Here is a 107,014-nt window from a genome sequence, read left to right as displayed (position 1 = left end):
ACCTTTGGGCTGACGAGGGATTACTTTACGTACGTCTCGGGCCGCTGCCGAATCGGCCGCACATCCCGGGCGTGTCGCCCCGGAATCCGGCGATCGGCTGCGATCAGGAGCAGTAGTCGGCGATCCAGGCGGGCACACCCGACTGGTCGCGCAGCGCCGAGAGGCGCTGCTGCGCGACGGCGTCGTCGGCGGTCTGGGTCTCCTGGATCTGCGCGAGGAGCTCGCGTCCGATCCCGGCGATCTGGGTGACCTCGGCACGGATGCCCGAGGGGGCCACCGCGGCCACCGCATCCCATCGGTCCACGAACGCCTGCGCGGCCGCGACGGATTCGGGGATCGATGCCTGCGCCGCCGGCCAACCGAAGTCGGTCTGCTCGGCGCCGACCGGCTCGGTATCGATGAGGTGGCACATCGCCCCGGAATCGGCACGAGTTGCGCGATGGTCGATCGCATCCTGAGCGACGCCGTCGCCGAGAGCGATCGCGCCCCCGCCGACGATCGACATCACCACGCCGACAGCGACGCCGGCGCTCGTCAGGCGATGGGTCCATCCCCGTCGACGCATGCTGAGCACGCCGAGCACGATGTTCGCCGCCAGTCCGATCGGCGCGAGAACGAACGACGCGCCGAAGGCGATGCGCTCGAGGATTGTGCTGTGCCCGGGGTCCGGCTCGGTCGTCGGAGCGAGACCGAAGCGGGGTGCTCCGTCGGCGGCGACCGACGGCAGGCCGGCCCGGTCGACGGGCCGCGTGCGGTTCGCCTCCGGAGTCGCCATGGCGGGCGCCGTCGCGGGCGAGGGCTGAGGATCGTGCGAGCCCGTCCGGTGGTCCGCGTGCATCGAGCCGCCCTCGATCGGCGACGAGCTCGGGCGGTCGGCGACATCGGGTTCGACGATCGAGGTGTGCAGCGACGTCGCCGCCGGAACATCCTCCGCAGGCGCCGGGACAGGTTCGGGATCGGGTTCGGGTTCGACGTCGGGGATCGCGACCGTGTCGATCAGCTTCGTCGCCGCGGGCTCCTGCTCCGACTCCGACGCGCGGCCGAGTTCGGGAGCGGGATCGAAGTCGGCGATGTCGTCGAGGTCGAACGCCCGCGTCGCCGGCGCCGCGTCGTCGTCGCCAACCGCGGCATCCGACGGCACAGCTGTCAGCGGGTCGGCATCCCCCGGCTGTCCGCCGACGGGCTGCTCATCGGCGTCGACAGCCGCGTCGCGACCCGTGAGACGACGGAGCAGTGCGCCGACTCGCCCGCGGGGCGACGACTCGGGCGCTGCGGGGACGTCGTCGACGTCCCCGTCGAGCGCGGCCCCGGGGATCACGACCGAACCGGTGATCGGATCGATGTCGAGCTCGCCGAACAGGACCTCGACCGCGTCGGTCGGCTCTCCCGCGGCTGCGGGTTCGGCCGAGGACGCGTCGACGGCCCCGTCAGGGCGTCGCGCGGCGAAGGCGATGCCGGGCGACGAGGAATCCGCATCCCCGAACGGGTCGGCGGCCGTCGCCGGCCGCGCGGGCGCGGATGCCGCCGACGGCGTCGAGGCGGCGGGAACGGGCGGCGCGGCGGAGGCGTCGGGGTCCGGCTTGTCAAGGGCGGGCTCGTCGAGGGCGGGCGGTACCGTATCGGACGGGGTCTGCGCGGTCGGCTGAGGTGTCGACGCGGGGGATGGCGAGGGACTCGCCGCTCCGCCGGGGAGGAACCACGACCGGATGCCGCTGTCGCTCGGCTCCGGTTCGTGCAGCGGCGGCGGGACGGGCGCAGCCGACGCGGCCGCGGGCGACGCCTCCGGGGACGCCGGGGCGGGGGTCGGGTCGACAGTCTCGCGGGGAGTGGACGCCGCTTCGTCGGGACGGAGAGCGGTCTCGAGCGCGATGCGGGCATCCGCGACGGGTCGACTCGGCTGGTCGTCGAGCGGCGCGTCAGCGGGAGCGACTGCGCGGTCGGCGGGAGCGACGCCGCCCGGAGGGCTCACCGGCGCGGCCGTCGCGGCATCCGCGGCAGGTCGACTCGGCTGGTCGTCGAGCGGCGTGTCAGCGGGCGCGCTCGCGCGGTCGCCGGCCGCGAGATCTGCCGGAGCGGTAGGTGCGGTTCCCGGGGCAGCACGGGTCGACTGCTCTTCGCGCGTCTCCGCCGTGGCCGGACGCGCCGCACGGTCGGCGGTCACCGTCGCGTCGGCGGAAGCGCCGGCGGCCGGAAGATCGGACGCGGCGGGCGGGGCCGTGCGCGCGGGCTCTGCCGCATCCGGACCCGATGCAGCAGCCGATGCCGCCGACACCGCAGCCTGCGGGGCGTCGATCGGCGGGACGGGCACCGGAGAAGGGATGCGCGGGATCACCCGCGTCGACGTCTGGGACTCGTCGAACGGCGGGACCACAGGACCGTCGGTGTCGCGCGACGGCGTCGTCGGCTCGTGCGCGGGGGCGCCGGCGTCCGGTCGCACCGGGGCGCCGGGCGTTTCCGGAGTGACCGCACCGGTCGGTGTCGAGCTGCGGTCGCCGGCGGCGTCGCGGGCGGGCGCGCCCGCCGGAGCCGGGTCCGATGGCGGAACGGGGATCACCCGGGTCGCCGTGTCGCTCTCGTCGCTCGGTGCGGTCGGGGGCTCGGTCGGTGCGGGCGACGAGGGCTCCGCCGCGGAACGCGAGAAGGACGCGAGCAGATCGCCGTCGCTCGGCGCCGTCGGCGCCGTCGGCGGAGTCGCCAGACCGGATGCCGGAGGAGTCGGCGCCGCTCCGTTCGCGGGGCCGGCTGTTCCGGGGGCGGGCCGCGTGTCGGAATCAGGCACGGTCGACCATGACGGCGACGGCGCGGTCGAGTCGGCGGCCGGCGTGGTCCCGGCGACGGGCGGAGTGACCTGCGTCGGCGAGTCAGAGGAGGCCGGCGACGCGGGCGACGGCGCAGTCGAGCTGGCGGATGCCGCGCTCGCGGCGGTGGGCGGGGTGGTCGCGGCGGCGGGCGGAGTGACCTGTGCCGGCGAGTCGAGGGACGTCGGCGACGCGGGCGCCGGCGCACCTGAACTGGCGGATGCCGCGCCCGCGGCGGCGGGCGGGGTGACCGGGGAGGCCGCCGGGGCGGACTCGGTCGACGGGAGCGCGCTCGGCTGCTGGGCTGCGGTGTTCGCGTCGGCTGACAGGGCGCCGGCCTGCGGCGACGCGGGCGCGGACGCGGACGCGGACGGCGGAGTCTGGTTCGCGGGCTCCCCCGCGCTCGCGCCGGAGCCGACGCTGCCGGCAGCGGGCACGGAATCCGGCGAGCCCGGGGAACTCGCGGGCGCGGACGTCGGCCACGAGGTCGGACGCGAGGGCTCCGTCGCGGTCGCGGCGACAGACGAGGTCTGCGTGGCGGGCGGCGGGGCGAAGGACGTCGGACCCGAGTGCTCGGGCGCGGCATTCGCGACGCCGGAAGCGGACGGCGCAGCATTCGCTGCGTCGGAAGCGGACGGCGCGGCCGGCGTCGGCGAGGCGACGACGCTCGAGGACGCGGGCGGAACGGCGGCGGGGCGCTGGTCCGGGCTCGCCGGAGGGGCGGCGTCCGAGCCGCCGACCACCGGGGTCGGCGGAGGGACGGCATCCGAGCCGCCGAAGAGCGGGCGCGCGAACGGCTCGGGCGCGGCGTCGGCGCCCGCCGAGGGCGGGGGCCCCGCCGAGGTCGAGGTCGCGTCCGGCGTCGAGGTCGCGTCCGGGGCCGCGATGCGATCGGAGTCCGGGCCGGTCGAAGTCGCGGGACGTGCCGGCGCGTCCGCGGCGGGTGCCGGCGCGTCCGTGCCGGATGCGGGTGCGAGAGGTGCCGCGGGCGCGGTCGGTGCGGCCCCGGCGGGCGGCGCCGACGACGGAACGGCCGCGGCGGACGGCGTTCCGGACTGAGCCGGCGCGGTCGACGGAACCCAGGTGCCGCGGCGCGGGCCCGACGGGGCGCCGTCCGACTGACCGGCGGCGCTCGGGGCGGCGGCGCGGGCGGGACTCGGCGCGGCGTCGGGCGGGGTCGCCGCACCCGCCTCCGCGGACGCGTTCGGGGATCCGGCCGTGCTCGCGGCATCGGGAACGCCCGGCGCCGGCGCACTGCTCGGGGCCGCAGCGGCACTCGGCCGGATCGTGCTGGTCGGCTCGGCGGGGAAGCCGGGCGCCGCCGACGGCGAGGATCCCGGCGCTCCCGGAGCCCCGTTCGCGCTCGCCGAGTCGGGCGAGGGCGCCGCCGAAGGAGCGGGGGCCGCGAACGACGGCGCCGCGGCAGGACGCCAGGCGGCCGCCGTCGACGGCGGAGCGGGAGGCTCATCCGCGGGCGGAGCACCCGCACCAGGCGGTGTCGAATCGGCGGGCACCGGCGCCGCGCGACGGCCCGACGGCGCAGACTGCTCCGGAGCCGACGGGCGGGGGTACTGCAGCCCGGGCGGGACGCTGAACGGCGGCGGCGTCAGCCGCCCGCGGTCGGCGGCACGATCGCCGTCGGCGTCGCCGGCGGCAGCATCCGACCCCTCCGGCTCCGACGGCTCCGGCGACGGCGGGGGCGCTGCCGCGAGCCGTCGCGCCAGTTCGGCACGCTCGCGTGCGGCGTCGTCATCCGCCATGAACAGTCCTTCTCACCGCGATGTCGGGAATCGCGTCGTCAGAATAGTCGCCACCCCGCGCGGGATCGCTCAGCACACTCCCGGACTCAACCGAGGCGCACCCCGGCCAGTGTCTTCTTCCCGCGGCGCAGCACCGCGACGCCGCCGGCGAGCGCGGCGCCCTCGAAGGTCGCCTCCGCATCCGCCACCTTCGCGTTGTTGAGGTAGACGCCGCCCTGCGAGATCGCGCGGCGCGCGTCGCTCGCACTCGACGTCAGCCCGGTCGACACGAGGGCCGAGAGCACGGTGTCGGCGGATGCCGCATCCGCGCTCGGCAGCTCGGCGACGGCGGCCGCGAGGGTCGCCGCATCCAGCTCGCCCAGGTCGCCGTCGCCGAACAGCGCCCGACTCGCGTCGATGGCGGCCGCAGCGGCCTCGGGCCCGTGCACGAACGCCGTGACCTCCTGCGCCAGGCGCAGCTGCGCGGCGCGACGGAAGGGCTCCTCGGCGACGAGGCGCGCGTACTCCTCGATCTCGGCCCGCTTAAGGAAGGTGAAGACCTTGAGGCGGTCGACGACATCCGAGTCGGCCGTGTTGAGCCAGAACTGGTACATCGCGTAGGGCGAGCACATGTCGGCGTCGAGCCAGATCGCGTTGCCCTCGCTCTTGCCGAACTTCGTGCCGTCGGAGTTCGTGATCAGCGGCGTGCCGATCGCGTGCACCGAGGCGCCCTCGACGCGGTGGATCAGGTCGACGCCCGAAGTCAGGTTGCCCCACTGGTCGCTTCCGCCGGTCTGCAGCACCACCTGACGCGTGCGGAACAGCTCGAGGTAGTCGAGGCCCTGCAGGATCTGGTAGCTGAACTCGGTGTAGCTGATGCCGGCGTCGCTGTTCAGGCGCGTGGCCACCGCATCCTTCTTCAGCATCGTGCCGACGCGGAAGTGCTTGCCGATCTCGCGCAGGAAGTCGATCGCGCTGAGCGGCGCCGTCCAGTCGAGGTTGTTGACCAGCTGGGCCGCGTTCTCGCCCTCGAAGGAGAGGAAGCGCTCGACCTGGCCGCGCAGACGGGTGACCCACTCCGACACGGTCTCGCGCGTGTTGAGGGTGCGCTCGGCCGTCGGGCGCGGGTCGCCGATGAGACCCGTCGACCCGCCGACGAGGCCGAAGGGCGTGTGCCCGGCGAGCTGGAGCCGACGCAGCACGAGCAGCTGCACCAGGTTGCCGAGGTGCAGGCTCGGCGCGGTCGGGTCGAAACCGCAGTAATAGGAGATCGGCTCGCCGTGCAGGAGCTCTCTCAGCGCCTCGGCGTCGGTCGACACGTGCACGAGGCCGCGCCAGACCAGCTCGTCCCAGACGCCGTCGAAGCTCTCATCGTTCACAGGGATGACGGGAGAGACGGTCGCAGACACCCGACGAGGCTAGCGGAGAGGGGATGGGCGGCGCGGCGCATCCGCATCGTCGTGCGCGGATCGCTCTCGCCGCGTCGTCGGCGCTGGTTAGGGTCGGAGGGTGAAGCGGAGAATCCTCAGTCTGCTCGTCGCCGTGACCGCGTTCGCGGGAACCGGGCTCGCCTTGACCGGCGGGGCGCCCGCATCCGCATCGCCGGCGTCGGCCGCAGCGCCCGCCGCTTTCGCCCCAGCCGCCGCCCCAGGCGCTCTCGCTCCGGCCGCTGCCGCCCGCGCCGCCCTGCCGGCCGGCGTCGCCGACTTCACCTTCGAGTCGATGACCGCCGACTACACGGTCACCCGCGACAAGGACGGCCGCGCGCAGATGAAGGCCGTCGAGACGTTCATCGCGCTGTTCCCCGACTACGACCAGAATCGCGGCATCATCCGCGCGCTGCCACTGCGCGACACCCGCTTCAGCATCCCGCTCAGCCCGCGGGTCGAGTCGGTGACCACCGAGACCGGCGACCAGGTGCCGTTCGAGACCGACACGAACGACGGCTTCCTCGAGATCGCGGTCGGCGACGACAGCTACGTGCACGGCCGCACGACCTACGTCATCACCTACACGATGAAGAACGTGATCAACCAGGCGACGAGCTCGGTGCAGGAGTTCTCGCCGAACGTCAACGGCACCGGCTGGGACCAGAGCTTCGGCACCGTGACCGCGAACCTGCACCTCGACTCCGCGCTCGAGGCGCGGCTCACCGGCGACGCGACCTGCTACATCGGCGCGCAGGGATCGACCGACCGCTGCTCGGCCACGCGCACCGATGACGGCTTCACGGCGAGCGGCGGTCCGATCGCGGCCCGGCAGAACATCACCCTCTCGGTCGGATTCCGCGACGGCACGTTCATGGTTCCGGCCAGCCCCAACGACTCGCCGCTGGCGACGATCGTGCCGTGGCTCGTGCTCGGCCTCGGCGTGGTCGGCCTCGTCGCCGTGATCGTGGTGCGCACGACGCGCTGGAAGGATGCGCCCGGTCGCGGCATCGTCATCGCCGAGTACGAGGCGCCGGAGGGCCTCGGCATCATGCCCGCCGCCGCCTTCGCCGAGCGGTCCTGGACGGGGCTGCCGGCGCTGCTCGTGCAGACCGCCGTCTCGGGCGCGACCCGGCTCGTCGACCAGCCCGAGGAGGTCGAGTCGCGGCGCTACCGGGTGGATGTGGTGAAGCCCGAGGCGATCACGAACCAGGACGACTGGTGGGCGATGACCGCGCTGCTCGGCCAGGTGCCCACCGCGGGTCAGCGCTTCGTGCTCGACCGGGACGACCAGAACATCGGCGACCGGATCACCGGACTCGGCTCGGGCGCACGCAGCCGGCTCGCCGAGTTCGGGCTGCGCCGGCGCGTCGCCGGAGGCGCCGGCGGCCGGCTCGTGCGGGTCATCGCCCTCGTCGTGATCGTCGCCGCCGTGCTGCTGCTCGGCTGGGCCGGGGTGAACGCGGTGCGCGCCCCCTCCGTCTTCCTCGGCGCGATCGGCGGGATCCTGCTCGCGATCGTGACGCTCATCCTCTCGGTGCCGCCCGTGCGCCGCACCCGCGAGGGAAGCCTCCTGCACGAGAAGCTCGAGGGCCTCAAGCTCTACCTCACCGTGGCCGAGGAGGAGCGCCTCAAGGTGCTGCAGAGCGTCACCGGAGCGGAGCGCCGCCGCGTCGACCCGAACGACCCCGCGCAGGTCGTGCGCCTCTACGAGGAGCTGCTGCCGTGGGCGATGATCCTCGGCGTCGAGGCAAGCTGGGCGAAGGTGCTCGGCGATCGCTACGCGACCACCCCGCCGCAGTCGGGCGACGGACTCGTCTCCCCCGGCGTGCTCTGGAACCTCAGCGCATTCCAGGTGGCGAACAACACCAGCCAGTTCGCGACCACTCCCCCGGAGCCGTCGAGCTCGTGGTCCAGCTCGGGCGGAGGCGGCGGATTCAGCAGCGGCTCGTCGGGAGGCGGCTTCTCGGGCGGCGGCTTCGGCGGCGGAGGCGGCGGCGGTCGCTGACCCCGTCTCCTCGCGCGGCGCAGCATCGCGTGCAGGAGCGGTGCCGTATCCGCGCCGCGCATCCGCCGACGTCCCGAGCACGACCGACACGTGTCCTGGGCGTGAGCCGGGTGCGGCCCGAGGGAAGCTCGCACCGGCCTACTATCGGAATGTGAGCGATACCGGCGCATCCCCGACGCCCCCGGAGACCTCGCGCCTGCTCCGTGCGCTGCACGCCCACGCCGACCTGCGCGCGACGGCGATGACGGCGGCGCGCGAGAAGCTGCAGATCAGTCAGCAGGATGCCCGCGCGCTCGAGTACATCGCCCTGAACCCCGGCGTGCGACCCGGTGTGCTGCGCGAGTACCTCGGCATCACCTCCGCCGGCGTCACGACCCTCACCGACCGGCTCGTGCGCCGCGGCGTCGTCAGTCGCGAGGCCGACGAGACCGACCGCCGCGCGACCCACCTCACGGCATCCATCGACCTCGACGCCGAGCCGTGGAGCACCCTCACCGCGATCGACCGCGAGCTCGAGCAGGCGATCGTCGACAGCGACGCGCACGATGTCGCCGCGGCGACGGCGCTGCTGGAGCGACTGCTGGGGGCGCTGACGCGCTGAGGCGACTCAGGCCGCGTGCGACTCGATGTACGCGGTCGACTTCGCCTCGAGGAAGGCGCACAGCGTCGAGACCATCGCCAGCTCGGCCGACAGGCGCGAGGTCTCGGCCGGGGTGAGCGCGAAGGTCTCCTCGCGGCCCTCGAAGGTGATCAGCCAGCGCGCCTCGCCCGGGGCGACGGGTGAGAGGTAGACGACGGTCGAGGCGTCGTTGAGTCCGACTGTGATGAGACCGGTGTCCGAGCCGTCGCTGCCGTCCTGATCGAGCACGCGGATGAGCTCGTGGGCGGGATAGCCGAGGCCGCTGAACTCGTCGATCCAGGCCTCCAGCATCGGCTTGGTGCGGAACGGCATGGCACCTCCAGGATCACGGACCGCGACTGCGGCCGTGGTGTCAGTATGACCTACCTTCGGAGCGACTGAACACCGCGTGACAGGGACGCGAATCCGTGCTAAATGCGGTGCCGGATGCGGCCGCTCAGACCTCGAGACCGCGGTTGAGCCGGCGGGCCCCGCGGGGCGCCTTGCCGCCGAGGTACGACGAACCCGAGTCGACGAGGAACCCCTGCCGCAGCGCCTCGCGTCCGATCAGCATGCGGAAGCCCATCCGGTCGCGGTTCGTCAGCGTGACCTCGATCGTCACCTCGCGACCCGCCAGGATCAGCCGCATCTCGACCACGTAGCGCGCCTGCGCGTGCCCCGACGAGCTGCGCACGCGACGACGGTCGACGACCGGGCTCTCGACGACGACCTCGCCCTCGGTCGAGCGCTGCCAGGGTCGGATCGTGAACCGCACCCAGTCGGCGCCATCACGCTCGAAGGGCTCGATGTCGTAGGCGTGGATCGCGGAGGTCGTCGCACCCGTGTCGAGCTTCGCCTTGATCCAGGGGACCCCGACATCCGGCAGCTGCACCCACTCGCGCCAGCCCGCGACAGTGTTTGAATGAGGGGATCCCACCGTCCCATCCTCCCAGCACGACGCCGTGTTCGCCGCGAAGCCGGCAGCACGTCGCCTCAGCCCCCTCCACTGAACGGTCTCGTCGATGAAGCTCGCCATCCTGTCGCGCGCCCCGCGCGCCTACTCCACCCAGCGTCTGCGCGCCGCCGCCGAGCAGCGCGGCCACGAGGTCAAGGTGCTCAACACGCTGCGGTTCGCGATCGACCTCTCGGGTGAGGAGCCCGATCTGCAGTTCCGCGGCAGGCAGCTCAGCGACTACGACGCGATCCTGCCGCGCATCGGCGCATCCATCACCTACTTCGGCACCGCCGTCGTGCGCCAGTTCGAGCAGATGGACGTCTACACGCCCAATACCGCCAACGGCATCTCGAACGCGCGCGACAAGCTGCGGGCCACGCAGATCCTCTCCCGCCACAACATCGGCATGCCTGCGACCGCGTTCGTGCGCAACCGCGCGGATGTGCGCCCGGCGATCGAGCGGGTCGGCGGCGCCCCCGTCGTGATCAAGCTGCTGCAGGGCACCCAGGGCATCGGCGTCATCCTCGCGCCCGAGGTGAAGGTCGCCGAGGCGATCATCGAGACGCTGCACTCGACCAACCAGAACGTGCTCATCCAGCGCTTCGTGAGCGAGAGCCGCGGACGCGACATCCGCGCGCTCGTCGTCGGCGACCGGGTCGTCGCGGCGATGCGCCGCCGGGCCGAGGGCGACGAGTTCCGTTCGAACGTGCACCGCGGCGGGTCGGTCGAGCGCGTGGAGCTCTCGCCCGAGTACGAGCAGACGGCCGTGCGCTCGGCGCAGATCATGGGCCTGCGCGTCGCCGGCGTCGACATGCTCGAGGGCGAGGAGGGGCCGCTGGTCATGGAGGTCAACTCCTCCCCCGGCCTGCAGGGCATCGAGACCGCGACGCAGCTGGATGTGGCGGGCGCGATCGTCGACTACATCGCCAACCAGGTCGCCTTCCCCGAGATCGACGTGCGCCAGCGCCTCAGCGTCTCGACCGGCTACGGCGTCGCCGAGCTGCTCGTGCACAACCACGGCGACTTCGTCGGCAAGACGATCGGCGAATCGAGCCTGTCGGAGCGCGACATCACCGTGCTGACGCTGCACCGCGGAACCCAGGTCATCCCGAACCCGCGCAACCGCGTGACGCTCGAGGCCGGCGACCGACTGCTCTGCTTCGGCAAGCTCGAGGAGATGCGCTCGATGATCCCCGAGCGCCGTCGCCGCCGCGCGAAGGTGCGCAAGCTGCCGGCGGCGCCGATCCCGGCTCCCGAGCAGGTGCTCGACACCGAGTGAGCGCGAGCGCGGGGTTCCGTTCCGAGCGCGCGGTGACGACGCCCCGCACTCGGAACGGGACCCCGCGCTCGGGAACTCAGAGCAGGCGCGGGATCCAGCAGCGCACCGTCGCGCGGTAGCGGCGGAAGCCGTCGCCGAAGCGGGCTTCGAGGTCGGCTTCCTCGTGCGGACGCACCGCGTAGTTCCAGATGAGCGAGCCGGTGACGGCGTAGGCGACGACGACCCACGATCCGAGCGCGAGGCCTACGGCGGCGCCCTGCGCGATCCCGGCCACCGCCATCGGGTTGCGCACGAAGCGGTACGGCCCCGCGACGACGAGCGACGACGCCATCGCCGTGGGCAGCGGGGTGCCGCGTCCGAGGAGCGCCATCGTCGCCGCCGACCAGATGCCGAGCGCCGAGGCGAACACGAAGACGACCGCGCCGAGGATCGCGACGCCGAGAGCGACCGACGGCGGCAGCGTCGCATCCACGCGCCAGCGCAGCTCGAGCGCCCGCAGCACGAGCGGGCCGGCGATGAGGAAGAGGCCCCAGAACACGATCATCTGCGCGATCGTCAAGGCGACGGTCGCGCCCAGGGGCAGATCGGGGCGCAGCGGCCGGAACGCGAAGGGGCCGCTGATGATCCATCGCGTCGGGATGCGGCCGAGCAGCAGCGCCGTCAGCGCGACGAGCGAGCCTCCGGTCGCGGCGGCCATGATCAGCACGCCCCAGCCGGCCTCGGTCGTGACGGTCGCGTAGACGGCCAGGCCGAGGGCGACGACGGCCGTCCAGGTCGTCGCGATCACGGCCGCGACGCGGGTCGCGCGGCTCGGCGCTGCGCCGGTCGCACGGCCGGGGAGCGCTGCGAGAGCCGACGCGACGACGAAGAGCGGGATGTCGGCCACGGCGACGGCGACCGGGTCGAGTGACCCGAGCGTCACGTCGCGCACGACGGGAATCGTGAAGACCGCGACCCACCAGAGGGCTCCGGCCACCGCCTGGACGGCGAAGTACGCACGAGCCCAGGTCACGGTCGCACGGTATCAGCGACGCGGCGGAGGCGAGCGGCGCTCAGGCGACGAGGAAGCCGCCGTCGGCCTCGAGCGAGGCTCCCGTGACGAAGGAGGCGGCATCCGAGGCGAGCCAGACCACGGCCTCGGCGATCTCGGCCGGCGTGCCGATGCGTCCGATCGGATGCCCCGACGTCACCTCCTCGAGGTAGCCGGGCAGCGTCGCGGCGAGGTGGGCCACCATCGGGGTGTCGATCACGCCCGGCAGAACCGCGTTGACCCGGATTCCGTCGGCCGAGTACTCGAGAGCAGCCGCCTTGGTGAGGCCGATCACCCCGTGCTTCGCCGCGGTGTAGGCCCCGTGCAGCTTCATCGCCCGCACGCTGAGCACCGATCCGGTGTTGACGATGCTGCCGCCGCCGGCGGCGCGCATCGCGACGATCTCGGCGCGCATCGAATAGAAGACGCCCGACAGGTTCGTCGCGATGATGCGGTCCCACTGCTCCAGCGGGGTGTCGGCGAGCAGCGTCTCGGCGAACTGGACGCCGGCGTTGTTGTGCGCGATGTCGAGCCGGCCGAAGCGGCGCACGACCTCATCCACCGCGCCGTCGACCGAGGCCGGATCGGTCACATCGACCCGCAGGAAGGTCGCGTGCGCGGCTCCGCCGAGCTGCTCGACGAGGCGGCCGCCCGCATCGGCGTCGAGGTCGGCCAGCACGACCTGGGCTCCGTCGCGGGCGAGGGCCGCGGCGCTCGCGGCGCCGATCCCTCCCGTCGCGCCGGTCACGAAGGCGATGCGGTCGCGCAGCGGGGATGCGGGGGTGCGGGTCACGGAGCCTCCTTGCTCGTCACCCGCAAGATTGTCATACAATCCACGTCGCGTCATCCGCGATCGCCCGCCGGACCGCGGCGCCGCGCAGCGTCATCCGCGCGGCGTCATCCGCGCGGCGTCATCCGCGCGGCCGGGTGAACCACCTTCACCCGGCCGCGCGAGCTGAGATCGGCGTCAGTAGCTGATGACCTTCGGCGCCGCGACCCCCTTGAGGCCGGCGACGCCGAACTCCTGGCCGTAGCCCGACGACTTCGTGCCACCGAAAGGCACCTGCGGGTTGAGTCCGCCGTGGCTGTTGATCCACACCGTGCCCGCCTCGAGACGCTTCGCGACCTCGACCGCGGCGGCGCGATCGTCCGACCAGACCGAGGCGCCGAGGCCCTCCTCGCTGTCGTTCGCTCGACGGATCGCATCCTCGACATCCGTGTAGCGGGTGATCGGCAGGGCCGGGCCGAACTGCTCCTCGTCGACCAGGGCGACGCCGTCGCTGACGTCGGCCACGATCGTCGGCTGGAAGAACAAGGGGCCGAGTTCCGGCGCCGGAGCGCCACCGACGACGACGCGCCCGCCGGCCGCGGCCGCCTCATCCACCAGCCGCTTGACGATGTCGAACTGCCCCTCGTTCTGCAGCGGCCCGATCACATTCCCGGCGTCGGTGCCGCGGCCGAAGGGGATGGTGCGCGCGATCTCGCCGAGCGCCTCGACCGTCGCGTCGTAGACCGAGTCGTGCACGTAGAGGCGCTTGAGCGCCGCGCAGGTCTGGCCGCCGTTGATGAACGCGCCCCAGAACAGGTTCTCGGCGTGGGCCTTCACATCCGTGCCCGGCAGCACGATCCCGGCGTCGTTGCCGCCGAGCTCGAGCGTGAGGCGGGCCAGGTTGTTCGCCGACGACTCCACGATCCTGCGGCCGGTCGGGGTCGAGCCGGTGAACATGATCTTGTCGATGTCGGGATGCGCGGCCAGCCGCGACGCGACGCCGCGCTCGCCCGTGATGACGGTCAGCACATCCGCCGGCAGGTGCCGGTTGAAGATCTCGACCAGCGCGAGCACCGACAGCGGGGTGAAGCCCGAGGGCTTCACGATGACCGTGTTGCCCATGCGCAGTGACGGCGCGATCTGCCAGACCGAGATCATCATCGGCCAGTTCCACGGGCCGATCGCCCCGACGACGCCGAGCGCGTCGTAGTGGATCTCGGCGCGCGACTCCCCCGCCTCGAAGACGACCTCCGGCTCGAGCACGGTGTCGGCGGCGTTGCGGGTCCAGACGGCGCAGGCGCCGACCTCGAAGCGGGCGTTCGGGCCGTCGAGCGGCTTGCCCTGCTCGCGCGACAGGATCAGCGCCAGTTCATCGGCGTTCGCCTCGATCTCGTCGGCGACGAGGTTCAGCAGGCGGCTGCGCTCGGCGTGGCCGAGGGCGTTCCAGGCCGGCTGCGCGGCGCGGGCGGCCGCGATCGCGGCCTCGAGGTCGTCGACCGTGTGGTTCGGGGCGTAGCCGATGATCTCGCGCGTCGCCGCATCCGGGATCGCCCGCCCCTCCGCCTCGGGGACGGTCACGGCGTCGAGCAGCGAGGTGGCGGTGTCGGTCATGACGGGATCTCCTTCGGACGCGGCGGTGCGTCGGGTGGTACGGGCGGTTCGTCGGATCGTGCGGCGGTGCGCGGACGCGGGATGCGCCCCGAGGGGAGTCAACGACGACCGGCGGCGGGCGACAAGGCCGCCGCGGCGGCTTGTTCGCGCAGATGCAAGGCCCCTGCGGGCGGGGACATCCGGCGCGGGGATGCGCGGCGGCAGAGCGCCCGAGGTCGTACGGCTGAGCGCTGGGCTGGCCGGGCACGCCGATCCGGCTGAGGGCGGTATGGCGGCCGGGCGGCCCTACGGAACCGCGATCCAGCGCGTGATCAGGTCGGCGTAGTCGCCGCGCCGCTCGGCGAGCGCGGCCGGGTCGGGCACCCCGAGCACGCCGCGGATGTCGGAGAGCCAGCGCACCAGTCCGGCCGGGTCGTCGACGATCGGCGCACCGCCGCGGGTCTCGGCGCGCGACGCGCCGAGGTGCAGCAGCAGCTGCAGTTCGCGCTGCCGGTTCATCACGTTGAACGTCAGCCGGTCGCGGCCGTCGAGGTCGTAGCTCGGTGCGTTCCACTTGATCGTCTCGCTCAGCCGCGGCTCGACCTCGAGCAGCAGCGCGCGCATCCCCTCGAAGCGAGCCCGGTCGTCGGGTTCGAGGGCGGCGCGGAACTCGTCGACGGTGCGGTGCTTCGCGGGCATGCGGCCAGCTTCCCGGCGCGGGCGGGCGCGGGTCAACAGGTGGTCGCGGTGTCGTCGGGCGGGCGTAGCATCCGAGCATCACGCGTGGCCGGACGCACTCCTGTCCGAGCCCGCGCGTCCGCGCGGCTCCCGAATCCGAGGAACACCGTGGCTCTCAACGGCAGCGTGCAGGACGGGCTGGATGCGGCGGCGCGCGCCCGCTCCGGCTATTCCCCCGCGTGGCATCCCATCCTCTCGGCCGACGAGGTCGAGCCCGGCACCTGGGTCATGCGCTCGCAGGTGCGCGACTACGCGATCATCCGGATGCTGCGCATCGGCGGCGAGGTCGGCTACCGCGCCGTCACCTGGGCCGAGCAGAGCGGCGACCGCAAGCTCATCGGCTACTACCGCACGCTGCGCGCGGCCGCGTTCGCGGCCCACCAGGTGTTCCTGGCGCAGCACGCGCGCAGCGGCGGGATCAACGGGGTGTGAGTGGGCCGGCCGGTGCGCGAGGGGGGAGATCGGGGGCCGGGCGAGCGCTCGAAGCGCGGCGGCGCGGCTCAGTTCGCCGACGGCGCCGACGGGAAGACCAGCTCGACCTGGCCGCCGACGCCGTCGACCTCATTCGCGCCGATCGCGAGGGTCGCGCAATGACGGCGGGCGATCCAGCTCGCGAGCGAGAGGCCGAGACCGGTTCCGCCGTTGCCGCTCGTGACGAACTCGCGCGTCACGTCGAGTGCGGCCGGGAAGCCGGGGCCGAGGTCGCGCACCTGCAGCACGATGGCATCCGCGCCGGCACTCGCACCCGCGCCCGCACCCGACCGGGCGTCCGCCGCCGCACGCCGGAACACCGCGACCGTGATGAGCGGCGGGCGCTCGGGCACCGTGCCGTGGCGGCGGGCGTTCTCGACGAGGTTGGCGACCAGATGGCGCAGCAGGTCGCGGTCGCCGACGACCGTGAGCGGCTCGGCGACGTCGACGATCACGTTCGGGTCGAGGTGCTCGGCGTCGGCGGCGACCCGATCGAGCCGCACGGGCTCCCGCACCTCGGGCACCTCCGCCTGGTCGATGCGCGCCGCGAGCAGCAGATTGTCGATCACGCGGCTCGCGCCGTCGGCGATCGACACGAGCTCGCGCACGGCGGGGGTCGTGCGGCCGACCTCGGCACGGACGCCGTCCTCGCCGTCGGCGGCTGAGCCGCCGACCTCCGCCCGCACCGGGTCGACCCCGCCGCGCTCGAGCGACTCGGCCCCGGCGCGCAGGCGCGCCAACGGGGTGCGCAGCTCGTGCGCCGCCAGAGCGAGGAAGCGCTCACGCTGCTGCGTCGCATCCACGGCCGGGCGGATGCTGCGCCGCGTGATCAGCGCGCCGACGGCGGCGAGCACGATCACCAGCACGGCTCCGCCGACGAGCGTCGGCAGGAGAAGCGGTCCGGTGGTCCAGGAGACGGCGGGCGCCACCGCGACGACGGAGCCGGCGACCTCACGTCCGTCGCCGTCGGAGAACCACGGCATCGCGACCGCGCGCACGGTGGTGTGGCCGAGCGGCAGCGTCGAGCGGACTCCGTTCTCCTCCGGGTCGGACATCGACAGCCGGGCGATCGGGATGAGCGCATCGGTCGACGGAACGGAGGCGCCGGCCGCCGGATCGGCGTGCGGAGTCAGATCGGGATCGGAGTCGAGCACCTCGCGCGGGTCGCCGCCCCGAGCGAAGACGACGAGCCGCGCCGGGCGCGCGCCGTCGGGGCGATCGAACAGCATGTCGTCGGTCAGCGCGCTCGTGTCGGGTTCGGCGCTCGTGCCGAAGACGAGCCCCGCCGCGCGCCCGGCCTCGCCCTGCAGGAAGCTGTCGAGCTCGCGCTCGCGGGCGTGGGTGTCGACGACGACGAGCACCACGGCGAAGGCGGCAACGCCGACCAGGGCGCTCAGCGCGAAGATCAGGGCGAGGTTGCGGTGAAGGCGCTGGAGCGCGGCACGCGGGCTCGAGGATGCGGCGGTGCGCCGCGGGGTGCTCACTCCGCCCCCGCGCCCGCGTCGTCGTCGCCCGACTGCTCGCGCGCGACGTAGCCGGCCCCGCGCACCGTGTGCACGAGTGCCGGCTCGCCGAGCTTCTGCCGCAGCAGCCGCATCCGCACGTCGACGACGTTCGAGCGCGGGTCGGCGTGCTCATCCCAGCAGTGCTCGATCAGCTCGGTGCGCGAGACGACGCGCCCGGCGTTGCGCAGCAGGTAGACGAGGATCGCCATCTCCTTCGCGGTGAGCGTCAGCGCTCGGCCGCCGCGCTGCGCCGTGAGCTGCGCGGGATCGACGACGAGGTCGGCGAGCATCAGCACCGGCGCCTGCACACTCGCGCTGCGGCGGCCGAGCGAGCGCAGCCGCGCCAGCAGCTCGGCCATCGCGAAGGGCTTCGCGAGGTAGTCGTCGCCGCCCGCGTCGAGGCCGGCGACGCGCTGGTCGATCCCGTCGAGCGCGGTCAAGAAGAGGATGGGCGTCGTCACGCCGTCGGCGCGGGCGCGGCGGGCCAGCGCCGCCGAGTCGCCGCCCGGCACGGTGCGATCGAGCACGGCCACGTCGTAGTCGGTGATGTAGAGCCGCTCGTCCGCCTCGGCCAGAGTCGCCGCCTCGTCGACCGCGTCGCCACGCGAGCGCAGCACCGCCGCGATGCTCCCGCGCAGGGCGTCGTCGTCTTCCAGCAGCAGCACCCGCACCGGCTCATCATGGCATCCGGTCGCCGCAGGGCGAGGCGCCGGCCGCCGACGTGGACCGGGCTTGATACCGGGCTCCGCGAGAGCACGCACTCTGCCGTCGCCCGACCGCGTGTCGGGGCGCAGAGTGCGTACTCTCACGGCGATCTTCGTCAGCTGGAGCGCACCGTGTAGGTGCTCGCCGCATCCTGACCGGAGCGGGTCTTCCAGGCGGAGAACCCGGTCACGTCGCTGCCGTTCCAGCTGAAGGCGACCTGCGTCGCCGCGACCGGCGAACCGTAGTCGTTGCGGTCGAACACGACGTTCGCGGTCTTCGCGGCGGCGCCGGCGTTCTTCACGCGGCCGACCAGAGCCGGGCTGCCGCCGGTCGCGGTGATGCGGTTCGCGGTGAAGGTGCTGTCGTGCACCATGTTCTGCAGCAGGATCTCGGGCGAGCCGTCGTCGTTCTGGTTGTTGCCGGTGAAGGTGTTGCCGGTCACGGTGACGTCGTAGGCGTCGCCCTTCGTCGCCGAGTAGCCGCCGACCGCGAGACCGACCCAGGCGCTGCGGACGACCGTGTTGTTCTCGACGCGGATGCCGTTCGTCGTGCCGCCCTTGTGCTCGGAGGCGACCTCGATGCCGATCTCGGCGCTGTCGACGCGGTTGCCGCTGATCACGATGTCGCGGCCGCCATCCACGTAGATGCCGTCGGCGCAGTCGCAGCCGCCCGCGTAGGCCGGGTTGCCGATCGAGGTGATGCGGGTGACGGTGTTGCCGGTGATGCGGCCGTTGCGCGCGCGGTCGGCGTCGGTCGAGCCGCCGGTCGCGGTCTTCTCGTAGCCGATCGCGTCGATGCCGATGTTGTTGTTGTCGTGCACGGCGTTCTGGTCGATCGTCCAGCCGTCGACGTTGCCGTTGACGACGACCGACTCGCTCGCGCCGAGCACGAGGTGGTCGACCTCGTTGCCGCGGATCGTCAGGTTCGTGATCGGCTTCGCGCCGTTCGTGCCGTAGACGGCGATGCCGTGGGCGTTCACGTCATCCGCCTCCTGCGTCGTGTTGTCGTTGCCGAGGTGGTGCACGTGGTTGCCGGCGACCGTGATGTTCGAGCCGGATCCGCCCACGAAGATGCCGACCGGCGTGCGACCGCGCGACTTCGTGCGGAAGCCGGTGACATCCAGCCCCTGGATCACGATGTCGGAGCTGTCGCGCACATCGACCACCCCGGTCGTGTCGGCGGCCGGGGTCAGCCCCGTCGCGTCGAGCACGACCTTCGCGCCGGGCGCGGCCTGCACGGTCACGCCGCTGCGTCCGCTGAGCACGATGCGCTGCTTCGCATAGGTGCCCGCGGCCAGCTCGACCGTGCCGCCCGCGGCGCCGAGCTTGTCGACGGCCTTCTGCGGGGTGCGCAGCGGGGCGGCGGCGGTTCCGGCGTTCGTGTCGGCTCCGGTCGGCGCGACGAAGAGCTTGGTGGTGGATGCGGCTGCACGGGGCTTCGGCGGCGCGGCGGAGGCATCGGTCGTGGTCGCCAACGTCAGCGTCACGCCGGCGACGGCGGTCGCGGCCGCGAGGGCGGCGGCGCCGAATCGGAGGGTCTTCGGTGTCATCGGTCATCTCCCGGTGTCGGGGCAGCGGTGCGCTGCCTGAGCCGAGGATGCCGAGGGGAAGATGACGCGACGATGACGCGCGCAGTCGGGATGCGCGGGCGGGTGCGCGGCGGGTGCGCCGGTCAGGCGCCGCTGACCCGCCAGACGGGGGCTCCGCCGTCGTGTGCGATGTCGACGACGAGCCCGGTGTAATCGGTGATGCGGGCGAGGGCCGGCGTCTCGGCGGTCACGGCGCCGCCGACGACGACCGTCTGCGCGCCCGAGGCGACGGCCGCGGCGATGCCGGCGGGCGCATCCTCGAAGGCCGCGCAGCTCGCGGCGTCGAGTCCGAGTCGCTCGGCGGCGAGCAGGAAGGCGTCGGGGTTCGGCTTGCCGCGCTCGACGTCCTCGGCGGTCACGACGACGACCGGACGGCGCACGCCGGCCGCGTCGAGGCGTGCGAGCGCGAGACTGCGCGGCGCGCTCGTGACGAGGGCGACCGGCGCGAAGGCGGCGGCCATCGCATCCAGGAACGCCGCCGCGCCCGCGATCTCGACGATGCCGTCGATGTCGTCCTCCTCGCGCGCGACCAGGTCGTCGGCGACGGCGGTCTGCTCGGCGGGGCTCAGGTCGGGCAGGAAGCGGCGGATCGTGTCGATCGCCTGCACGCCGTGCGAGACGCGGAGGATCTCGTCGATGTCGAGCCCGTGGTCGGCCGCGAGGCGGCCCCACTGCCGTTCGACGACGGCGTGCGAGTCGACGAGCGTGCCGTCCATGTCGAAGAGGAACCCGGATGCGGTGAGGTCGATCGGCACGCTCCGACGCTAGCGCAGGGCGGTTGCGGGCTCGGTGTGGCGTGTCGCGTGCATTCGTGGCCACCCTCGCGATGCCCCGGTCGTCCAGCGACCAGAGATGCGCGCCACGTGCGGCGTGTCGTCTGCATTCGTGGCCACTCGGCGCGGCGTCGCCCGGCGGCAGGGGCGGACCGTCGTCAGTCGGCGATCTCGATGCCGAGGTGCGCCGCGAACAGTCTCGTCATCGCGGCGGCCTGCACCTCGCCGATGCGGGCGCCGCGCATCCCCTCGATGCCGTCGATCGCGTGCACGTCGAGCCCGCGCAGGTCGAGGTGGGTCGCGCGGACGCCGTGCAGCACGAGCCGGTCGACCGTGCAGTCCTCGAAGGCGACGCGGGTGAGGGTCGCGCCGCCGAGGTCGAGCTCGTCGAAGCGGCAGCCGCGGAACACGACGTCCTCCAGCCGCGACGAGCGCAGGTTCAGCCAGCCGAGCTTCGAGGCGCTGACCACGACGCGCTCGAGCTCGGCGTCGTAGAGCTCGGCCGATCCGAGCCGCGAGCCGTCGATCTCGACATCGCGCAGCGTCGCGCGCGGGGCGACGATCACCGGCGCGTTCAGCCGCTCGAGGCGCGTCTCGATCAGGCGGATGGCGCGGAGACCGGTGTCGTGCACCGTCCAGTCGGCGAGCTCGCACTCGGTGAACGTCGCTCCCGAGAGGTCCCACTCGGTGAGGTCGGCGCCGGCGATGCGGAGGCCCTCGTAGCGCTCCCCCGCGGCGAGCGCGGTCGGGTCGCCGTCGACGAGTCCGTGCAGTCGCAGCGGGTCGATGCGCGGGGTCGGGTCGGTCTTCTTCGCCATGCGCCCATCCTGTCGGCAGCCGCCGACAGCGGCGCACGCGTCGCGCGACGGTCGACCCCGGCGTCGGCTCTACTCTGAGGCGTGCCCGACAACCTGTTCCTCGCGCTGCAGCGCAACGCCGACGCCGATCCGCGCGGCGGCTTCCTCCGTTCCGCCGACAGTGTCGTCACGAACGCCGAGGCGCTCCTGCTGACGAAGCAGATCGCCTTCGAGCTGCGCCGACTCGGACTGCGAGCGCACGAGGTGGTCGCGCTGGATCTCCCCGACCAGCTCGCCGTCCTGTTCACCGAGGCGCTCTACCACGAGGGTGCGATCCCGACCGTCCTGCCCGAGGGGTACGACCCGACCGGGGTGTTCGACATCCACTGGGTCGTCACGTCGCGGGCGGGTTCGCCGGGCGCACCGGTCATCGCCGATGCCCAGATCGTGGAGGTGGATGCGCGCTTCCTGCGACGCATCGAGGAGAACCCCTCCGGCATCAGCCCGACGGACGACTGCCCCGACACCATCCGGATCGTGTTCTCGAGCGGGACGACCGGCACCCCTCGGGCGATCGAGCTGTCCCGGCGCGCACTCCGATCGTTCGACGATGCCCTCGACACCTGGTTCCAGGGCGACCCCTTCCTGGTGCTGATGGATTTCCGCACCCCCTGGGGCTTCGGCGGATTCCACCTCGCGGTCGACGGCGGTCGGCCGTTCCTCAGCTCGGGCGGCGCCGATCAGGCGGCGCTCGTGCGGCTGGCCGCCGACAACGCCGTCACGTCGCTCAAGGGCTCCCCGGCGCAGATCGCGGCTCTGGTCGAGCAGCTCGAGAAGGAGGGTCGCACGCTGCCCGCCGTCGAGACGGTCTTCGTCGGCGGGACCGTCATGCCCCCGGGCGTCGCCGATCGGGTGCGGCGGGCGACCGAGGGATGTGTGATCCACAGCATGTACGGCTCGACCGAGGCGACGATCGGCACGAGCCGGGTGTACGACTCGGACGATCCCTCCGACGCCGGCTCTGTGCTGCCGGGCTCCACGATCGAGATCGTCGACGATGAGGATCGTCCGCTGCCGATCGGAGAGCGCGGTCGGGTGCGTCACCGCAGCGAGGGGATGGCCTTCTCGTACCTGGGCGACGCGGAGGCGAGTGCACGGGCGTTCCGCGACGGCTGGTTCTACTCCGGAGATCTCGGCTTCTTCCGCGCCGACGGCGGGCTCACGCTCACCGGCCGGGAGACCGAGGTGCTGAATGCCGGTGGAGTGAAGATCGATCCGGTGCGGCTCGACCACGCCGCGCTCGCGCATCCGGGCGTGAAAGACGCCTGCGCCTTCGACTACGCGACGGAATCCGGCGTGCGGGGCATCGGGCTGGCGATCGTGCTGGATGACGCGGTTGCGCGTGACGCCGACGCGGACGTCACGGAGCTGGTCCGCAGCCTGGCGCGCGAGTTCTCCTCGGCGGCGCCGACCCTCGTGGTCCGCGTGGCCGACATCCCCCGCAATGCGATGGGCAAGCCGCTGCGCCGTGTGCTCGCGGCGCAGCACGGCGAGAGCTGACCCCGTCCGACTGACGCGGAAGCGCCCCGCTGCCGAGCAGCGGGGCGCTTCGAATCGATCGGATCGCGTCGCGAGTCAGAACTGCTGACGGCGTCGGCGCACACGGGCGACGGTGACCAGTCCCAGACCGAGCACCAGGGCCGACAGCGCTGTGACGATCGCTGCGCCGGACACCTCGACGCCCGTGTCGGGGAGCCGGTCGGCGCCGACCGCGTCGCCGTCCGACACAGCGGCGGCCGGGTCGACCGCCGTCGGCGTGCCGGAGACGGGCCCGGCGGTCCACTTCGCGAAGTAGGTGGTGGATGCGGTCAGCGGCGCCGCGAAGTCGACCGGGGTCGCGAGCGTGGCGTCGGTGAACCACCCGCCGAAGACCCAGCCGGTGGCCGACGGAGCCGACGGCTCGGCGGCGGCGGTGCCGTAGGAGACCGTCTCCGCTGCGGGCGCAGCGCCGTGGCCGTTGGCGTCGAAGGTGACCGTCACCGGGGCGAGACGCCAGCGCAGCACGACGACGCCGGAGGCGCCAGCCGAACTGGTCCCGAAACGGGAGGTCGCTGCATCGCCGATCGTGGCGCCGCCTCCTCCTCCGCTGTTCGCAACGGCAGCCGAGAGCTGCGTGGCATCCCCCGGAGTCTGCGCAGAACCGCCGCACGCGGCCGTTCCGACGATCGATCCGCTGATCGTGCCGACCGCACCACCACCGCCGACGCAGCGGGTGTCACCCGCGAAGAGCGAGCCGACGGCGGCGACATCACCGACGACCAGTCCGGCGCCGCCGTTCTGCTGCACCGAAGGGCTGCCGCCCGCACCGGCGCCGGCGGCATAGTTCGAGCCGGCCGGGGTGGAAGCGCCAGCGTTGCCGTTGCCGCTCGCGCCACCGGTGGCGACTTCGTTACCGGCGACACCGGCGACACCGGACGCCGCGCTGGAGGTGAAGGCCCCCGAAACGATCGAGCTGGCCTGAGCGGATCCACCGACGTTCACCGTGATCGGCGCCGCGCCGGTCGTGACGTCGACGACCTTGACCTCGCCGCCTCCTCCTCCGGCCGCTCCATAGCCGGTTCCGTTTCCGTACGCCGCTCCGGATCCGCCGCCGCCGACGAGCAGAGCCTCGAGCTTCGTCGCCGTCGCGCTCGGGGTGAACGTCGTGGTGCCTCCGGTGAAGACCTGCTCGCAGGTGTCGGGGGCGAGCAGCGTCGCGCCCGGACCGCAGGCGTCCCCCTCGGCGGCCTGCGCCGGTGCTGCACCCGCGAAGAGCGAGCCGACACCGGCGGTGGCGAGGGCGGTGAGTGCGGCGGCGGTCGAGCGCACGGCGAGCTTCATCATGGTCTCCAGCCTCGTCGGACAGCGGGTTCGGGTCGCACGACAGGAACCGGGCAGACGAGGACGCGCGGAGCTGGGGAGTCGGGCTGCTCGAAGTATCGCAGTCGGCTGAGCATCGTCCGAGTCCTCGGAAGATCGTCGCCCGCCGCGGGTGACCCCAGTTCGAGGGTGGACGACATCGTCGGAGACGACGAAGGTCTCGGCTCGGGCCGGCGAGGGCTCGACGGCTCAGGCGCGCACGTGGCGCAGCAGCAGCTCGCCGTCCCCGGAGAGCAGCACCGAGGCCGGGCGCATGTCGGTCGGGGCGGCCGCGTCGGCGTGGGCGATGCGGCCGGCGGAGCCGCCCTCGACCGTGGGCGCGATCGTGAGGCAGAGCTCGTCGACGACGCCCGCCGTGAGGAAGGCGCCGAAGAGGCTCGGTCCGCCCTCCGCGTGGATGCGCAGCAGCCCGCGCGCGGCGAGGTCGGCGCGCACGTGGGCCGGGTCGACCGACGTCTCGCCCGCATCCACCACCTCGGCGACCGCGCTGAGCGCCGAACGAGCCTCGGCGGGCGCACTCGCGACCGTGTAGACGAGCGGACGCACCGGCGCCTCGGCGAAGATCGGCGATGCCGGGTCCAGGTCGAGCCGGCCGGTGACGAGAGCGAACACCGGATGCGGTGCGAGCCCCTGCGCGCGACGCCAGGCGACGGCCTCGTCGTCGAGCGCCATCGCTCCGTAGCCCTCGGCGCGGGCGGTTCCGGCCCCGACGAGCACGACGTCGGCCCAGCGCCGCTGCAGATCGAACACCCGCTTGTCGCCACCGCGGCCGAGCCCACCGGAGAGTCCCTCGCGGGTCGCGGCGCCGTCGAGGCTCGACACGAAGTTCAGCCGCAGCCAGGCGCCGTCGCCCGCGCTGTCATCGGCGCTGTCGCTGACACGCGGATCCGCACCACCGGCATCCTCACCGCCCGATCGCCCACCGTCGGCACCCGCCCGGTACGCGCTCGCACCGAGCGGCGGCGCGTAGGTCGCGAGCAGGTCATCGTCGCCGAGCCCGTCGAGCGGATCGGGCCAGAGTCGGTCGATGCGGGTCGTCACGAGAGCCTCCGCTCGTCAGACGTTGCGAGTCGGGTGGGTGTTGTGCTCGAGCCGCACGGGGGCCCGCAGCCCGAGGATCGCCTCGGTCATGCGCACCGCGTCCATGCTCGCCTCGACGTCGTGCATGCGCACGATGCGCGCGCCGCCGAGGATGCAGGCCACCATCGCGGCGAGCGACCCGGCGAGGCGGTCCTTCTTCTCGCGGTCGATCGTCTCGCCGATGAAGTCCTTGTTCGAGACGGCCACGAGCAGCGGCAGGTCGAGTGCGGTGAGCTCGTGGATGCGCCGGGTCAGCTCGAGCGAGTGCAGCGTGTTCTTGTCGAGGTCGTGACCGGGGTCGACGATGAGCCGCCCGCGCGGGATGCCCGCCGCCTCCGCCAGCGCGACGCGCTCGCCCAGGAAGGCGCGCACCTCGTCCACGACATCGCCGTAGTGCGCGGCCGGCTTCTCCTCGCGCGGCGGACCGACGCTGTGCGTGATCACGAGGTTCGCGTCGCTGCCGGCGACGACGGCCGCCATGTCGGGATCGCCGAGTCCGCTCGTGTCGTTGATGACGGCGGCGCCCGCCTCGATCGCGGCGCGCGCGACGGCGGCCTTGTTCGTATCGACCGAGATGACGACATCCGTCTCGGCGGCGACGCCCGCGATGACCGGGGCGACGCGGTCGATCTCCTCGTCGGTCGAGACCGCCGGTCCGCGCCCGAAGGGCACCCCGCCGATGTCGACCCAGTCCGCGCCCTGCTCGGCCGCGCGCACGGCGGCGGCGACGGCACGGTCGAGGGCGAAGGTCGCGCCCTGATCGAAGAAGGAGTCGGGGGTGCGGTTGATGACGGCCATCACCGCGACCTGCCGCGCGAAGTCGAACTCGCGTCGGCCGATGCGCTGCGCGGTCACCTCGTCACTCCGCGGCGGGCGCCGCGTCGCCCGCGGCCGTGGCGATCGCCCCGAACGGCGACGGCAGCGCGGTCACCTCGCCGCGGAAGGCGCTCGTCAGCAGTGTCGTGCCCGCGTCGCCGATGCCGCGGAACGACATGCACTGGTGCTCGGCCTCGATCACGACGCCGACGCCGCGGGCCTCGAGGTTCGCATCCAGCCAGTCGGCGACCTGCTCGGTCAGGCGCTCCTGCAGCTGCAGGCCGCGGGCGAAGTGCTCGACGACCCGCACCGGAAGCGAGACGCCGACGAGGCGCTCGCCCGGCAGGTAGCCGACGTGCGCGACGCCGCGGAACGGCAGCAGGTGGTGCTCGCACAGCGAGCGGAACGGGATGCCGTGCACCACGACGAGGTCGCGCGAGGCCGGTCCGTCGATGAACGACGCCGGCGGCAGCGGATCGCGCTGGATCGCGTTCGCGAGCATCTGCACGAAGCGCTCGGGCGTGCGACGCAGACGCTCCTCGTCGGGGTCCTGCCCGAGGGCCCGCAGCAGCTCGGCGACGGCTCGCTCCCCGGAGGGGAGGTCGAAGGGCACGGCGTCGGGCACGGCCTCGGACGGGGTCATGCCTCGACGGTACCGCGCGCGGGCGACACGAGCCGGGCCGGTGACGGCGCGCGACGCGACCCGCGGTGTCCGCTCAGGTCTCGACCGCCGCCCCGCGCGCGGCCAGGTAGGCGCGCAGCGTGAGCGCGGGGTCGGCGCGCTGCGCGGCGCGGTATGCGGCGAAGTCGAGCTGCTCGCGCAGCGAGCGCCCGCCCCGCATCAGCTCGGCCTGGCGGGACTCGACGGCCTGGATGCGTCGGGCCTCGTCCAGCACCTCGTCTGCACGGTCGGCCGGCAGGAGCAGGACGCCGTCGTCATCGGCGACGACCAGCTCGCCGCCGTGCACGAGCACCCCGTCGATGCTTGCGACGCGCATGGCCGATCCCGCGGGCGGAACGCGGCGCGGCCCCGTCGGGAGCGCGCCGAGGCTGTGCACCGGCAGCCCGAGCCGCCGCAGCTCCGCCGTGTCGCGGTGCAGTCCCCACAGCACGATGCCCGCGATGCCCGCGAGGGCCGCCTCGGCCACGATCAGGTCGCCGATGCACGACTCGTCGGGGCGTCCGCCGTTGTCGATCACGAGCACGTCGCCGGGGCGCGCGTCATCGATCACCTCGAGGATGACGTCGACGCTGCCGAGGTGCGTCACCGGTGCGGCCGGTCCGCTGAAGGGGCGCTCGGGCAGCAGCGGGTTCAGCGACGGCGGGGCCCAGCGCAGCGGCACGCCCAGCCGCACGGCGGCGTCGGCGACCGGGGCGGTCGGCACGGGGGCCGTCGGGGCGGCGGGAAGCGGCACGGACGCTGCCGCGTCGGCGGAGGGGCCCGAGCCCGCGGCGGAGCCGCTGCCCGAAGCGGGATGCACGTCGACGTCGCTCATGTCGCGAGCGTAGAGCCGCCGACCGACGCCGTGACGTCGGCGCAGGCCACGACCGCGCGGGCGGACCGCCCGCATCCGCCGACCTGCGCCCGCATCCGCCGCCCGAAGCCGCCCGTCGTCGCCCGCCCGCCCCGCCTCAGTCGCGCTCGCGCCGGTACACGTTGACGACCGCCCCCGAGGTGAGCGGCCGCGTCTCGGCGACCGTGAAGCGGCTCAGCGCGAAGCCCTCGGGGAACAGCTTCTTGCCCGTGCCGAGCACGACCGGGTAGACGATCAGTCGGTACTCGTCGACCAGGTCGTGCTCGCCGAGCGAGCGGATGAGGTCGGCGCTGCCCCAGACGCGGATCTCGCCGTCGATGTCGGTGCGCTGCTTCAGCTCGGCGACCTCGCTCGCGACATCCCGCACGACGACCGTGTTCTTCCAGCTCGGATCGATCAGCGTCGACGACGCGACGAACTTGGTGACGCGGTTGTAGCGGCGGGTGAACTCGCCCATGAGCCCCGGCTCGTCTTCGCTCCAGACGCCCCACGCGCGCGCCCAGATGTCGTAGGTCTTGCGGCCGAGCAGCAGTGCGCCGGTGCGGCTCTCCCACTCGGCGATGAGGCCGTCGCCCTCGTCACCGGCGGTGCCCTCGGCGCCGTTCGCGCCTCCCGCCCCGTCGCCGGAGGCGAAGTGGTCGGCGTCGTAATCCATCTGCCAGCCGCTGTAGGGGAAGTCGCCCTCCTCGTCCTCCCCGTCGCCGCCCGGCCCCTGGATGACGCCGTCGAGGGTCATGAACTCCTGCACCACGATCTCGCTCATGTCGGCTCCTTCGCCGCTCGGATCACCCGGCGCGGCACGCGGCGATCGTCACGGCCGACGGAACGGGCGGATGTGCGGCCAGGCTAGGCCGCGCGGGCGGGCTTGGCCAGGGGTGTCGGAGCGCGTCGACGGGGCGACGACGGGACGCGCGCTGACCGTGTGAGATGTCGGCGGACTGGGCGTGCCCCGCGCGCGCATGCGGCTGAGATGCAATCGGCGATGTCGGTGGTTCATGCGGCGTAAAGCGGCCGTGACCGGCGGTTCTGATCTCGCATCCTGTCCCGGTGAATGTCGGTGGCGCCTGTCACGGTGTGGGTATGGAGAAGCCCCCGACGATCCCCGACAGCGATGGTGCACCCGCCGCGCTCGAGGCGCTGGTCGTCGAGGTGCAGGATGCCGCGAGTCGTGTCGCAGCGGCAGAGGTCGCGCAGGTGCGGGCGCTGGCTCGCGCGGGGCAGCACGCCGACCGTGAGGCGGCGGGGTCGCGGGCGAGCGTGAAGGCGCACGACATGGCACTCCGGGCGGTCGCGGCCGAGCTCGGCGGGGTGCTGCGACTCTCGGATCGCACCGTGCAGGCGCGCATCGGCGACGCCCGCGAGATGGTCGAGCACTACCCGAACGCCCTGGATGCGTGGGAGGCGGGCCTGATCAGCCGCGGTCACGTGAACGTCATCGTCGCCACAGGACGGGTCGTGCCGGTCGAGCGGCGGGCCGAGTTCGAGACCGAAGCCCTCGACCGCAGCCTGTACGACACCCCGAACCGGGTGCGGGCCGGGCTCGAGATCTACGCCGAGCAGCTCGCCGCACGAACCCTCACCGAACGACACACCGAGGCCGCCCGGTCACGGTGCGTGCGCGTGTACCCCGGACGGGACGGGATGTGCGATCTCGTCGCCACGGTCCCGACGGTGATCGGCGACGCGATCCTCGACCGCCTCACCCGCATGGGACAGACCGTCAAAGACGCCCGCGACCTGAGCGCCGCCGACGACGCCGCCACCGCCGAGCCCGACCGGCGCGGGATCGACCAGATCCGCGCCGACGTGTTCGCCGATCTGCTGCTCGCCGGGACACCCGCACTCGACCCGACACGGCACGGCGACCGGGAAGGTGCGCTCGGCGCGATCCGCGCTCAGGTGCAGGTCGTCGTCCCCGCGCTCGCACTCGTCGGTCACGACGAGAACCCCGCCGACCTGATCGGACGCTCCCCGATCGACGCTGGCACCGCGCGCCGCCTCGCCCGCAACGCGCCCACGCTCACCCGCATGCTCACCGACCCCGCCTCCGGCACCGTGATCGCCGTCGACACCTACCGACCCGCCTGGGCGCAACGCCGGCACCTGCGCGCCCGCGACCAGCACTGCCGCTTCCCCGGATGCCGCACCGCCGCCATCCGCTGCGAACTCGACCACACCCACGACCACGCCCTCGGCGGCCCCACCGCCCTCAGCAACCTCGCCCACCTCTGCCAACGCCACCACTCCATGAAGCAATTCACCGGATGGACCGTGCGGCAGCTCCCGGGCGGCGTTCTGGAGTGGACCTCCGAGACCGGACGGATCTACCGCGAGAACGCACCGATCCCCGCAGTGGCATTCACTCCCACGACGACGACCACCTCGCCGACACCGCCGGCCCAACCCGACCCACCGGACCTCGTCGACTCGCCCGATCCGCCGACCCCACCCGAGAGCCGCACCCCACCCGAACCGCCCGACGTCGCAGCCGCGACATCGATCCTGCATATCCCGATCGACCCCGACCCGGACGCTCTCGACCGCTTCTTCGAGCTGCTCGAGATCGACCTCGGCGTCGCACTCGACCCCGCACCCTTCTGATCGACCGCGCGCGCTCGAACGCGTCGCCAGCGCGCCCCTGGTCCCCCTGGTCCCCCTGGTCGCGAGCGTGCCAGCCGGCCCTCAGGACGGCCCCGACCAGACGCCCACCGAACTGCGCGACCCGCGAGCGAGCGCTTCTCACCGCGCCGTCCACCTGCGCGATGTCGGCGCGCCCGCGCGGATGCCCGGCGCGTCCTCGGACGAGCCGAGCCGGGCTTCCGCCTCGTCCACTCAGCCGAGCTCGATCGAGCCCTTCTCGTCGGCGCGCGGACGCGGGATGAACGCCGCGACGATCACGCAGACCACCGCCGCCCCGAGCCCCAGCACGAGCGTGAGCAGGAATCCGCCCTCGCTCGGCCCGGTGACCCCGCCGACGGTCGTGACCGACTGGGCGAGGATCGCGCCGGCGACGGCCGAGGCGATGCTCGTGCCGAGCGAGCGCATGAGCGCGTTGAGCCCGTTCGCCGCACCGGTCTCGTGCGCGGGCACGGCCTGCATGATGAGTGCGGGCATCGCCGCGTAGCCCATGCCGACGCCCACGCCGAGCACGATGTTGACGAGAAGGATCTGCCACGCCTCGGCGTGGAACAGCAGCGCCAGACCGTAGGCGAGCGCGAGCACGGCGGCGCCGATGATGAGCAGCGGCTTCGGGCCCCAGCGCCGCTCGACCCGACCGGCGACCGGCGACATGGCCATCATCGCGAGGCCCGAGGGGGCGAGGATGAGCGCCGCGACCGTGAGGGTCAGGCCGAGCCCGATGCCGGTCGCCCGCGGCAGCTCGAGCAGCTGCGGCAGCACCACGTTCGACGCGAAGAGCGCGAAGCCCATCGCGACCGAGGCGAGGTTTGTCAGCAGCACCGGTCCGCGCACGCTGACGCGCAGGTCGACGAGCGGGTCCTTCACGCGCAGCTCGATCACACCCCAGATCAGCAGCACGACCACGCCGCCGATCAGCAGGGTCAGGGTGCGCGCATCCCCCCAGCCCCATTCGCCGCCGCGCGAGACCGCGATGAGCACCCCGACGAGACCGAGCGCGAGGCCGATGATGCCGACGACGTCGATGCGACCCGGCGTGCGCTGCGTGCTCGCCGGCACGAGCAGGGCGTAGGCGGCGAAGGCGAGCAGGGCGATGCCGGCGGCGACCCAGAACAGCGCGTGCCAGTCGAGGTTCTCGGCGACGACGGCGCTGAGCGGCAGCCCGAGCGCGCCGCCGACGCCGAGCGTGGCGCTGACGAGGGCGATGCCCGAGCCCAGCTTCCTCGACGGCAGCACGTCGCGCAGGATCGAGATGCCGAGCGGGATCACGCCCGCCGCCATGCCCTGCAGCACGCGCGCGACGATCATCGTGCCGACGTCGTTCGAGAGCGCGGCGACGATCGCGCCGATCGCCTGCAGCAGCAGGAGGACCATCGCGACGCGGCGCTTGCCGAACATGTCGCCGAGGCGCCCGGCGACCGGGGTGCAGACCGCGGCCGCGACGAGCGTCGCCGTGATGACCCACGCCGTGTTGTCGCTCGTGGTGTTCAGCAGCCGCGGCAGCTCGCCCTGGATCGGGATCAGGATCGTCTGCATGAACGACGCCCCGAGGCCCGCGAAGGCGAGCACGGCGAGGATCCCGTTCGGGTGGCGCTGACGCGCGCTCGCACCTCCGCCTCCGTCCGCTCCGCCGCCGTCGGCGGCAGCCAGGGGGATGTCCTGGGTCGGGGTCTGGGTCATCGCTCGGGTGTCCTTCTCTTCCGTTCGTCCGATCGCGAGACGCGCGTGGGGCGTGACCGCGATGTCGCGTGAGACGCCGTCTCATTCGACGGACACCGTATCACCTTGTAGACTCCACATCATGACCAACGAGGTGCGCGATCGCAGTCGCGAGATCCTCCGCGCCGAGTTCGCCGACGCCGCGGCCACGTTCTGCGCCGAGAACGGCTTCGACGAGGTCACCGTCGACGAGATCGCTCACGGCATCGGCGTCTCGCGCGCGACCTTCTTCCGCTACTTCGCGTCGAAAGAGGATGCGGTGGTCTCCGCCTCGCGCGGATCGGCCGGCGCCTACGCGCGTCGCGTCGCCGAGACGCCCGCCGAGCCGGGCACCGCAGCGTGGGCGCAGCTGCGCGCCGCGGCCGAGTCGATGGTCGCCGCCTCCGAGGCGCGCGGCGATGTCACCCGGGCGCGCATCCGCATGATCACCGACGTGCCCGCGCTCAAGGGACGCCTCGCCTGGGAGCGCCGCAGCGAGCAGTCAGCCCTGGCCGACGTGCTGCGCGAGCGCCTCGGAGACGACCGCGCCGCCCGCGCGCTCGCGGCCGCCGCGGTCTCGGCCGCCGATCTCGCCTGGCAGGAGTGGGCCCGCACCCCGGGCTCGCGGCTCAGCCCCCTGCTCGACGCCTACTTCGCCGCGTTCGGCGGACTGGCGGAGATCACGCTCGACTGAGCGCGGGCGTGGGTGTGGGCGCGAGCAGGACGCCGGCGCTCAGCGACGCCCGCGGCGGAAGAACTCGTTCGCTCCGCCGACGTAAGCCAGCACGATCGCGAGGATGTAGAAGGCGAGCGTGAACCACGAGGTGCCCTCGCCGTTCGAGCCGTTGCCGACGGCGCCGATGATCGCGAGCACGCCGATGATGGTGAGCAGGATGCGCGCCCAGTTGCGCCCCTGCGCGAACTTCACGAGCACGGCGATCTGCACGACCGCGATCACGAGGGCGACGATCGCGCCGACGATGATGAACCCGGTGGCGCCCGAGCCGCCGACCGCGGCCGCAGCGCCCGCGGCACCGAGCCCGACGAAGGCGATGATCGATCCGATGATGCCGAGGATCGCGGCGAGCACCCAGAGGATGAGCGAGGCGGTGACGGTGCCGGGACGGTTCATGGTGCGCTCCTTCGCGGGCCATGACGGCGGAGTGCGGCCCGACCCGAGCCGACCGTAGCGGCGGGATGCGGCGCGGACGCACACCGTCCAGTGCCTACCCAGGTAGTCGGAGCGGGCCGGCGAACGAAACCAGAAACAACCCTTTTCATAAACAAGGTTGGCTGTTACTGTCGCCGCATGAACGATGCAGCGTCGGCCGCGATCCCGGGCCAGCCCGGCCAGCCCCGCCTCCTGCGCCAGCTCAACGATCGCACCGCGCTGACCCTGCTGCTCGACCGCGGCCCGCTCAGCCGCAACGAGATCGCGAACCTCACCGGGCTCAGCAAACCGACCGCCGCGGAGATCATCCGCCGCCTCGAGACCGCCGGCGTCATCGTCGAGGCCCCGGAGGCCTCGCCCAGCGGACGCCGCGGGCCGAACGCCGCGCGCTACGCCGTCGACGTGAGCTCGACGATCGCGGTCGCGATCGACATCCAGCTGGTGGATGTGCGGTCGACCGTCGTCGACGCGACCGGCTCCGCGCATCCCCTCGTCGCCTACCGCATGTCGCCCGACGAGGCCCGCGCTGACGCCGCTGACATCATCGAGGCCGCGATCGTGCGCGCTGCGGAGGCCGCCGGCATCGACCCCGACGACGTGACCGCCGCAGCGGTCGGCGTGCAGGCCTCGGTCGACCACGCCAGCGACAGCCTGATCTTCACCGACGTGCCGGGCGGCTGGCCGCGCGACCGCGTCGCCGAGACCCTGTCGAACGCGCTCGGGCTGCGGGTCGTGCTCGAGAACGACGCGAACCTCGCGGCGATCGCCGAGCGCCGCATCGGCGTCGGCCGCGCGAGCAGCTCGTTCGCGCTGTTCTGGGTCGCCGAGGGAATCGGCCTCGCCCTCGACATCGGCGGACGAGTGCACTCCGGCGCCTCGGGCGCCGCGGGCGAGACCGGCTACCTCAGCGCCCCGCGCGACAGCGTGACGCTCGAGCCCGCCGCCGACACCGTCGCCGACCTGATCAGCGAGGATGCGGTCGTGCGGCTCGCCCTCGCCCACGGTGTGCTCGAGACGAGCGAGACGGCCGCCGACCAGGCCCCCGACCACGACGTCTGGCTGGCCGTGCTGGAGCGGATGCCGCACCTGGAGGAGCGGCATCCCTTCCTGCTGGCTCTCGGCGAGCGCCTCGGCCACAACGTGCTGCCCGCGCTCGCGGTGGCCGACCCCGAGACGGTCATCGTGCACGGTCCCGTCGGCGTCGCCGGCGGCGCCGCACTCGCCGCCGCGACGACGGCCTGGCTGCGCACGCGCACCCGCTGGGCGACCGCCGTCGTCGCGCCCGGAGTCGAGGTCGCGCCCGCCCTGCGCGGCGCCGGCTTCGTGCTCGTCGACCTTGTGCGCGAGGCGCTCGCGGCCCGCGCCATCGACGGGCCCGGCGACGGCCCCGTCGCCCGCGCCACGGCGAGCGCCGCACCCACGGCGAGCGCTGCGCCCGCGCCGAGCACGACGGACTCCAGCGGCTAGACCTCCCCACCGGATCGACCCCGCCCACCACCGCACACCGCCCACCACCGCACACCGCTCCACCGCCGCGTGACCCACCCGGCGGCCTCGGGCGCGCCTCCTCGGCGCGCTCGGACACCGCTCCGCCACCGCACCGACCGCATCCACCACAGCTCCCCGACGAAAGCGAGACCGAGATGCCCGCACGCAGCACCCGCGCAGTCCGCAGCACCGCATCCCGCACCACCGCGCCCGTCCGCGCCACGGCCCGCCGTCGGCTCGCCGCCGCCCTCGCGCTGACCGCGGCCACCGCGACCCTCATCGCCGGCTGCACCTCCGGTGGCGGCGGCGCGATCGACAAGACCGCCCCGGCGCACCTGAAGGGCACCGTCTCGCTCTGGCACTTCTTCACCGACCGCGAGGCGAAGGTCGTGCAGACCGCGATCGACGGCTTCGAGAAGGCGAACCCGGATGTGACGGTCACGATCCACGCGGGGCAGGACGACGAGAAGCTGCAGAAGGCGATCTCGTCGGGCCAGTCGATCGACGTCGGCCTCTCGTACACGACCGCGATCGTCGGCAGCTTCTGCTCATCGGGAGCCTTCCGCGACCTCGGCCCGTACGTGAAGCGCGACAAGGTCGACCTCGGCGACATCCCGCAGGCGGAGCGCGACTACACCGAGTACAAGGGCACCCGCTGCACGCTGCCGGTGCTCGCCGACGTCAGCGCGCTCATGTACAACAAGGCCCAGTTCGCGGCCGCCGGCATCGCCGCGCCGCCGAAGACCCTCGACGAGCTCAAGGCGGATGCGCTGAAGCTCACGACCTACAACGCCGACGGCTCGATCAAGACGCTCGGCTTCAATCCGCTCATCGACTTCTACGAGAACTCGCCCGAGCACTGGTCGCCGATGATCGACGGGCAGTGGCTCGCGAAAGACGGCAGCAGCCTGATCGGTCAGTCGGAGGGATGGAAGAAGCTCCTCACCTGGCAGAAGGACTTCGTCGACGAGATCGGCTACGACAAGCTGCGCGCCTTCACCTCGGGCCTCGGGCAGGAGTTCTCGGCCGACAACGCCTTCCAGACCGGCCAGGTCGCGATGCAGATCGACGGCGAGTACCGCAGCGCGTTCATCGCCGACCAGGCGCCCGACCTCGACTACGGCACCGCCCCGACGCCCGTGCTCGACGGGATCGGCCACTACGGCGCGAGCTACGTGGCGGGCAACGTCGCCGGCATCGCGAAGGGCTCGAAGAACCCCGAGCTCGCCTGGGCGCTGCTGAAGTACCTCGCGACCGACACCGACACGCAGGTCGCCCTCGCCAACGGGCTCAAGAACACCCCGACGCTGACCTCGGCGCTCACCTCGCCGAAGCTCGAGGTGGATGAGAACTACCGCACCTTCGTCGACGCGGCCGCGAACGAGCACACGCTCACCTCGCCGGCGACGACCGACGGCGCCGCCTACCTGAAGACGTTCCAGGATGCGTGGAACGACTACCAGGAGCACGGCGGCGACCTGACGAAGATCCTGAAGAAGGTCGACGCCGACATCGACGCCGCGAACCAGCTGGCGGGGCCGTGAGCACGGCGACGCTCGCGGCCGGGGCGACGGCGACGGCGACGCCGTCGGCCTCGCGCCGTCAGCGCACGAGCCCCGACGCGCGGCGCCGCCGCGTCGCGCTGGTCATGCTCGCACCCGCGCTGCTCGGTCTCGCGATCTTCTTCGTCTACCCGCTGATCGCGTCGATCTTCTACTCCTTCACCCGCTACAACCAGCTGCAGGATCCCGAGTTCGTCGGCCTGCTCAACTACCGCTACCTGTTCACGCAGGATCCGCAGATCGCGGCCGCGGTGACGAACACGCTCTGGTTCGTCGTGATCCTCGTGCCGGTGCGCATCGTCTTCGCTCTGCTGGTCGCGGGCCTGCTCGCCCGGGCCCGGGCGGCGAGCGGCTTCTGGCGCACGCTGTTCTACCTGCCGGCGCTCGTGCCGCCGGTCGCGAGCGTGGTCGCCTTCGTGTTCCTGTTCAACCCGGGCACGGGTCCGGTCAACCAGATCCTGCGCGCCGTCGGCATCCCGGGACCGCTGTGGTTCAACGATCCGAACTGGTCGAAGCCGTCGCTCGTCATCCTCGGCGTCTGGGTCATGGGCGACATGATGATCATCTTCCTGGCGGCCCTGCTCGAGGTGCCCCGCGACCTGTATGAGGCGGCTTCGCTGGATGGCGCGAGCGGCATCCAGCAGGTGCGGCACATCACGCTGCCGACGATCTCTCCCGTGATCGGCTTCTCGGTCGTGACCGGCGTGATCGCGGCGCTGCAGTACTTCACCGAGGCGGCCGTCGCGTCAGGGGTCGCGTCGGGCAAGGCCACGGTCGGCGGCGGTACCGGATCGGGGCTCGGCTATCCGGGAACGTCGCTGCTGACCTACACGCAGCTGCTCTACACCCGCGGCTTCACGAGCTTCCAGTTCGGCTACGCCTCGGCGATGGCCGTCGTGCTCTTCGTCATCACGGCCGTGCTGCTCGTGCTGACGATGCGCCGCATCTCGATCTTCCGCGCCGAGGAGAGCTGACGATGACCGTCTCCGTCGGAATGACCCGTCGACGCCCCTCGCGCCTCCTCACCTGGATCGCCGAGCACACCCTGCTCGTGACGATCGGCGTGCTCACGATCGCGCCCATCGTGTTCGTGATCTCGACCTCGCTCATGAGCAGTCGACAGGCGCTCACCGCGACGCTCGTGCCGAACCCGGTCGACTTCTCGAGCTACATCCGCGTCTTCACCGAGCTGCCGCTCGGGCAGTGGTTCGGCAACGCGGCGCTCTATGCCGTGCTCGCGACCGTGTTCATGCTCGTGTCGAGCGTGCCGGCGGCGTACGCGCTGGCGCAGATCCGCTTCCGGGGCGCGAACCTCATCTTCACGGCGATCATCGTCGCGATGCTGCTGCCGCCGCAGGTGACCGCCGTGCCCGTCTACGTGATGTGGTCGCAGCTGCACCTGACGGGCACGCTGTGGCCGCTCATCCTGCCGAACCTGCTCGGCGACGCGTTCAGCATCTTCCTGCTGCGGCAGTTCTTCCTCACGATCCCGAAGGAGTACGGGGATGCCGCTCGTCTCGACAGCACCGGCGAGTGGGGCGTGCTCACCCGCGTCGTCGTGCCGATGGCGCGACCGGGAATCGCCTCGGCCGCGATCTTCCTGTTCTTCCACTCGTGGAACGACTACTACGGACCACTGCTCTACACGTCCGAGAACCCGGCCGCCTGGCCGGTCAGCTACGGGCTCGCGACATTCCGCGGGCAGCACGGCACCGACTGGTCGATGACGATGGCGATGACCGTCGTGATCATGATCCCGGTCGTCGTCATCTTCTTCTTCGCACAGAAGGCATTCGTCGAGGGCATCGCGCTCACCGGCGTGAAGGGATAGCAATGAAGCTCGCTGTCGTCGGTGGAGGATCCACCTACACCCCCGAACTCGTGGACGGCTTCGCGCGCCTGCGCGACCAGCTGCCGGTCGACGAGCTCTGGCTCATCGACCCCGACCCGCGGCGTCGCGAGCTCGTCGGCGGCGTCGCGCAGCGGATGTTCGCGCACGCCGGGCACCCCGGCACGATCCACGTCACCGACGACCTGGTCGCGGGCGTCTCGGATGCCGACGCGGTCATGTTCCAGCTGCGCATCGGCGGGCAGGATGCGCGCCAGCAGGACGAGACGTGGCCGCACGAGGTCTGCTGCATCGGCCAGGAGACGACCGGGCCGGGCGGTTTCGCGAAGGCGCTGCGCACCGTGCCGGTCATCCTCGAGGCCGCGGAGCTCGTGCGTCGGCACGCGAAGCCCGACGCCTGGATCGTCGACTTCACGAACCCGGTCGGCATCGTGACCCGTGCCCTGCTCGAGGCGGGCCACCGCGCCGTCGGGCTCTGCAACGTCGCGATCGGGTTCCAGCGCCGCTTCGCCGGCCAGTTCGACGTCGCCCCCGACCGCATCCGCCTCGACCACGTCGGCCTCAACCACCTCACCTGGGAGCGCGGCGTGCACCTGCGCGGCGACGACGGCGTGGAGCGCGACGTGCTGCCCGAGCTGCTTGGCGCCCGTCTCGACGAGACGGCCGAGAGCGTGGAGATGTCGCCGGCGCTGCTGCGCCTGCAGCAGGCGGTGCCCTCCTACTACCTGCGCTACTTCTACGACCACGACCTCGTGCTCGACGAGCAGAAGCACTCGCGCACCCGCGCCGAGGCCGTGCGCGAGACCGAGCAGGCGCTGCTCGAGCGCTACGCCGACCCGGCCGTCGTCGAGAAGCCGGCCGAGCTCGAGCAGCGCGGCGGGGCCTATTACTCAGAGGCGGCGATCGACGTGATCTCGTCGATCCTCGGCGACAAGGGCGACGTGCAGGCGCTCAACGTGCGCAACGACGGCACCTTCGACTTCCTGCCCGACGACCACGTGATCGAGGTGCCCGCCCGGGTCACGCGCGACGCGATCACCGCACTGCCGGTCGCTCCGCTGGATGCCGACATGGCCGGGCTCGTCGCCCACGTCGCCGGCTACGAGCGACTCGCGCTCGAGGCGGCCGTGCACGGCGGACGCGACCGGGTGCTGCGGGCGATGTGGGCGCATCCGCTCGTCGGCCAGGTCGACCGAGCCGAGAAGCTGACCGATCTGCTGCTCGCCGCGAACAAGGATCTGCTGCCGTGGGCTCGGTGAGCACTCCGTCGCCGGCCGACGGCGCCCTGCCGATCGTGCTCGCCGTCGACGGCGGCGGGTCGAAGACGGATGTCGTCGCGATCGACCTCGAGGGCCGCATCGTCGGACATGCCCGCGGCGAGGGCACGAACCCGCAGACGAAGACCTGGGCGAGCGCCCGGCCTACCCTGGATGCGCTGCGCACGGCGGCGCTGAGCGAGGCGTCGTCGACCGAGCGCGGCGAGCGCCGCATCCTCGCCACGCACGTCTACCTCGCCGGACTCGACCTCGCCGAGGAGCTCGACGAGGGCGCGCGCCTGCTCGCCCACTGGTCGAACGCCGACGGCTCCCCCGCCGTGGTCGACAACGACCTCTTCGCGCTGCTGCGCTCGGGCACGCTCTCGCCCGACGCGGCCGTGGTCGTCTGCGGCACGGGCATCAACGCCCTCGCGGTGCGCGCCGACGGAGCGACGGCGCGCTTCCCGGCACTCGGCGACATCTCGGGCGACTGGGGCGGCGGCTCGTACCTGGGCAACCGCGCGCTCTGGCACGCGGCCCGCGCCGCCGACGGCCGCGGACCGGCGACGAGCCTGATGGATGCGGTGCCCGCCGCCCTCGGGCTCGCCTCGGTCAGCGCCGTGACCGAAGCCTTCCACTTCGGCCGGCTGCCCGCCGAGGCGGTCAACCGGCTCAGCCCCGTGCTGCTGGATGCGGCGAGCGCCGGCGACGAGGTCGCTCGTGGCGTCGTCGACCAGCAGGCCGACGAGATCGTGCTCATGGCGACGGTCGCGCTGCGTCGGCTCGGGCTGCTCGAGCAGGCCGTCCCGGTCGTGCTCGGCGGCGGGGTGCTCGCCGCGCAGCATCCGCTGCTCACCGCCCGCATCGTGAGCGAGCTCGCCCGCCTCGCACCGCACGCGACCCCGGTCTGGGTCACCGCCCCGCCGATGCTCGGCGCCGGGCTCGCGGCGCTCGAGGCCGCCGGCGCCGCGCCCGAGGCACTCGCGCGATTCGAGCGCGAGGTGGGCGCGGGACTGCTTTCGACGACCACCTCGGTGAGCGCCGAGGGGACCAGAGAGAGGGAACAGGTATGAGAAAGCGCACCATCAGCGTGGCGGCACTGCTCGCCGGAGCGGCCGTCGCAGCCATCGTCGGATGCGCGGGCGCCGCCCCGTCGCTCGCCGCCGGATCGGATCTGGCGAGCCCCGACAAGAAGGAGATCGCGATGCAGCTGGTCTCCAGCGCCGAGAACTCGTCGCTCGACTGGAAGGCGCAGTACGCCTACCTCGAAGACATCGGCGACGGACGCGGCTACACGGGAGGCATAATCGGCTTCACCTCGGGCACGCACGACATGCTCGAATTGGTGCAGTACTACGCGTCGGTCGAGCCGGGCAATCCGCTGGAGCCGTTCATCCCGGCGCTCACCGACGTCGACGGCAGCGACTCGCACGCCGGACTCGGAGCGCCGTTCGAGGCCGCGTGGGCGTCGGCCGCCGACGACCCCGCCTTCACCGCCGCGCAGGACCACGAGCGCGACCGCGTCTACTTCGACCCCGCCGTGAACCAGGCGAAGGCCGACGGCCTCGGGGCGCTCGGCCAGTTCATTTACTACGACGCGATCGTGATGCACGGCCCCGGATCGCAGGAGCTCGCCTTCGGCGGCATCCGCACGACGGCCCTGCAGCGCGCGACCCCGCCGTCGCAGGGCGGCGACGAGACCGAGTACCTGGATGCGTTCCTCGACGCCCGCAAGGCGGCGATGCTCGCCGAGGAGGCGCACTCCGAGACGGGCCGCGTCGACACCGAGCAGCGCAAGTTCCTGCGCGAGGGCAACCTCGACCTGCACACCCCGCTGCAGTGGAGCGTCTACGGCGCCGACGACACCTACGAGATCGACTGATCCCGTCCGGTTGAAAATCGATCGGTCGCAGACTGTCGCCTGAATTCGTTCTCGGGGACAGTTTGCGACCGACTGCCAGCGCAGCTCGGCTCGGCTCGGCTCCGCTCGCAGAGTTCGGCGTCGGCATCCGCATCGGTCGAGCGCAAGCTGAGAAACGCTTCCAGGATGCGGCGCTCGCTCATACCGTCGCCGTCAGGAGGCAGACATGAGCAGCGACCTGAAGATCGGCGACCGGGTGTCATGGAGCACGTCGCAGGGGCGAACGCACGGGAAGGTCGTCGAGCGGAAGACGAAAGACTTCCAGTTCGACGGGCAGAAGTTCACCGCCTCCGCCGATGAGCCGGCCTTCCTCGTCGAGTCGGAGAAGACCGGCGCGAAGGCGGCTCACAAGGGGTCGGCGCTGCGCAGGCTCGCCGACTGAGCGGGGGCGCGGCGGCACGCTTCCTCGCCGGTGGCTCCCGCACGCCGACCATGTCCGTCGCCCGCAACTCGGGGCCGAGGGCGCCGGAGGCTGTCGCGCCGTCGCTGCCGAGCCGGCCACGCCCCGAGCTGGGAGGTCTGCTCAGGCAGCCAGCTGCTGAACCGTCGCCGCCGGGTCGAGCAGGAGCGACTCGAACGCGCGCTCCGCGGCGCCGATCGCGACCGAATCGTCGAGACGCCCTGCGCCGATCGTGATCTCGTGCGACTGCGCCACGACCGACCGTCGCAGCGCGGCGTGCAACCGCTCCGAGAAGGCGAGCGCGACGGGTCGCAACGCCTGAGAGAGCACGATACGGTCAGGCACCAGCGTGTTGACGAGCGCGACGAGACCCAACTCGAGACACTGCATGGCCTCTGATTCGACGAAGCTCGACGCATCGTCTCGCAGGCGCTCGGCGATCTCCGTCTCGCTCGCCTCGAAGCCGAGACCGAGCGTGCTCCGAATCGAATCGCCGTTCGTATAGAGCTCGAGACAACCGGAAGCGCCGCAGGGGCAACGTCGACCTCGCGGATCCACGCTGAGGTGTCCGGCCTGCAATCCGTAAAGGCCCGGCAGAAGCGCGCGACGCGGCGAGGTGATCATCGCCGCACCCAGACCGCGCGGTTGAGCCGTGAGGTAGAGGAAGCGCGATACATGGCGATCGGACGCGCCGCTGCGGTACTCACCCAGGGCGCCCAACGTGGCGTCGTGCTCGACGCTGAGATGAAGTTCCGGCGCCAGCATCTCCCTGAGCAGCTCGCGGGCCGGCACATCGTGCCACCCGATCGGGAGCGCCGAGCGCACGATGCCGTCGGCCGAGACGATCCCCGGCGCTGAGACGCCGACGCCGACGATCCGTCGGGAGCTCGCTGCGATCGTGCGCTCGAGGATGCCGGCGATGCTCCGCAACGCGGTCTCGGGCGCCAGCTCGGCGACGGCGAGGGGATGGTCGGTCGCCGCGATGATCCGCCGATCGAGATCGACGATCGAGGCGCGCACCCGGTCATGGTCGACCTCGAGCGCGATGGCCGCGGCAGCACCCGGGATCAGGCGCAGCCGCGGAGATGGGCGCCCGCGCCGCGCCGTCTCGAGCGGCTCGAGCGACTCGGCGAGGCCGAGGCGCTCGAGGTCGTCGATCGCAGTGCCCGCCGCGCTGCGTGACAGACCCGCCAAGGTCGTGGCACGGGCGCGGCTCAATTCGCCCCGGACGAACAGAGCGGTCATCAGCCGCCCGCCGGCCGTCGCCGCGCCGTCGTCAGCAGCCATCTCAAACCCCTCTCGAACCGCCCTCACTGTAGTCACGCGAGCGGCGATCCCTCGCGCGAAGCACCAACTGCGCCGACAGTCAGTGCTCGCGCAGTTGCGACGCGGCCGCACGATCCAGTACCAGCACCGCGTCGGCGTGAAGCTGCAGGGCCGAGGCGGGTACGCGGGTCGTGACCGGCCCTTCTACCGCGGCGGCGACAGCCTCAGCTTTCTCCTCACCGACGGCGACGAGCACGAGCCTCCGCGCCTCGCTGATCGTCGCGATGCCCTGCGTGATCGCCGCGCGCGGCACCTCGTCGACATGCTCGAAAAAGCGAGCGTTGGCGAGCCGAGTTGCTGCTGTCAGTTCGACCACCCGCGTGCGCGACCCGAGTGAGGAGTAGGGCTCGTTGAAGCCGATGTGCCCGTTGGTGCCGATCCCGAGAACCTGCACGTGCACGCCTCCGGACGCTCGGATCTCGCGATCGTAGTCGGCGGCGTATCCCGCCGGGTCGGCGGTGTCGCCGGCCGGCACGCGAATCGCGCCCCGCTCTAGCCCGAGAGGAGACTCGATGCGATCGCGCACGAATGCCGCGTAGCTCCGCGAGTCAGAGGGACCGAGCCCCACATACTCGTCGAGCGCGAACCCGCGCACCCCTGAGAGATCGAGGCGCCCACGTGAGCGACGCTGCGCCAGCTCGGCGTACAACCCCAGCGGAGACGATCCGGTCGCGACTCCCAGAAGCGGATTCGACCAGCCGGCGAGTCCCTCGACGACGAGGTCCGCCGCCTGCGCCGCGACCTGATCCGCGCTATCGACCACGATGACGGTCATCGGGCGCTCTCCCGAGAGAGCAGCGCCGCGCCGATCGCGGCCACATCGATCCCCGGGTCGATCACCTGGAGTCGCCGGTGAGCATCCAGCCCGGCGATGAACGTCGAATCGGCTTCGAGCGCGACGACGCCGTTCGAGATCGTCTCCAGCAGGGCGGCGCGCGAACGGGCCATGCCGCCACCGACGACGACGTGCTCGACATCGACCATGAGCAGAAGGCTGATGACCGCCGACGCCACCGCCCATCCGAAGCGCTGACGCTCAGGGGACGCGGCGGGCATCCTGAACAGGGCGCGACCATCGACGAACCTTCCGCCCGCGTAGGCCTCGATGCAGCCGCGCCGCCCGCAGCCGCAGCGCGGGCCACGGGGGTCGACCGACAGGTGGCCGACCTCGCCGGCACCGCCACGAGCCCCCCGAAGCACGCCGCTCACGCCGACGATCCCGGCCGCCACCCCGGTGCCGAGGTTGAGGTACGCCAGCGACTCCTCGATCTGCAGCGCCCTGCGCGCGCCCAGCGCCGCCGCGTTCACATCATTGTCGACGGCGGCGGGCAGGCCCAGGCGATCTTCGAGCTGCTCCCTTAGATGCCACTCGTCGATCTCGAGGTTGACGGCGTGCCGCACGATGCCGGCCCGGGCGTCGACGACGCCCGGCACGCCGGCGCCGATCGACGAAGTCGTCGGCCGACCAGCCGATTCCAGCGCGGCCTGCGCGGTGGCGAGCACGACGTCGAGCGCGGCGACGACGCCGCGCCCACTGGTCGCCTCGGCCTCGCCGATGACACCGCTCTCGTCGACGACGACGGCGCGGGTCGAGGTGCCTCCGATGTCGACGCCGAGCCGTGCGGTCACAGCGCTACCCGCGCGCCGCTGCGAAGCGACTCTCGCACCGCCAGCGCGACTCGCAGGGCGCTGATCGCCGAGTCGATCGGGCTCTCGGCCGGATTCCGCTGCTCCGCGACGCAGGCGAGGAAGTACTCGATCTCGAGTTGGTAGGCGTCACGGGCTTCGACCGGGATCCGCTTGACGCCCGCGGGCGTGGCGACGACGACCTCGCTCTGTCCGACGGCGTCGGTCGGCGCTGAATCCAAGAGCAGACGATGACTCGCCGTGCCCTGGTCGCCGAGCAGCTCGATGGCCGACGAGAACGGAGCGCCCTCAGGGAGATACGGGTAGCTGAGCACCTGGGCGATGCCACTATCGGCATACTCGATCGTCGCCTCGATAGGGCCCTCGTGTGCGAGCTGCCGCGCGAGCACGGCGATCGGCTCGCCCAAGAAGAGGTTCGCCTGGTCGTAGTCATGGATGGCGAAGTCGACGGGCACGCCTCCAGAGATGGATTCGTCGTCCCACCAGGGAGCCCAGCTCGGGCGTGTGAGCGCGCGCGTCGCCCGAACCGAGCGAAGCCGTCCGAGTGCGCCACCTCCGGCGATGCTGCGCAGCAGCGCGTACCCCGGGAAGAAGCGCACGACCTGCGCGACCATCAGCACGCGCTGCGCGACTTCGGCAAGCCGGGCGAGCTGCTCGCCTTCCGCAGGATCGAGAGTAACTGGCTTCTCAAGCAGCACGTGCTTGCCAGCTCGCAGCGCGCGGCTGGCGATCTCGGCATGGCTCGGCGTCGGCGTGCAGATCGACACGACTTCGACGGCGGGATCGCGCAACGCGTCATCGAGGTCGTTGCTGAACCGGGCGGCGGGTGCCAGTGCGAGATCCGCCCGCGGTCGGGGAGCGATCAGCCAGCGGATGTCGTCACCGCGCCCGAGGGCCGTGATCGCCGCCGCATGGGTGCGGGCCATGTAGCCCTGACCGATCAGGGCGATGCCGCTCATCGCACGCCTCCGTCGAGAGCCGAGCGGAGGAGGGCCGAGGCGTGGCGGACTGAGCGCGCCAGCGCATCGTCGACCTCGTCCAGCGACGCGGGCCCCTCCGGCCCGAACTCGATCTCGATACTCAACGGCAACACCCCTCCGGGGCGGAGCGGCGCCAGCGTGCGCACCAGCGCGTCGAGGTCGAGGTCGCCGTCGCCGAGCGCCGGGAAGTCCCAGTCGCGCGGCGCGCCGCGCTTGTCTTTGAGATGCACGCTGCGCACCTCGCTGACGACCGAGCGGAGGTCGTCGACAGGATCGGTCTCGGCATAGAAGAGCGTGTTGCCGGTGTCGTAGGCGATCCCGACATTGGCGGCGCCGACGTGATCGAGCAGCCGACGCACCGCGGCCCCGGTCGCGTAGTTGGCGCCGTGGGTCTCGATCGCGAGATCGAGCCCCCGTTCCTCCGCCGCCGTGGCGAGCTCCCGCACGCGCTGGGCGAACGCGGACTCGTCGTCGATCCGGGTGGTGTCCCCGTGAGTCTCCCCGGTTCCGGTGACCACGTACTCGGCGCCGACGCGACGGGCGAGGTCGAGGTTGCGCACGAAGCGCGCCCGCCCCTCGGCCGTCACGATGTCGGACGACCCCGAGATGCCGACCAGGCGGATCCCCTCGCCGCGGAGGGCGTCGAGCACCGGGGCGAGCTCTGCATCCGACATGCCCGAGTGCAGATGCTCCGTGTAGCCCTCGACAGCCGCGAGCTCGATGAGCCGCAGGCCGTTGCGCGCGGCGCCGGCGATGGCGTCGTCGACGCCGAAGCCGTGGTAGGTGTTGCTGTTGAGGCTGAGTGCCGCGGTCACGGTTGCTGGTGTCCTTTCGCTCCGGAGACGGTCGCGCCGGAGATCAGTTCGAGGAGGCGGTCGTAGTCGAGCTGCGAGCGGCGCCCCGACCAGGTCACGGCGCCGCGCACCATGACGTCGACGCGGTCGCTGAGCGCGTAGAGCTCCTCCACGTCGTCGGAGACGACCAGCACGGCGGTGCCGGCATCGGCGAGCCGGCGGAGCACGCGGTGGATCTGAGCCTTCGTGCCGATGTCGACGCCCGCCGTCGGCTGATCGATCACGAGCACATCCGGTCGTGCCGCGAGCGCCTTGCCGAGCAGGACCTTCTGCTGGTTGCCGCCGCTCAGCGTGCCGACCGGGGTGTCGAGAGCGGGCGGCGAGATCTGCAGCTGCTCGACGAGTCCCTGCGCGAGTGCCGAGACCCGTCGCCGAGGCACGAATCCGAAGCGGCCCAGCCGTGACCGCAGCGCCATCAGGCTCAGGTTCTCGGCGATCGTCGCCTCCATTCCGAGCCCCTCCCACCGACGGTCCTCGGGGATGAGGGCGACCCCGTTCGACAGCGCCGCGCGGGGGCTGCCGAACACCACCGGCCGCCCCTGCAGCACGAGCGCGCCGGACGAGATCCGGTCTGCCCCGGTCAGTGCACGGCAGACGCGTGTGCGCCCGGCGCCGACCAGGCCGGCGAGCCCGAGGATCTCACCGCGGCGCAGATTCAGCGAGACACCGTGCAGTCGTTCACCCGAGGAGATCCGCTCGGCCCGCAGCACCACCTCGCTGTCGTCACTCGCCCGATCCACACCCTCTTCCTGCTCGAGAGCGCGCTGGAACGACACCCCCAGCATGAGCGAGGCCATCGTGTCGACCGAAGTGTCGGCGGTGCTGCGGGTCTCGACGAGTCGGCCGTTGCGCAGGATCGTGATGGAGTCGGTGACATCCGACACCTCATCCAGGTAGTGCGAGATGAAGACGATGGCGACGCCGCGCGACGTGAGTTCGGCCATGAGGTCGAAGAGCTCGGCGCGTTCCGACTTCGACAGCCGCGCGGTGGGCTCATCCATGATCAGCAGACTCACGTCGTCCGCGAGCGCCTTGACGATCTCGATCCGCTGGCGGATCGCCGGGCCCACATCGTCGACGAGCGTGTCGAGTGCGGCGCCGACCGAGATGCCGATCCGATCGACCAGCTCGGCGACGAGCCGGCGGATCCGAGAAGGTCGATAGACGACGCGCCCCGGCTCCCGGCCCAGCAGGATGTTCTCGGCGACGGTCATCCCCGGCACCAGGCTGAACTCCTGATGGATGACCGCGATGCCCTCGCTGCGAGCCGAGCGCGGCGAGCGGAGGAGCACCGGGCGCCCGTCGACGCGCACGACGCCGTCGAAGTCGGGGTAGAGACCGGCGAGCGTCTTGACCAGAGTCGATTTGCCGGCGCCGTTCTGACCGATCAGGGCGCGCACCTCACCAGCCGCGATAGAGAGGGAGATGTCCTCCAGGACGGGCGTGGAGCCGAAGCTCTTGCAGAGCCCTTCGATCTCGAGTCGCTGGTGAGTCATGTTTTCCTCCTTCGGAGGGGATGGCCCGGGCCGCCTACCTCAGGCGGGAGTCGACGACCCGGACCGGTCGATGCGGCAGGAGTTAGAAGCTCCAGACCGAGGAATAGGTGGCGACGGTCTCTTTGGTCACCAGAGGCAACGGCGTGATGAACTCAGGCTTCTTGACCTTGTCCTTCTTGCCGGTGAGCCAGTAGTAGGCGTAGTCCGCCGCGATCTCGCCCTGCGTCTTCGGGTTCTGATCGACGGTGCCGTAGATGGCTCCGCTGGTGATCGCCTCCTCGATCTGCTTCGGATAGTCGGCGGCGATGATCTTGACGTCGGTGCGGCCCTGCTTGACCGCGTAGTTCGCTCCCACGTACATCTGCGGCCCCTGCGCGACGATCGCATCGAGCTCGCCCTCGGGGTACTTGTTCAGCAGATCCTGCGTGACGCTGAGGTTCTTGGCGTTGTCGAACTCATCGCTCGGCTTGGCGACGATCTCGAATTCGGGATGCGACTTCAGCACCTTCTCGAGGCCGGCGAGGCGGTCGACCTGCGCCGGGTTGCCGAGCGGGCCGAGGATGACCGCGATCTTGCCCCCGTCCGGAAGCGCCTTGAGCAGCAGCTTGCCCTGAGCTACGCCGTAGTCGAAGTTCGATGCCCCGACGTAGGTGATCACGTCGGCCTTGTCGTCGAGTCGCGAGTTCACCGCGAAGACGGGGATGCCCTTCTTGCTGGCGGCGTTGATCGGCCCGACGACGGAGGTGGGGCTCGACGAGATCACGAGCAGCGCGTCGACCTTGCGACCGGCGAGCGTCGTGACATTCGCGGCCTGCTTGGCGTTGTCGAAGGCTCCGTCGAGGATGACCGTCTCGATGCCGTACTTCGCGGCACGCTTCGTGATCGACTCGTCGAGCTTCGCGAGGAATGGGATCTGGGTCGAGGCCTCGGCGACGCCGATGACGTACTTGTGGTCGGTGCTGCCGGTCGTTCCGTTCGAGCAGCCCGTCAGCGTGACGGCGACGGCGAGGAGGAGCGAGATGCCGGCCGCTGCGGTGCGGACGGGGGTGTGACGCCTCTTCATGGTTGTCCTTTGTTCAGGGAATCGGGTGGAGCGCCTGAGGTCGAGCCGCCGACGTCGTCGGCGTGGGATCAGCGGAGGGTCGGGTGGACACCGGACTCCTCGGTCGCGACGGCCGCCGCGAGGGTGGGCGTGCTGGTGTCGACCGCACGCACGGCGGCGCTGCGGCGCCGACGGTTGATCTGGTCGAGGATGACGGCGCCGAGGATCACGACGCCGGTCACCGCGGGCTGCCAGTACGAGGAGACATCGAGCTGGTTGAGTCCGTTCGCGATCACGCCGAGCAGCAGCGTCGCGGCGAAGACGTCGGCGATGCGCCCCACGCCGCCGGTCAGCGCGACTCCACCGACGACGCAGATCGCGATCGCGTTGAGCGGCCAGGTGGCGGCAGCCGACGGCTGACCGACCTGCGTCTGACCCAGCAGCAGGATCCCTCCGAGCCCGGCGAATCCTCCGCCGAGCACGAACGCGAGGAGCTGGACGGCCTGCACCGGCACACCGGAGAGTCGGCTCGCCTCGGCGTTGCCTCCGACGCTGTAGACGTAATGACCGAACTTCGTGCGGCTCAGCAGCAGCCACACGACGAGCAGTGCTGCGACGAAGACCAGGAACACGATCGGAATGGGGCCGACAGCGCCGGCGCCGAGCAGATCGATCGCCGGGCTACTGGCTACGGTCGACTGGGCCGTGGTCGCCACGAAGAGCAGACCCGCGACGACACTCGCCATCGCGAAGGTCGTCACGAAGGCGTTGATGCGCACACGGGCGACGAAGAAGCCGTTGATCGCACCGATCAGGAGGCCGATGCCGATACCGGCGGGGATCGCCGCGTCGCCGCCGCCGGCCTGGGCCACGACCGCTCCGAGCACGGATGAGCTGGCTCCGATCGCGCCGACCGACAGGTCGAACCCGCCGGAGATCATCATGATCGCCATGCCGCAGGCGACGATGCCGATGATCGAGTTCTGCTGCAGCACGTTGAGCAGGTTGTCGACGTCTCGGAACGTCGGCGACGCGACGGCGAGCACGACGACGACCACGACGAGCACGATCCATAGGCCGAAACGACGGAGGCGCTCGATGTGGGCGGCGCGACCGGGGCGGCTGCGCGCGGCATCTGTAGAGACCATGTTGTTCCTCGCCTGACTCGATCCGGATTTTGTTCTGTGCAGAACATAAACAGCAGGATGCGAGCTGTCAAGCACATCGACGAAACCTGCCTCGGATCGCGGATCGTCGCGCGGGCTGGGGCCACGCCAGTCCGGCTGGACCTGGCGCACGATCGCGGCATCCGTCAGGCTCGACCACGGCCGATGGCCCGCGCCCCGAAGCGGACGCCGACCAGCGACGAGAGGATGCGCATGAGCGACGGGATCGATCTGGCGACGCTGGCGACGGGACTCGATGAGTTCTGGTCGCAGCAGGTGGTGGCGAGCGCGAACGGTAGCCTGTTCAAGGTTGCCAAGGGCATCGGCGAGGTCGAGTGGCACCAGCACGACGACCAAGACGAGGTCTTCCTCGTGCTGACGGGCGAGCTCACCGTGCGACTGCGCGACCCCGAGGAGCGCGCCGTTCGGCTCAAGCCGGGCCAGCTCTTCGTCGTGCCGCAGGGCGTGCAGCATGCGCCCGTCGCCGTCGAGGAGGCGAGCTTTCTCATCATCGGCCGCAGCATCACGTCGACCGCCGAGGGCGGCAAGCCCGCCTGGAGCGAGGGCGGCGGCGCGCCCGCCTGACCCCGCATCCAGGGTCGGGGAGTTGGATGGGTGGCGCCCTGAGAATCACGAGGAGCCCCATGCGCGCCATCACCCACGACCGTTTCGCCGAGCCCGACGAGGTGCTCGAGGTCACCGAGCACCCGACGCCCGAGCCGGGTCCCGGCCAGGTGCTGGTGCGGCTGCTGCTCGCGACGATCCACAACCACGACCTGTGGACGGTGCGCGGCACCTACGGCTTCAAGCCCGTACTGCCGGCGGCGTCGGGCACCGAGGCGGTCGGGGTGATCGAGGCGCTCGGCGAGGGCGTGACCGGGCTCGCGGTCGGCCAGCGGGTCGCGGCCGGCGGCGTGTTCGGCGTGTGGGCGGAGCAGTTCCTGGCCCCGGCGAAGGCGCTCATCCCCGTCGACGACGCCCTGCCCGACGAGGCCGCCGCGCAGCTCGTCGCGATGCCGTTCAGCGCGATCAGCCTGCTGCACTCGCTCGACCTGAAGCCCGGCGACTGGCTCATCCAGAACGCCGCGAACGGCGCCGTCGGGCGGATGGTGGCGCAGATCGCGGCCGACCGCGGCATCCACGTCATCGGACTCGTGCGGCGAGCCGCCGCCGTCGACGAGCTCGCGCAGCAGGGCATCACCGGCATCGTCGCGACCGATGGCGGCCCGGCCGACGGCTCGGGCAGCCCCGACGACTGGCGCGATCGCGTCGCCGCGCTGACCGGCCGCGCCCCGATCACGGCCGCCGTCGATTCGGTCGGCGGCGAGTCGACGGCCGACCTCGTGTCGGCGCTCGGCGACGGCGGGCACCTGGTCGTGTTCGGCGCGATGGATGCCGACAAGGTCGCCCTGCCGACGGGCCCGATCATCTTCCGGCAGCTGACGATCTCCGGATTCTGGGGCAGCCGTGTCAGCCGCGACATGGATGCGGCGCTGCGCGGGCAGCTCTTCGGCGAGCTCGGCCGGCTCATCGCCGAGGGCAAACTGACCCTGCCGGTCGCGGCGATCCATCCGCTGGAAGAGATCCGGGATGCGGTGCGCGCCACCCTCACTCCGGGCCGCGTCGGCAAGGTGCTGCTGCGACCCTGACACCGTCGAGACGCCGGACGACAGCGCCGCCGGACGGTGACCCGTTCCGGCGGCGCCGTCGTCGTGCTCGATTCAGTCGCGACGCGGTCGTCGCGCGGTGCGCAGCACCACGCCGGCGACGACGAGGAGCAGCGCCGCGAGGAGCGCCGGGGTCCCGTCGAACCCGGTCGACGCGAGCGCCGACGAGCGCGTTGCCGTAGGCGCGGCGGCCCCGGTCGACGGCGTCACCGCGCCGGTCGGCGAGGTCGGCGTCCCGGTTGCCGGCGGGGTGACGGGAGCGGCGTCGACCAGCACGATCTCCGCGTCCGAGACGGAGGAGAGGCTCTGGCCGTCACCGGCGAAGACCGCCGACAGCCGGTGCTCGCCGGCGCTGAGCGAGACCGAGAGCACCGCGCGGCTCGACGGCGCGAGCAGTCGCATCCGCGCCGCACCGCTCTCGAGCGGAGCGGAGCCGAGCAGAGTCTCGCCGTCGTAGAACTCCACGTCGCCGGTGCTGCCGCCCGGGGTGACGGTCGCCTCGAGCGTGACGGGCGAGCCGGCGTTCGGGTCGGACGTGAGCACGGCCAGCGTGATCGTCGACTCCTGACGCGCGACCGTGACCGCGACGGCCGCCGAGGTCGACGACGCGTAGTCGTCATCGCCGACGAAGCGCGCCGTGATCTGGCGCTCGCCCGCCGGCAGCACGACCGAGACGCGGGCGACTCCCGCATCCACCGCAGCCGAGTCGAGCAGCGTGTCGCCGTCGTAGAACTCGACCGCTGCGACGCTGCCCTCGGAGGGCGAGACCGTCGCCTCGAGGTCCACCGGGGCGCCCGCGGTCGGCTCGTCCGACGCGACGGAGACGGTCGTGGTGGTGGGCTCGGGGGCGACGATCACCGTCGTCGCGGTCGAGGTCGAGGACGCGAAGGCCGCGTCGCCGACGAACCGAGCCGTGATCTGGTGCGAACCCGCGGCGAGGTCGGCCGAGAGGCGCGCCGTACCGGCATCCACCGGGGCGGAGCCGATCAGCGTCGCGCCGTCGTAGAACTCGACGCTCGCCACGCTGCCGGACGAGGGGGTCACGGTCGCCTCCAGCGGCACGAGGGTGCCCGCGGTCGGCGTCGCGGTCGCGACGGAGACGGCGGTCGTCGTGGTCGCGAACGGGGTCACGGCGTTCGACGGCGTCGACTCGGCCGAGGCTCCGCGGGCGTTGTCGGCGTGCACGGTGAAGGTGTAGCTCGTGCCGTTCGTCAACCCCGTGACCGTGCACGGCGATGCGCCGCAGCTCTTCTGGATGCCGCCCGGCGTGCTGGTGACGGTGTAGCCGGTGACCGCCGATCCGCCGTCGGCCGCCGGGGCGGAGAAGGTCACCGTGGCTGCGGTGTCGGATGCCTCGGCCGCCACCGCGCCGGGAGCGCCAGCGACGCCGAAGGGCTTCACCGAGTTGGATGCACCCGACGCCGGCGAGTTGCCGCGCAGGTTGGTGGCCGTGACGGTGAAGACGTACGAGGCGCCGTTCGTCAGTCCGGTGACGGTGCACGGCGACTGCGCGCAGCTCCCCGTGAGGCCGCCAGGAGCGCTGGTCACGGTGTACTGCGTGACGGCGGCGCCGCCATTGTCGGCGGGGGCCGTGAAGGTCACGGATGCGCTGGCATCGCCCGCCGTCGCCGTCCCGATGGTCGGCGCGCCCGGAAGGGTCGAGGGCGTCACCGCCGCCGAGGCGGCCGACTCGGCCGAGTCGCCGTTGGCGTTGGTGGCGTGCACCTGGAACGTGTAGTCGGTGCCGTTCACGAGTCCGGTGACGACACAGGGCGAACCGGCGCAGGCCGCCGTCACGCCGCCGGGCGAGGCGGTCACGGTGTAGCCGGTGATGGGCGAGCCGCCGTCGGAGGCCGGAGCCGTGAACGTGACGCTCGCCTGACGGTCGCCCGCCAGGGCCGAGGCGCCCCTCGGCGCATCCGGGACCTTCGGCCCGTCGAACGCGAGGGTGACCGAGCCGGTCGCTCCGTCGCCGGCGACGAGACCCGGAAGCTGCACGCCGCCGGTGCCGCCGGCAAGGCCGATGCTCGCGTTCGCGAGGTAGGCCGAGGCCAGCGAGGATCCGCCGCCGCCGCCCGCGACGTTCGTGTTGAGGATGCCCTGGGTGCTGGCGCCGCCACCACCGCCACCGGCATACCCGCCGCCGCCCGCGCCGCCGCGAGCGCTGCTCGGCAGGAGCCCGCCGGTTCCGCCCGCCGCGACGGTCGCGGCGCCGGCGTTGTTCGAACCGCCCGCCGTGCCGGCGGCGTAGTTGCCGGTGCCGCCCGCGCCGCCGACCGCGCCGACGCCGGCGCTCCCCGGACCGGAGACAGCCTGAGCGTTGTCCGACGTGCCGGCGAGTCCGGCGCTGCCGCCGTCGCCGTTGTAGGCGCCACCACCGCCGCCGCCCGCGATCACCAGCTTGGCGATCAGATTGTGGCCGGCGTCGAGCGCCATGACGGCCGAACCGCCGCCACCGCCGCTGGTGCCGTGGTTGTCGCCGGTTCCGGCGACGCCGACGACGACGTAGAGGTGGGCCGTGCCGGCCGGAAGCGTGAGATCGCCGCGCACCTCGGCCGCGTTGCCGCCGATGTGCGAACGCGCGGGGTAGCCCGCTCCCCCGCCGCCGCCGCGCACGGTCACCTCGACACCCGTCGTCCCGGCCGGGACCGTGAGCGTGTAGTTGCCGGCCGTGCCGCAGGAGACGCTCGAGAGCGCCGCCGGGGTCGACCCGTCGAGGCACGGACTCGTCGCCGCGGAGGCCGGAACGCCGACGACGGCGACCCCTCCGGCGGCGAGAAGGATGGCGCCGAGCGCGGCTGCACCGCGCGACGACCAGGATGAAATCGTCACTGCTGTTCCCCCCAGACCAGCAGCACCCCGGCGCCGCTGTCGATGTCGCGCGGCCGTGGCATCCCCCGATCGGATGCCGCCCAGAAGCCGACGCTGGTCGAGTATCACACGAACTGAGAGCCCGTCAGGAGCCCCGACCCACCCCCGAAACAGGTGACGTCGCGGTCGTCCGGAACTACCCTCGCGGCATGCGCCGGCGGACTCCGCTCGCCGACGGCGAAGGGTGGCGCGGCCCCGACGCCGTCGGTCGCATTCGCTTAGCCTGCCGTGATGGACTCTGCCGCGGAACTGCTGCGCGCGCTGATGCGCGAGACCCCCGACTTCCCCGAGCCGGGGATCATGTTCCGCGACATCTCGCCGGTGCTCGCCGACGGTGCCGCACTCGCCGCGCTGGCCGACGCACTCTCCGCACCGTTCGCCGGCGCCTACGACGTCGTGGCCGGTGTGGAGGCACGGGGGTTCCCCCTGGCGGCGGCGATCGCCGCACGCACCGGGCATGGGACGCTGCTCCTGCGCAAGGCTGGCAAGCTCCCCGGGCCGGTGCTGCGCGAGCGGTACGGGCTCGAGTACGGCACCGACACCCTGGAGGTGCGAGCCGACACGGTCTCGCCGGCGACCCGGGTGCTGGTCGTCGACGACGTGCTCGCGACCGGCGGCACGCTCGCCGCGGCGCATCGCCTGATCGAATCGGCGAACTGGTCGGTCGTCGGCACGGCGGTCGCCCTCGAGCTCAGCGACCTCGCGGGTCGGGCCCGGCTCGGGGCGCCCGTTCACGCGGTCGTGACGCTCTAGAAACGGTCGGGGCCGGACGGCATTCCGACGCGACCTCGGTGCCTCAGTTGTAGCCGAGGATGACGACCGACTCGGTCGGCGGCGACGGGTCGGATGCGGCGGCCTCCTGCTGAACCGCCGCATCCGACGCCGTCATGCGGCCGCCCCCGAATCGGCGGCGGCACTCGCGCCGGCAACCGGGGCGCCCGCGCCCCCGCGCGCCGACGCGAAGGCGTCGAGGAGGCGCTCGGTGTCGGCGAGCTGCTCGTTCCAGACGGCACGGACGATGTCGATGCGATCGTCGTCGTCTTGCAGTCCACCGAGGTAGGCGGCGACGCCGGCGAAGCCGCCATCCGCCGCTTCGTGCAAGGCGACCATGCGTAGGGCCAGCTTCGACTGCACACCGTAGACCGGGATCTGCGGGCCGCGCGGCGCCGCCATGCCGATGTAGTACAGCTTCTCGAGCCCCTTCGGCACGATGCCGCCGGCGTACCGCAGCGGGGCGCCGTTGCGGCGCTCGACGAGCGCGTCGTCGAGGAACGGCAGGCTCGAGCGGAAGCCGGTCGCCCAGAGGATCGTGTCGTACTCGCCGCTCGTGCCGTCGGCGAAGTGCACGGTCGTGCCTTCGATCCGCTCGATGCCGGGGCGCACGTGCACACGGCCGTGCTGGATCCAGTGCAGCAGCAGGCTGTTGACCACCGTGCTGCCGTCGGCGAGCGTGCGGTGCTTCGGCTCGGGCATGCCCGGGTAGTCCTTCGCCTCGCCGATCACGACCTTCGCGAGCAGGCGCGAGAGCAGGTCCTGCTCCTCCGGCGCGAACTGCGCCATCCAGCCGACCTCCTGACGCGGAACGCCGAAGTAGGTCTTGGGCTGGAAGTAGGTGCCCTCGCGGATGACGATGTCGACCTCGAAGCGGTGCTGCGCCGCATCCACCGCCAGGTCGCACCCCGAGTTGCCGGCGCCGACGACGAGCACACGCGAGCCGGTGATGTCACCGGGGTTGCGGTACGAGCCCGAGTGCACCTGCGTTCCGGTGAAGTCGCGTGAGACGGGCGGGGTCTTCTGATCCCAGAGGTGCCCGTTGGCGACGAAGACGCCGTCGTAGTCGACGCTCTCGCCCGTGTCGAGCGTGACCGTCCATCCCGCCGAGCCGACCGGGCCGTCGGTCGCGATCGGCACGACCGACTGCACGGCGGTGCCGAAGCGGATCACGTCGTACTGCCCGTGGTGCCGGGCGAACGACTCGAGATAGGCGCGCACCTCGTCGCGCCGCGGGAAGTGCGGGTAGCCCTCCGGCATCGGGAAGCCCTCGAACTGCGTCATGTCACGCGAGGTGATGAGGTGCAGCGCGTCGTAGTCGGTGTGCCAGTGACCGCCGACCCTGTCGGTCTTCTCGTAGCAGTCGACGTCGTGGCCGGCGTCGCGCAGGGCCTGGAGGGCGGAGATGCCGGCGGCGCCGGCGCCGATCACGCAGTAGCGGGTCACGGGTGGTCCTTTCGAGCGGAGGTGAGGGATGCGGCGGCGGCGCGCAGGGCGACGTCGCGGTCGCCGCGGGGTCGCACGTAGCCGCGCGGGGTCGGGGCGATGCCGGCCCGCGCGAGCTCGAGCAGCAGCAGGGCGTGCTCGAAGGCGAGCCGGTTGCAGTCGAGCACCGGCACATCGGGGTGACCGGCGACGTGGGTGTAGCCGTGGCGGGTGAAGATGGGGGCGAGGTAGCCGCAGCCGACGACGATCGCATCCGCCCCGTCGCGCACGGCGCCCTGGGCGACCGCGTCGAAGCGGGCGATGAGCGCCTCGGGGTCGGTGACCGCCTCGAGCACGTCGCCCGGCGTCGACTCGGGGTCGCAGGCGCGCACCGGCGCCGTCTCGAGGAAGCCGCTCGCTCCGAGTCGGCGCAGGTCGTCGGCGAAGAGCGGGACGAGGGTCGGCGAGACGGTGACGAGCACGGCGCGGCGGGCGAGGCTGGCCACGGCGCGCACGCTGCCGTCGGGCAGCGAGGTCAGCGGCGAAGCGACCGCGGCGCGCACGACCTCGGTCGGCGCTCCCCAGCATCCGATCACCATCGCGTCGGAGTCGTCATCGGACTCGAGAGCGGCGGCGAGGATGGCGGCGTCGCTCATCAGGCGGTTCGGCGCGGTGCGGATGCCGCCGGCGCCGATCGCGACGTGACGGAGCCGGGTGACCGCGCGCCCGCGGGCGAGCTTCTCCACCTCCTCGGCCAGCATCGTCCAGGTGCCCGCGAGTGCGGGGTCGCCGGGCGTCGCCTCGATCCAGGTGATGACCGGCGGGCGTTCCGCGATCATGCGGCACCCCGCGCGAGCCGATGCTCGACCCAGACCGAGAGCCAGGTCGCCGGAACCGCGATCGCGGCGTAGATCAGACCCGTGATCGCGTAGACCCCGAGGTACTGGAAGGTCAGGTTGCCCACCTGATACGCCTGGCTCATCAGCTCGGGAACCGAGATCGAGTAGGCGAGCGAGGTCGCCTGGAACGACATGATCGCGAGGCCCATGAGCGCCGGGATCGACGAGCGGAGCCCTTGCGGCAGCACGACCCGCAGGAAGGTGGATCGTCGGGCGAGCCCGAGCGCCGCGGCGGCCTCGAACTGCCCGCGCGGCACCGACTGCAGCCCGGCGCGGATCATCTCCGACGAGTACGCGGCCGCGGTGAAGGTGAGGCCGATCGTGGCGGCGACGAGGCTCTCGAACAGGATGCCGACCGACGGCAGCCCGAAGTAGATGAGGTACAGCACGACGAGGGCGGGGATGCCGCGGCCGATCTCGACCACGACGATCGCGGGCCACTTGAGCCACCACTTCGACGACGCGGCTCCGAGCGCGAGCACGAGTCCGATCAGGTAGCCGAACAGCACCGACAGCGCGGTGAGCTGCAGGCTGAGCAGCAGGCCCCGGCCGAGCTGGGGCAGGTAGTCGACGAGAGACATCAGAGCGCCTTCCGCAGTCGGGTGTCGAGCCGGCGCGCGAACACGGCGACGGGGATGCTCAGGGCGAAGTAGACGGCCGCCGCGAGGAAGAACGGCACGATCCCGGCCGTCGCGGTGTTCTGCCGGGCGAAGACGGTCGCGGCGGTCACCATCTCGGTCACGCCGATCGTCGACGCGATCGAGGAGTCCTTGAGCAGCGACAGCAGGAACGTCGCCATCGACGGCAGCGCGGTGCGCAGCGCCTGCGGGGCGAGCACGCGACCGAGGGTCGTGGCGCGCCCGAGGCCGAGGGCCTGCGCCGCCTCGAACTGGCCGCGCGGCAGCGTCGCGAATCCGCCGCGGTAGATCTCGGCGAGGTAGGCGCTCGAGATGACCCCGAGCCCGACGATCGCCGCCACGAGCGAGTTGAAGCGGAAGCTGCCGATCGCGATGCCGAAGTAGAGCAGGAAGAGCCAGACGATCGGCGGCACTCCGCGGATCAGGTCGATCACGAGGCGCACCGCGAGACGCACGAAACGGATGCGCGAGCGCAGCCCCAGCAGCAGCGGCACGCCGCCGACCAGGCCGATCGCGAACGAGGCCGCGGTGACGAGCAGCGTCATCGGCAGACCGAGCAGGATCGCGACGAGAGCGTCACCCATGTCAGCGCTCCAGTACGGCGCTGAGGAAGCGGCGGGTGCGCTCCTCCTTCGGCGCGGCCATGATCTCGGCCGGCACGCCCTCCTCGATGATGCGCCCGTCCGCCATGACGACGAGGTGGTCGCCGACCTCGCGCGCGAACTGCATCTCGTGGGTGACCACGATCATCGTCATGCCCGCGCTGGCCAGCTCGCGCATGACCGCGAGCACCTCGACGCCGACCTCCGGGTCGAGTGCGCTGGTCGGCTCGTCGAAGAGCATGGCGCTCGGCTCCAGAGCGAGCGCCCGCGCGATCGCGATGCGCTGCTGCTGGCCGCCGGAGCAGCGGGCCGGATGCTGGTGCGCCTTCTCCTTGAGCCCGACGCGCTCGAGCAGCGTCAGCGCCCGCGCCTCGGCTTCCTCGCGGCTGCGGCCGAGCACCCGCTCCTGCGGGAACGCGACGTTGCGCAGCACGCTGAAGTGGGGGAAGAGGTTGAACGACTGGAACACCATGCCGACCTGCCGGCGCAGCGCGAGCAGGTCGCGATCCTTGACCGGCTGGCCCGCCGTGATGGTCTGCGAGCCGACCGTGACGGTGCCGGCATCCGGCGTCTCGAGCAGATTGACGCAGCGCAGCAGAGTGCTCTTGCCCGAGCCGGAGGGGCCGATGAGCGCGGTCACGCTGCCGGGTTCGACGCTCATCGAGATGTCGTCGAGCACGAGGTGCGAGCCGAAGCTCTTCGACAGGTGCGAGATCTCGACCCCGGCGGTGGCGAGCTCGAGCGACGAGGTGATCAGTGGGGCGTTCATGGGTTCTCCTGACGCGGTGGAGGGCGATGCAGGCGGGGTGCCGGCCGGCGCCGCACGGCGGCGGCCGGCACCCCGGTCGTTCAGCGGATGGACTTCGCGGCGACGTCGGCCGGCACGAGCAGCTCGGCCGGCAGGTCGTAGTCGGCGAGGAGCTTCGTCAGCGTGCCGTCTTCGCGGTAGCCGTCGATGAGCTTGCTGAGGGCGTCGGAGAGCTTCGTGTTGTCGGGGTCGACCGGGAACGCGATCTGCGGCTTCTCGGTCGTGATGGCGACGCGCGGGTCGGACTTCACGGGCTCGACCTTGAAGTCGGTGTCGGCGTAGGCGGCGACCGCCACGGCGTAGCCGTCGAGCGCGGCCTTGATGCGGCCGCTCTGCATGTCCTGCTTCATCTCGATGGTGCCCGGGTAGTTGGTGAACTTCGAGCCGAGGATCGCCGACATGTCCTTCTCCCACGAGAAGCCGGCGCCGCTGCCGACCTGGCCGATGCTCTCCAGCTCCTTGACCGTGCTGGCGCCCGAGGCCGAGACGATGCCCATCGTGTCGTACATGGTGGGCGAGGTGAAACCAACCTGCTTGGCGCGATCGGCGGTCACGTACCAGCCGCCCGAGATGACGTCGGTCTTCTTCTGCTCGGTGATCATCGGGATGCCGTTGGCGTAGGTGATCGGAACGAAGGCGATGTCGAGGCACTCGGCCTTCGCCATCTTCTTGAGCAGGTCGATCTCGATGCCGCTCGCATCGCTGCCCTCGTTCTTCGTGTAGGGCATGTTCTCGGGCACGCCGACGGTCAGCGTCCCCTTCGTGAAGGTGGTGAGTCCGGCGTCGGCCGGCTTGCAGTCGGAGGCGACGGTGGAGGCGGGCGAGCTCGAGCATCCGGCGAGCGCCGCGGCGACGATCCCGACCGCGACCAGCGCGGCCAGCGGGCGGAGAGCTGTGTTCATGGATCTTCTCGTTTCCGTGAGGGTCGGGTTGTGGTGTGGTGCAGCGGAGCTGTGGTGCGGGACTCAGGCGGCCGTGAGACCGCCGTCGATGGTGAAGACGGAGCCGGTGACGAACGAGGCCCCCGGCGAGAGCAGGTAGTCGACGAGCGGGGAGATCTCCTCGACGCTCGCGCGGCGGCCGAGCGGAGCGGCGCTGCTGGTTCCGCCGGCGGGCTCGTCGTCGTTCATCGAGGTCGAGACGCCACCGGGGCAGATGACGTTGACGCGCACGCGCGGCGCGTACTCGACCGCGGCGACGCGGGTCAGCGCGATCACGGCGGCCTTCGTCGCCGAGTAGGCGGCGTACCCCGACGCGCCCGACATGGCGGCGGTCGAGGCGACGTTCACGATCGCGCCCCCGCTCACGACGAGCAGCGGCGCGATGGCGCGGATGCCGAGGAAGGTGCCGTGCAGGTTGACGCGCTCCTGCAGCTGCCAGGCGTCGAGCGTGGTGTCGGCGATGGTCGCGTGACGCAGGATGCCGGCGTTGTTGACGAGCCCGCGCACGACCGCCTTCTCGGCGGCGAGGTCGGCGGCGAGCGCCGCCCAGTCCTCCTCCGAGCCGACGTCGAGGTGGCGGTAGACCGCATCCACGCCGGAGGCCCGGAGCACGGCCGCGGTGCGCTCGCCGTCGTCATCGAGCACGTCGGTGAGGATGACGCGCACGCCCGGGCGGCCGACCTGCGCCGCGTGCGCGGCGCCCTGGCCGCGCGCGGCGCCGGTGACGATGATGACCACGGGGCCGCTCATCGCATGACATCCCCGCCGGAGAGCACGATCGTCTCGCCCGTCATGAACGCGACGCGCTCGGGATCGGTCAGCTGCCACACCCAATCGGCGATCTCCTCGGGCTGCGCCACGCGACCGAGCGGGATCGAGGCGGCCGCCGCATCCATCCGCCCCGTCGCGGCGTTGCCGGGCGTCGCGACCCAGCCCGGCGCGATGCCGTTGACGCGGATGCCGGCGGGAGCGAGCTCGAGCGCGATCGTCTTGGTGAGCATGACGACCGCGGCCTTGGAGGCGCCGTAGAGCAGCTGCCCCGGAGAGACCGTGAAAGCGTCGACGGAGGCGAAGTTGACGACCGCCGACCCGTCGCCGAGACGCGGCCGCGCGGCGGCGATCACGTTGACGACTCCGAGCACGTTGATGTCGAAGATGCGACGGTAGAGCGCTTCGTCGTAGCTGGCGAGGGTCGTGGGCGGGTAGACGCCGGCGATGTTCGCGACGGCGTCGATGCGCTGGCCCGGGGCGAGCGCCCCGTCGATCGCGGCCTCGAGGGCGGCGCGGTCGCGCACATCGGCGACGACGGGCACGAACTCTCCCTCGAGCGGATCGATCTCGTTCGGGAAGGCGATGTCGATGCCGACGACCGTCCAGCCGCGCTGGAGGTAGGCGGCGACGGTGGAGAGACCCATTCCCGACGCGGCGCCGGTGACGATCGCGGTTCCCTTGTGCTGCATGTGCGAGGCCCTTCGTGCTGGAGTGACCTCACTTCAGCAGTTCCGGAATCAAGGAACAACGCTCTAATGTCGAGGTCAGCCACAGGCTCAGCCTTGAGGAGAGCGTCATGCCGCTGCCGACCGTCCGCCAGCTCCAGTACTTCGTCGCCGCCGCGCGCATCGGCACCTTCGCGGGGGCCGCCGCCGAGCAGCACATCGCTCAGCCGAGCCTCTCGGAGCAGATCGCCGTGCTCGAGAAGTCGCTCGGATCAGCGCTTTTCACACGCACCTCTAGGCGCCTCCTGCTCACCGACACCGGCAAGCAGCTGCTGCCGATCGCCGAGCGGGCACTCGCCGAGATGCGGTCCTTCACCGAGATGAGCCGCCGCGTGCAGACCCTCGAGGAGGGCACCGTCTCGTTCGGCACCTTCAACAGCGCGCACCTCTACCTGCTCACCGATCTCATCCGCGAGTTCCATGCCCTGCACCCGTCGGTGCGCATCCAGGTGACCGGACTGAACTCGGCCGAGGTCGCCGACGCCGTGCGCGACGGCCGCCTCGAGGCCGGGATCGTGCAGCTGCCGATCGACGACCGCGAGCTGCTGCTGACCCCGTCGGTGTTCGCCGATCAGGTCGTCTACGTCACGACCGACCCGGAGCGCGCCGCGGCGCCGGTCGACATCTCGACGCTCGCGACCCGACCGCTCATCCTCTCCGAGGCGCGCTGGTCGAACGACGACCCGCTGCGCGTCCTCCTGACGACGCGCGCGCAGCAGGCCGGGCTCGAGCTGGTGCCCCTGATCGAGGTCGAGTTCCAGACCCACGCGCTCGAGCTCGCCGCCCAGGGCGTCGGCGACTCTCTCGTCTCGTACCACGTCGGCCGCTCGATCATCGAGTCGCGCGGACTGAGCTGGGCGCCCCTCGACCCGCCCATCACCGAGCACTACGCCTTCATCACCCGACGCGACGGCACGATGTCGCCGGCGACCGCGCAGTTCGTGCGGCTCGCCCACCGGGTGCTGCAGCGCATCGCCACGACCACGGGCGCCACGACGGGCGGCGCGGCATAGCGGCACCCGCTGCGGACATGCGAAAGGCCCCGAACCTCGTGAGGATCGGGGCCTTTCGGCTGGCGGTACCGGTGGGATTTGAACCCACGGATGGCTTGCACCATCACATGTTTTCGAGACATGCTCCTTCGGCCGCTCGGACACGGTACCGCCGACGAGTCTAGCCCAGACCGGAGGGTGGTCGTGACCACGGTCGCTGCACCGCTCGAGGCGACGCCTCAGCCGTCGAAGGCGCGGATGCCGACCTCCCGCGATCCCGCGCCGGCGGCCTTCGCCTCCGGCGCGCTGCAGGGGCGCTCGTCGAACGACCAGTCGGTGAGCGCGTGCGTCACCGGCTCGCGCTCGAGCATCACGGTGAAGCAGGTGTGCGTCGGGGTCTCGCCGCCGACGGCGATGAGGGCGGGGATGCGGGTCGCGTCATCGGCGGCATCCGCCTCGCCGTAGGAGATGCCGGCACCGGCACGGCGCAGCTCGGCGAGCGAGACGGTGCCGCCCACGAGGCCGTCGGTCGCGGCGTCGATCGGGAAGCCGCGCGACTGCCGCAGGTAGGCGTGGATCGGGTCCGTGTACCCGGTCACCGCACGCCAGACGCTGACACGGACGGCGGACCCGTCCGCCCCGCCGGAGCCGTGCTCGAGCTGGTTCTTGCGCGCGGCGTCGGCGAAGAACGCCGCCAGCACCAGCACGACCAGCAGCAGAGCGGCGAGCACCGAGATCAGCGCGATGCGATCGCGGCGCACCCGATCCGCTCGCGGCCGCGCTGCACCGAATGCCGAGTTCTGCTCCACATCCCGAACCTAGCCGCCCTCGATGCGCACGGCGCGCATCCACCCCTCGACGCGGATGCGTCCGCGGGTCTAAGTTCGATCCGTCCCCCGTTCGGGGGGCCACCCGAGCGATGCCGCCGCCACTGCACGGCCCCGACCTCCCGCTCGGCGCGCGCCCGTCGAACGCCGGCCACACCCACCACATCACCGGCAGAGTCCCGCGCGCACGCGGGGCCGACTCAGGGAGAGCTCCGTGACGTTCGTCCGATCCCACTCATCCGCCACCGAAGCCCACGCGAGCCGCACGGGCGGCGCGAACCGCGCCCGCCGCGGCATCGCCGTCGCCGCGGCCGTCGCGCTCGGCCTCGGCGCCGCGCTCACCGGCGCGACCGCCGCCCAGGCGCACGGCGCCGACCAGGGAGGCGGGAGCGGAGGCGGCGGGTACGGCTCGGGCGGGTACGGGTGGCAGGGCGGCGGCTCGGGCAACGGCAGCAGGCCCTGGTCCGGCGGCGCCGGCTGGGGCGTGGACGACCGCACGCTCACCCCGCGCACCCGGTTCACGATGAAGCCCGACGGCTCGAGCGGCACGACGCAGGGCGGCGAGGGCATCCCGAACATCGACGTCGTGAAGAAGACGATCGCGACCTACTACGGCGACCCCGGCACGGGCATCGCGAACAAGACCGACTCCCCCTACATCCGCGAGATGGATGCGCTCACCGCCGCGGAGACCGCGAAGCTGAAGCCCGCCTACGACGCCGCGATCGCCGCCGGCCAGAAGCCCGCGATCGTGTTCGACTCCGACGACACCACCCTCATGACCTACGACATGGAGGTGGGCGACATGAAGTTCGTCTTCACCCCCGCCGAGCAGGACGTCTGGGTGCAGGCGCAGCGCTTCCCCGCGACCCCGGGCATGCTCGCCTACGTCAACGCCGCCCACGATCTCGGGTTCACGATCTTCGGCGTGACCGGCCGCAACGACGACCAGAAGTCCGCGACGATCGGCAACCTCGACAAGCTCGGCTACGAGGGCTTCACCGCCGAGAACTTCTTCACCAAGTGGACCGGCGTGGGCGCATCCCAGCAGCCCTCGTACATCAGCTGCGCCATCGCGAAGTGCACGACGGTCGAGTTCAAGGCCGGCACCCGCAAGCACATCGAGCAGGACCTCGGCTACACGATCACGCTCAACATCGGCGACCAGTTCAGCGACCTGCAGGGCGGCTACGCCGAGCGCACGCTGAAGCTGCCGAACCCGACCTACTACCTGCCGTCGGCGAACCTCCCGGGCGTGAGCGAGCCGAACCTGGCGCCGCGCTCGACCTTCACGATGGCGGCCGACGGATCGAGCGGCGCGACGCAGGGCGGCGAGGGCATCCCGAACATCGACAGCGTCAAGTCGACGATCTACGCCTACTACGGCGACCCCGGCACGGGCATCGCGAACAAGGCCGACTCGCCCTACATCCGCGAGATGCGCTCCATCGTGTCGAAGCAGATCCCCCGCGTCGCGGCTGCCTGCTACCTCGGGTCGAAGCTGCACAAGAACCCGGCGATCGTGCTGGATGCCGACGACACCACCCTGTGGACCTACGACATGGAGGTCGCCGACATGAAGTTCGTCTTCGACCCCGCGAAGCAGGACGTCTGGGTGCAGGAGCAGCGCTTCCCGGCCACGCCGAGCATGCAGTCGCTCGTCTCGATCGCGAAGAAAGCCGGCTGCACGATCGTCGGGCTGACGGGCCGCAACGACGACCAGAAGGATGCGACGATCGCCAACCTGGCGAAGGTCGGCTACTCCGGATTCACGGCCGCTAACTACTACACGAAGTGGACGGGCGTCGGAGCCTCGCAGCAGCCGTCGTATATCCGCTGCGCCGCCGCGAAGTGCACGACCGTCGAGTACAAGTCGCAGACGCGCGCGCACGTGCAGTCGCGTGACGGCGGCAAGTACACGATCGTCGCGAACTTCGGCGATCAGTTCAGCGACCTGCTCGGCGGATCGTCGCTCAGCGCGGTGAAGCTGCCGAACCCGACGTACTACCTGCCGTAGGCGGGGCGGGGCTCGCGGGCGGCGACCGCATCCGCCCATCCGCCCCGTGCAGTATCCCGAGTTGCCCGCTTCCGCGGTGTGTCGCATCCGACATGCCGCGGAAGCGGGCGACTCGCGTGTCAGGGTGGCGCGCATCCACTCATTGAGAGTCTGCTCACGGGGCTCGGGGCGGTGATGCACCGGGACCATAGGAACGGCACAGACTCCGTTTCTATCTTCAGGACATGCCCGATCGACGGGCGAGGATCTCGGAGGCAGACATGGACGAGCAGGACCGCCGGAATGGTGAACCGGTCGAGGACGCCGCCATCGAGCCCGAGACCCGGGTGGGCGACACCGCCCCGGAGAGCGGAGTGCAGCCGCCGACCGGGGTCGCGCCGGAGAGCGAGGCACCGCAGGTGGTCGGCTCGGTGGCGGCGACGACGGACGGCGATCAGCCGACCGGCATCGCCGACGAGCAGCCGACGACCGTGATGCCCGAAGCTCCCGGCGCGCCGTCGCCGCTCCCGCAGGCGGTGGCCGGCCCCACGCTGACGCTCTCGTCGAGAGCCAAGCGCTACCGGGTGCCGGCCGCCGCCGCAGCGATCGCGCTCGTCGTCGGCGGCGTCGCCGGCGGCCTCATCGGCTACGGCGTGCCCCGCGGGGTGGATGCCGTCAACGCCGGGCAGTTCGGGCCCGACTCGACGACCGGATACGGCGGCGGCTTCGGCGGGCAGGGCGGTCCGGGCTCGGGATCTGGCCAGAGTTCGGACGGCTCCGGGCAGAGCTCGGACGGTTCGGGTTCGGACGGCTCGGGCGGATCGCAGAACGGCTTCGGTCCGGGTTCCGGACAGGCTGGGCCCGGCTTCGGCCAGGGTGGTCCGGGCCAGAGCGCGCCGGGGTCGAGTTCGGGCGATTCCGGATCGGGTTCCGGCTCGGACAGCGGTTCGGACTCGGACTCGGGCAGCTCCGGCAGCTCGGACTCCGGTTCGGGGAGCTCCGGCTCCGACGGCTCCAGCTCGTCCTCGTCGAGCAGCTCGGGCACCTCCGACAGCTGACGCCGCTCCGGCATCCGCACAACTCAACACTTCCGCTCCCCGCGAGCCGCGCGTGCGCGGCCGGCACATCTCCCCCACGGCCGGTCGCGCACGAAGGGCCCACGAGAAGCGGAGCCCTCCCTGATGAGGATCGGGAGGGCGCGCCGGGCGGACGGGGGTCCGCGCCGCCCGACGCGAAGGAGGCCGTCGTCGTCGGCAGGTGGATGCCCCACCCGACGCCGGCGGCCTCCTCGTGGTCTCGAAGCATCCGCCTCCCCCTCCGAGTTGCAGCACGCCCCCTGTGCACGGCGCGCGCCCGACGTCGGCGGTGCCGCCTAGCCTGAGGGCATGGCCCGCCCCGCAGTTCCCTCCGCCTACGTCTGCTCCGAGTGCGGCTGGGGCGGCGCGAAGTGGATGGGCCGCTGCCCGGAATGCCAGGCCTGGGGCACGGTCGTCGAGCGGGATGCGCCGCGCGCCGCCGTCGCGCCGGCCCGCGTGAGCGACGCCCGCGTCGCCCGTCCGATCACGCAGCTCGGCACGACCGAGGTGCGGCGCTCGGCGAGCGGCATCGCGGAGTTCGACCGCGTTCTGGGCGGCGGCGTCGTCCCCGGCGCGGCGATCCTGCTCAGCGGCGAACCCGGCGTCGGCAAGTCGACCCTGCTGCTCGAGGTCGCCTCCCGCGCCGCCCGCGCGGGCGCGCGCGTGCTCTACGTCAGCGCCGAGGAGTCGGCGAACCAGGTGCGCCTGCGGGCCGAGCGCACGAACGCGCTGCACGACGAGCTCTACCTCGCGAGCGAGACCGACCTGGCGACGATCCTCGGCCAGGTGGATGCCGTGAAGCCCCAGCTGCTCATCGTCGACTCGGTGCAGACGGTGTCGTCGGCGATGAGCGACGGCGCGGCCGGCCAGCCGGCGCAGGTGCGCGAGGTGGCGGGCACGCTCATCCGCGTCGCCAAGGAGCGCGACCTGCCGGTGTTGCTCGTCGGCCACGTCACGAAAGACGGCTCGATCGCGGGCCCGCGGCTGCTCGAGCACCTGGTGGATGTCGTCTGCAGCTTCGAGGGAGACCGCCAGACCGCGCTGCGCTTCATCCGCGCGCTCAAGAACCGCTTCGGCCCGACCGACGAGGTCGGCTGCTTCGAGATGACCGGCGACGGCATCGCCGAGGTGCCGGATCCCTCCGGCCTGTTCCTCTCGCGTGCGGCGACGCCCGTGAGCGGCACCTGCGTGACGATCGCGGTCGAGGGCCGCCGAGCGATCCCGGTCGAGGTGCAGGCGCTCATCGTCGGCTCGCAGGCGCCGCAGCCCCGCCGCGTCGTCAACGGCGTCGACGCCTCGCGCGTCGCGATGCTGCTCGCGGTGCTCGAGCGCCGGTGCGGGCTCAAGCTCTCGGCCGCCGACGTCTACGTCTCGACCGTGGGCGGCATCCGGCTCACCGAACCCGGCGCCGACCTCGCGATCGCCCTCGCGATCGCGAGCGCCTACCGCGACAAGGCGCTGCCGCACGAGCTCGCGGCCGTCGGCGAGATCTCGCTCGCGGGCGAGATCCGTCCGGTCAGCTCGGCGAAGCAGCGCGTCTCCGAAGGCCGCCGCCTCGGCTACACGACCCTGCTCGACAACTCCGCCGGACCGTTGCGGGATGCCCTGGGCCGCGCCTTCCGCAACGCGGTCGCCGAGCCGCGCCCCGACATCCCCGAGTTCTAGGCGACGGCGCGTTCGCGCGCTGGATCTGTCGCCCGCGGGCACGCCATCGATCGGTCGCAACGCGCCGTTCCGGTTTGCGGATGACGGCGCGTTGCGACCGATCGTCGTGGCATGGGGTCGGGTGTGGTCCGCGCGAGGTGCGGGGCGTCAGGCTCCGGCGCGAGCCGCGCGGCGGCGACGCGCCATGACGAGCCCGGCGCCGGCCGCGAGCAGCAGCAGCGCCGCAGCGAGAGCCTCGGGCAGTCCGCTCACGCCGGTCGCGGCGAGGTCGTCGCCGGCCGCCGATCCGCGTCCGCCCGCGGCGGGCTGGATCGAGCCCGCTCCGGTGCCGCCCGAGCCGGTGCCCGGCGTCCCCGTGCCCGGCGTCCCCGTTCCCGGTTCACCAGTGCCCGGCCCGCCGTCGCCCGGGTCGCCCGCGCCGGGGTCGACCGCGGCCGGCAGGTGGTCGTCGGCCGTCACGTTGAACAGCACCGTGTACTGCTGCGCGTGCTGCCCGTTGGCCGAAGTGACCGTGACGGTGCGCGCATCCGTGGCCGCCGCGAGCGGAGCCTGCAGCAGCGCCTGGGTCGTCGCCGCCGCGAACAGCGTGCGCGCCGACGATCCAGACGGACCCGCCGCCGAGCGCCCCGCCGAAGCAGCCCCCGAGGTCACCGACACCGAGGCGCCGTCGACGCTCGCGCTCGCCGAGACGGCGGGCAGCGCGTGCCCGGTCGGCCAGTCGACGACGTAGGTGCGGATGCTCGGGTCGAAGCCGTCGAGCGTGACGCCGGCCACCCGGAGGTCGGCGACCGCCGCGATCGACGCATCCGTGTCGGAGACGCCGCTGCCGACCGTGACGTTTCCGGCCGCGTCGAGCGTGTACTTCGCGGTCATCGCCCGGGCCAGGTCGATGCGCTGCCAGCTCGCGTCGCCCTGCGCGGTGACGTCGAGCGGGTAGCCGGAGTCGAGGGCGGTCTGCTCGAGGATCTGGCGGCGCTGCGCGTCGTTCAGCTCGGGGAACGAGGAGGCCAGCAGCGCGACCGCGTCATCCGGAACCGTGATCTTCTGCCCGGCGACGCCGTTCTGCGGCAGGCCGTAGCTGAGGCGCTCGGTGTAGAGCTTCGTCGCCGCGGTGTCGTCGAGGCCGTCGTAGAGCGCGCCGGCGCAGGCGTTGAGGTCGTCGCCGTAGCCGCCGTCGGTGCAGGCGGCGCCGAGAACGCTCTCGAGCTCCTGGTGCGCCTCGGTCATGAGCGCCGCGAACTCGGGGTCGGCCCAGCGGTGCGCGATCGTCGCCTGCGCGGCCATGCGTCCGCCCATCACGTCGATCGGGTAGTGGAAGCCGAGCACGATGCGGTTGTCGCCGTACTCCGAGGCGCGGGCGAGGATCTGCGGCGCCAGCTCGGGCAGCAGGGTCGCCAACAGGGTGCCGGTGACGTAGCCCGAGTAGGTGTGGCCGCTCGGGAACGAGCCGTTGCCGGCGAGCCCCGCGTATGAGCCGTTGCTCGACTCGTAGATGCGTCCGCCGTCGCCCACGAAGCCCAGGCGCACGTAGGGGCGCAGGTAGTTGTAGGTGTCCTTCGCCGTGCCGGTCGAGTCGAGACCCTGCGTGACCCGGCCGAACAGCGCCGAGGTCTTGGGCAGCTTGCCGCCGTTGAGGGCCGTCAGGTAGAGCGAGCCGAGACGCGAGCCGAAGCCGTCGGCCATGGTGACCGTGGGGCTGTTGTCGGCGTCGATCTCGGCCTTCTTCACCTGCGCGGTCGAGGCGGAGTTGTTGATGCGGATGGCGACCTGGTCGTTCGCGGCGGTCACCGCGGCCGAGTTGGGCAGGGCCTTGTTCGCGCCGAGCACGTCGGTGCCGAGCGTGCTGACGCCGCTGAGCAGGTTGACCAGGTAGTCCTTGCCGTTCGACGTGGCGGGCCAGGCGTCGGAGCTGTAGCCGGCCGCGAGCGCGCTGGCCGCGAACGGCGAGGCGGATGCGGCGGCGCCGTCAGCGGAAGCACCGGCGGCGGCCACGCGCGGCTGGTTCGCCGCCGGAGCCGGGGCGCCGATGACGACCGGCGTCGTCCACTCGGTGGGCGTCGAGGCGCCCGCGGCGTTGATCGCGGTGACCCGCGCTCGCACCGTCTCGCCCGCCTTCAGCCAGGTGAAGACGACCGAGGTCTGGCTCGCCTCCACCGTCACCTGGTGGCTGTCGTCGAGGTCGACGAGGTAGCTCGTGACCGGGGTGGTCGCGTCGATGACGGCGGCCCAGCGCACGGTGACGCTGGAGTCGGCCGCGACCGCCGAGGCGGCGACCGGGGCGGCGGGGGCCGCGGCCGGCTTCACGACGAGCCCGGCGAGCGCGGCGGTCAGGGCCGCCGTGGCCGCGTCACGGTCCGCGTCGCTCGCCGCGGTGTCGCCCGCGACGCGCTTCGCCGCGGCGAGCGACGACGCGACGGCGTCGAACGAGTCCGCCGTGTAGCGGTCGGCGTCGATGGCCGCCGCCTGGGCGATGGCGTCATCCAGTCGGATGCTCGACACCGGCACGAGCTGGCCGGCGGCGAGGCGCAGGCTGCGGGCCTGGGCATCCACGGCGCTCTGCGTCGTCGGCGCGGCGAGGAGCTTCTTCGCCGCGGCGAGCTCGCGCTGGAACACAGCGAAGTCGATCGCCGAGTAGCGCGCGCCGTCGGCGGCGAGACCCTCGGTCGCCGTGATCGCGGCCGCGAGGCCGGTCGTCACGATGCCGCGCTCGAAGACGAGCTTGTCGACGTTGCCGGCGTAGGGCCGGTTCGCCGCCGGGGTGGTGTGGAACACGAGCTGCACGCTGTGCTTGCCGGTGATCGGCGCCGCGAGCTTCGCGGTGACGGTCCCGTCGGCGCTCCACGACGACCCGGTCACGGGCAGCGGGATGTTGACGGCCGGAGTGCCGAGCTTCGCCGGGTCATAGCCGTCGAGCACGACGTCGATCGAGGTGTTGTCGCCGACACGGCTCGAGTTGTTGACGTAGCGCACCGTGATCGCGGTCACCGCCTTGTCGCCGAAGTCGAGCGTGCCGTAGTCGAGCCAGGCGCCGTTCGCGGTGCCGCCGAGGTTGGTGACGGGCCCGGCGTTGTTCCAGGTGCTGTTCTCGCTCTTGAGGTCGGCGGTGCTCTTGGTCACCCACTTCTCGGCCTCGAGCTCGTTCGCGACCGACGAGGATGCCGGCTTCGGGATGAGCTCGAAGGAGTTCACGTTGGCGACGTAGGGCTGGTTCGAGTTCTGCGTCGTCGAGGTGAAGACCGCGAACACGGTCTGAGTGCCGGCGAAGACGGCCGGGTCGAGGTCGGCGGTCGCGGTGCCGGTCGTGCCCCATCCGCTGCCCGTGTAGGGCAGCGCGATCTTGGCGACGACGGTTCCGGTGCGCGAGCCGAGGCGCAGCTCGATCGCCGAGTCGGCGGCGGCGCGCGACTGCGGCTTGTCGTACTCGACCGACACCTTCACGACGCCGGATCCGAGCTCGACGCCGTTCCACTGCGCCCAGGCGCCGTTGGTGACGTTCTCGAACTTGCCGTTCGCGAGGTTGAGGGCGAGCGAGCCGCCGCCGGTCGCGGTGGCGTTGGGCGCGGTGAGCTTGATCGTGGTCACCGGGGCTCCGCCGACCGGGTCGGTGGAGAACTGGAACCAGTCGAAGTTCGACACCCACTGCTGGCCCGAGGGCGCGGTGAAGGTGAACGACGCCTGCTTCGCGGCGGCCAGTGCGGCCGGGTCGGTGATCGCGACGGTCACGGTCGTGTAGTTGCCCCAGCCGTTCGTGCCGGGCAGGGATGCGGTCGCGACGATCGGTCCGTTCGCGTCGCCCGCGCGCACATCCACCCGGCTCGGCGCACCCGTGCTCGAGGCGCTGCTGGAGTAGCGGATGGCGACGCTCTGCGGCGACGCCCCGGCGAAGTCGAGGTCGTCGTAGCGCACCCACGAGCCCGTGGTCACGCCGCCGAGGTTGCCGCCCGACTGGAAGCTCTCGTTCTTGAGCTGACCGGCCGACCAGGCGTCGGAGGCCTCGGCCTGCAGGGTGCGGTAGGCGCCCTGGTCGAGCGCGAGGCCCGCGATCGCGCCGTTCAGGCGGTCGGCGGCGGCGCGGAGGTCGGCGGTGGAGGCGGTGGCCGCGTCGACGACGGTGCGCGCGTTCTCGAGCGCCGAGGTCAGCGCGCGGTAGCTCGCGGCCGAGTAGTTGCCGGGGCGCACGAGCGCAGCCTGGTCGATGAGCTGCTGCAGCGCGACGCGCTCGGCCGAGGCGACCGAGACGATGAGCGGGTCACGGCTCGAGAGTCCGGGTCCGGTCACCTCGCGGGCCGTCAGGCCATCGGCGAAGGCGCTGTCGGCGAAGCCGATCGAGAAGCGCGCGGCCTCGGTCGCGGTTCCGGTGACGTGGATGCGCACCGAGGTCGCGTCGGCGACGGTCACGTCGGCGGCGAGGCCGGCGGGCAGGCCCGCGACGGTCGCGGCGCCCGAGCCGGTGAGGTTCGTGCCGGCGGCGCCGGCGAAGCGGCCTCCGCTCAGCGTCATGGTGACTGTGCCGTCGACGGCGCCGTTCGCGGCCGCTTGCACGGTGTTCGCGTCGACCGCGACGGTCGCGGCGCCCGGCTGCGATCCGCCCTCATCGGCCGTGCTCAGCGAGTAGGCCGGCGCCGTCGTCGATCCCCAGCTCGACGGCGTCGCGCCCATCTGGAAGTCGAGGCTGCCGCCGCCCACGACATCCGCGTAGTCGAGCCAGGTGTTGCCGAAGGCCTCGCCGTTCAGCGTGGCCGACTGCACGTAGTAGTCGTCGGCGCTGACGCCCTTCGCGCTGACGCTGAAGCTGCGTCCGCTCGCGTAGTTGATCGTGGTCTTGTCGAAGAACGGCGAGCCGATCTGGAACTGCGACGAGCCCGCGGTCACCGGGAACAGGCCGATGGATGCGGCGACGAACATCGTCGACATGGTGCCCGCGTCGTTGTCCATGGTCGGCAGGAAGCCGGCCGGGTCGAGCTTGTAGACCTTGGTCTTGATCGGCGGGGTGAACTCGCCGTTCGCGCTCGGCGCCTCGCCCGTGCTGCCGGTCGCGATGTACCGGTTCCAGGTCTCCTTCGTGTAGATCGAGCGCACCCACTTCTGGGTCAGGCTCGGCTCGCCCACGTAGTTGAAGAGGTAGGGCGCCTGCAGGTCGATCTCGTTGGCGTTCGAGTGCAGCATCCCCTTGCCGTCGTTCGGACGGTCTTCGCCGAACATGTGCTCGAGCGCGAGACGGGTCGCGTCGGTGCCGCCCATGGCCTGGATGAGGCCGTCCATGTCGTAGGCGTCGTACCAGTTGTACTGCCAGAGCGTGCCCTGGTAGAGGCTCGCGGCCTCGAAGCGCTCGTAGTCGACGCTGGTCCAGTTGCCGTTCGCGTCACGCGGGGTGAGGAGGCCGGCCTGGGTGCCGTCGGCCGCGGTGAACGCGCCCGGCTTGATCAGGTTCGCGATCGGCAAGGCGGCCTGCTCGCGCAGCTTCGTCGCGTCATCCGTGCGGCCGAGCGCGTCGGCGATGATCGCGAGCGCCCACTGGTCGTAGCCGCGCTGCACGCTGTTGCCGGGGTCGTTCGCGATGTAGCCGGCGCGCAGCTGGGCGCCGGTGTAGCGGCCGACGAGGGTGTCGATCGCGGGATACGCCTCGCCGAGACGGTCGAAGCCGGTGAAGCCCTTCGAGATCGCATCGGCGATGATGACCGACGAGCGCTCCCAGCGCACGGTCGGCACCGAGTGCACGGCCGAGCTGAGCGCGGTTCCGCTGGATGCCGAGTCGGCGAAGAGGTAGATCAGCGACTGCACCATGTCGCGGTACATCTCGGGCGCGACGTAGGCGAAGACGGAGTACTTGCGGAAGTCATCCCACGACGACCACGCGTCGTAGTAGGTGAAGCCCTCGGCGCGGTGCACGGCGCCGTCGACGCCGCGGTAGGTGCCGGAGGTGCTGGTCGCGTTCATCGGCAGCGCGAACATGCGGTACAGGTGCGTGTAGAAGAGCTTCGTGAGCGAGCCGTCGGGGTCGCTCGTGGTCGAGGCGGTCACGTCGACCGAGCCGAGACGGCCGTTCCAGACGGCGCGGGTGGCGGCGCGCACCTGGTCGAAGGTGGCGCCGGCGATCTCGGCCTGCTGGTCGATGCGGGCCTGGTCGGCGCTGATCGGCGAGAGGGTGACGCGCAGCTCGACGTCGGCGGCATCCGCCGTGGCGAACTTCAGCACGGCACCGGTGTCGACGCCGTCCTGCGTCGTGGCCGAGCTGAGGGCCGCGCCGGCGGCGCCCCAGGTCTGCACCGAGGTGACCGGCTTCGTCGTCTCGGCGTAGTAGTAGAGCTGGTAGGCGGCGCCGTTGAACGAGCCCGCGATGCGGCCCGAGATCGCGGCGCGCTGGTCGGCGAGCTTCGTCACGGTCAGCGACGAGGCCGTGCGGCTCGTGTAGTTGTTCGCGAGGTCGACCACGAGCGAGGGCGCCGACCCGGCCGGGAAGGCGTAGCGGTGCAGTCCCGTGCGGGTGGTCGCAGTCAGCTCCGACTGGATGGTGCCGCCCGGCGTCGTGACGGCGCCGTCCTTACCGGCGATCGCGTCGAGGCCGACGCGGTAGTAGCCGGGCGCGGCTTCCTCGTCGCTGTGCGAGAAGCTGTGCGCGTACGAGCCGGTGCTGGGGCGCGAGGTGTAGTCGACCGAGGTCGGGACGACGAGGATGTCGCCGCCGCCGCCCGAGCCGCCGACGCCGTCGAGGTTCGTGTTGGTGAAGCCGGCGATCTTGCTCTGCGTGTAGTCGTAGCCCGAGTGGTTGCGGTTCGGCACCGTCATCGGGTTGACCTTGGCGAGGCCGTTCGGCGCCTGCGCACCGGGGAGGTCGTTGCCGTCGTCGGCCGCGGTCGACACGAATGGGTCGACGTAGGAGGCGTAGTCGGTCGGCGCGGGCGCGGCCTGAGCGGCGCCGGCCGGCAGGCCGACGGCGAGGGCGCCGCCGGCGGCGATCGCGAAAGCGACGACGCCGGCGAGGGCGCGCGCGGGAGCGGGCAGGACGTGCTGGAGCGACACGGGGGTTCCTTCGTGTGGCCGCGACGGGCGCGACGCCGAGATGGTGGTGGTGCTGGTGGTGCGACGCGCGCCCGCCGGAGCGGGTGACAGCGCTGTCATGGTGTGAACCATACCCATGAGCAGGGTTCAGCACCAGAGTCGGGCGTCGAAGTCGTCCGAGCGCGATCGGGGTCGCGGCCGGGTGGCTCGCGACGACAGTGCCCGCGTCAGATGAACGACAGATGACGGACAGTGGACGGCGCGGGACCGTCAGGTGTCAGTCTGGACGTGAGGATCCCGCGCCCGGAACGCTCAGGCGAGCACGAAGAGCAGCTGCTCCGACTGGATCGCGCCGAGCTTCACCTGCAGGCGGTAGGTCGCCCCGCCGCCGGTCGCCGGGGTGCGGTTCGTCTGGTCGCAGGTCGACGGATCCGAACGCACCCGCTCCCACGGCAGCGCCGCCGTGCTCAGCGACTGCCCGGCATCGATCGTGCGGACGTCGTTGGTCGGATCGGTCTGGCAGTCCTTCGAATCCCAGATGCGGTCCTCACCCGAGGTGATCGTGAACTCCTGAGCGGCCGTGCCGACATCCACGCTGCAGGCGGTCGCGCTCGAGTTCGTGATCGTCATCGACATCTGCGGCTGCTGGTCGGCGCCGTAGTTGGTCTTGTCGAGCACGGCGGTGACGGTGATCGCCGACGGCGAGCAGGTCGTGGCGGCGGCACCCGAGGCCTTGCCGCTGGGGTTCAGGTCGGCGAGCCCCTTCGAGACGGTCGGCGACGGCGAGGGGCTCTTGCCGCCGGCCGCGTCACCGCCGCCGCGAGGCCAGAGGATGAGCGCCAGCACGACGATGACGACCGCGAGACCGCCGAACACCAGCAGTCGGCGACGGCGGTAGACCTCCGGCGGCAGCGGACGCGGGTGCTCGGGCGTCGACATGCGCTCAGGGTAAGCCCGCCGCTCGCCCAGCCCCGCAGGGCACGCGCGGTTCGCTCAAGCCCCCAGGAATCGGATGCGCGGCACGCGATCACGGTCACGGCACGCCGCCGCGCTCAGACGAGCGTCTTGAGCATGCGCGTGTTGCCGAGGGTGTTCTGCTTCACGCGGGCGAGGTCGAGGAACTCGGCGACGCCGTCGTCGGTCGAGCGCACCAGCTCGGCGTAGACCTCGGGCGGCACCACGCCCTCGCCGATCTCGGTGAAGCCGTGGCGCTGGAAGAAGTCGGTCTCGAAGGTCAGGCAGAACAGCCGCGTCAGGCCGAGCTCGAGCGCGTCCGCCTCGAGTCGTTCGAGCAGCGCGTGCCCGACACCGCGGCCGCGCATGCCGTCGGCGGCCGCGAGGGTGCGCACCTCGCCGAGGTCCTCCCACATGACGTGCAGGGCGCCGCATCCCAGCAGCTCGCCGTCCGGCGCCTCGACGACCCGGAACTCCTGCACCGCCTCGTAGAGCACGACGCGCTCCTTGCCGAGCAGGATGCGCGACTGCACGAGCGGCTCGATCAGCTCGAGGATGCGGGGCACGTCGCTCGTGCGCGCGCGGCGCACCTGGAACTCGGAGGGCACCGACCCAGCCTAGAACCGGCGCGAGGGTGGCCGATGCCGCAGGCATGCCCGGATGCACGACAGGGGCGGGGATCCGAAGATCCCCGCCCCTGTGGTTCGAGCCGGAGCCCGGGAGTGGATGCGCGGCTCGCGCCGCGGGCCGCAACGGCCCGACGCGGCCTAGGAGGCCGAGCCCTCGATCGCGGCCGCGGCCTCGGTGAGCTCGCGGCCCGGCTGACGCCCGGTCGCGAAGGTGAACTCGCCGTCCTTGAAGTCGACCTGCACGTGGTCGCCCGCGACGAGGCGGTTGTGCAGGATCTCCTCCGAGAGCCGGTCCTCGATCTCGTGCTGCACCGCGCGGCGCAGCGGGCGGGCGCCGAGGGTCGGCTCCCATCCGATCTTGATGAGCTCCTCGCGGGCGAGCTCCGAGATCTCGATCGTCATGTCGCGGTCGAGCAGGCGGTCCTGCAGGCGCTTGATGAAGAGGCCGACGATCTGCTTGAGCTCGTCCTGCGAGAGCTGCGGGAACACGATCGTCTCGTCGACGCGGTTCAGGAACTCCGGCTTGAAGTGCTTCTTCAGCTCCTCGACCACCTTGGCGCGCATGGCCCGGTAGCTGTTCTCGGTGTTGCCCTCGAGCGTGAAGCCGACGGGGCCGCCGGTGATGTCCTTCGTGCCGAGGTTCGTGGTCATGATGATCACGGTGTTCTTGAAGTCGACGACGCGACCCTGACCATCCGTCAGACGTCCCTCCTCCAGGATCTGGAGCAGCGAGTTGAAGATGTCGGGGTGCGCCTTCTCGATCTCGTCGAAGAGCACGACGCTGAAGGGCTTGCGGCGCACCTTCTCGGTGAGCTGGCCGCCCTCCTCGAAGCCGACGAACCCGGGAGGGGCTCCGAACAGGCGCGAGACCGTGTGCTTCTCGCCGTACTCCGACATGTCGAGCGAGATCAGCGCACCCTCGTCGTCGAAGAGGAACTCGGCGAGCGCCTTGGCGAGCTCGGTCTTCCCGACGCCGGTGGGGCCGGCGAAGATGAACGAGCCCGAGGGGCGCTTCGGGTCCTTGAGTCCGGCGCGGGTGCGGCGGATCGTCTTGGCGAGGACCGAGATGGCCTCCTCCTGGCCGATGACCCGCTCGTGCAGGGCCTTCTCCATGAAGATGAGGCGGCTCGACTCCTCCTCCGTGAGCTTGAACACGGGGATGCCGGTCGCGTTCGCCAGAACCTCGGCGATGACGCCCTCGTCGACGGTGCCGCTCGCGGCCACGTCACCCGAACGCCACTGCTTCTCGAGGCGCAGCCGCTCGCCGAGCAGCTTCTTCTCCTCGTCGCGCAGGCTCGCGGCCTTCTCGAAGTCCTGGTCTTCGATCGCCGACTCCTTGCCGACGCGGACTTCGGCGATCTTGTCGTCGAACTCGCGCAGCTCCGGCGGGGCCGACAGGATCGACAGGCGCAGGCGCGCGCCGGCCTCGTCGATCAGGTCGATGGCCTTGTCGGGCAGGAAGCGGTCCTGGATGTAGCGGTCGGCGAGGTTCGCCGCCGCGACCAGGGCGCCATCCGTGATCGACACCTTGTGGAAGGCCTCGTACTTGTCGCGCAGGCCCTTGAGGATGTTGATCGTGTGCGGCAGCGAGGGCTCCTCGACGCGCACCGGCTGGAAGCGGCGCTCGAGGGCCGCATCCTTCTCGAAGTGCTTGCGGTACTCGTCGAGCGTGGTCGCGCCGATCGTCTGCAGCTCGCCGCGGGCGAGCATCGGCTTGAGGATGCTGGCCGCGTCGATCGCGCCCTCGGCGGCACCCGCGCCGACGAGCGTGTGGATCTCGTCGATGAAGGTGATGATGTCACCGCGGGTGCGGATCTCCTTGGTGACCTTCTTGAGGCGCTCCTCGAAGTCTCCGCGGTAGCGGGATCCGGCGATGAGCGAGCCGAGGTCGAGCGTGTAGAGCTGCTTGTCCTTCAGCGTCTCGGGCACGTCGCCGCGCACGATCGCCTGGGCGAGGCCCTCGACGACGGCGGTCTTGCCGACGCCGGGCTCGCCGATCAGCACGGGGTTGTTCTTCGAGCGGCGGGAGAGGATCTGCATGACCCGCTCCATCTCCTTCTCGCGCCCGATGACCGGGTCGAGCTTGCCGTCGCGGGCGAGCTGCGTGTAGTTGCGCCCGAACTGGTCGAGGATCTGCGATCCCTTGTCGGGGGCCTGGTCGTTGCCGCCGACGGCGACCTGCTCCTTGCCCTGGTAGCCGCTGAGCAGCTGGATGACCTGCTGGCGCACGCGGTTCAGGTCGGCGCCGAGCTTGACGAGCACCTGAGCGGCGACGCCCTCGCCCTCGCGGATGAGCCCGAGCAGGATGTGCTCGGTGCCGATGTAGCTGTGACCGAGCTGCAGCGCCTCGCGCAGGCTCAGCTCGAGCACCTTCTTGGCGCGCGGGGTGAAGGGGATGTGGCCGGTCGGCTGCTGCTGACCCTGGCCGATGATGTCCTGCACCTGCTCGCGCACGGCATCCAGCGAGATGCCGAGGCTCTCGAGTGCCTTCGCGGCGACGCCTTCGCCCTCGTGGATGAGGCCCAGAAGGATGTGCTCGGTGCCGATGTAGTTGTGGTTGAGAAGCTTCGCCTCTTCCTGGGCGAGCACCACGACCCGTCGGGCCCGGTCGGTGAATCTCTCGAACATGTCCACTCCTCCGGCGCCGCACACGGAGGCGGCGCCGATACGAAAGAGAGTAACCAGCGGGTACGGCCCTTCCTGCCCCTGTTCGCCGTGGGCGTGACCGGGTTGCGCGCGGCGTCGTGTCGAGCGACCGGGACCTTGCGCGGCATATCGATAGTCGTTATGTTATCGACGATCGATAAGAAAGGGAGACGGGATGTTCGGCAACTCCTTCGTGGGATGGCACCTCATGCTGGTGATCGGCGTGCTGCTGTTCTTCGCCGCGATCATCGTCGGCATCGTCCTGCTCGCACGGGTCGTCGCGCGCCGCGTCGCGCCCGACCCGGAGCGCGCGCGACTGCAACGCGAGGTCGCCGAGCAGCGCGCCCGCGCCGAACGCGCCGAGCGCGACAGCGACGGGCTCGTGTGATGGGCGCCACCGCGCCGACGCGCCGCCTCGGCGTCCGGGAGGCGCTCGCCGCCCGGGGCCTGGGCTGATGGCGCCGGCCGAGCCCGACGAGGAGGCGGGGCGCATCCACTGCCGACTCGACGAGCTGCTCGCCGAACGCGGGATGACGCTCACCCGGCTCAGCGAGCTCGTCGGCGTCTCGATCGTGAACCTCAGCGTGCTGAAGAACGACCGGGCGCGGGCGATCCGCTTCTCGACGCTGACGGCGATCTGCGACGCGCTCGACTGCGAGGTCGGCGAGCTGCTCGTCGTCCGCTGAGCGGGATCTCCGCGCCGGCGGGCTCAGCTCGCGGGCGGAGCCGCCTTCTCGGCGACGGGCGGCAGGCCGAGCTTCGCACGCTCCTCGGCCTCGATGCGGCTGTAGACCTTGCGCTCGGTGCGGTCGGCGCGGATGATCGCGCGGATCGTGAACCAGAAGATGCCCCCGACCACGAGCGTCGGCAGGATCGACAGCAGCGCGGTGTTCCAGGGGGTCATGCGCTCAGGATAACCCGGGCAGGATGCGCGTCGGCCCGGCGGCGGTCGGCGCTGCTCGGCGGCTGGGCCGGGTCAGCGCCCGACGCCGAGCGCGTACGCGACGGCGACCACGGCGACGATCACCACGAGGCCGGCGATCGCGATGAAGCGCGAGCTCTTGCGATCCACGTCAGAGGTCTCCGCGGGCGATCATGCCCGAGATGCCCGAGATGATCAGCCACACCGCCACGGCGGCGACGCCGACCCAGATGAGGATGCGCGCCATCGAGGGCTTCTGCGGCTGCTTGTCGCCGCCCGGGCCGTTCAGATCACTCACCCCGCAACCCTAACCGCGCGGATGCGACTCTCGGCGCGCGCTTACGCTCTCGGCTTCCGGGCGCCGCCGGCACGGCTCCGCTTCGCGGTCGGCTTCCGGTCGGCTGCGCCGTGGTCGGCCGCGCTGTGGTCGACTGCGCCGTGGTCGACCGCGCCGTGATCGACCCTGCGAGCGAGGCGCTTCGCATCCTCGAGAACCCGACGCAGCTGAGACCAGCTCGGCATCTCGAGCGTCAGCACGAACAGCTCGTCGTCGACCTCGAAGGCGAAGTCGGCGCGACCCGGGCCATCCGCGAGCAGCGGCTCTGCGCGGTGTGCAGGCGCGCCAGCCATCGGCTCGGGCACCGGGCCGACCTGCCGGTACGCCGACCGGCCGGTGATCCCGCTGCGGGTGGTGAACGAGTGGATGCGCGGAGCCGGACGACCGTCGCCCCGTGTCATCCACTCCCCCGGCGTGCGCGCGCCGCGCTCCTCGCGACCGACGACGCGGGCCGTGGCCAGCACGGGCGCATCCCAGCCGGCGAAGCCGAGGAAGCCGTCGACGCCCTCGGCCGTGCACCGCGCGCACGCCGCTGCGAGCGCCGTGGTGACGGCGGTGCGCTCGGCATCCGTGAAGCCGGTCGGCTGGGCCTGCTCGATCTCGCCGACGACGTGCGCGATCCACGGATCGGGGCGGGCGAGGCGCTGCACCTCGATCCATTCGGGCGGGGCATCCAGCGAGAAGCCGGCGGCGGCCGGGGTGAAGCGGTCGAAGGCGAAGCGCGGCAGCTTCGTCAGCACGCGGCGACGCACCGGAGGCGGAGGCTTCGGCGTGGGCGACTTCGTGCGCGCCCCGGCCACGACGCCGATCGCCAAGGCGAGGAGCGCGATCACCGCGTAGGGGGAACCGGAGACGCCGATCGGCACGCGCCCGGCGGTCAGGAAGCAGGTCAGGCCCCAGCTCGCGGCCGCGAAGGCGACCAGACCCGGCGAGATGCCGAGCAGAACTCGGCCCTGCGCCCGGGATCCGACGTTGCGGCGACCGGGCGCCCAGGTCACGACCGTCAGCACGCCGAAGGCGACGGCGACCGCGAGGAAGAACGGCCACGGCAGCGGGCCGAGGCCGAGCACGCCGCCGATCGTCGACCCGATCGGGCCGACCAGCAGCGCGCATCCCACCGCGATCGCGAATGCGACCGCGGCGACGCGGCCGACGGCGCGATCGCGGGCCAGCCGGTCGGAGGAGGTGGCGGTCATCGGGTCAACGCGCGACCAGCCGCCCGCCGCTGAACGCGGCCGTGGCCGCGAGCACCGTCTCGATGGGCGTGTCGATGCCCACCGAACCGAGACGCAGGCCGTTGCGCGCGATCTGCCGCCACTGGCCCGGAGTCACGTCGCTGCGCACGCCCGGGGCATCCGGATGCGCCGCCGGGTCGAGAAGGAAGCTGACGATGCGGCGACGCCCGCCGTCGCGCACCGTGACCCCCGCGACCGCCGCCCACGGCAGGAACAGCTCGCCCCAGTCCGCGGTCCACGACATCCCGTTCGCGTCGAGGATCAGCGGCCGCTTGACCGCGACGCGCACCGCGAGCAGCGACGAGAACCGCACGAGCGTGTAGATGAAGAACAGCGAAGTGAAGAGCAGGCCGCTGCCGGCGAGCATGCCGATCGCGAATCCGGAGCCGAAGCCGCTCGTCGACCCGACCGACATCGTGGATGCGGTCAGCGCCGCGACGGCGACCGCGCCGAACAGGGTGAGCGGCAATCCGATCCCGGCGATCACGAGCGACGGCCGGAAGGCCCGCCGCACGGCCGTGATGTCGGTGCCGACGACGAGCGGAGGGAACGAGGCCGGATCAGTCATGTGCTCAGTATCGAGCACGGCTCAGCCGCGCGACGATGGGGACGGGTGCCCGGCGTGGCGGCGGCTGCGCGCGGTCACGGTGGCTACTTGACCAGCGGGAACAGGATCGTCTCGCGGATGCCGAGGCCGGTCAGCGCCATGAGCAGGCGGTCGATGCCCATGCCCATTCCGCCCATCGGGGGCATGCCGTGCTCCATCGCGCGCAGGAACTCCTCGTCGAGGCGCATGGCCTCGTCGTCGCCGCGCGCGGCCTGCTTCGCCTGCTCGACGAAGCGCTCGCGCTGGATGACCGGGTCGACCAGTTCGGAGTAGCCGGTGGCCAGCTCGAAGCCGCGCGTGTAGAGGTCCCACTTCTCCACGACGCCGGGGGTGTCGCGGTGCTCGCGCACGAGCGGGCTCGTGTCGAGCGGGAAGTCCATGACGAAGGTCGGCTGCACGAGGTCGTCGCCCGCGAAGTGCTCCCACAGCTCCTCGACGTACTTGCCGTGCGTCGGGGTCTTGACCTCGACATCCAGCTTCGCCGCCAGCTTCGCCAGCTCGTCGACGCTCGTCTGCGGCGTGATCTCGACGCCGGCGTTCTCGCTCAGCGACTCGTACATGCGGATGCGCCGCCACTCGCCGCCGAGGTCGAACTCGGTGCCGTCGTGCAGGATCACGGTCGTCGAGCCGAACACGGCGCGCGCCGCATCCTGGATCAGCGTCTGCGTCAGCTCGGCGATCGACTCGTAGTCGCCATAGGCCTGGTACGCCTCGAGCATCGCGAACTCGGGGCTGTGGGTCGAATCGGCGCCCTCGTTGCGGAAGTTGCGGTTGATCTCGAACACGTGGTCGATGCCGCCGACCGCCGCGCGCTTCAGGTAGAGCTCGGGCGCGATGCGCAGGAACAGCTCGGTGTCGAAGGCGTTCGAGTGCGTCGAGAACGGACGGGCGCTCGCGCCGCCGTGGATCGTCTGCAGCATCGGCGTCTCGACCTCGGTGTAGCCGCGGGCGTCGAAGGTGCTGCGCAGGCTCTTCATGACGGTCGCGCGGGTCTGCACGACCTGGCGCGCCTGCTCGCGGCTGATCAGGTCGAGGTAGCGCTGGCGCACCCGCGTCTCCTCACTCAGCTCGGAGTGCAGGTTCGGCAGCGGCAGGATCGCCTTCGACGCGATGCGCCACCCGGTCGCCATGATGCTGAGCTCACCGCGGCGGCTCGAGATGACCTCGCCGGCGACGAAGAGGTGATCGCCGAGGTCGACGAGCTCCTTCCAGCGCTGCAGCGACTCCTCGCCGACCTCGGCGAGCGAGATCATGGCCTGGATGCGGCTGCCGTCACCCGACTGCAGCGCCGCGAAGCAGAGCTTGCCCGTGTTGCGCAGGTGCACGACACGGCCGGCGACGCCGACCTGCTCGCCGGTGCTCGCATCCGCCTCGATGTCGCCGAACCGCGCCCGCAGCTCGGGGATCGTGGTCGTGATCGGCAGGCTCACCGGGTAGGCCTCGTCGCCCTCGGCGATGAGGCGCTCGCGCTTGGCGAGACGCACGGCCTTCTGCTCGGCGATCTCCTCGGCGCTCGTCTCGGGCGCGCTCGTCTCGGGCGCGCTGTCTGCGGCCGGTGCGTCGGTGGATGCGGTGGGCTGGGCGTCGCGCTCGGAGGTCATGCTTCTCAGTTCGGTTCGCGGGCGGTTCAGGCGGTGGTGCCGGGGCGGAGCTCGAGGGTTCCGTTGTCGATCAGACGGGCCGGACCGACCTTCGCCGCGATGATCACGCGGGCCTCGCCCCGGAAGTCGTCGTCGACCGGGAGGAACGTGGCGGGGTCGACGATCCCAAGGTAGTCGAGGGCGGCGAGCGGCTCGGCCGTGATCACCGCCTCGGCGGCGGCGCGCACGGCGGATGCGGCGGGGCGGAGCGCGGGGTCGGCGGCCGTCGCGCGGGCCGCGGCGAGCGCCGCGCTGAGCACCCGGGCCGCGATGCGCTCGTCGTCGCCGAGGTAGCGGTTGCGGCTGGAGAGCGCGAGTCCGTCATCCGCCCGCACCGTGTCGACGCCGACGATGCGGCTCGGGATGTCGAGGTCGCGCACCATGCGCTCGACCAGGAAGAGCTGCTGCGCATCCTTCTGCCCGAACACGGCGACGGCGGGGCGCACGATGCCGAGCAGCTTCGCGACGACAGTCAGCATCCCGTCGAAGTGGCCGGGGCGGCTCGCGCCCTCCCACAGACCGCCGACCTCGCCGGCGGTGACGCGCGTCTGCGACGGACCGGCCGGGTACATCTCCTCGACGTCCGGGTGGAAGACCGCCGCGACGCCGTGCCCGGCGAGCGTGTCGAGGTCGGCGTCGAGGTCGCGCGGGTAGCGCGCGAGATCCTCGTTCGGACCGAACTGCAGCGGGTTCACGAAGATCGAGACCACGACCTCGCCGCCGGTCTCGCCGGCGAGTGCGGCCGCGTGATCGACGAGCGCGACGTGCCCCGCGTGCAGCGCCCCCATCGTCGGCACGAGGGCGGTGGTTCCGGCCGGGAAGCGCTCGCGCAGAGCAGCGATCGACGTGATCACCTCGGGGCGGTCGGATGCGGCGGGCACGGGGAACGATGGTAGTCGCCTGGGAGCAGGCGAGTTCGCGTCAGCTTCGCGCGTAGCGTGCGTCGCAGTCGACGCGGGCGTGCTCCGGCCCGGGATGAGGAGGAGCGGTGCGCGCGGCTCGGCGCCCTGGGCTCCTCTCGCCTTCGCCGTGCTCGCGGCGGCGTTGCTGCTCACGACCCGCGCCCTCGTGTCGTGGTCGCTGACGGAGGCGCGGGGGATCTGACTGCGCGCCGCCGACGTCGGCGGCGCGTGTCAGCATGAAGGCGTGATCGATCCCGAGCCCTCCGCCGACTGGCGCGCGCGGCTCGGGCGGGGCGGGGCGAACGGATCGGGCACGGGCGGTGCGCGGGCGGGCGGCGCCGGGTCGGGCACAGCTGCCGCGGCTGGCGCGGCCGGGCCCAGCATCCCGCCGCCGCCGAACGCCGAGCTCGCGCTGCTGTTCCAGCTGCGGGCGATCACGCGCACCGGCAGCCAGTGGACGGCCCCGAAGGCCGAGCCCGCCGCCGCGCTCGAACCCGGGCGCGAGCACCGGCTCGCCGTGCGGCCCGCGCTGCGCAGCGCGACCGGCAACTGGACGACCGGATCCGTCGGCTGGGGCTCGCTCGGCTTCACAGTCGAACGGCTGCGGCTCGACCCCGCGCAGGTGCGCTGGTTCGGGCAGTTCGCCGCGCTGCACCGCGCCGGCTCCGACGGCTATCGCGCCCACGAACCCGACTGGCTGTACCTCGACGACCTCGCCGGGCCGGTGCTCTGGCCGCTGCTCGCCGAGGCGCAGCAGCTCGGCATCCGCTTCGCCGGCGGTGTGCGCGGTGGCGATGGCGAGGTGCGGCTCGCGGGCGCCGCCGACGTGACCGTCGAGATCCTGCCCGACCGGGATGCGCGGGGCGGGGGTGGCAGCGCGACGTCCGACGGGGCGAGCGGCGCGGCGACCGGCGTGATCGTCCATCCCGTCGCCCGCGTCGACGGCGCCGAGGTCGCCCCGAGCGGACTGCTCGGCGAGCAGGGGCTCTACGTCTGGGATGCGGGGCGCACGCCCGCGAAGAGCGGCAAGGCCCCGGCGCTGGCGAGCGTGCTGCTGGCGCCGTTCGCCGCGACGCCCTCAACCGCCTCCGGATCGTTCTCCGGATCCGCCTCCACGTCGGCGCCGACCCGCCGCCACTCCCCCGTCGGCGCCGCCGAAGCGCTGCGGAGCGGAACCGTGCGCATCCCCGCCGCCGATGCCGACGAGTTCTGGCGCGCCTGGTTCCCGCGGCTCGCCCGACGCATCGCGGTCGAGGGCGTCGGACTCGCCCTGCCCGAGCTGCGCGACGAAGCGGTGCTGATCGTCGAGCACGGCGCGCGCGACCGCATCGTCACCCGCTGGGAGACGTGGTTCGGCGAGCTGCGCGAGCCGCGCGATCCCGCGAGCGCACCGGTGCCCGCCGAGGTGCCGCCGCTGCTGCGCGGGGTCGACGCCGCCGAGTTCACGGCCGAGCGCATCCCGCAGCTGAAGCTCGACGGGATCCGCGTCGTCGAGACCGGCACCCGGCCCGCCTACCGCCGGCGCACCGAGACGCCCGAGCTGAAGCTCACGGCGGTCGAGAGCGAGCACCACGACTGGCTCGACCTCGGTTTCGTGGTCACCGTCGGCGAGTACACGGTTCCGCTCGCCAAGCTCTTCGCCGCGCTGAGCAAAGGCCGCACGAAGATGCTCATGGTCGACAAGAGCTACCTCGACCTCGACCAGCCCCTCTTCGACCGGCTGCGCGAGCTGATCGACGAGGGCGCCGAGCTGGATGAGTGGGAGACCGGACCGCGGATCAGCCGTTACCGCGCGACGCTGCTCGAGCCCTTCGAAGACCTCGCCGACCAGCAGCCGGACGCGCTCGACTGGCGGGCGACCGCCGCCGCGCTGCGCACCGCGCCGCGGCCGATCGATGCGCCCTTCGAGCTCACGGCCGAGCTGCGGCCCTACCAGCTCGACGGCTTCCGCTGGCTCGCCCACCTCTGGCAGCACCGGCTCGGCGGCGTGCTCGCCGACGACATGGGGCTCGGCAAGACCGTGCAGGCGATCGCGCTCATGGTGCACGCACGCTCGGGTGGCGCCGACGCGCGCTCGGACGGCGCCGACGGCCGCTCGGCCGCCGCACCCGCCGCCTCCACCGCTCCCCCGCACCTCGTCGTCGCCCCGTCGTCGGTCATCGGCACCTGGGCGGCCGAGCTCGCCCGCTTCGCCCCGGGGCTGCGCGTCGCCGTCGTCGACAGCACGCGGGCACCCGTACCCGACGACGTGGATGTGGTCGTCACCACCTACGCGGTGCTGCGCCTCGACGGCGGCGGGGCTGTGCATCCCGGCGTGCCGGACCGACGACGCCGACCCCGACTGACCACCCGCCGCTGGGACGCCGTCTGGCTCGACGAGGCGCAGTTCGTGAAGAACCCGGCGTCGCAGATCCACCAGACCGTCGCCGAGCTCGATGCGCCCGTGCGCTACGCGATCACCGGAACCCCGCTCGAGAACAGCCTGCTCGACGTGTGGGCGCTGTTCCGGCTCGTCGCGCCCGGGCTGTTCCCCTCGCGCATCCGCTTCGACCAGCGCTACATCAAGGTCGCGAAGAGCGAGCGGATCGACGAGCTGCGCCACCGCATCCGCCCGCTGCTGCTGCGCCGCACCAAGGCGGCCGTCGCGAGCGAGCTGCCGCCCAAACAGGAGCAGGTGATCGGCGTCGACCTCTCGCCCGAGCACCGCGCGCTCTACGACCGCTACCTGCAGCGCGAACGCCAGAAGCTGCTCGGGCTCGTCGACGATCTCGACCGCAACCGCTTCATCGTGTTCCGCTCGCTCACGCTGCTGCGGCTGCTCGCGCTCGACCCGCGGCTCATCGACGACGAGCTGGGTGCGCTGGATGCGACGCCCCAGCCGCCGCCGTACGGCGCCGCGGCGGAGCGGGCCGCCGCGCGAGCGGCCGAGGTCGCCGCCGCTCGGCCCCGGGCCGCCGGAGCCGTCCCCGGCATCCCCTCGGCGAAGCTGGATGCGCTGGTCGAGCAGCTCGACGAGCTGCGGTCGGAGGGGCACCGCGCGCTCGTCTTCAGTCAGTTCACCTCGTACCTGTCGCTCGTGCGGGCGCGGCTCGAGTCGGCCGGCATCGCGACCGAGCAGCTCGACGGGTCGACGCTGCGGCGGGAGGACGTCATCCGGCGCTTCCGCGAGGGCGACGCCCCCGTGTTCCTGATCAGCCTGCGCGCCGGCGGCTTCGGACTAACCCTGACCGAGGCCGACTACGTGTTCCTGCTCGACCCGTGGTGGAATCCCGCGGCCGAGGAGCAGGCGATCGACCGCACCCACCGCATCGGCCAGACGAAGCCGGTGAACGTCTACCGCATCGTCGCGAACGACACGATCGAGGAGAAGGTGCTCGCCCTCGGCGCGGCCAAGCGCCGCCTCTTCGACGAGGTCGTCGACGACGGAGAGCTGTTCTCGGCGCCGTTCACCGCCGACGACCTGCGCGGCCTGCTCGCCTGATCCGCGGCGGCTCCGCCGCATCCACGTCGTGCGTCAGTCGCGCGGCGGCTCGACCGGCGCGGGAGCGGCGCCGCGCAGGGCGTTGTCGACGGCCGAGCGCACGAGCGGGCCGAGCAGCCGGCCGGGCTCCTCGACGCCGATGCCGCGCAGCAGTCCGATCGACTGCTGCACGATCGCGGTCGAGAACGAGGATGCGGTCGCGATCGCCTCGGCGTAGGCGGGCCGGTCCTGCTCGGGCACGACGATCGGCTCGGCGCCCATCTCGACGGCGAGCGCCTGGGCGATCGGCAGCACGGGGGCGGGCGCCGTGACGGCGGCCCAGCTCTCCTGCAGGCGGGCGAGGTCGAGGCTCGTGCCGGTGAACGCCATCGCCGGATGCAGCGCCAGCGGGATCGCGCCGGCGGCCATCGCGGGCGCCAGCACGGCGGTGCCGTGACCGGGCGCGGTGTGCAGCACGAGCTGCCCCGGCTGCCAGCTGCCGGTCGCGGCCAGCCCGGCGACGAGTTCGGCGAGCTGGTCTTCGGGCACGGCGAGGATCACAAGCTCGCTGCGCTCGACCACCTCGGGAACCGGCAGCACCGGAACCCCCGGAAGCAGCGCATCCGCCCGATCACGGCTCTCCTGCGAGACGGCGCTGATGCCGACGATCGCGTGGCCGGCGCCGCCGAGCGCCGCGCCGAGCACCGGGCCGACGCGTCCGGCGCCCACGATCCCGACGCCGAGGCGACCCGAGCGGCGGTCGGGCGGGGTTCCGATGCCGCTCATGCGCGCTCCTCCGGCTCGCCCCGCACACGCTTGTCGGCAGAATCCGGTTCGTCTGCTGCCGAAGCGGCGGATGCCGGGGCGCCCTCCTGAGAAACCGCACCAGCACCAGCACCAGCACGGTCGATCACGAGCGGCGGCGCGCCGGCCGCGGCCGCGACGCCCCAGCGGTGCGTGGTGTCGCCGGCGGCCGCCGTGACGACCGAGGCGGCGACATGCGCGAACAGCGCCTCGGCATCCCGCACGTCGAGTGCGCCGAGCCGCGCCGAGATCGGCCCCTGCACCGTGTGCACGTCGACCACGCCGAGGCGCAGCGCCCGCGTGAGCGGACCCTGGGACGCGGCGACGCTCTGCACGCGCGCGAAGGGCACGATCACCAGCTCGCGCCAGATCGCGCCTCGGCGCAGCAGCACCGCGTCGGAGAGGTAACCGAAGCCGTTGCGACGCCACGAGAACCAGCGCAGCACGGCCGCCCGCCGCGGCGAGGTCGTGAAGTCGCCGGCGCCGCGGTCGCGACCGAATCCGCTCGCGAGCACGGGCAGCAGCTCGTCGGCGTCGTGGCCGGGCAGCAGCAGGTGCAGCACGCGCAGCGCGTCGTCGCGGCTGCCGACGGGCAGGACGATCGCGTTCTGCTGCTGCTGCTGGTTGCCGTTGCCGCCGTGCCCCGAGCGCGCGGCCCGGTTGATGCGGATGTGCCACCAGCCGAACGGCCGCCAGATCAGCGACTGGTTGACCGAGATCGAGTGGATGCGCCCCGGCGGGATCGTCTCGTTCGCCGTCGCGAGCACGCCGTAGCCGACGCGGATGCCGTGCTCGGTCGACGCGATCGTGTACCGCAGGAACTTGATCACCTTGCGCACCTGGTACGAGCCGAAGCCGAGCACGAGCGGCACCGCCGTGAAGAGGATCCAGAACTCGCCGCTGAGCGCGACGGTCACGATGCTGCCGGCGATGAGCAGCAGCAGCCAGAGCGTCGCGTCGCTGGCGATCGTCGAGCCGACGAGCCGCTTCGCCGACATCTCGACGACCGACTGCGGCGGCGCCGCGTTCGGGTCGAGCTCGGGCGCGAGGAACTCCTGAACGCGATCGTCGACGAAGCCGGAGAGGCGGGCGCTCGCGGTCGCCGGGGCGCCCGGAATGCCCGCCGCGCCGCCGCCGCCGGCACCGCCCGCACTGCCGCCGGCCGACGCCCGCTTCGCCGCCTGCACCCCCGACGCGAGCCGCAGGATCTCGAGGCGCAGCTCATCTGCATCCCGCGACCGCAGGTAGTCGAGCTTCACGTTGGCGTCGTCGCCGGCCACCTGCACCTCGAACTTGGCCGCACCGAGCAGCCGCGCGAGCACGGGTCGCGCGATGTCGACACCCTGGATGCGGTCGAGCCGCGCCTTGCGGTGGGTGCGGAACAGCACCCCGCTGCGCACCTCGACGAGCTCGGCGGTGACGCGGTAGGTGTGCATGCGCCACGACAGCCAGAACAGCAGGATCACGACGAGCACCAGCAGCACGAGCGCACCCAGCGCGAGCGGCACGTAACCCGAGCGGATGAGCCAGTCGAGCGGGTCGCCGTCGCGACCGGGTCCGCCGCCGCGCTGTCCGCGGCCGTCGGCGATCCCGATCACGAAATCGAGCAGCCGCTCGCGGAACTGCGCGAACAGGAAGCCGCCGACCGCGATCAGCAGAAGTCCGCCGCGCAGCAGAGGTGTGGCCGGATGCAGGCGGTGCCACTCGTCGTCGGCGAGCTCCCCGTCGGGCACGACCGCGCCCGGGACAGCTCCGCCCGGCGCCGCGGCGGAGTCGTCCGAGGCTGACGGCGAACCGGCGCCCGGCCCGTCAGCCGCCGGCCCGTCAGCCGCCGGCCCGCCAGCCACAGGCCCGCCAGTCACAGGCCCGTCGGTCACAGACCCGCCCGACGCGTCTCGGCGAGCTCGACGAGGTGGTCGCGCAGCGCATCCGCATCCGCCTCGGCGAGTCCGGGGATGAGCACGTTGCTCGCCGCAGCGGCCGTGACGAGCTTGAGCTGGCTCAGGCCGAGGGCGCGCTCGATGGGTCCGCGCGTCACGTCGACGAGCTGCATGCGCCCGTAGGGCACGGCGACCGTGCGGTGGAACAGGATGCCCTTGCGCAGCACGAGGTCGTCGTCGCGCAGCTGGTAGCCGATCGCCCGCACGCGGCGGGGCGTGAACGCGAGCACGAGCACAAGGGTGATGAACACGGCGACCGGGATGAGCAGCAGCCCCCAGATCCGCTGCCCGCTCAGCAGCCACGGCAGCGTGACCGCGAAGGTGAGGATGACGGTCCAGATCGCCGTCGAGACGAGGTCGTAGCGCAGGTACTTCGGCGAGACGCGCCGCCAGTCGCCCGCGACGGGCTCGAGGCGGCGCTCGTCGACCGCGCTGGCGGCGGACGGGTTCTCGGGGGTGTCGCTCACGGCATCCTCTCGCTGCGGCCGGCCGACGGCTCCGGCGGGGTCGCGTCCCTAGGAGCGCACGCTGCCCGGGGGATCGTGGTCGTGATCGTCGTCATCGTGCGGGGGCACCGTGCAGAGGAACTCGGCCACGAGCCCCGCGACGAGGAGGATGATCGCGCCGCCGAGGGCGGCGAACGCCATGAGCATCGACCCTACCCCGGCGACCGAACGGGTGAGCAGGTAGCCGACGAGTCCGAGCGCGGCGCCGACGAGCAGCGCGCCGGCGAGCGAGCTCGACTTCGCGAGCAGGGCGATCCGGGTGGCGAGGATGGGGTCGACGGGTCGGGGGCTGTGGCCGCGGGTCGTGCGGTAGATCGGCACGGCGAGGATGATCACGATCGCGGCGATCACGACGACGGCGATCGGCAGGCTCACCGCCGGTTCGTAACGCGCGGCTCCGGCCGAGGTGACGGCGGTCTGCAGCAGGAACGTGGCCACGGCGCCGATCACGCCGAGCACCATGAGCGTGCCCGCGGTGGTGCGTCCCATGCTCAGCGGCTCCGGTCGAGGCGGGCGAGCAGGTCGGCGACGCGGCCCTCGCCGACGAGCTCGGCATCCGGGTCGACATCGAGCCAAGGACGCAGCACGAAGTCGCGTTCGACGGCGCGCGGATGCGGCAGGGTCAGCAGGTCGGAGTCGCGCGTCATCCCGGCGAAGTCGATGAGGTCGAGGTCGAGGGTGCGGTCGCCCCAGCGCTCGACGCGCACGCGCCCGTGTGCGGTCTCGATCCCCTGCAGCACGGCGAGCAGCGTCTCGGGGTCGAGCGTGGTGGTCACGAGCGCGACGCCGTTGAGGTAGCCGGGCTTCGACTCGTCACGACCCTGGAGGGTGAGCGCGACCGAGTCGTAGAGCGGCGACACCGCCAGCACGTCGATCTGCTCGGTGGCCTCGAGCTCGGCGACCGCCTGGCGGATCGTGGTCTCACGCTCGCCGAGGTTGGCGCCGAGGGCGATCACGGCGGTGCGGGGCACGTCGGTCATGCGGGTCCTTCCGGGGCGGATGCGGGCTGCGCGGCGGCGGGCGAGGCGGGCGTCGGGCGCCGCGTGATCGTCACGCTCACGTCGTCGAAGGGCACGGTGATCGGCGCGCTCGGCTTGTGCACCGTGACGGTCGTCTCGCGCACGGCCGGCCAGCTCAGCGCGACGGCGGCGATGCGCTCGGCGACGGTCTCGATCAGGTCGACGGGGTCGCGCTCGACCGCGGCGACGACCTGCTCGCTCAGCTCGCCGTAGTGCACGGTGCTCGCGAGGTCGTCGCCGCCGGCGGCGGGGCCGAGCGGCAGACGCACTTCGACGTCGATGACGAAGAGCTGGCCGTTCTCGCGCTCGTGCTCGAAGACGCCGTGGTGGGCGAAGGCCTTCAGGCCGGTGACGCGGATGCGGTCGAGCGGCAGCGGGCCGAGCCCGCCGTCGTGCGGGCTCGTGGCGGCGGCGCTCATCCGCGCTCCCCGCGATCGATGACGCCGCCATCGCGCCAGGCCGCCCAGGTGGTCAGCGCGGTGCGGGTCGCGGGCACGTCGTGCACGCGCACGGCCCAGGCCCCGGTCTCGGCGGCGAGGGCGCTGGTCACGGCGGTGGGCAGGTCGCGGTCGAGCACGCTCGCGGTCTCGGGCAGCACGCCGCCGACGAAGCGCTTGCGCGACACGGCGGCCAGCACGCCATGGCCGAGGGAGGCGAGCTCGGGGATGCCCCGCAGCAGCTGCCAGTTCTGCTCGGGCGTGTGGCCGAAGCCGATGCCCGGGTCGAGGATGACGCGGTCGGGTTCGACGCCGGCGACCGCGAGCTCAGCGACCCGCTGCTTCAGCTCGGCGCGCACCTCGGCGACGACGTCGCGGTACTCGGTCTGCACATCCGCCCCGCCCCGCCAGTGCATCGCGACGAAGTGCACTCCCGCGTCGGCCACGACCTCGGCCATGGCCGGGTCGGCGAGCCCGCCGGAGATGTCGTTGACGATCACCGCGCCGGCCGAGATCGCCTCCGCCGCGGTGCGGGCGTTGACGGTGTCGACGCTGACGGGGATGCGCCGGTCGCTCAGCTCGCGGATGACCGGCAGGATGCGCCGCCGCTCCTCGTCCGGGTCGACGCGCGTGGCGCCGGGCCGGGTCGACTCGCCGCCGACGTCGATGATCGTGGCGCCCTGCTCGAACAGCAGTCCGCCGCGCTCGATCGCCGCGCGCGCCTCCGACCACTCGCCGCCGTCGCTGAACGAGTCGGGCGTGACGTTGAGCACGCCCATGATCTGCGGCACCGTGACGGGTGCTGAGCCGGGCACGACACCGGGCGCGGCAGGCCGCTCGGCCGCCACGCTGCGCCCGGAGTCGTCGGTCATCGCGCTCAGGCGGGCGAGAGGCCGGGGTTGCCCGAGGGGCGCGGCGCGCGCGCCGGCTTGGCCGGGCTGGGCTCGCCGCTGTCGACGCCGCCATCCACCGCACCCGGGTCGACCGGGGCCTTGGCGGGCATCTCGATCGGGGGCAGGTCGCTCAGCGGGCGCTTCGTCGACGACAGCCACTTCGGACGCTCGGGCAGCTTACGCACATCCGCGAAGATCGCCGCCAGCTGGTCGTGGTCGAGCGTCTCCTTCTCGAGCAGCTCGCGAGCGAGGTTGTCGAGGATGTCACGGTTGTCGTTGAGCACCTGCCAGGCCTCGTCGTGGGCCGCCTCGATGATGGCGCGCACCTCGGCATCCACCTTCTCGGCGATGTCCTCGGAGTAGTCGCGCTGGTGGCCCATGTCGCGGCCGAGGAAGACCTCGCCCTGCGACTGGCCGAGCTTGACGGCGCCGATGTCAGCCGACATGCCGTACTCGGTGACCATCTTGCGGGCGATGCTCGTCGCCTTCTCGATGTCGTTCGACGCGCCCGTGGTCGGGTCGTGGAAGACGATCTCCTCGGCGACGCGGCCGCCCATGGCGTAGGTCAGCTGGTCGAGCAGCTCGTTGCGGGTGACCGAGTACTTGTCCTCCAGCGGCAGCACCATCGTGTAGCCGAGGGCGCGACCGCGCGGGAGGATCGTGACCTTCGTCACCGGGTCGGTGTGGCGCATCGAGGCCGCCGCGAGAGCGTGGCCGCCCTCGTGGTACGCCGTGATGAGCTTCTCCTTGTCGTTCATCACGCGGGTGCGTCGCTGCGGACCGGCCATGACGCGGTCGACCGCCTCATCCAGGGCCCGGTTGTCGATCAGCTGCGCCGAGCTGCGCGCCGTGAGCAGCGCGGCCTCGTTGAGCACGTTCGCCAGGTCGGCGCCGGTGAAGCCCGGCGTCTTGCGGGCGAGCACCTCGAGGTCGACGCCCTTCGCCATCGGCTTGCCCTTGGCGTGCACCGACAGAATCTTCTCGCGACCCTTGAGGTCGGGCGCATCCACGCCGATCTGGCGGTCGAAGCGTCCCGGGCGCAGCAGCGCCGGGTCGAGGATGTCGGGGCGGTTCGTCGCCGCGATGAGGATGACGTTCGTCTTGACGTCGAAGCCGTCCATCTCGACGAGCAGCTGGTTCAGCGTCTGCTCGCGCTCGTCGTGTCCGCCACCCAGGCCGGCGCCGCGGTGGCGGCCGACCGCGTCGATCTCGTCGACGAAGATGATGGCCGGCGAGTTCTGCTTCGCCTGCTCGAACAGGTCGCGCACGCGGCTCGCGCCGACGCCGACGAACATCTCGACGAAGTCGGAACCCGAGATCGAGTAGAACGGCACGCCGGCCTCGCCGGCGACGGCGCGGGCCAGCAGGGTCTTGCCGGTTCCGGGAGGGCCGTAGAGCAGCACGCCCTTGGGGATGCGCGCGCCGACGGCCTGGAACTTGGCCGGGTCCTTGAGGAAGTCCTTGATCTCGTGCAGCTCCTCGACGGCCTCATCGCTGCCGGCGACGTCGTCGAAGGTGACCTTCGGGCTCTCCTTCGAGACCAGCTTCGCCTTCGACTTGCCGAACTGCATGACCCGGTTGCCGCCGCCCTGCATGCTCGAGAGCAGGAACCAGAAGATCACGCCGATGATGAGGAACGGCAGCAGGATGCCGAGCATGCTCATGAACCAGTTCGTGGTCGGCACGTCGTCGGTGTACTTCGCGCTCGAGTCGTCGACCGCGGTCTTCACGTCGTCAGCGCGGGCCTCGACGTAGTTGAAGCGCACCTGGGTGCCGTAGTCGGTCTTGTCCTTGACGTACGCCTTGTTGAGGATCAGGTCGACGCGCTGCTCGCCGTCGGTGATCTTCACCTCCTTGACGTCGCTGCCCTTGAGCAGGCTCATGCCGTCCTGCGTGGGGATGTCGCGGTAGCCCTGGCTGCTCAGGAAGCTGAACCCGACGAGGCCGAGGATGACCGCGATCGCGACCCAGATCAGCGGCCCGCGGAAGATGCGCTTGAAGTCCATGCTTGTGCGGGCTGTGCCCGCATCCTTCCTAGGAATACGTGGAAGTCAGAGTAACGCTCTGTCTCTTTGCGCCCCCTGCATGTTCGCCGGAGGCGCACCCGCATCCCGCTGAGCGCGTCGAGGCCGCCGGGAGGTCAGCTGTAGACGTGCGGCGCGAGCACCGCGACGGCGCGCAGGTTGCGGTACTTCTCCGCGTAGTCGAGGCCGTAGCCGACGACGAAGTCGTTGGGGATGTCGAAGCCGATGTACTTGACCGGCACCTCGACCTTGACCGCGTCGGGCTTACGCAGCAGGGCGCAGATCTCGACGCTCGCAGCACCGCGGCTGCGCAGGTTCTCGAGCAGCCAGGAGAGGGTGAGGCCCGAGTCGATGATGTCCTCGACGATGAGCACGTGGCGGCCGGTCAGGTCGCTGTCGAGGTCTTTCAGGATGCGCACGACGCCGCTCGACTTGGTGCCGGAGCCGTAGGAGGAGACCGCCATCCAGTCCATCTCGACGTGCGCGCGCAGCTCGCGGGCGAGGTCGGCCATGACCATCACGGCGCCGCGCAGCACACCCACGAGCAGGATCTCGCGACCCTCGTAGTCGGCTTCGATCCGCCGGCTCAGCTCGGCCAGCTTCGCGTGGATCTCCTCCTCGGTGACGAGGATGTCGGCCAGGTCGTTCGCGACGTCGGAGGTCTCCATGCGACGAGCCTAATCGCGCCCGCAGCCACGCGATCCCGCCGCGACCCGGCTCAGTGGTCGTGCGGGGGCTTGACGCCGGTGAGCTCGCCGGCGCGGGTCGAGATGAGGTGGATGCGGCCGCCACGCCGCTCGGCGGTGAAGCCCGGCAGGTCGATCGGCCCCTGCCCGCGCCAGTCGGTGACGAGACGGGCGACCTCGAGCGTCTGCGTGCGGCTCAGCGCGACGTGGAACTCGGAGTCGACGGCCTGGCGGATGATGCGCTGGCGCAGCGCCGCCGGATTCGCGGCGAGCACGGCGACGCCGATCGAGAGCCCGGCCTCCTCCAGCTCGACGACGTCCTCCATGACCTCGGCGGCCATGGCGTCGAGCGCCTCGGCGTCTTCGCGCAGCAACTCGGCCGTGCGCACGAGCGAGCCGGGGATCTGCGCTCCCAGCTCGCTCACGAGCACGGGCATGATCGATTTGCGCACGCGGGCGCGCATGAAGCGCTCCTCCGCGTTGTGCGGATCGGCCCAGGGCTGCAGGTCGGCGTCGGCGCAGGCCTGCACGGTCGTCGCGCGCGGCAGGCCGAGCAGGGGACGCCAGCGAGTGCCGTTCACGACATCCATGCCCGAGAGGCTCGTCGGGCCCGACCCGCGCAGCAGACCGAGCAGCACCGACTCGGCCTGGTCGTCGCGGGTGTGGCCGAGAAGGATGCCGCGGGCGCCGAGCTCGGCGAGCGCGGCGTCCAGCTCGCGGTAGCGGCCCGTGCGCGCCCAGGCCTCGACGCTGCCCGTGCGGGAGCCGTCGCCGTCGGGGATGCGCCGCACCTCGACCGGGTCGAGTCCGAGGGCTCTGGCCTGCTCGGCGGCGCGCTCGGCGACCGCGGCGGAGCCCTCCTGCAGGCGGTGGTCGACGACGACGGCGCCCGCGCGGAACCCCGCGCGCGGCGCCTCGAACGCGGTCGCGGCGGCGAGCGCGAGCGAATCGGGTCCGCCGCTCAGCGCGACGAGCACGAGCGAGCCCTCGGGCAGCGCGCCGGCGTCGGCGCGGGCCGCGAGCAGCTCGCGCACGGCACGGCGCACGTCGGCGATGGCGGGGGTCAGCCGGGGTCGATCGGGCACCGGATAACGTTATGGGGTGTCTCGCGCCGCCGCATCCGGTGCCGTTTTCTGAGACCCGCATCCGATCAACGAGGAGAACCCCCGACATGGCCGCTTACGACGCCGTCATCGAGATCCCCAAGGGCAGCCGCAACAAGTACGAGGTCGACCACGAGACCGGTCGCGTGTTCCTCGACCGCGTGCTGTTCACGGGCTTCGTCTACCCCACCGACTACGGCTTCTTCGAGAACACCCTCGGCCTCGACGGCGACCCCGTCGACGTGCTCGTGCTGCTCGACTACCCGCTGTTCCCCGGCGTCGGCGTCAAGGTGCGCCCCGTCGGCGTCTTCAACATGACGGATGACGGCGGCAGCGACGCCAAGGTCATCGCCGTGCCCGCGAAGGACCCGCGCTGGTCGCACATCCAGGACGTGGACGACATCCCGGAGTACACCCGCAAGGAGATCGAGCACTTCTTCGAGCACTACAAGGACCTCGAACCCGGCAAGTGGGTCAAGACCGAGGGCTGGGGCGACGCCGCCGAGGCGGAGAAGATCGTCGAGGCCGGCATCGCGGCCTACGTGCCCGGCTCGCACTGAGTCGGAACTCCCTGCGCCGGTCGCACCGGCGAACACGAAGGGCCTCGGGATGCGCATCCCGAGGCCCTTCGTCATGTCCGCTGCGGACGACGGGGATCCGGGGGGTCAGCCGGTGGGGCGACCCGCGTAGGGCACGAGGTCGCCGTAGCGCACCGCGCGGATGCGCACGGTGGTTCCCGGGTAGGCCGCCTCGATCATCTGCCCGCCGCCGATGTACATCGTCACGTGGTACTTCGAGCCGCCGACGGCGCCGCCGTTCGAGTAGAAGAGCAGATCGCCCGCCTGCATGTTCGCGAGCGTCACCAGACGCCCCTTCGCGGCCAGGTAGTTGTACTGCAGGTTCGAGCCGTGGCCGCCGATCGCGACGCCGGACGCCGAGTACGACATCATCGTGAGCCCCGAGCAGTCCCAGCTGCTCGGCCCGGCACCGCCGAGCACGTACGGCTCGCCGATCTGCGCCTTGGCGTAGGCGATGGCCGTGTCGACGACGCTCGCGACGGGCGGCGGCACCGGCGTCTCCGGCGTCACCGGCGGGTTCGATGGAGATCCGGTGTTGCCCGAGGGCGGCGGCGCGGGCGGGGTCTTCGCGGCCTCCTGCGCGCGCTCCCAGGCGAGGCCCGCCTGGTACTCGCGCTCGACATCCGCGGTCGTGTTCTTGAGCGAGGCCAGCTGGGCGGTGAGGGTCGTCGACACCGTGTCCTGGGCCGCGAGCCGGGTCTGCACGGCGCTCTGCGCCTGCTTGGCGGCGTCGAGCGTGGTCTGCGCCGCCTTCTTCTTCGCGTCGCGCGCCTTCTTCGCCGCGGCCGCGTCATCGCTCAGCGCCGCCGCGTTCTTGCGGTCGTACTCCGCCTTCTCGAACACGCCGCGCGACGAGTCGGAGAGGCGCGACATGACGCCGAGCCTGTACAGCGCCGCGTCGGTGTCCTTCGCGTCGCCCTGCAGCAGCGACAGCGTGATGTCCCCGCCGCCCTGGCGCGCCATCTGCACGAGCAGCCGCTTCGCGCGCAGGCTCGAGGCGTCGGCGGTCTCGGCGGCTTTCTTCGCCTGAGCCGTCAGCGCGTCCTCCTTGCGCTGCGCGGCATCGAGCGCCGCCTGCGCCTGGAGCACGTTCTCGGCGGCGACGGAGGCCTTCTTGCCGAGGTCGGCCGTCTGGCCTTCGAGCCCGGAGATGAGCTTCTGGATCTTCGCGATCTCGGCCTTCTTGGCCGCCTCGTTGCCCTGGGCTCGCTTCACGTCATCCCAGGTGGGATAGCTGGGGTCGGCGTTGGCGACCCCCGGAGTCTCGAGCCCGACAATCAGGGCGACGACGACGAGAGCAGCTGCCGCCCCCCACAGGCGTCTGCGTTCATTCATCGGCTCCGTTCGCCGTCCCTTCTCGAGGTCATCAGCCGATCGGGCTTCCCTGCGAGCGCATGAAGGGCACGGGATCGGTGAGGTTTCCGTTGATGCGGATCATGAAGTGCAGGTGGCAGCCGGTCGACCCGCCGGTGCTGCCGACGCGCGCGATCTGCTGACCTGGCGCGACCTGCTGGCCGACGCGCACGAGCAGGCCGCCGTTGACGATGTGGCCGTAGCCGCTCGACGTGCCGTTGCCGTGATCGATCGTGATGTAGTTGCCGAGGTCGCTGAACCAGCCGGAGTAGGTGACGGTTCCCGCGTGGGTGGCGTAGATCGGCGCGCCGCAGCCGGCCCCGATGTCGGTGCCGCTGTGCAGCTTCCACACGTGGTAGATCGGGTGGTAGCGCAGACCGTAGCTCGACGTGATCGGGCCGGCGGCGGGGCGCGCGTAGCCGTTGGGGCCGACCTCGCCGGCGGCGCCGGGTCCGTACTGGGCCGCGAGACCCTTCTGGTAGTCGGCCTGCGTCGCCGCGCGCTTCTCCTTGAGCACGACGAGCTGGGCCTCGAGCTGAGCCTTGTGCTGGTTCTGGGCGTCGAGCGCGGCACCGGCGGCGACGGCAGCGTCCTGCGCCGCCGTGAAGGCGGCCTCAGCCGCCTGCTTGCGGGTGTCGAGCTCCTTCTTCGCCTCGCCGGCCTGGTCGGTCAGCGCCTGCGCGGTGCCCTGCAGCTGCGAGGCGCGGTCGAAGATGCTCTTCGAGCTCTCCGACAGCTTCGACATCGTGCCCCACTTCTTCAGCAGGTCGGATGCCTTGCCCGGCTTGGCGATGAGGCTCGTGGTGAGGTTGCCGCCGCCCGGCTTGGCGAGCTCGGCGATGAGCCGGTCAGCCACGCCCTTGGCCTTGTCGGCTTCGGCCTTGGCGGCATCCGCCTGGCCCTGCAGCTTGTCGGTCTTGAGCACCTGCTCGTCGTAGGCGTCCTGCGCCTTGCCGTAGAGGTCGCCCTTCTCCTGGGCGACCTGCTGCGTGCGCGCGACCTCGGCGGTGAGGGCGGCGATCTGCGCGGCGACCTGGTTGGCGAGGTTCTGCGCGGCGTTCACGTTGGCGACGGCGTTCTGCACGTCCTGCCAGCTCGGATAGCTCGCGGCGTAGGCCGGTGCGGCGGGCGCCGTGATGGCGACGACCGGCAGCACGGCCAGTGCGGTCACGACAGCGAGGCCGCGCAGTGCGCGTCCCCGCCAGCTCGCGGTCATCCCCTGACCGGTCTTGTCGTGCATGTGTCCCCGAATCGCTGTCATCGCGCCCTCTTCGCGCTATTCACATTGACAACATCAATCACAGTAACAACAGGTATCGGCGTCAGACCAGACCCTGTCGGCGCGACGGATGGGCCCGCCCTTCGGGGGCGAAGCCTCAATGTCGGGTTGAAACTACGCCGCGATCCCGGCGGCGTCGGGGACATCGGCCCGAGTGCCGCGGAATCCGACCGGGTTAGCCGAGCCCGCGTCTACCCCCGGACTGGGGCCGTGTCGCAGAGCGCTCCGAAGGCGCCCCGGTGGTTTCGCGGGCCACTGAACGGGCATGCCGAAGTCGCCCTCCGGGCCCCGGCTTCCGGCTCTCGGCCGGCCGGCAGCGCCCCCTCGACACGCCCGGGTTTCGACGCGAGGCGCTCGATTCGCGTTTTCCCCCGGGGCGACCTATAGTTACTGCTCGGTTGCCGTTCGGTTCGCCGCCTGTCTCGACAGATCGCGTCCGTGCTGCACGGCCCCATCGTTTAGTGGCCTAGGACACCGCCCTTTCACGGCGGCAGCACGGGTTCGAATCCCGTTGGGGTCACGAGTGGGGTTCCGTCAGGAGCAGCAACCGGAACAATTCAACAAGCAAGGCCCTGTAGCGCAGTTGGTTAGCGTGCCGCCCTGTCACGGCGGAGGTCGCGGGTTCAAGTCCCGTCAGGGTCGCGGATGCGGAGCCCCTCTTCTCGAGGGGCTTCTCACCATCCGGACTCCGTGCGAGTCCGAGGCTCTGTAGCTCAGTTGGTAGAGCGTCCGACTGAAAATCGGAAGGTCACCGGATCGACGCCGGTCGGAGCCACAGACAAAACCCCCGGTCATGCCGGGGGTTTTTGCTTTCCCGCTGCGCCTCTAGGCTGTGGATAACCATCCGTGCCCACGAAATGCCCACGCTCGTGGGCGAACAGCCCTCGTCGCTCTCGCTCGTGGTCAGAGCACGGCGGTGACGCCGGCTGCTGCCGCGCGGGAATCGAGCGCCGTCGCGACCGAGTCGAGGTCGTCGTCGAAGAGGTCGGCGTAGACATCGAGAGTCATCGCGGCGCTGGCGTGGCCGAGCATCCTTTGCACCGCCTTCACGTTCGCGCCGGCGGAGATTGCCAGGCTCGCGGCCGTGTGGCGCAGATCGTGCAACGTCAGGCTCGGGAAGTCTGCGTCGACCCCCTTGCAAGCGGCGACGGCATCGGCGAACTGCCGACGGCGGAAGTTGTTGCTGCGGAGCACTCCCCCGTCGGGCCCGACGAAGACGAGCTCGTCCCGCCGCCGCCCGACGCAGCGCGCCGCGATGGCCGACGTCAGGAACGCCGGGAACGGCACAGATCGGCTCGCGTGCGACTTGGGCGTGCTCCAGACGAGCTCGCCGCGCGGCGCGGTGACGCCTTCTGCGACCTCCATGCGCCGCCGCAGCATGTCGAGCCGCCCGACCTTCAGTGCGGCCATCTCGCCCCATCTCAGGCCCGTGTAGGCGAGGAACAGCACGATGTCGCCGTATTCCTGCCCGCAGGCTCTCGCGAGCGCCCCGACCTGCTCATGGGTGAGGTAACCGCGGGCCTTCGCTTTCGCACGGGGCAGGCGCACTCCGTCGCAGGGGTTGCGGTTCATCCGGCCGTCGCGGATCGCGTACTTCATCAGCCCGGACAACACGAGGAAGATCTGGCGCACGGTCGACGCCGCGAGCGTCTGCGAGAGCTCGGTGACCCACGACTGCACGTCGGCGTGGCCGACGTCGGCGAGCCGGTAGTTGCCCCATCGCGGCACGACGTGGCGGTCGAGCGAGAGCCTGTAGCCGGAGAGCGTCGTCGCCTTCAGCTGCAGCTGCGCCGCGTACCACTGGGGCGCCCACTCGGCGATCGTGATGCGCGCCCGTGTCGGGTCGACCCACTCGCCGCGGATCTTGGAGACCTCGACCGTCGCAAGGAAGTCTTCGGCGTCGCGCTTCGTGCGGAACCCGCGCTTGTCAGTCTGCCGCCGGTCGGGCGTCCGATAGCGAACCCGATAGCGGCGGCCGGCTGACGTCTCGTACGCGGCGATTGACCCCATGAGCCCTCCTCGCAATGCACGTTATAACTGGCATACGACTTTGGCGATACGGGAGCGGCAATGAAGGTCGACACTTGGTTTTCGGACGACCCGGCGGCAGATCTCGCCGGCAACTACGGACGGGGTCAGTTCCTCGAGGCGACATGGGCCGTGCTCCGGCAAGCGCAGTCGATTAAGTCCTCCACCGTGTTCGGCCTCGTCGGCCCGTGGGGTTCAGGAAAGTCCTCGATGCTTCAGTGGTTGCAACGAAAGGCCGAGGCAGAATCGGATCTGCCGTGGAACTTTGTTCGGTTCAACCCGTGGGACTTTCAAGACGACGCATCGCTGCAAACCGGCTTCATCGCGGAGCTATCGGGAGCATTCGAGTCCAGCCCGCTCAAGAAGGCGCGTGAAGCGCTGTCGGCTTTTGCTCGCTCTGTGGCTCCCCTCACGTCGATCGCTGGCTTCCTAGGCGTTGATCCGAGCCACGCCGTCGAAGGGTTCGCGAAGCTTCTTGACGGTGACCGTAGCGTCGCGCGAGCACGAGCCGCACTTGAAGCCGCGTTGGAAGAAGCAGAGGTACCCACACTGGTGGTGATCGACGACCTCGACCGAGTATCCGCCGACGAGCTCCTGCTCACGCTGAAGCTCGTCCGCCAGATCGGGCGTCTTCCGCATGTGCACTACCTGCTGAGCTACGACGAACAAACTCTCATCGACGTCCTGTCCCATACCTCACTCGTCGGGCGCAGCTCGGCGTCGAGAGCACGGGACTACTTGGAAAAAGTCGTTCAGGCGCGGTTCGACGTCCCCGCGCTTCGACCAATTGATGTCCGAGCCCTGGTCAACCTCGAGCTCGCGGAACTCTCGACGTCGGGGACCATCCGAATCTCCGAAGCCGACGCCGCGCGGTTCTCGAGCGCGTTCTTCGCTTTCCTTGCAGCGCGCCTGTCAACCCCACGGGCCATCAATCGCTATTTCGCGCAAGTTCGTATGGTCTCGCCTGGGATGCTCGGGGAGGTTGACAACGTCGACTACCTCGTCTTGTCCTGGCTTCGAACGGCCGAGCCCGGTGCCTACGCACTGATTCAGCGCCACCGAGACGAGCTCGTGGGTGCGCCCTACTTCGGCGGTTCTCGTACTGATGACGCGGAATCGAAGGCGCGCGTTGCCAAGTGGCGATCCCGGCTCATCGAAGGTGGCACTCGCGACTCGGAAGTCGAAGGCGTCGCGTCAGCGATTGGATTCCTGTTTCCACGGTTTTCGTACTTGTGGTCATCGTCCACGTCAGACTCCGAACCAGCCAAACCCCTCCGGCTCGCTCACGAAAGCTACTTCGATCGCTACTTCAGCTTTGGGCTTCCACCTGAGGACATCGCTGATGCAGTAGTGGAACGAGCGCTATCAGATCTCGCGGCTGGCGAGGCCGGATCGTCCGCCGTCACTCTGGTCGAGCTTGCTGCGATATCGAATGCGGATGCTGTTCTAGAAAAGGTCGCAAGAGGACTCGAACGCGAGAGCCGGAGCTCGCGTGAGCTCTTCGACTGGCTGGCCAACCTCTGGTCCTCGATGCCGGCTAAGGCAGACGCGATTCGCCCTGGCGCCCGCCTAGAGTCAGCGCTCAGCGCGAGGCTTCGCACTCTCGACGAGAGCCTGGTGACGGTCTATCTGCAGTCTCTAGCGGCACACGTATCGCTCTTGCTGAACACCCTCGACACTGCCCTTCGGCCGCAGCGCGGAAGTGAGTTCAGACTCCTCGAATCACAGACAAGAATGGTTCGGGATGTGGTGCGCCAAGAACTCCTGAGAGAGGGCTCGTCTCCCTCTGCCATTCGTAGCGAACTGAGGCCCGCCGTTTGGGCCTGGTCTCGTCTAGATCCATCAGGATTCTCCGACTGGTTCGAGGCGCAACGCATCGAACACGGCGATCTGAATGCTCTCGGGTTCTTCGTACAGAGCTACGTGACTCTCGGCGCGAAACGCGCGCCATATCTCAGCTACCTAGATTTCGAAGAGGCATCGAAGTTCTTTGAGCTCGACGAACTCAGGCGCACTTACTCGGCTGAGATCTTGACATCACCGGAACTCAGCTCCGACCGGTTCGAGGGCCCGCCGGACACACCTCAGAACCGAGTCGACGTCGCTCTCGCCTCACTTCGTATAGAACCCAATCCAGATTCGCCCTGATCTGCCGCGCCTGCGCACATCCCAACCTCTGTCAATTCACAAACGAAGAGCAGTGGAGTGGCAGAGGTTGGGATGCGGCCGAAGGACGGCAGGCGCGGCAGATCAGGGCGAAACCACCTGCATTCGTTCGCTTACCCATTCGCACCCGGCGCACGGTCAAACGCAGGGGCGCCACGGGTGCAGGTGCCCCGGTTCATAGCCCTTGGATCGTGGTCGGCTGACCGAGTCCCCACCGTGTCGAGCGGCAAGGGAGCGCAGCTCCCGCAGCCGGATCAAGACTCAGTGGTCGGCTCGAGCGCGCCATTCGATGAGGATCGTGTCACGCCACTGTCCTTCGTGCGGACCGTAGGTCATGAGCGCGATGCGCTCCCGAGTCCCGACGGTTCGGAATCGGGCCTCGGCGTGGAGTCGGAGGCTCGCGGTGTTCTCGGGGAAGATGCTCGACTGGATCGTCCAGACTCCGGCTTCCGGCGCCTGCGCCAGGAGTTGGTCGACGAGAGCCCGGCCGACGCCCCGGCCAGCGTGGTCGGGGTGCACGTAGACCGAGTGCTCGACGACTCCGGCGTAGACCAGCCTTGCCGAGACGCTCGACACCGCTGCCCAGCCGACGACGTCGCCCCTCTCGTCGGTGGCGACGAGTCTGAGTTCCGGCCGGCGCGTGGCGTCGAATCGTTCCCAGGTGGGCGGCTCTGATTCGAAGGTCGCGTTGCCGGTGGCGATGCCGGCGCGGTAGATCTCCTCGACAGCGGGCCAGTCCCCCTCGACCATGGGGCGGATGCGCATCAGCAGCAGGAGGCGGGCTTCGCGGTCAGCGTCAGGTCCGAGACCGCACTGCGCTCGCTGGCGGCCGGCACGATGCAGCAGGAACCGGCGGCGAGGTCGGTCGAGCAGACGCCGGTCTCGGGGAGCACGAGCTCGATGCGGCGGGCCTCCTCGTGGCGACCGGCGAGCTCATCGGCGATCGAGCGCACCTGCTCGTAGCCGGTGAGCAGCAGGAACGTCGGCGCGCGGCCGTAGGACTTCATCCCGGCCAGCCAGAAGCCCTTCTCGGGGTGGCTGAGCTCGTCGACGCCGTGCGGCGGCACCGAGCCGCAGGAGTGCTCGTTGGGGTCGATGAGCGGGGCCAGCTTCTCCGGCGCCTCGACGACGTCGTCGAGGCGCAGCCGGATCTCGCGGAGTCCGTCGAGGTCGGGCCGGAATCCGGTCCCGACGACGACAACGTCGGCTTCGATGGCCGTCGGCGCCCCAGCGCGCGTGCCGACCAGCGCCACGGCATCACCTCGCGGCTCGACATCGTCGATCAGGAACCGATCGACCAGCGTCACCGCATTGTCGTCGATGAGCTCGCGCGTGGCGGCGCCGAGTGACGCGCGTCCCGGCAGCTGATCGTCGTCGGATCCGACGACGCGGTGCGGGTCGGCCGAGCGGATCGCCCAGGTGATGGTCGTGCCGGGCTCCTGCTCGGCGAGGCGGCGCAGCGCGATCAGCGCGTTGGCGGCCGAGTGCCCCGCCCCGACGACCACGACGCGGCGCCCGGCGAACTGCGCGCGGTCGCGACCGAGCACGTCGGGCAGGCC

At 71.8% G+C, this 107,014-nt stretch carries 92 protein-coding genes and 4 tRNA genes (1 of these 96 cut by a window edge); 31 read left to right on the top strand and 65 right to left on the bottom strand.

All coding sequences use genetic code 11. From position 1 onward, the window contains the following. Positions 1-103: 103 nt before the first annotated feature. Positions 104-2,161: a hypothetical protein gene (locus tag FJ657_RS16850; protein WP_141164858.1), complete on the bottom strand. Its 2,058-nt coding sequence runs from the start codon at positions 2,159-2,161 to the stop codon at positions 104-106. Between the two features lie 157 nt (positions 2,162-2,318). On the opposite strand from FJ657_RS16850, the gene FJ657_RS16845 reads away from it, so the two are divergent. Continuing rightward, the gene (locus FJ657_RS16845; RefSeq protein ID WP_141164857.1) at positions 2,319-3,857 is read left to right on the top strand and encodes a hypothetical protein; all 1,539 of its coding nucleotides are present in this window, start codon (positions 2,319-2,321) and stop codon (positions 3,855-3,857) included. A 787-nt stretch (positions 3,858-4,644) separates the two neighbouring features. Here the strand turns inward: FJ657_RS16845 and tyrS are convergent. Then, positions 4,645-5,946 carry a tyrosine--tRNA ligase gene (gene tyrS, locus FJ657_RS16840; RefSeq protein WP_141164856.1) on the bottom strand — a complete coding sequence of 434 codons (1,302 nt, stop codon included), beginning with the start codon at positions 5,944-5,946 and terminating at the stop codon, positions 4,645-4,647. Positions 5,947-6,046: 100 nt separating this feature from the next. Between tyrS and FJ657_RS16835 the strand changes: the two genes are divergently transcribed. After that, positions 6,047-7,972, top strand: a complete 1,926-nt coding sequence (locus FJ657_RS16835) for a DUF2207 family protein (RefSeq protein WP_141164855.1) — start codon at positions 6,047-6,049, stop codon at positions 7,970-7,972. Positions 7,973-8,123: 151 nt separating this feature from the next. Next, positions 8,124-8,573 (top strand): MarR family winged helix-turn-helix transcriptional regulator, encoded by a 450-nt coding sequence (locus FJ657_RS16830; protein WP_255447416.1) that lies wholly within the window; start codon positions 8,124-8,126, stop codon positions 8,571-8,573. Between the two features lie 6 nt (positions 8,574-8,579). Here FJ657_RS16830 and FJ657_RS16825 read toward each other — a convergent pair whose 3' ends face one another. Next, positions 8,580-8,924: a hypothetical protein gene (locus tag FJ657_RS16825; protein WP_141164854.1), complete on the bottom strand. Its 345-nt coding sequence runs from the start codon at positions 8,922-8,924 to the stop codon at positions 8,580-8,582. A gap of 124 nt (positions 8,925-9,048) precedes the next feature. Further along, positions 9,049-9,528 (bottom strand): ATP-dependent zinc protease family protein, encoded by a 480-nt coding sequence (locus FJ657_RS16820; RefSeq protein ID WP_255447415.1) that lies wholly within the window; start codon positions 9,526-9,528, stop codon positions 9,049-9,051. 85 nt (positions 9,529-9,613) lie between these two features. Between FJ657_RS16820 and FJ657_RS16815 the strand changes: the two genes are divergently transcribed. Next, positions 9,614-10,825, top strand: coding sequence for a RimK family alpha-L-glutamate ligase (locus FJ657_RS16815; RefSeq protein ID WP_141164852.1), 1,212 nt, complete (start codon positions 9,614-9,616; stop codon positions 10,823-10,825). Between the two features lie 76 nt (positions 10,826-10,901). Here FJ657_RS16815 and FJ657_RS16810 read toward each other — a convergent pair whose 3' ends face one another. The 4 genes from FJ657_RS16810 to FJ657_RS16795 all read right to left on the bottom strand — a co-directional run bounded on the left by FJ657_RS16810 (position 10,902) and on the right by FJ657_RS16795 (position 14,913). Continuing rightward, positions 10,902-11,837: a methyltransferase family protein gene (locus FJ657_RS16810; RefSeq protein ID WP_141164851.1), complete on the bottom strand. Its 936-nt coding sequence runs from the start codon at positions 11,835-11,837 to the stop codon at positions 10,902-10,904. A gap of 40 nt (positions 11,838-11,877) precedes the next feature. After that, positions 11,878-12,648, bottom strand: coding sequence for an SDR family NAD(P)-dependent oxidoreductase (locus tag FJ657_RS16805; RefSeq protein ID WP_255447413.1), 771 nt, complete (start codon positions 12,646-12,648; stop codon positions 11,878-11,880). A 174-nt stretch (positions 12,649-12,822) separates the two neighbouring features. After that, positions 12,823-14,235, bottom strand: a complete 1,413-nt coding sequence (locus FJ657_RS16800; protein WP_141164849.1) for an aldehyde dehydrogenase family protein — start codon at positions 14,233-14,235, stop codon at positions 12,823-12,825. Between the two features lie 285 nt (positions 14,236-14,520). Beyond that, positions 14,521-14,913, bottom strand: coding sequence for a DUF1801 domain-containing protein (locus FJ657_RS16795; protein ID WP_141164848.1), 393 nt, complete (start codon positions 14,911-14,913; stop codon positions 14,521-14,523). Positions 14,914-15,060: 147 nt separating this feature from the next. Here FJ657_RS16795 and FJ657_RS16790 point away from each other — a divergent pair, with 147 nt between their 5' ends. Next, on the top strand, positions 15,061-15,384 hold the full coding sequence (locus FJ657_RS16790) for a hypothetical protein (protein ID WP_141164847.1): 324 nt from the start codon (positions 15,061-15,063) through the stop codon (positions 15,382-15,384). Positions 15,385-15,452: 68 nt separating this feature from the next. On the opposite strand, the gene FJ657_RS16785 is transcribed toward FJ657_RS16790, so the two are convergent. The 5 genes from FJ657_RS16785 to FJ657_RS16765 form a co-directional block, all read right to left on the bottom strand. Continuing rightward, positions 15,453-16,907, bottom strand: a complete 1,455-nt coding sequence (locus FJ657_RS16785) for a sensor histidine kinase (RefSeq protein WP_141164846.1) — start codon at positions 16,905-16,907, stop codon at positions 15,453-15,455. Continuing rightward, positions 16,904-17,599, bottom strand: a complete 696-nt coding sequence (locus FJ657_RS16780; protein ID WP_219995949.1) for a response regulator transcription factor — start codon at positions 17,597-17,599, stop codon at positions 16,904-16,906. The genes FJ657_RS16785 and FJ657_RS16780 overlap by 4 nt, the downstream gene beginning before the upstream one ends. A 149-nt stretch (positions 17,600-17,748) precedes the next feature. Further along, positions 17,749-19,182 (bottom strand): right-handed parallel beta-helix repeat-containing protein, encoded by a 1,434-nt coding sequence (locus FJ657_RS16775; RefSeq protein ID WP_141164845.1) that lies wholly within the window; start codon positions 19,180-19,182, stop codon positions 17,749-17,751. Between the two features lie 122 nt (positions 19,183-19,304). Next, positions 19,305-19,976, bottom strand: a complete 672-nt coding sequence (locus FJ657_RS16770; protein WP_255447412.1) for an HAD-IA family hydrolase — start codon at positions 19,974-19,976, stop codon at positions 19,305-19,307. A gap of 176 nt (positions 19,977-20,152) precedes the next feature. Further along, complete coding sequence (locus tag FJ657_RS16765) at positions 20,153-20,812, bottom strand: pentapeptide repeat-containing protein (protein WP_141164844.1); 660 nt, start codon at positions 20,810-20,812, stop codon at positions 20,153-20,155. Between the two features lie 81 nt (positions 20,813-20,893). Between FJ657_RS16765 and FJ657_RS16760 the strand changes: the two genes are divergently transcribed. Beyond that, a complete protein-coding gene (locus FJ657_RS16760) occupies positions 20,894-22,351 on the top strand; it encodes a class I adenylate-forming enzyme family protein (RefSeq protein ID WP_141164843.1) in 1,458 nt (485 codons plus the stop codon). Between the two features lie 75 nt (positions 22,352-22,426). On the opposite strand, the gene FJ657_RS17525 is transcribed toward FJ657_RS16760, so the two are convergent. The 6 genes from FJ657_RS17525 to FJ657_RS16730 all read right to left on the bottom strand — a co-directional run bounded on the left by FJ657_RS17525 (position 22,427) and on the right by FJ657_RS16730 (position 27,904). Then, on the bottom strand, positions 22,427-23,674 hold the full coding sequence (locus FJ657_RS17525; protein WP_141164842.1) for an InlB B-repeat-containing protein: 1,248 nt from the start codon (positions 23,672-23,674) through the stop codon (positions 22,427-22,429). A gap of 225 nt (positions 23,675-23,899) precedes the next feature. Then, positions 23,900-24,751 (bottom strand): pyrimidine reductase family protein, encoded by an 852-nt coding sequence (locus FJ657_RS16750; protein ID WP_255447411.1) that lies wholly within the window; start codon positions 24,749-24,751, stop codon positions 23,900-23,902. 15 nt (positions 24,752-24,766) lie between these two features. Beyond that, a complete protein-coding gene (gene folP / locus FJ657_RS16745; protein WP_255447410.1) occupies positions 24,767-25,645 on the bottom strand; it encodes a dihydropteroate synthase in 879 nt (292 codons plus the stop codon). Between the two features lie 4 nt (positions 25,646-25,649). Further along, positions 25,650-26,249: a GTP cyclohydrolase I gene (folE, locus tag FJ657_RS16740; protein WP_141164841.1), complete on the bottom strand. Its 600-nt coding sequence runs from the start codon at positions 26,247-26,249 to the stop codon at positions 25,650-25,652. A gap of 73 nt (positions 26,250-26,322) precedes the next feature. Then, on the bottom strand, positions 26,323-27,102 hold the full coding sequence (locus FJ657_RS16735; RefSeq protein ID WP_141164840.1) for an RraA family protein: 780 nt from the start codon (positions 27,100-27,102) through the stop codon (positions 26,323-26,325). Positions 27,103-27,238: 136 nt separating this feature from the next. Further along, entirely contained in the window at positions 27,239-27,904 is a 666-nt protein-coding gene (locus tag FJ657_RS16730) for a dihydrofolate reductase family protein (protein WP_141164839.1), read from the bottom strand. A gap of 317 nt (positions 27,905-28,221) precedes the next feature. Here FJ657_RS16730 and FJ657_RS16725 point away from each other — a divergent pair, with 317 nt between their 5' ends. Continuing rightward, positions 28,222-29,742, top strand: a complete 1,521-nt coding sequence (locus FJ657_RS16725) for an HNH endonuclease signature motif containing protein (protein ID WP_141164838.1) — start codon at positions 28,222-28,224, stop codon at positions 29,740-29,742. A gap of 231 nt (positions 29,743-29,973) precedes the next feature. On the opposite strand, the gene FJ657_RS16720 is transcribed toward FJ657_RS16725, so the two are convergent. Next, entirely contained in the window at positions 29,974-31,458 is a 1,485-nt protein-coding gene (locus tag FJ657_RS16720) for an MFS transporter (protein WP_141164837.1), read from the bottom strand. A gap of 121 nt (positions 31,459-31,579) precedes the next feature. On the opposite strand from FJ657_RS16720, the gene FJ657_RS16715 reads away from it, so the two are divergent. Further along, a complete protein-coding gene (locus FJ657_RS16715; RefSeq protein WP_181409025.1) occupies positions 31,580-32,170 on the top strand; it encodes a TetR family transcriptional regulator in 591 nt (196 codons plus the stop codon). Between the two features lie 39 nt (positions 32,171-32,209). Here FJ657_RS16715 and FJ657_RS16710 read toward each other — a convergent pair whose 3' ends face one another. Continuing rightward, complete coding sequence (locus tag FJ657_RS16710; protein ID WP_141164835.1) at positions 32,210-32,608, bottom strand: hypothetical protein; 399 nt, start codon at positions 32,606-32,608, stop codon at positions 32,210-32,212. A 177-nt stretch (positions 32,609-32,785) separates the two neighbouring features. Between FJ657_RS16710 and FJ657_RS16705 the strand changes: the two genes are divergently transcribed. From FJ657_RS16705 to FJ657_RS16670, 8 genes are all read left to right on the top strand, one after another. Further along, positions 32,786-34,114, top strand: a complete 1,329-nt coding sequence (locus FJ657_RS16705) for an ROK family transcriptional regulator (RefSeq protein WP_141164834.1) — start codon at positions 32,786-32,788, stop codon at positions 34,112-34,114. A gap of 176 nt (positions 34,115-34,290) precedes the next feature. Continuing rightward, on the top strand, positions 34,291-35,679 hold the full coding sequence (locus FJ657_RS16700) for an extracellular solute-binding protein (RefSeq protein ID WP_141164833.1): 1,389 nt from the start codon (positions 34,291-34,293) through the stop codon (positions 35,677-35,679). Further along, positions 35,676-36,671, top strand: coding sequence for a carbohydrate ABC transporter permease (locus FJ657_RS16695; protein ID WP_255447409.1), 996 nt, complete (start codon positions 35,676-35,678; stop codon positions 36,669-36,671). The genes FJ657_RS16700 and FJ657_RS16695 overlap by 4 nt, the downstream gene beginning before the upstream one ends. A 2-nt stretch (positions 36,672-36,673) precedes the next feature. Then, on the top strand, positions 36,674-37,528 hold the full coding sequence (locus FJ657_RS16690) for a carbohydrate ABC transporter permease (protein ID WP_141164832.1): 855 nt from the start codon (positions 36,674-36,676) through the stop codon (positions 37,526-37,528). A 2-nt stretch (positions 37,529-37,530) separates the two neighbouring features. After that, positions 37,531-38,805, top strand: coding sequence for a 6-phospho-beta-glucosidase (locus FJ657_RS16685; protein ID WP_141164831.1), 1,275 nt, complete (start codon positions 37,531-37,533; stop codon positions 38,803-38,805). Next, entirely contained in the window at positions 38,793-39,875 is a 1,083-nt protein-coding gene (locus FJ657_RS16680) for an N-acetylglucosamine kinase (RefSeq protein ID WP_141164830.1), read from the top strand. The genes FJ657_RS16685 and FJ657_RS16680 overlap by 13 nt, the downstream gene beginning before the upstream one ends. Further along, positions 39,872-40,684 (top strand): chitosanase, encoded by an 813-nt coding sequence (locus FJ657_RS16675; protein WP_141164829.1) that lies wholly within the window; start codon positions 39,872-39,874, stop codon positions 40,682-40,684. Before FJ657_RS16680 ends, FJ657_RS16675 begins: the two co-directional genes overlap by 4 nt. A 205-nt stretch (positions 40,685-40,889) precedes the next feature. After that, entirely contained in the window at positions 40,890-41,105 is a 216-nt protein-coding gene (locus FJ657_RS16670; RefSeq protein ID WP_141164828.1) for a hypervirulence associated TUDOR domain-containing protein, read from the top strand. A gap of 141 nt (positions 41,106-41,246) precedes the next feature. Here FJ657_RS16670 and FJ657_RS16665 read toward each other — a convergent pair whose 3' ends face one another. From FJ657_RS16665 to FJ657_RS16630, 8 genes are all read right to left on the bottom strand, one after another. Next, the gene (locus FJ657_RS16665; protein ID WP_141164827.1) at positions 41,247-42,521 is read right to left on the bottom strand and encodes an ROK family protein; all 1,275 of its coding nucleotides are present in this window, start codon (positions 42,519-42,521) and stop codon (positions 41,247-41,249) included. Beyond that, positions 42,490-43,224: a glucosamine-6-phosphate deaminase gene (locus tag FJ657_RS16660; RefSeq protein ID WP_141164826.1), complete on the bottom strand. Its 735-nt coding sequence runs from the start codon at positions 43,222-43,224 to the stop codon at positions 42,490-42,492. The genes FJ657_RS16665 and FJ657_RS16660 overlap by 32 nt, the downstream gene beginning before the upstream one ends. Continuing rightward, the gene (locus tag FJ657_RS16655; protein WP_181409024.1) at positions 43,221-44,078 is read right to left on the bottom strand and encodes an ROK family protein; all 858 of its coding nucleotides are present in this window, start codon (positions 44,076-44,078) and stop codon (positions 43,221-43,223) included. Before FJ657_RS16655 ends, FJ657_RS16660 begins: the two co-directional genes overlap by 4 nt. Beyond that, positions 44,075-45,055, bottom strand: a complete 981-nt coding sequence (locus FJ657_RS16650) for a Gfo/Idh/MocA family protein (protein WP_141164824.1) — start codon at positions 45,053-45,055, stop codon at positions 44,075-44,077. Before FJ657_RS16650 ends, FJ657_RS16655 begins: the two co-directional genes overlap by 4 nt. Further along, the gene (locus FJ657_RS16645; protein ID WP_181409023.1) at positions 45,052-45,891 is read right to left on the bottom strand and encodes a sugar phosphate isomerase/epimerase family protein; all 840 of its coding nucleotides are present in this window, start codon (positions 45,889-45,891) and stop codon (positions 45,052-45,054) included. The genes FJ657_RS16650 and FJ657_RS16645 overlap by 4 nt, the downstream gene beginning before the upstream one ends. Next, a complete protein-coding gene (locus FJ657_RS16640; protein ID WP_141164823.1) occupies positions 45,888-47,426 on the bottom strand; it encodes a sugar ABC transporter ATP-binding protein in 1,539 nt (512 codons plus the stop codon). The genes FJ657_RS16645 and FJ657_RS16640 overlap by 4 nt, the downstream gene beginning before the upstream one ends. Before the next feature lie 82 nt (positions 47,427-47,508). After that, positions 47,509-48,489, bottom strand: coding sequence for a sugar ABC transporter substrate-binding protein (locus FJ657_RS16635; RefSeq protein WP_141164822.1), 981 nt, complete (start codon positions 48,487-48,489; stop codon positions 47,509-47,511). A 68-nt stretch (positions 48,490-48,557) separates the two neighbouring features. After that, entirely contained in the window at positions 48,558-49,616 is a 1,059-nt protein-coding gene (locus FJ657_RS16630) for an ABC transporter permease (RefSeq protein ID WP_141164821.1), read from the bottom strand. 57 nt (positions 49,617-49,673) lie between these two features. Here FJ657_RS16630 and FJ657_RS16625 point away from each other — a divergent pair, with 57 nt between their 5' ends. Both FJ657_RS16625 and FJ657_RS16620 read left to right on the top strand, forming a co-directional pair. Continuing rightward, on the top strand, positions 49,674-50,219 hold the full coding sequence (locus FJ657_RS16625; protein WP_219995948.1) for a cupin domain-containing protein: 546 nt from the start codon (positions 49,674-49,676) through the stop codon (positions 50,217-50,219). Positions 50,220-50,278: 59 nt separating this feature from the next. Then, positions 50,279-51,283: a zinc-binding dehydrogenase gene (locus FJ657_RS16620; RefSeq protein WP_141164820.1), complete on the top strand. Its 1,005-nt coding sequence runs from the start codon at positions 50,279-50,281 to the stop codon at positions 51,281-51,283. Positions 51,284-51,355: 72 nt separating this feature from the next. On the opposite strand, the gene FJ657_RS16615 is transcribed toward FJ657_RS16620, so the two are convergent. Further along, a complete protein-coding gene (locus FJ657_RS16615) occupies positions 51,356-54,133 on the bottom strand; it encodes an Ig-like domain repeat protein (RefSeq protein WP_141164819.1) in 2,778 nt (925 codons plus the stop codon). A gap of 270 nt (positions 54,134-54,403) precedes the next feature. Here FJ657_RS16615 and FJ657_RS16610 point away from each other — a divergent pair, with 270 nt between their 5' ends. Continuing rightward, positions 54,404-54,925 carry an adenine phosphoribosyltransferase gene (locus tag FJ657_RS16610; RefSeq protein ID WP_141164818.1) on the top strand — a complete coding sequence of 174 codons (522 nt, stop codon included), beginning with the start codon at positions 54,404-54,406 and terminating at the stop codon, positions 54,923-54,925. A gap of 132 nt (positions 54,926-55,057) precedes the next feature. Here the strand turns inward: FJ657_RS16610 and FJ657_RS16605 are convergent, their stop codons facing one another. From FJ657_RS16605 to FJ657_RS16570, 8 genes are all read right to left on the bottom strand, one after another. After that, positions 55,058-56,389 carry a flavin-containing monooxygenase gene (locus tag FJ657_RS16605; RefSeq protein WP_141164817.1) on the bottom strand — a complete coding sequence of 444 codons (1,332 nt, stop codon included), beginning with the start codon at positions 56,387-56,389 and terminating at the stop codon, positions 55,058-55,060. Next, positions 56,386-57,207, bottom strand: coding sequence for an aspartate/glutamate racemase family protein (locus FJ657_RS16600; protein WP_141164816.1), 822 nt, complete (start codon positions 57,205-57,207; stop codon positions 56,386-56,388). Before FJ657_RS16600 ends, FJ657_RS16605 begins: the two co-directional genes overlap by 4 nt. After that, complete coding sequence (locus FJ657_RS16595; RefSeq protein ID WP_141164815.1) at positions 57,204-57,848, bottom strand: amino acid ABC transporter permease; 645 nt, start codon at positions 57,846-57,848, stop codon at positions 57,204-57,206. Before FJ657_RS16595 ends, FJ657_RS16600 begins: the two co-directional genes overlap by 4 nt. Then, the gene (locus tag FJ657_RS16590; protein ID WP_141164814.1) at positions 57,848-58,489 is read right to left on the bottom strand and encodes an amino acid ABC transporter permease; all 642 of its coding nucleotides are present in this window, start codon (positions 58,487-58,489) and stop codon (positions 57,848-57,850) included. The genes FJ657_RS16595 and FJ657_RS16590 overlap by 1 nt, the downstream gene beginning before the upstream one ends. 1 nt (position 58,490) lies before the next feature. Further along, complete coding sequence (locus FJ657_RS16585; protein ID WP_141164813.1) at positions 58,491-59,276, bottom strand: amino acid ABC transporter ATP-binding protein; 786 nt, start codon at positions 59,274-59,276, stop codon at positions 58,491-58,493. 80 nt (positions 59,277-59,356) lie between these two features. Beyond that, a complete protein-coding gene (locus FJ657_RS16580; protein ID WP_141164812.1) occupies positions 59,357-60,217 on the bottom strand; it encodes a transporter substrate-binding domain-containing protein in 861 nt (286 codons plus the stop codon). A gap of 63 nt (positions 60,218-60,280) precedes the next feature. Next, on the bottom strand, positions 60,281-61,006 hold the full coding sequence (locus FJ657_RS16575; protein ID WP_141164811.1) for an SDR family NAD(P)-dependent oxidoreductase: 726 nt from the start codon (positions 61,004-61,006) through the stop codon (positions 60,281-60,283). Next, positions 61,003-61,716 carry an SDR family NAD(P)-dependent oxidoreductase gene (locus tag FJ657_RS16570; RefSeq protein ID WP_141164810.1) on the bottom strand — a complete coding sequence of 238 codons (714 nt, stop codon included), beginning with the start codon at positions 61,714-61,716 and terminating at the stop codon, positions 61,003-61,005. Before FJ657_RS16570 ends, FJ657_RS16575 begins: the two co-directional genes overlap by 4 nt. 107 nt (positions 61,717-61,823) lie before the next feature. On the opposite strand from FJ657_RS16570, the gene FJ657_RS16565 reads away from it, so the two are divergent. Then, positions 61,824-62,765 (top strand): LysR family transcriptional regulator, encoded by a 942-nt coding sequence (locus tag FJ657_RS16565; RefSeq protein WP_141164809.1) that lies wholly within the window; start codon positions 61,824-61,826, stop codon positions 62,763-62,765. Between the two features lie 60 nt (positions 62,766-62,825). Here FJ657_RS16565 and FJ657_RS16560 read toward each other — a convergent pair. Beyond that, positions 62,826-62,915, bottom strand: a tRNA-Ser gene (locus FJ657_RS16560). 68 nt (positions 62,916-62,983) lie between these two features. Further along, positions 62,984-63,505, bottom strand: a complete 522-nt coding sequence (locus tag FJ657_RS16555; protein WP_141164808.1) for a hypothetical protein — start codon at positions 63,503-63,505, stop codon at positions 62,984-62,986. Between the two features lie 280 nt (positions 63,506-63,785). On the opposite strand from FJ657_RS16555, the gene FJ657_RS16550 reads away from it, so the two are divergent. From FJ657_RS16550 to radA, 3 genes are all read left to right on the top strand, one after another. Next, on the top strand, positions 63,786-65,588 hold the full coding sequence (locus FJ657_RS16550) for an HAD family acid phosphatase (RefSeq protein WP_255447407.1): 1,803 nt from the start codon (positions 63,786-63,788) through the stop codon (positions 65,586-65,588). 260 nt (positions 65,589-65,848) lie between these two features. Continuing rightward, positions 65,849-66,625, top strand: a complete 777-nt coding sequence (locus FJ657_RS16545; protein WP_141164807.1) for a hypothetical protein — start codon at positions 65,849-65,851, stop codon at positions 66,623-66,625. Positions 66,626-66,952: 327 nt separating this feature from the next. After that, positions 66,953-68,308, top strand: coding sequence for a DNA repair protein RadA (gene radA, locus FJ657_RS16540; protein ID WP_141164806.1), 1,356 nt, complete (start codon positions 66,953-66,955; stop codon positions 68,306-68,308). 147 nt (positions 68,309-68,455) lie between these two features. On the opposite strand, the gene FJ657_RS17140 is transcribed toward radA, so the two are convergent. From FJ657_RS17140 to FJ657_RS16505, 4 genes are all read right to left on the bottom strand, one after another. Beyond that, a complete protein-coding gene (locus FJ657_RS17140) occupies positions 68,456-75,328 on the bottom strand; it encodes a glycoside hydrolase domain-containing protein (RefSeq protein WP_219995947.1) in 6,873 nt (2,290 codons plus the stop codon). 291 nt (positions 75,329-75,619) lie between these two features. Beyond that, complete coding sequence (locus FJ657_RS16515; protein WP_141164805.1) at positions 75,620-76,246, bottom strand: hypothetical protein; 627 nt, start codon at positions 76,244-76,246, stop codon at positions 75,620-75,622. Positions 76,247-76,359: 113 nt separating this feature from the next. Beyond that, positions 76,360-76,869 (bottom strand): amino-acid N-acetyltransferase, encoded by a 510-nt coding sequence (locus tag FJ657_RS16510; RefSeq protein WP_141164804.1) that lies wholly within the window; start codon positions 76,867-76,869, stop codon positions 76,360-76,362. Between the two features lie 159 nt (positions 76,870-77,028). Further along, positions 77,029-79,518 (bottom strand): ATP-dependent Clp protease ATP-binding subunit, encoded by a 2,490-nt coding sequence (locus tag FJ657_RS16505; RefSeq protein ID WP_141164803.1) that lies wholly within the window; start codon positions 79,516-79,518, stop codon positions 77,029-77,031. 193 nt (positions 79,519-79,711) lie between these two features. On the opposite strand from FJ657_RS16505, the gene FJ657_RS16500 reads away from it, so the two are divergent. Next, a complete protein-coding gene (locus FJ657_RS16500; protein ID WP_141164802.1) occupies positions 79,712-79,924 on the top strand; it encodes a hypothetical protein in 213 nt (70 codons plus the stop codon). Positions 79,925-79,991: 67 nt separating this feature from the next. Further along, entirely contained in the window at positions 79,992-80,222 is a 231-nt protein-coding gene (locus tag FJ657_RS16495; protein WP_141164801.1) for a helix-turn-helix domain-containing protein, read from the top strand. Between the two features lie 23 nt (positions 80,223-80,245). On the opposite strand, the gene FJ657_RS16490 is transcribed toward FJ657_RS16495, so the two are convergent. The 6 genes from FJ657_RS16490 to panC all read right to left on the bottom strand — a co-directional run bounded on the left by FJ657_RS16490 (position 80,246) and on the right by panC (position 85,158). Then, positions 80,246-80,440 (bottom strand): hypothetical protein, encoded by a 195-nt coding sequence (locus FJ657_RS16490; RefSeq protein WP_141164800.1) that lies wholly within the window; start codon positions 80,438-80,440, stop codon positions 80,246-80,248. Between the two features lie 169 nt (positions 80,441-80,609). Then, a complete protein-coding gene (locus FJ657_RS17135; protein ID WP_181409021.1) occupies positions 80,610-80,756 on the bottom strand; it encodes a hypothetical protein in 147 nt (48 codons plus the stop codon). 41 nt (positions 80,757-80,797) lie between these two features. After that, positions 80,798-81,991, bottom strand: a complete 1,194-nt coding sequence (locus FJ657_RS16485; RefSeq protein ID WP_141164799.1) for a hypothetical protein — start codon at positions 81,989-81,991, stop codon at positions 80,798-80,800. Positions 81,992-81,995: 4 nt separating this feature from the next. Continuing rightward, positions 81,996-82,598 carry a hypothetical protein gene (locus FJ657_RS16480; RefSeq protein ID WP_141164798.1) on the bottom strand — a complete coding sequence of 201 codons (603 nt, stop codon included), beginning with the start codon at positions 82,596-82,598 and terminating at the stop codon, positions 81,996-81,998. 83 nt (positions 82,599-82,681) lie between these two features. After that, on the bottom strand, positions 82,682-84,238 hold the full coding sequence (gene lysS / locus FJ657_RS16475) for a lysine--tRNA ligase (protein WP_141164797.1): 1,557 nt from the start codon (positions 84,236-84,238) through the stop codon (positions 82,682-82,684). 26 nt (positions 84,239-84,264) lie between these two features. After that, a complete protein-coding gene (gene panC / locus FJ657_RS16470; RefSeq protein ID WP_141164796.1) occupies positions 84,265-85,158 on the bottom strand; it encodes a pantoate--beta-alanine ligase in 894 nt (297 codons plus the stop codon). A 265-nt stretch (positions 85,159-85,423) separates the two neighbouring features. Between panC and FJ657_RS17465 the strand changes: the two genes are divergently transcribed. Further along, the gene (locus FJ657_RS17465) at positions 85,424-88,660 is read left to right on the top strand and encodes a DEAD/DEAH box helicase (protein WP_255447406.1); all 3,237 of its coding nucleotides are present in this window, start codon (positions 85,424-85,426) and stop codon (positions 88,658-88,660) included. 33 nt (positions 88,661-88,693) lie between these two features. Here the strand turns inward: FJ657_RS17465 and FJ657_RS16460 are convergent, their stop codons facing one another. From FJ657_RS16460 to tilS, 10 genes are all read right to left on the bottom strand, one after another. Then, positions 88,694-89,425, bottom strand: a complete 732-nt coding sequence (locus tag FJ657_RS16460; RefSeq protein ID WP_141164795.1) for a Rossmann-like and DUF2520 domain-containing protein — start codon at positions 89,423-89,425, stop codon at positions 88,694-88,696. Beyond that, entirely contained in the window at positions 89,422-91,176 is a 1,755-nt protein-coding gene (locus FJ657_RS16455) for a PH domain-containing protein (protein ID WP_141164794.1), read from the bottom strand. The genes FJ657_RS16460 and FJ657_RS16455 overlap by 4 nt, the downstream gene beginning before the upstream one ends. Before the next feature lie 140 nt (positions 91,177-91,316). Continuing rightward, positions 91,317-91,850, bottom strand: coding sequence for a PH domain-containing protein (locus tag FJ657_RS16450; protein ID WP_141164793.1), 534 nt, complete (start codon positions 91,848-91,850; stop codon positions 91,317-91,319). 48 nt (positions 91,851-91,898) lie between these two features. After that, positions 91,899-92,378: a DUF3180 domain-containing protein gene (locus FJ657_RS16445; RefSeq protein WP_141164792.1), complete on the bottom strand. Its 480-nt coding sequence runs from the start codon at positions 92,376-92,378 to the stop codon at positions 91,899-91,901. 2 nt (positions 92,379-92,380) lie between these two features. Next, positions 92,381-92,869, bottom strand: coding sequence for a 2-amino-4-hydroxy-6-hydroxymethyldihydropteridine diphosphokinase (folK, locus tag FJ657_RS16440; RefSeq protein ID WP_141164791.1), 489 nt, complete (start codon positions 92,867-92,869; stop codon positions 92,381-92,383). Further along, on the bottom strand, positions 92,866-93,327 hold the full coding sequence (gene folB, locus FJ657_RS16435) for a dihydroneopterin aldolase (RefSeq protein ID WP_141164790.1): 462 nt from the start codon (positions 93,325-93,327) through the stop codon (positions 92,866-92,868). The genes folK and folB overlap by 4 nt, the downstream gene beginning before the upstream one ends. Next, entirely contained in the window at positions 93,324-94,217 is an 894-nt protein-coding gene (folP, locus tag FJ657_RS16430) for a dihydropteroate synthase (RefSeq protein ID WP_255447405.1), read from the bottom strand. The genes folB and folP (FJ657_RS16430) overlap by 4 nt, the downstream gene beginning before the upstream one ends. Positions 94,218-94,222: 5 nt before the next feature. Beyond that, positions 94,223-96,244: an ATP-dependent zinc metalloprotease FtsH gene (ftsH, locus tag FJ657_RS16425; protein WP_141164789.1), complete on the bottom strand. Its 2,022-nt coding sequence runs from the start codon at positions 96,242-96,244 to the stop codon at positions 94,223-94,225. Positions 96,245-96,378: 134 nt separating this feature from the next. Continuing rightward, entirely contained in the window at positions 96,379-96,930 is a 552-nt protein-coding gene (gene hpt / locus FJ657_RS16420) for a hypoxanthine phosphoribosyltransferase (protein WP_141164788.1), read from the bottom strand. Between the two features lie 50 nt (positions 96,931-96,980). Next, a complete protein-coding gene (gene tilS / locus FJ657_RS16415) occupies positions 96,981-98,033 on the bottom strand; it encodes a tRNA lysidine(34) synthetase TilS (protein WP_141164787.1) in 1,053 nt (350 codons plus the stop codon). An 86-nt stretch (positions 98,034-98,119) separates the two neighbouring features. Between tilS and ppa the strand changes: the two genes are divergently transcribed. After that, on the top strand, positions 98,120-98,611 hold the full coding sequence (gene ppa / locus FJ657_RS16410) for an inorganic diphosphatase (protein WP_141164786.1): 492 nt from the start codon (positions 98,120-98,122) through the stop codon (positions 98,609-98,611). Between the two features lie 105 nt (positions 98,612-98,716). On the opposite strand, the gene FJ657_RS16405 is transcribed toward ppa, so the two are convergent. Then, positions 98,717-99,964: a C40 family peptidase gene (locus FJ657_RS16405; RefSeq protein ID WP_141164785.1), complete on the bottom strand. Its 1,248-nt coding sequence runs from the start codon at positions 99,962-99,964 to the stop codon at positions 98,717-98,719. A gap of 31 nt (positions 99,965-99,995) precedes the next feature. Next, entirely contained in the window at positions 99,996-101,222 is a 1,227-nt protein-coding gene (locus FJ657_RS16400; RefSeq protein WP_181409020.1) for a M23 family metallopeptidase, read from the bottom strand. A 486-nt stretch (positions 101,223-101,708) separates the two neighbouring features. Between FJ657_RS16400 and FJ657_RS16395 the strand changes: the two genes are divergently transcribed. The 3 genes from FJ657_RS16395 to FJ657_RS16385 all read left to right on the top strand — a co-directional run bounded on the left by FJ657_RS16395 (position 101,709) and on the right by FJ657_RS16385 (position 102,036). Next, positions 101,709-101,781 (top strand) — tRNA-Glu (locus tag FJ657_RS16395). Positions 101,782-101,829: 48 nt separating this feature from the next. After that, a tRNA-Asp gene (locus FJ657_RS16390) sits at positions 101,830-101,903 on the top strand. Positions 101,904-101,963: 60 nt separating this feature from the next. Further along, a tRNA-Phe gene (locus tag FJ657_RS16385) sits at positions 101,964-102,036 on the top strand. A gap of 128 nt (positions 102,037-102,164) precedes the next feature. Here FJ657_RS16385 and FJ657_RS16380 read toward each other — a convergent pair. Beyond that, positions 102,165-103,271, bottom strand: a complete 1,107-nt coding sequence (locus FJ657_RS16380; protein WP_141164783.1) for a site-specific integrase — start codon at positions 103,269-103,271, stop codon at positions 102,165-102,167. A 60-nt stretch (positions 103,272-103,331) separates the two neighbouring features. Here FJ657_RS16380 and FJ657_RS16375 point away from each other — a divergent pair, with 60 nt between their 5' ends. After that, positions 103,332-105,437, top strand: coding sequence for a KAP family P-loop NTPase fold protein (locus FJ657_RS16375; protein ID WP_141164782.1), 2,106 nt, complete (start codon positions 103,332-103,334; stop codon positions 105,435-105,437). A gap of 279 nt (positions 105,438-105,716) precedes the next feature. On the opposite strand, the gene FJ657_RS16370 is transcribed toward FJ657_RS16375, so the two are convergent. Beyond that, entirely contained in the window at positions 105,717-106,220 is a 504-nt protein-coding gene (locus FJ657_RS16370) for a GNAT family N-acetyltransferase (protein ID WP_141164781.1), read from the bottom strand. Beyond that, positions 106,220-107,014: the 3' portion of an NAD(P)-binding domain-containing protein gene (locus FJ657_RS16365; RefSeq protein WP_141164780.1), read on the bottom strand. It continues 588 nt past the right edge of the window; 795 of the gene's 1,383 nt are visible here — the last part of the coding sequence; the start codon falls outside the window, past its right edge — the gene reads right to left on this strand; its stop codon occupies positions 106,220-106,222. The genes FJ657_RS16370 and FJ657_RS16365 overlap by 1 nt, the downstream gene beginning before the upstream one ends.

Source organism: Schumannella soli, assembly GCF_006517435.1.
Classification (GTDB): Bacteria; Actinomycetota; Actinomycetes; order Actinomycetales; family Microbacteriaceae; genus Schumannella; species Schumannella soli.
This window is presented reverse-complemented; position numbering and strand designations above follow the sequence as displayed.

What these genes read in the sequence shown, in the direction of transcription:
- FJ657_RS16815 (WP_141164852.1), top strand. Translation starts at nt 9,614, where the DNA reads ATGAAGCTCGCCATCCTGTCGCGCGCCCCGCGCGCCTACTCCACCCAG.
- ppa (WP_141164786.1), top strand. Translation starts at nt 98,120, where the DNA reads ATGGCCGCTTACGACGCCGTCATCGAGATCCCCAAGGGCAGCCGCAAC.
- folE (WP_141164841.1), bottom strand. Translation starts at nt 26,249, where the DNA reads ATGACCCCGTCCGAGGCCGTGCCCGACGCCGTGCCCTTCGACCTCCCC.
- FJ657_RS16765 (WP_141164844.1), bottom strand. Translation starts at nt 20,812, where the DNA reads ATGGCGAAGAAGACCGACCCGACCCCGCGCATCGACCCGCTGCGACTG.
- FJ657_RS16715 (WP_181409025.1), top strand. Translation starts at nt 31,580, where the DNA reads ATGACCAACGAGGTGCGCGATCGCAGTCGCGAGATCCTCCGCGCCGAG.
- FJ657_RS16485 (WP_141164799.1), bottom strand. Translation starts at nt 81,991, where the DNA reads ATGACCGCCACCTCCTCCGACCGGCTGGCCCGCGATCGCGCCGTCGGC.
- FJ657_RS16675 (WP_141164829.1), top strand. Translation starts at nt 39,872, where the DNA reads ATGAGAAAGCGCACCATCAGCGTGGCGGCACTGCTCGCCGGAGCGGCC.
- FJ657_RS17525 (WP_141164842.1), bottom strand. Translation starts at nt 23,674, where the DNA reads ATGATGAAGCTCGCCGTGCGCTCGACCGCCGCCGCACTCACCGCCCTC.
- FJ657_RS16845 (WP_141164857.1), top strand. Translation starts at nt 2,319, where the DNA reads ATGCGCGGGATCACCCGCGTCGACGTCTGGGACTCGTCGAACGGCGGG.
- FJ657_RS16700 (WP_141164833.1), top strand. Translation starts at nt 34,291, where the DNA reads ATGCCCGCACGCAGCACCCGCGCAGTCCGCAGCACCGCATCCCGCACC.
- folK (WP_141164791.1), bottom strand. Translation starts at nt 92,869, where the DNA reads ATGACCGACGTGCCCCGCACCGCCGTGATCGCCCTCGGCGCCAACCTC.
- FJ657_RS16705 (WP_141164834.1), top strand. Translation starts at nt 32,786, where the DNA reads ATGAACGATGCAGCGTCGGCCGCGATCCCGGGCCAGCCCGGCCAGCCC.
- FJ657_RS16590 (WP_141164814.1), bottom strand. Translation starts at nt 58,489, where the DNA reads ATGGGTGACGCTCTCGTCGCGATCCTGCTCGGTCTGCCGATGACGCTG.
- FJ657_RS16495 (WP_141164801.1), top strand. Translation starts at nt 79,992, where the DNA reads ATGGCGCCGGCCGAGCCCGACGAGGAGGCGGGGCGCATCCACTGCCGA.
- FJ657_RS16380 (WP_141164783.1), bottom strand. Translation starts at nt 103,271, where the DNA reads ATGGGGTCAATCGCCGCGTACGAGACGTCAGCCGGCCGCCGCTATCGG.
- FJ657_RS16710 (WP_141164835.1), bottom strand. Translation starts at nt 32,608, where the DNA reads ATGAACCGTCCCGGCACCGTCACCGCCTCGCTCATCCTCTGGGTGCTC.
- FJ657_RS16620 (WP_141164820.1), top strand. Translation starts at nt 50,279, where the DNA reads ATGCGCGCCATCACCCACGACCGTTTCGCCGAGCCCGACGAGGTGCTC.
- FJ657_RS16725 (WP_141164838.1), top strand. Translation starts at nt 28,222, where the DNA reads ATGGAGAAGCCCCCGACGATCCCCGACAGCGATGGTGCACCCGCCGCG.
- FJ657_RS16490 (WP_141164800.1), bottom strand. Translation starts at nt 80,440, where the DNA reads ATGACCCCCTGGAACACCGCGCTGCTGTCGATCCTGCCGACGCTCGTG.
- FJ657_RS16795 (WP_141164848.1), bottom strand. Translation starts at nt 14,913, where the DNA reads ATGCCCGCGAAGCACCGCACCGTCGACGAGTTCCGCGCCGCCCTCGAA.
- folP (WP_255447405.1), bottom strand. Translation starts at nt 94,217, where the DNA reads ATGACCGACGACTCCGGGCGCAGCGTGGCGGCCGAGCGGCCTGCCGCG.
- FJ657_RS16460 (WP_141164795.1), bottom strand. Translation starts at nt 89,425, where the DNA reads ATGAGCGGCATCGGAACCCCGCCCGACCGCCGCTCGGGTCGCCTCGGC.
- FJ657_RS16580 (WP_141164812.1), bottom strand. Translation starts at nt 60,217, where the DNA reads ATGAACACAGCTCTCCGCCCGCTGGCCGCGCTGGTCGCGGTCGGGATC.
- FJ657_RS16650 (WP_141164824.1), bottom strand. Translation starts at nt 45,055, where the DNA reads ATGAGCGGCATCGCCCTGATCGGTCAGGGCTACATGGCCCGCACCCAT.
- FJ657_RS16775 (WP_141164845.1), bottom strand. Translation starts at nt 19,182, where the DNA reads ATGACACCGAAGACCCTCCGATTCGGCGCCGCCGCCCTCGCGGCCGCG.
- FJ657_RS16690 (WP_141164832.1), top strand. Translation starts at nt 36,674, where the DNA reads ATGACCGTCTCCGTCGGAATGACCCGTCGACGCCCCTCGCGCCTCCTC.
- FJ657_RS16480 (WP_141164798.1), bottom strand. Translation starts at nt 82,598, where the DNA reads ATGACTGATCCGGCCTCGTTCCCTCCGCTCGTCGTCGGCACCGACATC.
- FJ657_RS16405 (WP_141164785.1), bottom strand. Translation starts at nt 99,964, where the DNA reads ATGAATGAACGCAGACGCCTGTGGGGGGCGGCAGCTGCTCTCGTCGTC.
- ftsH (WP_141164789.1), bottom strand. Translation starts at nt 96,244, where the DNA reads ATGGACTTCAAGCGCATCTTCCGCGGGCCGCTGATCTGGGTCGCGATC.
- FJ657_RS16630 (WP_141164821.1), bottom strand. Translation starts at nt 49,616, where the DNA reads ATGGTCTCTACAGATGCCGCGCGCAGCCGCCCCGGTCGCGCCGCCCAC.
- FJ657_RS16585 (WP_141164813.1), bottom strand. Translation starts at nt 59,276, where the DNA reads ATGAACGCCCCACTGATCACCTCGTCGCTCGAGCTCGCCACCGCCGGG.
- FJ657_RS16670 (WP_141164828.1), top strand. Translation starts at nt 40,890, where the DNA reads ATGAGCAGCGACCTGAAGATCGGCGACCGGGTGTCATGGAGCACGTCG.
- folB (WP_141164790.1), bottom strand. Translation starts at nt 93,327, where the DNA reads ATGAGCGCCGCCGCCACGAGCCCGCACGACGGCGGGCTCGGCCCGCTG.
- FJ657_RS16370 (WP_141164781.1), bottom strand. Translation starts at nt 106,220, where the DNA reads ATGCGCATCCGCCCCATGGTCGAGGGGGACTGGCCCGCTGTCGAGGAG.
- FJ657_RS16635 (WP_141164822.1), bottom strand. Translation starts at nt 48,489, where the DNA reads ATGAAGAGGCGTCACACCCCCGTCCGCACCGCAGCGGCCGGCATCTCG.
- FJ657_RS16600 (WP_141164816.1), bottom strand. Translation starts at nt 57,207, where the DNA reads ATGATCGCGGAACGCCCGCCGGTCATCACCTGGATCGAGGCGACGCCC.
- FJ657_RS16505 (WP_141164803.1), bottom strand. Translation starts at nt 79,518, where the DNA reads ATGTTCGAGAGATTCACCGACCGGGCCCGACGGGTCGTGGTGCTCGCC.
- FJ657_RS16595 (WP_141164815.1), bottom strand. Translation starts at nt 57,848, where the DNA reads ATGTCTCTCGTCGACTACCTGCCCCAGCTCGGCCGGGGCCTGCTGCTC.
- FJ657_RS16445 (WP_141164792.1), bottom strand. Translation starts at nt 92,378, where the DNA reads ATGGGACGCACCACCGCGGGCACGCTCATGGTGCTCGGCGTGATCGGC.
- FJ657_RS16400 (WP_181409020.1), bottom strand. Translation starts at nt 101,222, where the DNA reads ATGCACGACAAGACCGGTCAGGGGATGACCGCGAGCTGGCGGGGACGC.
- FJ657_RS16640 (WP_141164823.1), bottom strand. Translation starts at nt 47,426, where the DNA reads ATGACTCACCAGCGACTCGAGATCGAAGGGCTCTGCAAGAGCTTCGGC.
- FJ657_RS16720 (WP_141164837.1), bottom strand. Translation starts at nt 31,458, where the DNA reads ATGACCCAGACCCCGACCCAGGACATCCCCCTGGCTGCCGCCGACGGC.
- FJ657_RS16570 (WP_141164810.1), bottom strand. Translation starts at nt 61,716, where the DNA reads ATGCAGCACAAGGGAACCGCGATCGTCACCGGCGCCGCGTCGGGAATG.
- hpt (WP_141164788.1), bottom strand. Translation starts at nt 96,930, where the DNA reads ATGGAGACCTCCGACGTCGCGAACGACCTGGCCGACATCCTCGTCACC.
- FJ657_RS16545 (WP_141164807.1), top strand. Translation starts at nt 65,849, where the DNA reads ATGGACGAGCAGGACCGCCGGAATGGTGAACCGGTCGAGGACGCCGCC.
- FJ657_RS16735 (WP_141164840.1), bottom strand. Translation starts at nt 27,102, where the DNA reads ATGAGCGACGTCGACGTGCATCCCGCTTCGGGCAGCGGCTCCGCCGCG.
- FJ657_RS16685 (WP_141164831.1), top strand. Translation starts at nt 37,531, where the DNA reads ATGAAGCTCGCTGTCGTCGGTGGAGGATCCACCTACACCCCCGAACTC.
- FJ657_RS16515 (WP_141164805.1), bottom strand. Translation starts at nt 76,246, where the DNA reads ATGTCGACGCCCGAGCACCCGCGTCCGCTGCCGCCGGAGGTCTACCGC.
- lysS (WP_141164797.1), bottom strand. Translation starts at nt 84,238, where the DNA reads ATGACCTCCGAGCGCGACGCCCAGCCCACCGCATCCACCGACGCACCG.
- FJ657_RS16375 (WP_141164782.1), top strand. Translation starts at nt 103,332, where the DNA reads ATGAAGGTCGACACTTGGTTTTCGGACGACCCGGCGGCAGATCTCGCC.
- FJ657_RS16730 (WP_141164839.1), bottom strand. Translation starts at nt 27,904, where the DNA reads ATGAGCGAGATCGTGGTGCAGGAGTTCATGACCCTCGACGGCGTCATC.
- FJ657_RS16800 (WP_141164849.1), bottom strand. Translation starts at nt 14,235, where the DNA reads ATGACCGACACCGCCACCTCGCTGCTCGACGCCGTGACCGTCCCCGAG.
- FJ657_RS16610 (WP_141164818.1), top strand. Translation starts at nt 54,404, where the DNA reads ATGGACTCTGCCGCGGAACTGCTGCGCGCGCTGATGCGCGAGACCCCC.
- FJ657_RS16500 (WP_141164802.1), top strand. Translation starts at nt 79,712, where the DNA reads ATGTTCGGCAACTCCTTCGTGGGATGGCACCTCATGCTGGTGATCGGC.
- radA (WP_141164806.1), top strand. Translation starts at nt 66,953, where the DNA reads ATGGCCCGCCCCGCAGTTCCCTCCGCCTACGTCTGCTCCGAGTGCGGC.
- FJ657_RS16625 (WP_219995948.1), top strand. Translation starts at nt 49,674, where the DNA reads ATGCGAGCTGTCAAGCACATCGACGAAACCTGCCTCGGATCGCGGATC.
- FJ657_RS16575 (WP_141164811.1), bottom strand. Translation starts at nt 61,006, where the DNA reads ATGAGCGGCCCCGTGGTCATCATCGTCACCGGCGCCGCGCGCGGCCAG.
- FJ657_RS16660 (WP_141164826.1), bottom strand. Translation starts at nt 43,224, where the DNA reads ATGACCGTCATCGTGGTCGATAGCGCGGATCAGGTCGCGGCGCAGGCG.
- FJ657_RS16825 (WP_141164854.1), bottom strand. Translation starts at nt 8,924, where the DNA reads ATGCCGTTCCGCACCAAGCCGATGCTGGAGGCCTGGATCGACGAGTTC.
- FJ657_RS16565 (WP_141164809.1), top strand. Translation starts at nt 61,824, where the DNA reads ATGCCGCTGCCGACCGTCCGCCAGCTCCAGTACTTCGTCGCCGCCGCG.